Origin of the sequence: Snodgrassella sp. ESL0323, assembly GCF_013346865.1 — a bacterium.
In the GTDB taxonomy this organism is placed as follows: domain Bacteria; phylum Pseudomonadota; class Gammaproteobacteria; order Burkholderiales; family Neisseriaceae; genus Snodgrassella; species Snodgrassella alvi.
The window spans coordinates 171,659-253,660 of the sequence record NZ_JAAEDT010000028.1 but is presented as its reverse complement, the minus strand read 5'-3'; the positions used below and the strand labels follow the sequence as shown (position 1 = coordinate 253,660).

The 82,002-nt window shown below is 38.9% G+C and carries 69 protein-coding genes and 1 other RNA gene (1 of these 70 running past the window's edge); 40 read left to right on the top strand and 30 right to left on the bottom strand.

All coding sequences use genetic code 11. The features are described 5' to 3' along the window. From GY065_RS12550 to GY065_RS12515, 8 genes are all read left to right on the top strand, one after another. The coding region (locus GY065_RS12550; RefSeq protein ID WP_174834367.1) for an Imm52 family immunity protein at positions 1 to 718 on the top strand (718 nt) is incomplete at its 5' end. A 246-nt stretch (positions 719 to 964) separates the two neighbouring features. Beyond that, positions 965 to 1,684: an Imm52 family immunity protein gene (locus GY065_RS12545; RefSeq protein ID WP_174834365.1), complete on the top strand. Its 720-nt coding sequence runs from the start codon at positions 965 to 967 to the stop codon at positions 1,682 to 1,684. Between the two features lie 239 nt (positions 1,685 to 1,923). After that, entirely contained in the window at positions 1,924 to 2,643 is a 720-nt protein-coding gene (locus tag GY065_RS12540) for an Imm52 family immunity protein (RefSeq protein WP_174834363.1), read from the top strand. A gap of 136 nt (positions 2,644 to 2,779) precedes the next feature. Then, entirely contained in the window at positions 2,780 to 2,887 is a 108-nt protein-coding gene (locus tag GY065_RS13665; RefSeq protein WP_367435232.1) for a YkgJ family cysteine cluster protein, read from the top strand. Between the two features lie 443 nt (positions 2,888 to 3,330). Continuing rightward, a complete protein-coding gene (locus tag GY065_RS12530) occupies positions 3,331 to 3,744 on the top strand; it encodes a DUF6201 family protein (RefSeq protein WP_174834361.1) in 414 nt (137 codons plus the stop codon). Between the two features lie 74 nt (positions 3,745 to 3,818). Then, positions 3,819 to 4,226, top strand: a complete 408-nt coding sequence (locus tag GY065_RS12525; RefSeq protein WP_146207636.1) for a DUF6201 family protein — start codon at positions 3,819 to 3,821, stop codon at positions 4,224 to 4,226. Between the two features lie 319 nt (positions 4,227 to 4,545). Further along, entirely contained in the window at positions 4,546 to 4,959 is a 414-nt protein-coding gene (locus GY065_RS12520; protein WP_084565198.1) for a DUF6201 family protein, read from the top strand. Positions 4,960 to 5,037: 78 nt separating this feature from the next. After that, a complete protein-coding gene (locus tag GY065_RS12515; RefSeq protein WP_144235748.1) occupies positions 5,038 to 5,448 on the top strand; it encodes a DUF6201 family protein in 411 nt (136 codons plus the stop codon). A gap of 256 nt (positions 5,449 to 5,704) precedes the next feature. Here GY065_RS12515 and GY065_RS12510 read toward each other — a convergent pair whose 3' ends face one another. Next, positions 5,705 to 6,595: a LysR family transcriptional regulator gene (locus GY065_RS12510; RefSeq protein WP_084551699.1), complete on the bottom strand. Its 891-nt coding sequence runs from the start codon at positions 6,593 to 6,595 to the stop codon at positions 5,705 to 5,707. Between the two features lie 102 nt (positions 6,596 to 6,697). Here GY065_RS12510 and GY065_RS12505 point away from each other — a divergent pair, with 102 nt between their 5' ends. After that, the gene (locus GY065_RS12505; protein WP_084586861.1) at positions 6,698 to 7,357 is read left to right on the top strand and encodes an NADPH-dependent F420 reductase; all 660 of its coding nucleotides are present in this window, start codon (positions 6,698 to 6,700) and stop codon (positions 7,355 to 7,357) included. A 294-nt stretch (positions 7,358 to 7,651) separates the two neighbouring features. Here the strand turns inward: GY065_RS12505 and GY065_RS12500 are convergent, their stop codons facing one another. From GY065_RS12500 to bioH, 3 genes are read right to left on the bottom strand one after another with little or no spacing between them, the layout of a single operon-like run. Next, positions 7,652 to 8,542 (bottom strand): patatin-like phospholipase family protein, encoded by an 891-nt coding sequence (locus GY065_RS12500; protein ID WP_174834359.1) that lies wholly within the window; start codon positions 8,540 to 8,542, stop codon positions 7,652 to 7,654. Positions 8,543 to 8,562: 20 nt separating this feature from the next. After that, positions 8,563 to 9,363, bottom strand: coding sequence for a methyltransferase domain-containing protein (locus GY065_RS12495; protein ID WP_174834357.1), 801 nt, complete (start codon positions 9,361 to 9,363; stop codon positions 8,563 to 8,565). Beyond that, positions 9,360 to 10,112, bottom strand: a complete 753-nt coding sequence (bioH, locus tag GY065_RS12490; protein ID WP_174834355.1) for a pimeloyl-ACP methyl ester esterase BioH — start codon at positions 10,110 to 10,112, stop codon at positions 9,360 to 9,362. The genes GY065_RS12495 and bioH overlap by 4 nt, the downstream gene beginning before the upstream one ends. Here bioH and GY065_RS13315 point away from each other — a divergent pair. The 7 genes from GY065_RS13315 (at position 10,111) to GY065_RS12455 (ending at position 18,456) form a co-directional block, all read left to right on the top strand. Next, positions 10,111 to 10,821: a ComF family protein gene (locus GY065_RS13315; RefSeq protein WP_244621537.1), complete on the top strand. Its 711-nt coding sequence runs from the start codon at positions 10,111 to 10,113 to the stop codon at positions 10,819 to 10,821. The genes bioH and GY065_RS13315 overlap by 2 nt on opposite strands. 328 nt (positions 10,822 to 11,149) lie before the next feature. Beyond that, positions 11,150 to 11,899, top strand: coding sequence for a septal ring lytic transglycosylase RlpA family protein (locus GY065_RS12480; RefSeq protein WP_269146745.1), 750 nt, complete (start codon positions 11,150 to 11,152; stop codon positions 11,897 to 11,899). A 77-nt stretch (positions 11,900 to 11,976) separates the two neighbouring features. Then, positions 11,977 to 12,558: a Holliday junction branch migration protein RuvA gene (gene ruvA, locus GY065_RS12475; protein ID WP_025331789.1), complete on the top strand. Its 582-nt coding sequence runs from the start codon at positions 11,977 to 11,979 to the stop codon at positions 12,556 to 12,558. A gap of 43 nt (positions 12,559 to 12,601) precedes the next feature. After that, positions 12,602 to 13,153: a 5'-3'-deoxyribonucleotidase gene (locus GY065_RS12470; protein ID WP_037392063.1), complete on the top strand. Its 552-nt coding sequence runs from the start codon at positions 12,602 to 12,604 to the stop codon at positions 13,151 to 13,153. Positions 13,154 to 13,197: 44 nt separating this feature from the next. Then, positions 13,198 to 13,812 carry a Type 1 glutamine amidotransferase-like domain-containing protein gene (locus GY065_RS12465; RefSeq protein WP_174834353.1) on the top strand — a complete coding sequence of 205 codons (615 nt, stop codon included), beginning with the start codon at positions 13,198 to 13,200 and terminating at the stop codon, positions 13,810 to 13,812. Positions 13,813 to 14,027: 215 nt separating this feature from the next. Further along, positions 14,028 to 15,323 carry a signal recognition particle-docking protein FtsY gene (gene ftsY, locus GY065_RS12460; protein WP_174834351.1) on the top strand — a complete coding sequence of 432 codons (1,296 nt, stop codon included), beginning with the start codon at positions 14,028 to 14,030 and terminating at the stop codon, positions 15,321 to 15,323. 214 nt (positions 15,324 to 15,537) lie between these two features. Continuing rightward, positions 15,538 to 18,456, top strand: coding sequence for an RNA-directed DNA polymerase (locus GY065_RS12455; protein WP_174834349.1), 2,919 nt, complete (start codon positions 15,538 to 15,540; stop codon positions 18,454 to 18,456). Between the two features lie 112 nt (positions 18,457 to 18,568). Here the strand turns inward: GY065_RS12455 and GY065_RS12450 are convergent, their stop codons facing one another. Continuing rightward, positions 18,569 to 20,668: a M3 family metallopeptidase gene (locus tag GY065_RS12450; RefSeq protein ID WP_174834347.1), complete on the bottom strand. Its 2,100-nt coding sequence runs from the start codon at positions 20,666 to 20,668 to the stop codon at positions 18,569 to 18,571. 129 nt (positions 20,669 to 20,797) lie between these two features. Here GY065_RS12450 and GY065_RS12445 point away from each other — a divergent pair, with 129 nt between their 5' ends. From GY065_RS12445 to GY065_RS13440, 3 genes are all read left to right on the top strand, one after another. After that, a complete protein-coding gene (locus GY065_RS12445; RefSeq protein ID WP_041879749.1) occupies positions 20,798 to 21,325 on the top strand; it encodes a gamma carbonic anhydrase family protein in 528 nt (175 codons plus the stop codon). Positions 21,326 to 21,365: 40 nt separating this feature from the next. Beyond that, positions 21,366 to 21,506, top strand: a complete 141-nt coding sequence (locus tag GY065_RS12440; protein WP_174834208.1) for a hypothetical protein — start codon at positions 21,366 to 21,368, stop codon at positions 21,504 to 21,506. A gap of 188 nt (positions 21,507 to 21,694) precedes the next feature. Then, positions 21,695 to 21,820 carry a hypothetical protein gene (locus tag GY065_RS13440; RefSeq protein ID WP_255518382.1) on the top strand — a complete coding sequence of 42 codons (126 nt, stop codon included), beginning with the start codon at positions 21,695 to 21,697 and terminating at the stop codon, positions 21,818 to 21,820. Positions 21,821 to 22,382: 562 nt separating this feature from the next. Here the strand turns inward: GY065_RS13440 and GY065_RS12435 are convergent. The 4 genes from GY065_RS12435 to galE all read right to left on the bottom strand — a co-directional run bounded on the left by GY065_RS12435 (position 22,383) and on the right by galE (position 27,311). Continuing rightward, a complete protein-coding gene (locus tag GY065_RS12435; RefSeq protein WP_174834345.1) occupies positions 22,383 to 22,757 on the bottom strand; it encodes a hypothetical protein in 375 nt (124 codons plus the stop codon). Between the two features lie 433 nt (positions 22,758 to 23,190). Next, positions 23,191 to 23,697: a hypothetical protein gene (locus GY065_RS12430; protein ID WP_174834344.1), complete on the bottom strand. Its 507-nt coding sequence runs from the start codon at positions 23,695 to 23,697 to the stop codon at positions 23,191 to 23,193. Between the two features lie 742 nt (positions 23,698 to 24,439). Next, on the bottom strand, positions 24,440 to 25,891 hold the full coding sequence (gene tldD / locus GY065_RS12425; RefSeq protein WP_174834343.1) for a metalloprotease TldD: 1,452 nt from the start codon (positions 25,889 to 25,891) through the stop codon (positions 24,440 to 24,442). A 391-nt stretch (positions 25,892 to 26,282) separates the two neighbouring features. Further along, the gene (gene galE / locus GY065_RS12420; protein ID WP_174834342.1) at positions 26,283 to 27,311 is read right to left on the bottom strand and encodes a UDP-glucose 4-epimerase GalE; all 1,029 of its coding nucleotides are present in this window, start codon (positions 27,309 to 27,311) and stop codon (positions 26,283 to 26,285) included. A gap of 1,170 nt (positions 27,312 to 28,481) precedes the next feature. On the opposite strand from galE, the gene GY065_RS12415 reads away from it, so the two are divergent. The 3 genes from GY065_RS12415 to GY065_RS12405 all read left to right on the top strand — a co-directional run bounded on the left by GY065_RS12415 (position 28,482) and on the right by GY065_RS12405 (position 34,036). Next, positions 28,482 to 29,930: a hypothetical protein gene (locus GY065_RS12415; RefSeq protein ID WP_174834341.1), complete on the top strand. Its 1,449-nt coding sequence runs from the start codon at positions 28,482 to 28,484 to the stop codon at positions 29,928 to 29,930. Between the two features lie 413 nt (positions 29,931 to 30,343). Further along, positions 30,344 to 32,125, top strand: coding sequence for a hypothetical protein (locus tag GY065_RS12410; RefSeq protein WP_174834340.1), 1,782 nt, complete (start codon positions 30,344 to 30,346; stop codon positions 32,123 to 32,125). Between the two features lie 201 nt (positions 32,126 to 32,326). Continuing rightward, positions 32,327 to 34,036: a hypothetical protein gene (locus GY065_RS12405; RefSeq protein ID WP_174834339.1), complete on the top strand. Its 1,710-nt coding sequence runs from the start codon at positions 32,327 to 32,329 to the stop codon at positions 34,034 to 34,036. Positions 34,037 to 34,494: 458 nt separating this feature from the next. Here GY065_RS12405 and GY065_RS13310 read toward each other — a convergent pair whose 3' ends face one another. Continuing rightward, a complete protein-coding gene (locus tag GY065_RS13310) occupies positions 34,495 to 35,043 on the bottom strand; it encodes an Imm52 family immunity protein (protein ID WP_174834337.1) in 549 nt (182 codons plus the stop codon). A gap of 1,094 nt (positions 35,044 to 36,137) precedes the next feature. On the opposite strand from GY065_RS13310, the gene GY065_RS12395 reads away from it, so the two are divergent. Together GY065_RS12395 and GY065_RS12390 are read left to right on the top strand one after the other, a co-directional pair. Beyond that, the gene (locus GY065_RS12395; protein ID WP_174834336.1) at positions 36,138 to 36,746 is read left to right on the top strand and encodes a YdcF family protein; all 609 of its coding nucleotides are present in this window, start codon (positions 36,138 to 36,140) and stop codon (positions 36,744 to 36,746) included. Between the two features lie 396 nt (positions 36,747 to 37,142). Next, positions 37,143 to 41,306 carry a hypothetical protein gene (locus GY065_RS12390; RefSeq protein WP_174834334.1) on the top strand — a complete coding sequence of 1,388 codons (4,164 nt, stop codon included), beginning with the start codon at positions 37,143 to 37,145 and terminating at the stop codon, positions 41,304 to 41,306. Between the two features lie 26 nt (positions 41,307 to 41,332). Here GY065_RS12390 and GY065_RS12385 read toward each other — a convergent pair whose 3' ends face one another. From GY065_RS12385 to GY065_RS12340, 10 genes are all read right to left on the bottom strand, one after another. After that, on the bottom strand, positions 41,333 to 42,199 hold the full coding sequence (locus GY065_RS12385; protein WP_174834332.1) for a permease: 867 nt from the start codon (positions 42,197 to 42,199) through the stop codon (positions 41,333 to 41,335). 381 nt (positions 42,200 to 42,580) lie between these two features. Next, entirely contained in the window at positions 42,581 to 43,819 is a 1,239-nt protein-coding gene (locus GY065_RS12380; protein ID WP_078475218.1) for a sugar transferase, read from the bottom strand. Between the two features lie 9 nt (positions 43,820 to 43,828). Further along, the gene (locus GY065_RS12375) at positions 43,829 to 44,650 is read right to left on the bottom strand and encodes a glycosyltransferase (RefSeq protein WP_174834330.1); all 822 of its coding nucleotides are present in this window, start codon (positions 44,648 to 44,650) and stop codon (positions 43,829 to 43,831) included. 150 nt (positions 44,651 to 44,800) lie between these two features. Continuing rightward, positions 44,801 to 45,886: a stealth family protein gene (locus GY065_RS12370; RefSeq protein WP_174834328.1), complete on the bottom strand. Its 1,086-nt coding sequence runs from the start codon at positions 45,884 to 45,886 to the stop codon at positions 44,801 to 44,803. Next, on the bottom strand, positions 45,883 to 46,638 hold the full coding sequence (locus tag GY065_RS12365; RefSeq protein WP_174834327.1) for a glycosyltransferase family 32 protein: 756 nt from the start codon (positions 46,636 to 46,638) through the stop codon (positions 45,883 to 45,885). The genes GY065_RS12370 and GY065_RS12365 overlap by 4 nt, the downstream gene beginning before the upstream one ends. After that, positions 46,635 to 48,110 (bottom strand): lipopolysaccharide biosynthesis protein, encoded by a 1,476-nt coding sequence (locus GY065_RS12360; RefSeq protein ID WP_174834325.1) that lies wholly within the window; start codon positions 48,108 to 48,110, stop codon positions 46,635 to 46,637. The genes GY065_RS12365 and GY065_RS12360 overlap by 4 nt, the downstream gene beginning before the upstream one ends. Positions 48,111 to 48,136: 26 nt before the next feature. Continuing rightward, complete coding sequence (locus GY065_RS12355; protein WP_174834323.1) at positions 48,137 to 48,946, bottom strand: hypothetical protein; 810 nt, start codon at positions 48,944 to 48,946, stop codon at positions 48,137 to 48,139. After that, complete coding sequence (locus tag GY065_RS12350) at positions 48,943 to 50,670, bottom strand: biotin--[acetyl-CoA-carboxylase] ligase (protein ID WP_174834321.1); 1,728 nt, start codon at positions 50,668 to 50,670, stop codon at positions 48,943 to 48,945. The genes GY065_RS12355 and GY065_RS12350 overlap by 4 nt, the downstream gene beginning before the upstream one ends. Positions 50,671 to 50,832: 162 nt before the next feature. Further along, a complete protein-coding gene (gene apbC, locus GY065_RS12345; RefSeq protein WP_174834319.1) occupies positions 50,833 to 51,912 on the bottom strand; it encodes an iron-sulfur cluster carrier protein ApbC in 1,080 nt (359 codons plus the stop codon). Between the two features lie 87 nt (positions 51,913 to 51,999). Continuing rightward, on the bottom strand, positions 52,000 to 52,524 hold the full coding sequence (locus GY065_RS12340) for a hypothetical protein (protein ID WP_025331761.1): 525 nt from the start codon (positions 52,522 to 52,524) through the stop codon (positions 52,000 to 52,002). 666 nt (positions 52,525 to 53,190) lie between these two features. Here GY065_RS12340 and GY065_RS12335 point away from each other — a divergent pair. From GY065_RS12335 to bfr (GY065_RS12320), 4 genes are all read left to right on the top strand, one after another. Next, positions 53,191 to 54,591 carry an OmpP1/FadL family transporter gene (locus GY065_RS12335; protein ID WP_174834317.1) on the top strand — a complete coding sequence of 467 codons (1,401 nt, stop codon included), beginning with the start codon at positions 53,191 to 53,193 and terminating at the stop codon, positions 54,589 to 54,591. Positions 54,592 to 54,780: 189 nt separating this feature from the next. Then, complete coding sequence (locus GY065_RS12330) at positions 54,781 to 55,674, top strand: SDR family oxidoreductase (protein ID WP_084548596.1); 894 nt, start codon at positions 54,781 to 54,783, stop codon at positions 55,672 to 55,674. Positions 55,675 to 56,689: 1,015 nt separating this feature from the next. Further along, the gene (gene bfr, locus GY065_RS12325) at positions 56,690 to 57,154 is read left to right on the top strand and encodes a bacterioferritin (protein WP_025331758.1); all 465 of its coding nucleotides are present in this window, start codon (positions 56,690 to 56,692) and stop codon (positions 57,152 to 57,154) included. 10 nt (positions 57,155 to 57,164) lie between these two features. Beyond that, entirely contained in the window at positions 57,165 to 57,638 is a 474-nt protein-coding gene (gene bfr, locus GY065_RS12320; protein ID WP_174834315.1) for a bacterioferritin, read from the top strand. 70 nt (positions 57,639 to 57,708) lie between these two features. On the opposite strand, the gene cysG is transcribed toward bfr (GY065_RS12320), so the two are convergent. Beyond that, a complete protein-coding gene (gene cysG, locus GY065_RS12315; RefSeq protein WP_174834314.1) occupies positions 57,709 to 59,121 on the bottom strand; it encodes a siroheme synthase CysG in 1,413 nt (470 codons plus the stop codon). Between the two features lie 31 nt (positions 59,122 to 59,152). Next, the gene (locus GY065_RS13435; protein WP_256433075.1) at positions 59,153 to 59,284 is read right to left on the bottom strand and encodes a hypothetical protein; all 132 of its coding nucleotides are present in this window, start codon (positions 59,282 to 59,284) and stop codon (positions 59,153 to 59,155) included. 90 nt (positions 59,285 to 59,374) lie between these two features. On the opposite strand from GY065_RS13435, the gene GY065_RS12310 reads away from it, so the two are divergent. The 5 genes from GY065_RS12310 to GY065_RS12290 all read left to right on the top strand — a co-directional run bounded on the left by GY065_RS12310 (position 59,375) and on the right by GY065_RS12290 (position 64,137). Continuing rightward, positions 59,375 to 60,103 carry a phosphoadenylyl-sulfate reductase gene (locus tag GY065_RS12310; protein WP_084586602.1) on the top strand — a complete coding sequence of 243 codons (729 nt, stop codon included), beginning with the start codon at positions 59,375 to 59,377 and terminating at the stop codon, positions 60,101 to 60,103. A 56-nt stretch (positions 60,104 to 60,159) separates the two neighbouring features. Further along, complete coding sequence (gene cysD / locus GY065_RS12305) at positions 60,160 to 61,074, top strand: sulfate adenylyltransferase subunit CysD (RefSeq protein ID WP_100117157.1); 915 nt, start codon at positions 60,160 to 60,162, stop codon at positions 61,072 to 61,074. Beyond that, positions 61,074 to 61,676 (top strand): alpha/beta hydrolase, encoded by a 603-nt coding sequence (locus GY065_RS12300; protein WP_174834313.1) that lies wholly within the window; start codon positions 61,074 to 61,076, stop codon positions 61,674 to 61,676. Before cysD ends, GY065_RS12300 begins: the two co-directional genes overlap by 1 nt. Positions 61,677 to 61,683: 7 nt before the next feature. Then, the gene (locus GY065_RS12295; protein ID WP_174834312.1) at positions 61,684 to 62,979 is read left to right on the top strand and encodes a sulfate adenylyltransferase subunit 1; all 1,296 of its coding nucleotides are present in this window, start codon (positions 61,684 to 61,686) and stop codon (positions 62,977 to 62,979) included. A 495-nt stretch (positions 62,980 to 63,474) separates the two neighbouring features. Beyond that, positions 63,475 to 64,137, top strand: a complete 663-nt coding sequence (locus GY065_RS12290; protein WP_174834311.1) for a S24 family peptidase — start codon at positions 63,475 to 63,477, stop codon at positions 64,135 to 64,137. Positions 64,138 to 64,378: 241 nt separating this feature from the next. On the opposite strand, the gene tehB is transcribed toward GY065_RS12290, so the two are convergent. Beyond that, positions 64,379 to 65,239, bottom strand: a complete 861-nt coding sequence (gene tehB / locus GY065_RS12285) for an SAM-dependent methyltransferase TehB (RefSeq protein WP_174834310.1) — start codon at positions 65,237 to 65,239, stop codon at positions 64,379 to 64,381. Positions 65,240 to 66,149: 910 nt separating this feature from the next. Between tehB and GY065_RS12280 the strand changes: the two genes are divergently transcribed. From GY065_RS12280 to GY065_RS12265, 4 genes are all read left to right on the top strand, one after another. Further along, complete coding sequence (locus GY065_RS12280; RefSeq protein ID WP_174834308.1) at positions 66,150 to 67,127, top strand: L-lactate dehydrogenase; 978 nt, start codon at positions 66,150 to 66,152, stop codon at positions 67,125 to 67,127. Positions 67,128 to 67,319: 192 nt separating this feature from the next. Continuing rightward, the gene (locus GY065_RS12275) at positions 67,320 to 69,104 is read left to right on the top strand and encodes an assimilatory sulfite reductase (NADPH) flavoprotein subunit (protein WP_174834306.1); all 1,785 of its coding nucleotides are present in this window, start codon (positions 67,320 to 67,322) and stop codon (positions 69,102 to 69,104) included. A gap of 419 nt (positions 69,105 to 69,523) precedes the next feature. After that, positions 69,524 to 69,940: a hypothetical protein gene (locus GY065_RS12270; RefSeq protein WP_174834304.1), complete on the top strand. Its 417-nt coding sequence runs from the start codon at positions 69,524 to 69,526 to the stop codon at positions 69,938 to 69,940. A gap of 1,101 nt (positions 69,941 to 71,041) precedes the next feature. Continuing rightward, complete coding sequence (locus tag GY065_RS12265) at positions 71,042 to 72,184, top strand: acyltransferase (protein ID WP_174834303.1); 1,143 nt, start codon at positions 71,042 to 71,044, stop codon at positions 72,182 to 72,184. Between the two features lie 155 nt (positions 72,185 to 72,339). On the opposite strand, the gene GY065_RS12260 is transcribed toward GY065_RS12265, so the two are convergent. The 6 genes from GY065_RS12260 to GY065_RS12235 form a co-directional block, all read right to left on the bottom strand. After that, the gene (locus tag GY065_RS12260; protein WP_100126074.1) at positions 72,340 to 73,650 is read right to left on the bottom strand and encodes an MFS transporter; all 1,311 of its coding nucleotides are present in this window, start codon (positions 73,648 to 73,650) and stop codon (positions 72,340 to 72,342) included. Positions 73,651 to 73,909: 259 nt separating this feature from the next. Further along, on the bottom strand, positions 73,910 to 74,488 hold the full coding sequence (locus GY065_RS12255; protein WP_174834302.1) for a hypothetical protein: 579 nt from the start codon (positions 74,486 to 74,488) through the stop codon (positions 73,910 to 73,912). Positions 74,489 to 74,732: 244 nt separating this feature from the next. Beyond that, positions 74,733 to 75,317: a hypothetical protein gene (locus GY065_RS12250; protein WP_174834301.1), complete on the bottom strand. Its 585-nt coding sequence runs from the start codon at positions 75,315 to 75,317 to the stop codon at positions 74,733 to 74,735. 274 nt (positions 75,318 to 75,591) lie between these two features. Beyond that, positions 75,592 to 76,122 (bottom strand): hypothetical protein, encoded by a 531-nt coding sequence (locus tag GY065_RS12245; RefSeq protein WP_174834300.1) that lies wholly within the window; start codon positions 76,120 to 76,122, stop codon positions 75,592 to 75,594. A 283-nt stretch (positions 76,123 to 76,405) separates the two neighbouring features. Then, positions 76,406 to 76,591, bottom strand: coding sequence for a hypothetical protein (locus GY065_RS12240; protein ID WP_174834299.1), 186 nt, complete (start codon positions 76,589 to 76,591; stop codon positions 76,406 to 76,408). Positions 76,592 to 77,169: 578 nt separating this feature from the next. Next, positions 77,170 to 77,844, bottom strand: a complete 675-nt coding sequence (locus GY065_RS12235; protein ID WP_174834298.1) for a hypothetical protein — start codon at positions 77,842 to 77,844, stop codon at positions 77,170 to 77,172. Positions 77,845 to 78,446: 602 nt separating this feature from the next. Here GY065_RS12235 and GY065_RS12230 point away from each other — a divergent pair. Continuing rightward, positions 78,447 to 78,818: a DUF4865 family protein gene (locus tag GY065_RS12230; protein WP_371731969.1), complete on the top strand. Its 372-nt coding sequence runs from the start codon at positions 78,447 to 78,449 to the stop codon at positions 78,816 to 78,818. A 162-nt stretch (positions 78,819 to 78,980) separates the two neighbouring features. Here GY065_RS12230 and rnpB read toward each other — a convergent pair. Continuing rightward, positions 78,981 to 79,342, bottom strand: an RNA gene (rnpB, locus tag GY065_RS12225) — RNase P RNA component class A. A gap of 143 nt (positions 79,343 to 79,485) precedes the next feature. On the opposite strand from rnpB, the gene GY065_RS12220 reads away from it, so the two are divergent. After that, positions 79,486 to 81,327: an ABC transporter ATP-binding protein gene (locus GY065_RS12220; protein ID WP_174834296.1), complete on the top strand. Its 1,842-nt coding sequence runs from the start codon at positions 79,486 to 79,488 to the stop codon at positions 81,325 to 81,327. Between the two features lie 103 nt (positions 81,328 to 81,430). Beyond that, positions 81,431 to 82,002 carry the 5' end (the start) of a D-lactate dehydrogenase gene (dld, locus tag GY065_RS12215; RefSeq protein ID WP_100115734.1) on the top strand. Its footprint extends 1,129 nt past the window's final position, so 572 of the gene's 1,701 nt are visible here — the first part of the coding sequence; its start codon is at positions 81,431 to 81,433; its stop codon lies beyond the right edge, outside the window.

Here is an 82,002-nt window from a genome sequence, read left to right as displayed (position 1 = left end):
AATTATGAAAAGAAATATAGTTTTCGAAATCTATTTCAACCCTAAAAAGTATTTGTCACTTTTAACATGTATAGAGCAAATTAATGGCATTTTAAAAATCCAGCATCAATATCTAGTCAAAAGACAAGATTGGTATTTATGTGCTACATCGAAAAAAAAAGCATCGATTTATAAAATGTTTGATAAAGATGGTGTTACTGAAATTGGGTTAAAAAAAATGACACAACGATATAATAAAGAAAAAGACTGTTTTAGTTTAGCTATCTGGGATAAGAAAACAGAACAGGGCTCATTAGTGTATATGTTATCCGATGAAGGTTCTGGACAATCTTTTAAAGTTCATATCAATATTGTTTTTCGTTCATTAGAAATAACTTTAGATGATGCTCAAAAATTTTGTCTTGCTTTATCTGAGCATTTTGATGATGCATATATTACAGTTAATAATAATTATTCAGAGGATAAAATGGCTTTTCCTGATAGGCTTTCGGCTGCATGGATGATTTACTTACCTAAAGTTCAGTTATCCCATAATATAGTTCCACAGGCGTTTGATGTGATTAGCCCCACAGATCATGAAGGACATGCAGCTGGGTCGCTAGTTGTTACCGTTCCACACTTCTTTGATAATAGGAATACAGATGATATCAAAGCAGTACGTCGTGTCGATATCAAGTTACATGAATTAGGCTTATTGCCTCGTTATGCAGATTTCTAAAGATAAAGGGGATGATGAATTTATGAAAGATTATAATACTTTTAGTTTATTCTCTGATAGCAAATGTGGTAAATGTTGTCATAAAAAAAAAAGCAAATGAGGTATATTGAGTTAATTATCCTACTCAATGTTGTTGGGTGTGGATGACTAAAAAAAGTATACCATTATTTTTTAACAATAAATAAAAGATAACCTAACTTATACTCAATTTATATCTAATTATTAAACTAACATGGATCATCAATTATGAAAAGAAATATAGTTTTCGAAATCTATTTCAACCCTAAAAAGTATTTGTCACTTTTAACATGTATAGAGCAAATTAATGGCATTTTAAAAATCCAGCATCAATATCTAGTCAAAAGACAAGATTGGTATTTATGTGCTACATCGAAAAAAGAAGCATCGATTTATAAAATGTTTGATAAAGATGGTGTTACTGAAATTGGTTTAAAAAAAATGACACAAGAATATCATAAAGAAAAAGACTATTTTGGTTTACCTATCTGGGATAAGGAAACAGAGCAGGCCTCATTACTGTATATATTATCCGAAGGAAGTTTTGGACAATCATTTAGAGTTTATGTCATTATTGATTTTCGTTCATTAGAAATAACTTTAGATGATGCTCAAAAATTTTGTCTTGCTTTATCTGAGCATTTTGATGATGCATATATTACAGTTAATAATAATTATTCAGAGGATAAAATGGCTTTTCCTGATAGGCTTTCGGCTGCATGGATGATTTACTTACCTAAAGTTCAGTTATCCCATAATATAGTTCCACAGGCGTTTGATGTGATTAGCCCCACAGATCATGAAGGACATGCAGCTGGGTCGCTAGTTGTTACCGTTCCACACTTCTTTGATAATAGGAATACAGATGATATCAAAGCAGTACGTCGTGTCGATATCAAGTTACATGAATTAGGCTTATTGCCTCGTTATGCAGATTTTCAAAGATAAAGGGGATGATGAATTTATGAAAGATTATAATTCTTTTAGTTTATTCTCTGATAGTAAATGTGGTAATTGTTGTCATAAAAAAAGGCAAAATGAGGTATATTAAGTTAATTATCCTACTCAATGTTGTTGGGTGTGGATGACTAAAAAAAGTATACCATTATTTTTTAACAATAAATAAAAGATAACCTAACTTATACTCAATTTATATCTAATTATTAAACTAATATGGATCATCAATTATGAAAAGAAATTTAGTATTTGATATCTTTTTTTATCCTAAAAAGTATTTATCACTTATAACATGCATAGAGCATGTTAATAACATTTTAAAAATCCAACAACAATATCTATACAAAGAACAAGATTGGTATTTATGTAGCACATCGAAAAAAAAATCATCGATTTATAAGGGGTTTGATAAAGATGGCGTTACTGAAATTGGTTTAAAAAAAATGACACAAGAATATCATAAAGACAAAAGACATTTTGGCTTAGCTATCTGGGATAAAAAAACAGAGGGGGCCGCATTAGTGTATAGTATATATGAACAAACTTGTGGACAACCATTTAAGGTTAAGATCAGGTTGGATTATGATATTCTTTTATCAGAAATAGATTTAAATAATATTCAAAAATTTTGTCTTGCTTTGTCTGAGCAATTTGATGGCGCATATATTATGGTAAATAATAATTATACACCTGAGAAAAAAGTTTTTCCAGATAGGCTTTCGGCTGCATGGATGATTTACTTACCTAAAGTTCAGTTATCCCATAATATAGTTCCACAGGCGTTTGATGTGATTAGCCCCACAGATCATGAAGGACATGCAGCTGGATCGTTGGTTGTTACTCTACCACACTTTTTTGATGAGAAAAATACAGATGATATCAAAGCTGTAAATAGTGTCGATATTAAGTTACGTGAATTAGGTTTATTGCCTCTTTATGCAGATTTATAAAGATAAAGGGGATGATGAATTTATGAAAGATTATAATTCTTTTAGTTTATTATCATGTAACAAATGTGGTAAATATTAGCAGAACGTTGGAAAAAGTCTGCAAACAAAATTTCTTGATCGTGGTGATTCAACTTACGTGCATTTTGATGAAGTGACAAATTTGTGTAAAATCTATAAAGATCGCCCTTTGATTTGTCGTGTTGAAAGCTACCATCGGATTTATCTTACTAATCAATATAGTTAGTTGGTTAGATTAGTTGAATTGATTCGTATTTCCTATTTTACATAATAGGAAATATGTATTTAGAGTAAATATACCTTTTAAAGGAGGATAGTGTCGAGGTAGTGTCAATCAAGTAATTTAAACAGGGTTAGCAAAATTTTTGGATGCAGGATAGGATTAAGTCGATTTAACTCAAAAATCAAACGAGATAAAATATTAAATAATAAAAGCCCCTTTTTTTGCTTGCATATTTGATATCATAACAAATGACAAAAATTTATTTTATACGAAAAACATGTGCAGAAAGTTGGAAGTTATTATTTGGATTGGCTATTTCCTGAATAGATATCGATGCCGGATTTAAATCTTCCAGATGTAATGAAAAAAATTTAGCTTTTAGAAAAAGTGATGGTTATGATGGTATTAATATCAATATAAAATCAAATAAAACTATAGGAAATAAAATGAAACATAATATCCATATATTTTTTAAAAATATACTACGCAAAAATGCTGTATTTATAAAAATTATATTAGTGCTAATAATGGTGATGTGGTGGTGGTTTTTCTCGTCCTCCAGTTTTTATGGTGATTTTAATTTGTCCGGTACAAGAGAAGGTAGAGATGGTGAATATTACATGAATATGTATGAGCATCTGCCAACAACTCCGTTGGCAGTTTATGAATTGATACAGGGGGATCGGTATTTTTATGTTTTATATAACAAACAGGGTAAGAAAATATGGCGTTCACCTCATTATGCTTATGAATACGATCATTTAGTAACTGATTTTGTGCTACCTACTAAAAATAGTAATTCATTTAAATATTATGATGAAGAATGGAAAACAGTTGATATAACAAATAAAATAAATTAAGAATGCAGTAAGAGCATAATCAGCATTAAAGATGAAAATAACTAGTCTATAATAAAAGTATGGAGCGACGGATTATGAAAAAAAGCATAAAAATGATAAAAATAATAGGTTTATTTGCTTTTTTCTATTGGCTGTGTCTGTTTTCGTCATCCAGTTTTTACGGAAATTTTAATCTTCATTCAACAGTAAAAAGTGAAGATGGTGAGTACTATGCCAATATATACAAACATCTGCCCACTTCACCAATTTCAATTATGCAAATATTAGGCGGTAATAAATATTTTATTGTCCTATATAATAAAAAGGGAGAAGAGTTATGGAGAGTATCTTATTTTGAATATATTAGTGAACAAGTAATGTATGAAATGATATCTTTTCCTGATAAAACAAATAATGATTTTATTTGTGCGACAAATCATGGTTTAGAAGGACATGATTTTTCTACAACCATACGTAATCATAAAGTAGTGTCAATCAAGTAATTTAAACCAGGTTAGCAAAATATTTGGATGCAGGATAGGATTAAGTCGATTTAACTCAAAAATCAAACGAGATAAAATATTAAATAATAAAAGCCCCTTTTTTTGCTTGCATATTTGATATCATAACAAATGACAAAAATTTATTTTATACGAGAAACATGTGCAGAAAGTTGGAAGTTATTCAGTTTGGCTGTTTCCTGAATAGATATCGATGCCGGATTTAAATCTTCCAGATGTAATGAAAAAAATTTAGCTTTTAGAAAAAGTGATGGTTATGAATGTATTAATATAAAAATTAAATAAAATCATAGGAAATAAAATGAAACATAATATCCATATATTTTTTGAAAATATACTACGCAAAAATGCTGTATTTATAAAAATTATATTAGTGTTAATTATGGTGATGTGGTGGTGGTTTTTCTCGTCCTCCAGTTTTTATGGTGATTTTAATTTGTCCGACACAGTAGAAGGAGTGGATGGTGAGTATTACATAAATATGTATCAGCATCTGCCAACAACCCCGCTGGCGGTCTATGAATTGATAAAGGGGGATCGGTATTTTTATGTTTTATATAACAAACAAGGTAAGAAAATATGGCGTTCACCTCATTATGCTTATCTAAGCGATGGTGGTATACATTCTTTTATGCTACCGACTAAAAAAAGTAATTTATTAAAATATTTTGATGAAGGCAGAAAAATAGTTGATATAACAAACAAAATAAATTAAGTATACGGTAGTATAGTGCACAATCAGCATTAAAAATGGAAATAACCAGTCTATAATCAAAGTATGGAGCGACGGATTATGAAAAAAAGCATAAAAATGATAAAAATAATAGGTTTATTTGCTTTTTTCTATTGGCTGTGTCTGTTTTCGTCATCCAGTTTTTACGGAAATTTTAATCTTCATTCAACAGTAAAAAGTGAAGATGGTGAGTACTATGCCAATATATATAAACATCTGCCCACTTCACCAATTTCAATTGTAGAAATATTAGGTGGTAATAAATACTTCGTCGTTTTATACAATAAAAAGGGAGAAGAACTATGGAGATGCTCTTATTTTGAATATCTTAGTAAAGAGGCGATATTATATCAAGAAATTTTTTTTCCTAATAAAACAGGAAATGATTTTCTATTTTTTACAGATCATGGTTTAGAAGGACACGATTTTTCTACAACTATACGTAATCATAAAGTAGTGTCAATTAAATAATTTAAACCGAGTTAGCAAAATATTTGGATGATTATTTATTTTTGTTTCACTTATAAAAAATCATCTTAGCTTAAGAAGTTTCTTAAATGCAGGGCAGTAAATATAAAAATTAGGTTTAACTGATATAGAGGATATACAGATATCAATAAAGCAATACCAGATGAATCAATCATTAAAATACCGATGAAACCAATTTGTAAATTGTGAAGTTAGATATATATCATTTTGATATCGCTGATATAACAGATAGCAGAAACTAAGACATAGCATTAACCACAAATTCAATAAAAATATTGTGTTTTGACGGCCGTTGTCTGTCGGCTGTATAAAGCAGATGTACTTCTTTTGCCGGTGGTAAAAAATCTTGTAATATGGGGAGTAATTTATTTTGTCTGATGGCATCGCTAAGCATGGATTCGGGCAACATAGTAATACCCAGTCCTTCAATTGCGGCTTTTGCTAATACCAGAGTCTCATTGCTTTGTAATGAACCTGATATAGAAACGTTAACTTTTTTTCCATTTATCATAAATGGCCAAAGGTAATCATTTTTGTTTGGATTCATGTACTGATAAATAAGACAATTGTGCTTCTCTAAATCCTTTGGTACAGACGGAACACCATGCTGAGCCAGATAACTGGGAGAAGCAGCAAAAGTGAGTTGATAAGGTTTTAATTTTCGCGCAATTAAACCTGAATCAGCTAACTGGCCAATACGGAACACAACATCAAAATTGTCCTGAACCAAATCTACATAGCGATCACTTAATTGAATATCAACTTCTACTTTTGGATAGCGTTTCATAAAATCGCTGATTACCGGTATTAAATTGTAATAACCATAGCTTACGGGAGCACTAATTCTTAAATTGCCTTTTGGCTCTTCACTGAATTGTTGTGCAAGTACTTTAGTTGCTTGGATTTCAGCTAAAATAGATAAGCATTTCGGGTAATATTGTTTGCCGAATTCTGTCAGATTTTGTGATCGTGTGGTTCGGTTAAGCAGTTTTAATCCTAAATAATTTTCTAAAAATGCTATGTATTTAGCAATCATTTGCGGTGATGTATTTAATGAAACGGACGCTGCGGCAAAAGAACCGGTTTTTACGGTCAGAATGAATGCTTGCATACATCGGAATAAATTCATATTGCCAACCCTCAGTTGTTAATCAATCAATTTTAATTGTATTTATTGCCTTTTAATTTGTACTGATAATACAGCGCACTATTTAGAAAAGGAAATATTACGATGAAAAAGATTGGCATTATCGGAGCAGGATTTATCGGTCAGGCCTGGGCAAAGCTATTTATGCAGGCAGGCTATCAAGTGATGGTGAGTAATTCCAGAGGGAAAAATACATTGTTCAGTGTGGCTAGCAGTATAGGCTGTGAAATTGGAAGTCAGGAAGAAGCTATTGAGTTTGCAGAAATTATTCTGATTGCTATTCCATTTAATAATTATCTGCAACTACCTGCTGAATCAATGAGTAATAAAATAATATTAGATACCATGAACTATTATCCCGATCGCGACGGGCACTGGCTGCAATTAGATAAGCGTGAAATTACAACCAGTGAATTGGTTGCTCAGCATTTTTCGAAATCCAAAGTGGTTAAAGTTTTTAATGCGATTCTGGCAAGAGATGTTATTAAAGATGCCAGACCAAACGATAAATTAAACAGAAGAGCTATTCCTGTGGCAGGCAATGATTTAACTGCTAAACAAACTGTATTTAAAATATTGGATCAGGTCGGTTATGATTTTGTTGATGCCGGTTTGCTGTCTGATAGCTGGCGATTTGAGCGGGCTAAGCCTGCTTATTGTGTTCCGTTAAATATCCGGCAATTACAAGAGGCACTGGAGCAAGCTCAAAGAAATATTGATTTACCTGAAAATTCATGGAAATAAAAAAGTGAATGTTACTAAGATATAAACAGGCTTCATTATTCTGCTATTCTGATTGAATTTGGTAATTAAACAAATTAAAAAGCCCGTAATCATCGGGCTTTTTATGAGTTATATTTAATTCATAAATAGTATTCGGCTAGCTTTTTTTGCCATCAGCCAGTAATCTGTTCTATGGTTAAAATTCATTAAATCAGCAGTTATTCGGTTTGCAATATTTTAATTAGTATTAACCAGAATAAAAACGCAGACTGCCACACAGGCAGTCTGCACAGGTTGTTCGCTGTTTTATATGGTTTAGTTAACCTGATATTTCGCCAGTGCCGCACGAATTTGCGGTAAGGCTGCTCTGGCAGCCTGTTCACCCAGCCGGATAGCCTGAGTTTTCTGGTCAAAACCGCCTACTGTACCCAGTTTCTGTACCTGAGGACGGATTACGACCTGAGCTTTGCTCAGTTCGCTGTTCAGGGCTGATGCGCTCATGATATTCAGGCTCTGGTCAAGATAAGAAAAAAATCCCTGACTGGTCAGACGTGCCGGCTTAGCAGATATATCTACCGCGATAACTACATTGGCGCCCAGCTGTTTGGCTGCTGTGACCGGTACCGGAGCAACCAGACCACCATCGACAAAACTTTTATTGCCGATTACTGTGGGCTGAAAAACATTGGGTATACTGGCTGATGCGCGTACTGCCTGTCCGGCATTACCACTGTTGAAAACAGCCATGCGGCCGGTACCGAATTCAGTAGCCACTGCGCCGAAACGGATAGGAAACTGTTGAATCGGTTTATTGCGAACTTTATTGTTGATGTAATCCTGCAGTTTTTGTCCTTTGATAAAGCCAGATGTAGACAGTACCGGATCAACTAAATCGGTTTTATTCAGTATTTCAGCCTCAAGCTCCAGCCTGTCGGGACTCATACCGGAAGCATACATGCTGCCAACCAGCGCACCGGCACTGGTACCGGTAACAACCCGTACCGGAATATGGTTTTCCTGTAAGACTTTAATTACCCCTATATGTGCAAAGCCTTTAGAAACTCCGCCTCCAAGCGCCAGCCCGATAACAGCGCGTGGTTTTGCCGGAGCAGGAGGAGTAACCGGTGTGGTGTTTTTACAGGCAGTGATGGTAATGAATGTAGTAATAATAAGAATGTTATTACGCAATAATGCCGAGAATTTCATATTATATTAATGTTCGGATTCTAAGTTGTAGATGAGGGATAAAATTGTACTGGTGCCGTATTGTCGGGCAGTACCTGTTTTTTAACACCGTGTCCGTATACCAGCTCAAGCGTAACATTTTGAATATCATTGCTCTGCCATGCATCAGCCAGAATACGAACTGCATCGATTTCACTGTTAAATTGCAGACTTTGCCATAGTCCGGCTGTGCGCATGTCATCAATAAAGCGCTCTGCATTGGTGTATTGCAGAGTCAGCATATCCATGTCTGTTACCGGATCATAAAAACCGTGCTGAAACAACATGTCCCCAAGATCGTGCATATCGATCAGATTCGGTGTTTTCACTACTATACCCTCTGTACGCCAAAGTGTCATGACTTCTTTCAGGGTATCCGGACCAAAGTGGCTGAAAAAAAGCAAACCATCCGGTTTTAAAGCTCCGGCCCAGTTTTTGATAACAGCCACAGGATCATTCTGGTGAATCAGACCAAGGTTACTCCAGACCATATCAGCAGACTGGTTGCCGGGAAGCCGGTTGGAAACAGTTTGTGCAGGCAGATTGCTATGGAGTTTTTGCCACCAGTTTTGCTTGGCTTTGCGAATAATCTGTGCTGCCTGTAAATAAGCCTCGCGACTATCATACTCCTGAAAATGCGCATGTGGATAACGCATGCTGAGCAAACGGTAACTTTCATCACCGTCTGCTGCTGCGAGGATAATCTGTTCCGGCGGTTGTTTCAGAATACACAGACGTTCATCCAGCGTAGCGGCCAGATGTGCATGGAGAAACCAGTCTGGCTTGTGTGGCAGAGTTGTCATGTGTGTCGCTCCCAAAATTGGCACAGTGCACGGGCAAATTGATCAGGATGGCTTAAAAACGGTGTATGTGCAGCCTGTGGCAGAAGGCACCATTCGCTTTGCGGTAGCCGCTGATGAATGTATTCACCCATACGTGGCGGAGTAATGGCATCGCGATCACCATAAACCAGTAATACCGGACAGTTTATGCTACTGAGTAAAGGGCGTAAATCAGCCTGTTCTAACGCACGCAAAGCCGCGTTAAGAGCAGCAGGCGGCCCATACTGACAGATAGCCGGTATCAGGCTGTTAACACTGGTTTGTGCTGAAGTGTCTGCATACAGCATCTGTAATTGTAGAAACTGTTGCATGTATTTGGGATAATCTTCACGAAATTTATCGGCCATGATATTGAGGCTGGTGCGTTTCAGACCTTGCGGGTAATCGCTGTCGGCCAGCAATCTGACCAGACTGGCAGTCAGACACAGTGTGGCTACTTTCTCCGGATAGCGGGCAGCCAGAGTCAGTGCCACCATCCCGCCCAGTGACCAGCCAAGCAGATGTGCAGGAGCCGTAAGCTGTGCGGCCAGCTGGTCTGCAATACTGTCTATACTGAAATTACCGTTAAACGGTGCACAGCCATGCCCGGGCAGGTCTGGGGTATACCAGTTTTGTTGCCATGGGGTTGGCAGATATGCCTGTAAAGGGTCGAATATATGGTGGTTAGCGCCCCAGCCATGTATCAATAACGTTCGTGAAGGTGTGATCATGAGTATAACTTCATTGCTTACTTCATTCTGGCACGCCTGCATCGGCGCACCGCACTGTTTATTATGCCACGATTGTGCGGATGTCTCAGGTTTGTGCCGGGCATGCCGGCTAGATATGGCTGCTTTGCGGCGTTCTGATATTGATATCTGTCTGCGTTGCCGTGCCGGCGGGCTGACAGCCGGAGTGTGTGAACAGTGCGGCCAAAAATGGCCTTTTACAACTTTATATGCCAGTTACCGTTATGCCGCACCATTACAGCAAATGCTGCGTGCATTTAAGCATCAGCGGCAGCTTGCTTTACTGGATACGCTGGCAGCACTGATGCTGGCACAGCCGCCGCAGTGGCTGGAGAAGGTAAAAATAGATGCTGTACTGGCTATGCCACTAAGCCGTCGGCGCCTGTTTGAGCGTGGTTTCAATCAGAGCCAGTTACTGGCTGCAATCATTGCCAGGCACTATACCTTGCCGATAGTGACACCAGACTGGATAGAGCGTTGTCACCGGCCACCGCAATCAACTTTAAAAAAATCAGCACGTTTGCATAATGTACGCGGTGTATTTCGCCTTAATAGCGCAGTTAAAAAACGTAACTTGTTGTTAATAGATGATGTTGTGACCACCGGCGCAACAATTTTCGAATTGGCTCAGACCCTTAAGAAATCAGGTGTTGCGCAGGTTTATGTCTGGACACTCGCACATCCGGAATGAAAAAATCTTTGACAGACTGGAGTCTGTTTGGCATAGTGTCGCCCAGTTAAATAACTGATTCAATTGTTAACTGCGTTACAACCGAGGCGATTTTGCCGGTTAGTAAGCAATTTTCAGAACCCGCCAGTGTGCTGTTTTAATCACAGCCGGTGTTTGTTCTTGCCAATTGAGGCACCTGCCTCTTCTGCCACATTTTAAAAGTGGCTGCCACTGTTTTTTGCTGTCTTAGTAGAAATTCAGTCTTTACCGGACTATGTATTGCTTACCTGCAAATGGTAATTGCGTGTCTGGTTTTTGCGTCTTTTACTCAAAGAAACGGAAATACGGTTTGATCAGAATTAAATTGTTATTTATTAGTGTTGCCATGGTACTTGGATTGAGTGCGGCATATGCCGGACCATCAGGTAATTTGTCTGCACCAGTTTATCATCCCAAAAAATCAGTATCTAATCTTACAGTAGTACCTGCAGAGCATCTGCATAAAACAGCTAATCTTAGCTATCAAGTAGCGGGCAAACGTTATTATCCGCTACAAAAAGTGGCCAGTTTCAGTCAGGTAGGTAAAGCTTCCTACTATGGCAAAAATTTTCATGGCCGTAAAACTTCATCAGGTGAGCGCTTTGACAGCCAGATGCTGACCGCCGCCCATCCGACTTTACCTATCCCCAGTTATGCACGGGTAACCAACCTGTCCAATGGAAAGACAGTGGTTGTGCGTATTAATGATCGTGGTCCCTTTCATGCTAACCGGGTAATGGATGTATCCTATGCTGCCGCACAGCAGTTAGGTTTTGTACGTGCCGGTACTGCTCAGGTACGGGTAGAGCAGATTCTGCCCGGAGAGCGTCTGCAACCGGCAGGTACCAGTGGTAATATTTACGTGGATCTGCAGAAATTTGACAGTAAGGAGCAGGCTCAGAAATATCTGAAAACCACTTCACGTCATTTACAGAGTGCAGGAAGCGAACAGCAGGCTAAGCTTGTGAAAGTTCAAAACAGTTATGTTGTCCGCATGGGTCCGTTTAAACAGCAGCAGCGTGCCGATGAGGCCAAAAAATCAATGCTGACTGTATTGTAAAATTGCTCAAGCTCAGAAAAAAGCCCGTGATATGATGCACGGGCTTTTATATATCTGGCTGTTGGGAAGGGAATATCATGATTAGCCGTTTACGCGGAATCATATTGGAAAAAAATCCGCCGGTAGTGGTACTGGATGTTCATGGCGTAGGCTATGAAGCTCAGGTTTCCATGCAAACCTTTTATACTTTACCGGCCGCAGGTGAAGAAACTGCACTGTATACTCAGCTGGTCGTGCGTGAAGATGCTCATCTGCTATTTGGTTTCGGCTCCCGCGAAGAACGGGAAACATTCCGTGCATTAGTAAAAGTAAGCGGTATTGGAGCCAAAAGTGCTCTGGGTATTTTATCCGCACTGACCAGTGAGGAGCTGGCTGCCGCTATTGCTACTGAAGATATCAAACGCCTGACTGCTGCACCAGGCATCGGTAAAAAAACCGCCGAACGCATGGTACTGGAATTGCGTGGCAAACTTGCCGCCGCCAGTGATGATGCTACCGGTTTGTTTACACAGAATACAGCCGGCAATAACGAAGATATTATTAATACATTGCTTGCTTTAGGCTATACCGATAAAGAAGCCCGTACTGCCTGTAAAAATATACCGGCAGGTACGGATGTCAGTGAAGGTGTACGGCTGGCTTTAAAAAACATGCTATAAATTAATTTGCTTTATAATCATATACGCCACCACGGGAATTTGTATGGCATCTAAATTGATTTTGCTGGATCAGGATGGTGTTCTGGCCGACTTTGAGCAGGGAGTAAGACAACTATGGCAGCAAACCTATCAGCAACCGCTGCCTCTGAAAGAACGCAGACATTTTTACCTGCGTGATGATATGGCTCCCGAATTTCACCGGCAACTGGCGCAAATTTATAGCAGTAAAGGTTTTTTTGCTTCATTACCGCCTATGCAGCATGGTATTTCAGCAGCTAAGCGCCTGCTGGAGGCCGGCCATGATGTGCGTATTTGTACCTCGCCTATACAGGATTATCACTATTGTGTATCTGAAAAATTTGACTGGGTGTGCCAGCATCTGGGTGAAGACTGGATGCAGCGCATAATTCTGGCCAAAGATAAAACCTGGGTACGCGGCGATATTCTGATTGATGATAAACCTCAGATAAGCGGCAGTCTGGTGCCGCAATGGCAACACTGGATTTATGATCAGCCCTATAATCGGCATCAGACTGAATTATATCGGATAAACTGGGAACAACCGGAAACATGGTCTGAATTACTAAATAATTAAGTTCGGTGACCGGACTATATAAAACAGAGAGGCTGGAAACTACAATGCAAACGATTTTTTTAACATCTTATATTGCTGGAACCGGTCAAAAGCTAGCCGATTTTATGCAGAACAATAAAATTAATAGCAAGCGTGTCCTGTTTATTCCTACAGCCGGTAATGTTGAAGGCTACACAAAATATATAGATGAAGGTAAATCAGTATTAACACAGCTTGGATTGAAACTTGATTTACTGGATATCGCCACAGCGGATATCCGCCAGTGCCATACTGCTTTTTCGGCAGCAGAAATTATTTGCATAACCGGCGGTAATACATTTTATTTATTGCAGGAACTGAAAAGAAAAAATCTTGACCGGCTGCTTGCTCAAAGAATTGCTAAAGGCTGCGTTTATATTGGCGAATCTGCCGGTGCAATTATTCTGGCAGCAGACATAGAATATAATAAAATAATGGATGACAGCAGCCTGGCTCCAGAACTGAACAATTATACAGGTTTAAACTGCATCGATTTTTATCCTCTGCCGCATTATATTGATGAACCTTTTGTCCAGTCAGCCCAGCAAACCTATGCAGAATATAGTAAATATTTGAATTTAGTAACTTTTAATAACTCTCAGGCTATTGTTGTTATTAATCATAATTATGTGGTGGTGTAAATTCAGAGCTGTAAATACGCAGCCAACCCAGTTTGTTCTGTCTGATTTTTAGCCTGTACAGAAGTACTTTAAGGCAAAACTATCTGAATAAAATAAATAATAGTATCGCAGCACATTATCAAATAAACCTCTGTAAGCTACAATAGCACAATTATTCCAATGCCAAAGATCGGTTGTGATTCAGCTTTGGCCTTATATCGTATTCAGGAAAGCCCATGTTTGGATTTTTTAAACGAAAAAAAAATACTGAGCCAGTTGCTGAGCAGCCCGTACCGGCCCCTCACCAGCAGGAAAACTCAGAACAATTACAGAATATAGCTGATGATTCTGTTCAGACTGAAGTAATACCGCAGCTTGAACCGGCTATCAGTGATCCTGTTGCAGAAAAACCTGAGCAGGCAGCCACCGTTTCCGTTCAACCACAGACCGAAACAGAACAAGATATTATTGTACCCACAGCAGTAGATGAACCAGCAGCCATTGCTGTAACAGACGATACTGCCTCACCCGTTCAGACACCTGTCGCTACTGAAAACACAGTTGTGATAGCTGCTGAGCCGGATACAGTGAGTGAGCAGACAGAAAAACCGGCTAAACTGAGCTGGGCTGCACGACTAAAACAGGGGCTGAGCAAATCCCGCAATCAAATGGCCAAATCTCTGGCTTCTGTATTTGGCGGCGGTAAAATCGACGAAGATTTGTATGAAGAACTGGAAACCGTATTGCTGACCAGTGATATGGGAATTGAAGCCACAGAAAAACTGCTGGCACAGGTGCGTCAGCGGGTTACCCTGAAAGGGCTGAAAAACGGAGATGAGCTGCGCAGTGCTCTGAAAGAAGCTTTGTATGAATTACTGTTGCCGCTGGATCAGCCACTGATTTTACCGGATGATAAAAAGCCCTTTGTGATTATGATGGCAGGTGTGAACGGTGCCGGTAAAACTACCAGTATCGGTAAACTGGCAAAATATTTTCAAAGTCAGGGTAAAAGCGTGCTGCTGGCTGCCGGTGATACCTTTCGTGCAGCAGCCCGCGAACAATTGCAGCAATGGGGTGAGCGCAATAATGTTACCGTGATTGCTCAGGCTTCCGGCGACTCAGCAGCAGTCTGTTATGATGCTCTGGAGGCGGCCAAAGCACGCGGTATTGATGTGGTACTGGCAGACACTGCCGGTCGCCTGCCTACTCAGCTGCATTTGATGGAAGAAATCAAAAAAGTAAAACGCGTCCTGCAAAAATCCTTGCCTGATGCTCCGCATGAAGTCATGCTGGTACTGGATGCCAATGTGGGTCAGAATGCCATTAATCAAGTTGTAGCCTTTGATGATGCGCTAGGATTAACCGGTCTGATTGTTTCCAAACTGGATGGTTCTGCCAAAGGCGGTATTCTCGCGGCGCTGGCAGCCAAGCGACCGGTTCCGGTACGTTTTATCGGCGTGGGTGAAGGTATTGATGATTTACGCCCGTTTGATGCCCGAGCATTTGTAGATGCATTAATTGAGGATGAATAATAAAATGCTGAATATAAAAAGCCAGCTTTTTATATTCAGCATTTTATTGTTAAATCTAAGTTAAATTTAACAATGAATTAATATTAGGTTTATTTATTTCTGGGGAATTTGGTGATTTATTTTTAATTTAAATTTTGAAAGTGTAAATGATGGACACAGTTAAAATTTAGCATTTAAACGATTTGATACTTGTAATTTCCTTAGGATTTTATAAATGAAATTAAATAAAAATAATGTTAAACAAGCCTTTTTATATTTGAAAAATTATATTTATTATGACAATTTAAATTTATTTCTAAAACAAAATATTGCAGAATTTGAAAGTACAAATTGTACTAACGATAAATTAGAAAGCAAATTTGAAGAAATTGCTGAAGAAATTGTGACTTGTGCAAATTTTGATAATTTAAATGAATGTAATCGATTTCAAACATGGTTGAATCAAATAGATTTTTATATATTACCTAAACAAATAGAATCTTTTTCATCAAATGAAAATAGTGAAGAAAAAGAGAAAGGTTTGTTTATCTGTAATGTAAGAGAAAAAGAATCATATAAAGTATCTAAAATTAATTATTTTATAAAAGCTCCGGTGGCGTTACATATTATTGATACGTTATGGTGCCTTTATGTTGGACCAGTACTTGAGTCTATGATTAGTAAGGATAATTATGGAAATCGAATGTCTGCATCAGCATTACAATATAGAAATATATTTAATATATATTCGGAAAAAAATCTGTTTATACCATACATAAAAAAATATACTAAATGGCGTGATCAGGCTGTACAAACTGCTACAGAAATATCCGAAAAAAAGGAAAATGTGGCGATACTTTCATTAGATTTAACATCATATTTTTATCATATTAATTTAGATTTTAACAAAATAAATAGTATAATTGAATTATTTTATGAAGAAGATAAAAAACTATTAAATTTAGCAAAAACACTTAATTTTTTGCTGGAAAAAATATATAATAAATATTACGAACAGACTAAACCTTTTCTTAGACAAACTCATTTGGATTGTGAGGACAAAAAAGGATTACCAATTGGTCTTGCATCCTCTGCTATCATAGGTAATTGGTATTTATCTGATTTTGATCAGGCTATTAGTGAAACGGTAAATCCAGTATATTATGGTAGATACGTAGATGATATACTGATTGTCATAAAAAATATAAATTTGGGTTCTTCCACTAATCCAATTAATACATTTATAGATAAATATTTTAAAGAAATTCTATGTAAAACGGAAAAGGGTGATTACTCAATTAGAATAGAAGAAAATGAATTACCAATACAAAAAGATAAATTAATATTACAATTTTATGATAAAGATTATAGTCGGGCTGGTCTTGAAATATTTAAAAAAGAGCTAGATGAACGAAGTAGTGCATTTAAATTTTTACCTAGTGAACATATTAATAAAGAGCTTGAGCAATTTGCTTATGATGTACTTTATAATGGGTCTACCAATAAACTTCGAAGTATAGTGGGAATAGCCGAAAACGATACTGAATTGGCTAAGTATTTAGCAAGTCATATAATGGCACATCGTCTATGCAAAATAGATGATGGAAATAAAATTTTAAATCAAATTAAGCTTTTTTTTAAAGGAAAAAATGCACTTCAGTTTTTTAGATTATGGGAAAAAATATTTCAATATGCTATTATAATAAAAAAAGATTCTTTTACGGAATTTTTCTATAATTATATTAATAAAGAAATTTCTAAAATTAAATTTAATAACGATACTTCTCTAGCAAAACAAATTGAAGAAAAAATTAAAGATAGTATGAGAAAGTTTAATAAACTATCTTTAGGAATTACGGCTGGTTTAAAAAAAATAGATAATATGAATCAATATCCAGATTTAGTAATTAGCGAATATGCTCACCAGTTTCGTAAGGCAAATTTAGTTCGTCATCATCTAGTTGCATGGCCATTATTAAATTATACAGATTGTCAAGATGATTTGACCGACGAAAAAAATTATTTAATCTCATTTGAAAATTTAAATAAGCAAAATATCAATTCATATAAAGTTGAATATTCACCACGATTTATCCATTTTGATGAATGGCAATTATTTAATTTAAAAAAAATAATATTTGAAGATGAAAATCAGATGTATAAATGGATAACTGATGAACTTTCCTCTGAGTCAAAAAATTTACATATACCAATACCATCTAAAAATATCAAAATGGAGGAAGATGGTGATATAAATAATATTAAAAAATACAAGTTAACTATTAGTGATAATTATAATAAAAGTGATAAAATTTGTATAGCAATTGCTAATATAAACATTGATCAGTCTGATATATATTCAGCTATTCGTAAGGATAAAACGCCAAATTTATCTTTTGATAGACAAGAAAAATTGTATTTTTTGTTAAATTCTGCCTTAAAGGAAAAAGCAGATATTCTTATTTTGCCAGAAGTTTCAATTCCCGTTAGTTGGCTTCCTTTTATGGTTTCTTTTTCTAGAAGACATCAGATTGGTTTAATTTTTGGTTTGGAGCATTGGGTTCTTGATAATCGTGCATATAATTTATTAATTGAAACTTTACCTTTTAGAAATTCAGATCAGTATAAGACATGCATAATGACAGCGCGGATTAAAAATCATTATGCCCCAGCTGAGCTAGATTGTATCAAAAATGTGCGTCTTATTGCAGGAAAACCAAAATCTGCATCAAAGGTTTTTTACCATAAGGTATTATGGCGCGGAGTAGCATTCGCTACATATAATTGTTTTGAGCTTTCTGATATTAATCACAGAGTTATATTTAAATCAGAAATTGATTTATTAATAGCATGTGTCTGGAATAAAGATACCAATTATTATCAACATATTCTTGAATCAACAGTAAGAGATTTACATTGTTATACAGTTCAAGCTAATACATCACAGTATGGTGGTTCTTGTGTTTTACGCCCAACTAGAACAGAAAATAAGACTATGCTGTATGTAAAAGGGGGTGATAATGTCTGTATATTAACTACTCATCTAGATGTAAAAAAATTAAGGGAGTTTCAGTATAAAAATAAACCATCTAGTGAAGATGAATTTAAACATCTTCCTCCCGGATATGATTGTGAAGGTGTGCTTAGTAGATAAAATAAAATTTTATTTTCTAAAAATAATAAAAGAATAAATATTTTTCAGAAAAAAGTTTGTAAAGAATAAAAAACGCGATGTAGTCATCGCGTTTTTTATTCTTTACTGAAACTCAGGCAGCTTCATGAAAGCCGCAGTGACGTAACAGTGCATCGATTTGCGGTTCACGGCCGCGGAATGCTTTAAAGGATTCCATAGCCGGCCGCGAGCCGCCGACAGCAAGTACTTCATGCCAGAAACGTTTGCCTGTTGCCGCTGCATCCGCTTCTTCTTCAAAAGCAGCATAAATATCCGCAGAAAGCACCTCTGCCCAGCTATAGCTGTAATAACCGGCAGAATAACCACCGGCAAAGATATGGCTGAAAGAATGAGCAAAGCGGTTAAAATCTGGCTGAGGCATCACCGCTACCCGGCGGCGTACTTCCAACAAAGTTTGCTGCCAGTCACAATCCGGATGGCTGTAGATTTCCATATCAAACTGAGCAAACTCCATCTGGCGCAGCATCCACAGCCCGCTCTGGAAGTTTTTTGCAGCCAGCATTTTCTTATAAAGTTCTTCAGGCAGTACCGCGCCGGTATCCTGATGGCAGCTCATACCGGCAAGCACATCATATTCCCAGACAAAGTTTTCCATAAACTGGCTGGGCATTTCCACTGCATCCCATTCCACGCCATTGATACCGGAAACTCCCAGTTCATCTACCTGAGTCAGCAGATGATGCAGGCCATGACCAGTTTCGTGGAACAGAGTCAGGATTTCTTCGTGGCTCAGGCGTGCGGTATTGCCGGCTACAGGCGGCGTGAAATTGCACACCAGATACGCAATAGGTGTTTGCAGCTGGCCGGCATGATTGCCTGTTATAAAACGACGGCGGCCGCGGTAATCATTCATCCATGCACCGCCGCGCTTACCGGCTCGTGCATACAGATCCATGTAGACGCCACCGATGATGGCCCCGCCCTGTTCAAGTTCGTAATAGCGAACATCAGGATGCCATACCGGTACCTGTTTTTCGATGAAATGAACGCCATACAATTTATCAATCTGGGCAAACAGACCCGAGAGAACGCGATCAGCCGGAAAATATTTTTTTACTTCAGTCTGGCTGAATGCATATTTAGCCTGACGCAGCTTTTCGCTGGCATAGGTCATATCCCATGGCTGTAAATCATCCAGACCGAGATGTTCTCGTGCGTATGTTTTAACTTCAGCCAGATCTTTTTCAGCAAAAGGTTTGGCCCTGCTCGCCAGATCCTGAAGAAAAGTCATCACCTGTTGGGGTGTATCAGCCATTTTAGTTGCCAGCGATAATTCTGCATAGTTTTGGAAACCCAGTAACTGAGCTTCACGTGCGGCAATCTGCAGAATCCGGTTGATATTGGCGGTATTATCCCATTTAGCCTCGCCAAGCTCACTGGCCCGGGTTGAATAGGCATGATACAGCTGCCGGCGCAGTTCGCGATTGTGGGCATATTGCATTACCGCCAGATAATGCGGCATTTGCAGCCCGATTTTATAGCCGGCTTTACCTTCTGCCTGTGCCGCAGCGGCAAACATGGCCAGTGCTTCTTCGGTTAATCCGCTGACTTCGCTATCCCGTGCAAAGTCGGCATCTGTGCTGGTCTGACCGGATGTGTTTTCCTGACCAGCCAGTTCTGCGCCATTAGCAAAATACAATGCAAATGCATCAGTGGCGTCCAGAACATTCTGACTAAAGGCTGCGGAAAGCTGCGCACCTTCTGCCTGTAAGGCTGCAAACTCCGCCTGTTCCTGTTCCGGCAGCTCTGCACCGCTGAGAACAAAATCTCTTAAATCATGGTTCAGTTTGGTTTGCTGTGCCGGGCTCAGCTGTGCATATTCTGCACTGGCTTTGATGCATTTAAAGCGCTCATATAAGGCAATATCCTGACTGATCGCAGTAAAGAATTCGCTTACTTTAGGCATCAGTGCATTATAGGCCGCGCGTAATTCAGGTGTATCTGCCACGCTGTTTAGATGGGCAACAACACTCCAGATACGACCGACACGTTCAGTAATACTGGTTAAAGCTTCTACGGTGTTATTCCAGCTGGCATCAGATTCAGCTTTCAAGGCGGTGATAGCGGCAGCAGCCTGCTGCATGGCTTCGGTCATTGCCGGCTCAATATCTGCAGCCTTAATGGCATCGAAACGGGGCTCACTATCCAGATTCAACAAAACATTTTCAGACATAGTATTCTCAAGAGAAAAATACCTGTAAATTTGCGGTTTTTCAGGTAAATCGGGTGGAAAGAGCAGGAGCTTATACTTATCTTCTGCTATAAATAATATTGCATAATGTAACAGGATAAGGTCAAAAACATGAAAAACAATATTCGTTCTTATTTAGATACGCAACCACAAATTGCCGATAGTTGTTATATAGATGATATGGCTGTGGTTATCGGGGATGTAATTTTGCAGGAAGAAGTATCTGTGTGGCCGTTTGCGGTGATTCGCGCAGATGTGAACAGTATGCGTATTGGTGCCAGAAGCAATATTCAGGATCACTGTATGCTGCATGTCAGCCACAAAACAGCAGCCAAACCGGATGGCTCACCATTGGTGATTGGTGAGGATGTTACTATAGGTCATCATGTCAATCTGCATGGCTGTACGATTGGTAACCGGGTGCTGGTGGGGATTAATTCGATTGTTCTGGATGATGCGATTATTGAGGATGATGTGATGATAGGTGCCGGCAGTCTGGTGCCCCCGCGCAAACGTCTGGCGAGCGGTTATCTGTATCTGGGTTCTCCGGTACAGCAAATCCGCCCGTTAACGGAAAAAGAACGTGAATTTCTATTATATTCAGCATCGCATTATGTTAGACTCATGAAGAGTTATTAAGTTAACCCTCTAATTAAAGGACTATATAATGAAAAAATTCTTGTCTTTAAGTTTATTATGCAGCCTGCTGGCGTTGACAGGCTGTGCTGGCGATGGCACAGGTAAAGGGAAAGGGCAAACCCAGGTGTACGGAGAGATCAACACCGGTGTGGAAACGTCACATACCAGTACCAGCCGTTAGACTTCATACCAGTTAATCTGGTATAGATATAGCCCGGAATGGTAGCGGTATTGGGATAAATTAGTGTCGTAAAAAGGATATTTTATCAGTTGTAAAATGCAAAATTCGCATGGATCAATTGTTATCTTGGAAAAGTTAAGCTAGATTATTGAAATAGTTTTTCAAACCAACCTCAAAGGACACACATAATGAAAAAGTTATTAGGAATCGGTGCAGTATTAGCTGCCCTGTTACTGACTGCCTGCGCTGCTACAAATTCTGATACAAAAGCTGCTCCATATAGCGATTTACAGGCAGCAGAAGAATCTAACTAAGCTACAGTGCTTAATCAAGTGGTTGTATTTCTGGACAAATAATTCCGGCAAATACAACCGCTTTTTTGTATGAAGTAAGCAGATAAATGCCAGAACAGAAAAATAACAGATATTAATTCTCAAATAAACTTTTTTGCTTGAGTTTTAAAGGCACTCATAAATATAAGTCTGTAACTTGGCCTTTTCAGTTAAATCAACCTGAACAACTCTATTTCACAATAAATCTTTATTTAATCATATTTCATTCTGACAATGATTTTTAAAATCTGATTTGTCGATATGTCAATATATAGTGATATTAGAAATGTATTGAGTAATAATATATTACATTATGCCAGAAATGTCGTCAGGGTATGCAAATTAATGCCATGATTTTTTAAGATATTTTATCAATCCCTCTTTCGTTGAAAATTCACAGCGTCTATCGGTTTCAAAATCATCGACACAAATAATATTTGATATAGCTCAATTGTCCCCTAAAAAAATAACGCCCTTAAAATACCATCATCTTCTATAAATAAAGGTAATTCAATAAAGCTATAACTGTACGTTATATTTGGCTCTATAGTATCTTTAAGTAAAATGTAAATGTATTTGTCGCCTGTTTTTTATTAGCATATTCAAAAGCACTTACTAGTTCTTCATCACCATATTGATATGTATAAAGTTCGTATGCTTTATTTAATTCTCTATTATTATTTGTTAAAAAATATACCTCTAAATTACGCCTTCCATCTTCAAAGATATTACTCAGAAACATCGCCGTTCCTTTATGGCCTTTATATTCAATATTAATTGGCGGATGAATAATGTTATTATATTTGGGAAATCGATATTCTTCCGGAATAGTATCTAAATCTTCATCAGAATAAGCATAAACATTTTGCAGGGTAAAAACTAAACCTAATAATATAAACAGTACTAGTTTAAATTTCATTGTAATCCCTAAGAAAGAAATAGAATATTTTGCTTTATTTATTTTCTCAAAGTCTGTATATCATTTAGCATAAATCTCAGTCTTATTATTGATTATTTTTTATGTTATCAATATTTTCCTTTGTCTCCTTGATCTGCTTTTTTTACAATTTATCAGAATGTATTACCACTAAACATACCAGTTTTCTCAACCGGAAATTTGAAATCCGCTTCATGGATAATCTGATAATAAGAAAAATATATCTCAAGGTATATTGGTTTTAATATAAAATGTAATTTTATTGAATAAATTTTGTGATATGTCAGTAAAATAGAATTTTTTAGCCTCAGACAATACGCTAGCAAGACTGGAAAAATTAACAGGTTATTGTATTAATATATAAATAAAATAATTTTGAAACGCTGAGTGCTGGTTTATGGTTTCAGCAGATCGCTTAATCACCCTTAATGAGTGATGTAGTTGTGCCGTCCGGATGCACTTCTTGCAGAATAACCCCGCATTGGGCTGATGCAGATGCCGCGATAGCCTCGTAATCTTTACCCGGTTCGGCTACAAAAGTAAGTTTGTTACTCTGGCAGGAGGGCTGATAGGAAATGATTTTGCCATCGTTATGAGTATTATTAACATTGGTCAGACCAATAATGGCATTGGATATGGTAATCGGTACATTAGCGGGAATAGTGAATTCACGGTAGTACAGCTTAGACAAATTATGATTATGTCGTTTCATTGTATCCAAAGTAGCCGTTGCCGGTATACCAATGGTGCTATTACGAGTCAGGCCTAATGATGAAGCGAATGCCCCTCCTAAGGAACCACCGGTTGATTCTTTTACCTCATGTCCCTGAAAACTGTATTTCATATTAGTCGGTTTGCCATTCTGCCCGAAGATACGTATCCGTGCCTGTTGTGCACTATCAACTGAAACATCCTGTGCCATGGCAAAATTCATATTGAAACTTAAGAAAAAACTGATTATCAGGAATTTTCTCAGGCTAAGTCTGGATTTGTTTTTTAAGATAAAAGACATATTGAGTACTTTCTGAATAATTGAGGATAGAAAAATTAAAAATAAAATGATTTATCAGAATAATTAACTGATATTACTACTATATTCAGATAAATAAATATTATTTTTCTACATAATTTTTTCTATAGCTGAAACAATTTCGCCTGATAGCATGATTCGGATTGATATTATGAAGTGTGTAATAAATTGTAATGCTGAGTAGTATGGTTATAGGCTATCAGTTTTCTTGTTCATTTTATATGATTGCTTTGAAATAATAAATTTATTCAGTTTACCTGGTAAAGGAACAGTATTCAGATAAAAATTTTATTAATAGTTTATTGTGTCAGGAATATCCGGCAGTAATTATTGCTGAATAAATTGTCTGATACTGCAGATCAGCATTGATATTAGTATCACAATAATATAAATCTGATACCTACCGGATTGCTGTTTTCCAGTTATTTGCTGCGCAGCACTGGCGGATCATTGTAATCAATAACTGATACCTGAAAAAAGCAGATTTAATTTCAATAAGTGCAAAGAGAATATGCATATTAATATCGGGAAATTCAGATGTAATTTACGATAAATAAATATATAATCCGCATAAATAAACACCATAACGGACACAGTAATTTGTCTCCGTTATGGTGTTTGCTGTTCAGATGAATTATGTCTGGCTGCCGCCCACAGTCAGACCAGCATCAATACGCAGCGTGGGCTGTCCCACACCTACCGGCACGCTTTGCCCGTCTTTACCGCAGATACCTACACCACTGTCCAGACTACTGTTATTGCCTATCATACTAACGTGTTTTAACACTTCCGGACCGCTGCCAATAATGGTGGCTCCTTTTACTGGATATTGCAGCTTACCGTTTTCAACCCACCAGGCTTCCGAAGCACTGAATACAAATTTACCACTGGTAATATCTACCTGTCCGCCGCCAAAATTAACTGCATACAAGCCCTTATCGACCGAAGCAATAATCTCTTCCGGATTAAGCTGGCCGTTTTCCATATAAGTATTGGTCATGCGCGGCATCGGTGCTGAGGCGTAATTTTCACGCCGGCCATTACCGGTCACGGGGACACCCATTAAACGTGCATTGGTTTCATCCTGCAAATAGCCGCATAAAATACCATCTTCAATCAGTACCGTACGCTGTGTAGTATTGCCCTCATCATCAATATTCAGCGAACCACGGCGTTCGGCAATATTACCCTGATCAACAACAGTCACACCTTTAGCCGCTACGCGTTCACCCAGACGGCCGGCAAACGCACTGGTTTCTTTGCGGTTAAAATCACCTTCCAGACCATGACCTACCGCTTCATGTAACAATACACCCGGCCATCCACTGCCCAGTACTACCGTCATTTGACCAGCAGGTGCCGGACGGGCTTCCAGATTGGTCAGTGCCTGAGCAACGGCTGTATCTATATATGATTTCAGCATGGCTTCATCAAAATAACCCAGATCAAAGCGGCCGCCACCGCCACTGCTGCCCTGCTCGCGCCTTTCCCCCTGTTTGGCAATCACAGTAACAGATAAACGGACAAGCGGGCGGATATCAGTGTGTATCCGGCCGTCCAGTCGCGCCAGATAAATCAGTTCATGCTCGCATACCAGCCCGGCCATTACCTGCACAATACGCGGATCAGCAGCTTTTGCCAGTGTCTCCACACGCTGTAATAAGGCTACTTTCTCTCCGGCATCCAGACTGAGCATCGGATTAGCCATTGCATACAGCGGTTTGACTGACGGCAGAGAAGTTAGTCCCACTGAGCGCTGCTGACCGGCCTGACCAATTGCCCGTACAGCCTGTGCTGCATCTGTTAATGCCTGCACATTCAGATTGTCGGCGTAAGCAAATGCAGTTTTTTCACCACTTACCGCACGAACACCGACGCCCTGCTCAATCTGAAAACTGCCTGATTTGACCATGCCTTCTTCCAGATGCCAGCTTTCATAGGTACTGCGCTGGCAGTAAATATCAGCATAATCAATATGGTGTGCTCCCATTAGCGAGAGTGCACGGGTAAAATCAGCTACAGCCAGTTCGTTGTCGGCCAGTAGCTGTTGGTGAACAAGTTGCGCGGTTTGAGTAGAGATAGGCATGAGCTGTCAAAAATTAAGTTGTGACAAAAACACAGACAGAGAAAGGTTTAATCAGAAAAGCAAATTGTGGGCAATTATACCGAAAACAAGCTTTGTCCGGGCGAATGCAGGAATACTTATTATACGCAGATCTTGTGTTGGAATAGAGACCGGAAAAACAAATTGTAAAAATTACCAAATTGTTATTGATAATAATTCTCATTATATTATAATGTGACTCACCAGTTAGTTAGAGATAGTTAACCGGTAATGACCTCAAACATCTTTTATCTAAATCTACTTTCAGGAGCGGCGTAACGATTAGCGTTAAATTTTTGCATCAAAACTCAAAAACCGAAAACACTTAACCCACTGAAATATCAGTGGGTTAAGTGTTTATAATAAGCTGATATTAGATTTCATTGTGGCTGTTGTAGCCCTGTGGATTGAGCTGTTGCCAGTGCCATGCATCAGCCATCATATTGGTCAAACTGCGCTGAGCTGTCCAACCTAGTTGTTCGGCTGCGCGTTCAGGATTGGCATAGCACACAGCAATATCTCCTGCCCGGCGCGGGACAATCTGATAAGGAATTTTTTTGCCGCTGGCCTGTTCAAACGCATGTATGATTTCCAATACCGAATAACCCTGCCCTGTACCCAAATTATAAATATGTACACCGGGCTGATTATTGGTAATGCGCATGGCATTTAAGTGGCCGTCAGCCAGATCCATTACATGAATATAATCACGGACACCAGTACCATCGGCAGTAGGATAATCGTTACCAAATACCGATAGCTGTGTCAGCTTGCCAACAGCTACCTGACAGATATACGGTAATAAATTATTCGGAATGCCATTCGGATCTTCACCAATCAATCCGGATTCATGCGCGCCCACCGGATTGAAATAACGCAGTAATGTCATACTCCAGCGCGCATCTGCTGCCTGTATATCCGTTAACATCCGCTCTACCATATATTTGGATGTTCCGTACGGATTGGTGGTTCCGCCGGTAGCCGCGTTTTCATCAATCGGAACCGAAGCCGGTGTACCGTAAACTGTAGCTGAGGAACTGAAAACCAGATTGAAAATACCTGCTTTGGCCATTTCTTCAACCAGAATCAGGCTGCCACTGACATTATTATCATAATATTTCAGCGGCTCCCGTACACTTTCACCGACTGCTTTTAAGCCGGCAAAGTGCAGCACATGCTCAATACTGTGCTGTTTGAATACCTGTTGCAGCAGCGTACGGTCGCGAATATCGCCCTGATAAAAAGTTACCTCTTTACCGGTAATCTGTTTTAAACGCTCGAGTACCACTGGCGATGCATTACACAGATTATCAATAATAATCACATTGTAGCCGGCATTAAGTAATTGTACAGTCGTGTGAGAGCCAATAAAGCCGGCACCACCTGTTACCAGAATAGCCATAAATTATCCGTAATAATTTTTCATCGAAATACAACAAATAACCGGTATGTAAACAACCAGAAATCCATAAGTATATCTTGTTTATAATCATAGTTAAGTTGACGCGGGGTAGAAGATACACTAAAAAAACCGGCATCTGCTGTATCTTTACAACAGTAAAGTACTGAGCTGCACAGATGAGGTAGCACAACAAAAAATATCCGGTACCTCTGACAAAAGTTATTTCTGTTCAAACGGCAATAACTGAACTGGACAGGAGTGATAAAACAGAAATCTGATAGAAATATGACTTGAAATACAGCGGCAAATAAAACCAGATAAACCATTATGCAGATATAGCAGATAAAAAATCAGATTGAATATTTGCTGAAAACCGGCTACTGATAAATATATAACTAATTAATAAATTGAAAGTTTATATTTATTATTTAATAATATACATTTTAAAAACTAAAATAACTTTTTTGATTTTAACAATGTTCTTCATAATCGGAAGATTGAGACTTTAATATTTGTGCATGATATTGCGGCTGTTAATAAGCAAGTTAAGGATAAGTCATTTTTCTATCGGTTAACTCTTAATGCTCATCATTATTCTGAAAAAGATACACAAAGTGAAAATAACTATAATTGTAAACAGCCTTTAATTAAAGACCGGCAAAATGTCTGTCTCAATTTAAATCTGCAGAATCAGTTTTTTAGATTATAGCTAGCGAAATCAACACTAGTGCTTTTAAAGATATACAGAAATTGTGGTACAAGCCGATCATAGCCCGCCTGCGTCTGTTGTATTAGATGAATTTAAAGATAGCTTTAAACCAGATTCGGCACCATTTATACACTTCGGATAAATTAAGCAATTTGTAAATAGCAGGATCGGTCTATATTATTTGACCGATTTTTATATCAATGTTGTATTTAAACTAGTTTAACAGTATAGTATGCAAATATTATGAATACCAAATATCAGTTTGTGATTATTAAATTAGCATTTTGTATTTAGTCATCTACTTAATAATATGGAGTATTTAATTATGCAGATGTATATGAAAAGAATAATATTTTTAATAACCTCGTTGTTGATGATTTTTTTACTAAGTTCTTGTTCTAATTTATTAGACCGATATTTTTTATTTTAATAATATCAAATATTTAATTAGTTGACTGTATATGAAAAAAATAATATTTTTAATAACCTCGTTGCTGCTGGCTTTTTTACTAAGTTCTTGTGCTAAACACTACAAAAGGGTAAGTACAGCTGACTACCAGTTAATAAATAGTTCTGACGCCAAGGAATCTTTACATGTCAGTTTACAAATTGATGATTTTTATAATCCTTATTTAACTCATGCAGAAAATGAAGATATTAAACAAAAATTTCCGAAAAAGAATATTAAAATAATAGCAAATTATGAGCCTATAATTGATAAAACAGGCTCCATCATCAAAAAAAAGGAACAAATTAGCGCACCACAATTTTTATCATTAAGGGATATTTTGGGAATTGATAATAAGACTACTGTGTATAACAAAATAAATCAATATGCATTTGCGACAAATTTAAAAGTTAATAAAGATAATCAAATTATAAATTTTGATATTCCTAAACCTACTAAAAATAACAAGCAAGAATATGTTCTTGAAGGTATTTATCTTCATTATCCAGATTTTCAATTATCGTCAGGTTATAATTTTGGTATAAATGAATCGGATAAATATTTCCCAATTTTTAAAAATAAAATTGATATTAATAAATTGAATGGTTCTGTAAATAGATATAATTACTGGGAACGATTATATCTTGATATACTAACCGATGAGTTTTTTAGCTCAAAATATGAGCCTCCAAAGTTCATCAAAAAAAACTATTTAGTCAGAAATATTGTCTTAAATACCAGCGTTTGGTTTTCAAATGATAAACCAATTGAAAAGGAAGTATTAAGTAATGAAGAAAAAGGTGATTTATTTGATGAAATGACTATCTCCATGTATGATGGGCCAGGATTTGTAAATATAGTTTTTCCTGACTCAAAATTAAGTTGGTCTGATATTGAAGATAAAACAATTGGTTCTTATGTTAAAGGCAAAACATTTGAAGTTTTACAACTTTATGGACGACTTTTAAAGCATTCAAAGAGGAACCACGACGGACGACATGGAAATTGGGTAAAGCAAAAAGGGGATTTGGTATATATTGACCAAAAATATGTGGATAAAAAAGGTTGTGAATTTCATTATCGAATAGTTTTTGAAAAAGATAATCAACCTAGGAGATATATTTTACACTCATATAAAAGGTCTGAATTAAATAATAAAAAACTTACAATATTTTCTAATAAAACTTATATATCACAAGAAAATTTGAACTTCTTTGAAAAAACAAAGCAGCGAAAAAAAGAATCCTTTGACTATAGCTTGAGACAAATTCCTGTATTTTATAAAAATTCGGATAAAGAATTTCGTGATGAACTCATACTTGAAAATCAAGACTCAGCACAAGCATGTATGAGGGAAATAGATCATATGAAAAGATTGATGACAATGCCAAAAGAAGATTTAATGCAAGAATTTGAGCAATACAAAAAAATCATCAATAAAGAAAACTCGAAACAACGCTAATATAGCTGCATATTAATACAAATAAAGTAAATATATGGGTATTTCATCAAAATTTAATGAATATTACGATTCAGGTTACAGTTTGATTGGGCTGATAAATTAATATATTAGTAAATTACTTACCCTACTGGAGATGATTAATTTTATAATATAGTCTTATTTAATTTTTTATTACTTTTATTTTAACCACAAAAACAGCTCTGGCTCTGGTCAGAATATTTGTATTCGTTTTATTAATTTTTATTAAAAACATATGTGCTGAAAAAATCATTAAAACAATGTATACTGAAACTGTATGTAATGATAATTTCAATTATTTATCAGTTAATGCTTCTCTAAGTAGATTGAATCTGAATATTTACAGTTAAGTTATGGTTAATAAACCTTGCCAGTATGATTAACATACTAAATCAATGAAAAATTTTATCGAAATATTAAACCAAAAAGATATTAACTATACAGTTGAAAATGAGATTATCCGCATAGCGGATAATCTGTGCTTTTATCAAAATCCACTTAAATCACTGCCGGATAATTTAATTATTGAAGGTGATCTGGATATCTCCCAAACAAAAATCAGCCAGTTACCGGATAATCTGATTGTCTGCGGTAATTTGGATATCTCCCATACTAAAATCAGTAAACTGCCGGAAAATATGATTTTTCGCGGGGATCTGAATATATCCGGTACACAAATCAGAGTGTTACCGGAAAATCTGGTGGTTCAGGGCAAACTTAACGCCTCTCGTACCGCAATACAAGTTTTACCGGAAACGCTAATTGTTGGTGGTGCGCTGAATTTATCCTCTAGCAATATTCAGTTGCTTCCAGAAAATCTGACAATAAACGGTAATTTATATTTACAGAATAGTTGTATACTGGAATTACCGGAAAATTTAGTTATTACCGGGGATCTGGATGCCTCTTCAACCAGAATAACCCGATTACCGGAAAAATTTACGATAAAAGGCAGTCTTTGTCTGGAAAAAAGCGGTATCAATACTCTGCCTGCTAATCTGCATATAACCGGCGATCTTGATTTGGGTTATACCCCTATCACAAAGTTACCTGAAAATCTGAAAGTAGATGGTAGTCTGATTCTGGGATCTTCCAAAATTAAGAAATTACCAAAGGATATTCAGGTTAAAGCTAATCTGGACTTAAGTTTTACAGAAATCAGAAAATTACCGGATAATCTGACGGTGAACGGTAATCTGGGTTTGTCAGGAACAAAAATTAAAAAGTTACCGGATAATTTAGTTGTAAATGGTTGTTTAGCATTGGGAGGACGCAAAACAATAATCAATCAATTACTTAAAAATTTTAGGGCAACATGCACTAGTCTGGATTTGTGCTGTAATAAAATCAAGAAAATACCAGAGAATTTAAAAATCCAATCCAATCTGTATTTGAATGATTGTAAAATCAAAAAATTCCCCAAAAAAATGAATATAAATGGAAATTTGAATCTGAATGACGCAAAAATTAAAAAATTGCCCGAAAATCTGCATGTTGGTGGCGATTTATCTCTTTTGCTGGCACCGATTAAAAAACTACCTAAAAAACTTTCAGTAGGAGGTGAGCTGTATTTATGGGGTTGCCGAGTTAAAAAAATTCCCAGTCATGTTAATGTAGTCAATGGGCTGGATTTAACTTCGACTAAAGTAAAAAAATTACCTCAGAATCTTACCGAGATAAAAAAACTGGCAATAGAGGAAACTAAAATTAACCGTTTGCCAGATAAGCTCAATGTTGAGGATTATCTGGATCTGAGAAATAGCCGAATTAAAAAAATACCTAAAAAATTACAGGTTGGTAATACATTGCTGTTAAGTAATACCCGGATTAAAAAGCTACCGAATAACCTGAAACTTAATCATGGTATAAACCTGAAAAAAACTTCAATCAGATATTTGCCCGAAAATCTGGAGCTCAAATGGTTAAGCCTTGATCTTAAAAAGATTAAAAATATTGCTTACCGGAAAAATTGTACAGCTAAAAGAAAAACTATCTTTGCAGCTTATTTGAATGGCGAATATAAAATTTTTCAGAATGAATACCTGGTTGGTAACCTGCAAGAGTATGAGCAATTTGTTAACCAGAGATTTATTGATCCGCAGGCTGGTAAGCTTAAACAGGCAGCCAAGGATTGCGTAGAGCAATTGCAGAGAAAACTCAGCACTAATAAAATTTAATATATTGAATACTGGGTGACAATAAAACCAGACCGGATAAAGTCAAAGTACTTATTCAGCTTTGTAACTTTTTAATTATAAATAGATATTTATATCGAAAATATATACTGAAACTGCATGATATTAATACCAGCCTTCTGGAAATGTATGCAGCGCAGTTATTTCCCTTAATTTTTACCCGTATGCTTACATACTAAATCAATGAAAAAATTTATCGAAATATTAAACCAAAAAAATATTAAATATACAGTTGAAAATGACATTATTCGGGTACTGAATAATCTGTGCTTTTATAAAACTCGCCTTAAATCACTACCTGATAATTTAATTATTAAAGGCAATCTGGATATTTCTGAAACAAAAATCAGAAATTTACCGGATAATCTGATTGTCTATGGGGATCTGAATCTATCCGGTACAGAAATCAGTATATTACCGGACAATCTGGTGGTTCATGGACAACTGAATGCCTCTTATACCAAAATAATTACATTACCGGAAAAGCTCATTATAGGCGGTGAGCTGGATTTATCCTTTAGTTATATTCAGTCGCTACCAGACAATTTAATGATAGACGGCAATTTATATTTACAGAATACTTATATAGTGAAGTTGCCAGAAAATTTGACTGTTGCCGGGGATTTAGATGTCTCTTCAACCAGAATTACCAGATTACCGGAAAGGTTTAATATAAAAGGTAGTCTTAATTTGGGAAGTTGCGCTATCAGTACCTTGCCCGCTAATCTGCATATAACCGGCGATCTTAATGTAAATAGTACTCATATTATCAAGTTACCTGAAAACCTGAGAGTGGAAGGTAGTTTAAATCTAAGTCATCTAAAAATTAGGAAATTACCAATGGATATTCAGGTAAAAGATAATTTGAAACTATGGTATTCAGAAATTAAAAAAATACCAAAAAATCTTAAAGTTAACGGCGATCTGGATTTAGCAGAAACAAAAATCAAAAAATTGCCAAAAAATTTAAAAGTAAAAGGCTGTTTGATATTAAAATCAAATAAAATCAATAAATTACTTAAAAATTTTAAAGGTACTTGCTCTAGCCTGGATCTGAGTAATAATAAAATTAAGAAAATACCAGAGAATTTAAAAATAAAATCTAATCTGTATCTGAATAACTGCGAAATCAAAAAATTACCAAATAATATGCGTATAAACGGAAATCTCAGTTTGTCTGAGGCGACAATTAAAAAATTGCCTGAAAATCTGCGTGTTGGTGGTCAATTATCTGTTGATTATACATTGATTAAAAAATTACCTAAAAGTCTTTCTGTGAGAGGTGAGTTAAACGTGTGGGGTACCAAAATTAAAAAAATTCCCAACCATTTTAATGTGGTTAATGGGTTAAATTTAACTCGCACTAAGGTAAAAAAACTACCTGAAAATTTTACTCAGATAAAAAATTTATTTATAAATGTAACTAAAATTGCTCACTTACCGGATACGCTTTATGTTCAGGATTGCCTGGAGTTAAGCTATAGCCGAATTAACAAGTTACCCCAAAATTTGCAGGTCGGTAAAAAACTGTTGTTAAATAATACCAAAATTAAAAAATTACCCGATAATCTGAAACTTGAAGAAGGCATCAACCTGAAAAAAACTCAAATCAGATATATGCCGGAAAATCTGGAGCTTAAATGGTTAAGTCTTGATCTAAAAAAGATTAAAAATATTGCTTACCGGAAAAATTGTACAGCTAAAAGAAAAACTATCTTTGCAGCTTATTTGAATGGTGAATATAAAATTTTTCAGGATAAATTCCTGATTGGTAATCTGAAAGAGTATGAGCGATTTGTTAACCAGAGATTCATTGACCCGCAGGCAGGTAAGCTTAAACAGGCAGCCAGAGATTGCGTAGAGGAATTGCAGAAAAAAATCAGAATTAATTAAATTTAATGTACAAAGAGCCGGCCGACAGCTGCAAATATGCTGAATTTATCAGTATGAGACACAGACATATTTAGCCGGCACCCGTATTTTAAATTTTATCATTAGCATATAAAAAATATTAATTTAATATTAAATAAAATTCTTTACCGAAAGTAAATTTTAATTCTAGATCAATATACAACTCATGTAAAAATTATAGTTATTTGCATATTATCAAATTTATTTTTTGCAAATTTTCCCTAACGATGATAACAGTCTTCAACATGATTACTTATAGAACAATTTTTATAGATATTGCATAATTTTGTCACTTCACAAAATGTATGTACGTTGAATCACCACGATCAGAAAATTTTTTTTGAGACTATTTCCAATTTTCTGACAATATTTACCACATTTGTTACAAAGAAATGAACTAAGAATTTTAATCTTTCATGAAATTCATTATCCCTTTATCTTTATATATCTGCATAAAGGGGTAATAAACCTAATTCATGTAACTTAGTATCGACACGATTTACCGCTTTAATATCATCTGTATTTTTCTCATCAAAAAAGTGTGGTAGAGTAACAACCAACGATCCAGCTCCATGTCCTTCATGATCTGTGGGGCTAATCACATCAAACGCCTGTGGAACCATATTATGGGATAACTGAACTTTAGGTAAGTAAATCATCCATGCAGCCGAAAGCCTATCTGGAAAAACTTTTTTCTCAGGTGTATAATTATTATTTACCATAATATATGCGCCATCAAATTGCTCAGATAAAGCAAGACAAAATTTTTGAATATTATTTAAATCTATTTCTGATAAAAGAATATCATAATCCAACCTGATCTTAACCTTAAATGGTTGTCCACAAGTTTGTTCATATATACTATACACTAATGCGGCCCCCTCTGTTTTTTTATCCCAGATAGCTAAGCAAAAATGTCTTTTGTCTTTATGATATTCTTGTGTTAATTTTTTTAAACCAATTTCTGTAATACCATCTTTGTCAAACACCTTATGAATCGATGATTTTTTTTTCGATGAGCTACATAAATACCAATCTTGTTCTCTGTATAGATATTGGTATTGGATTTTTAAAATGTTATTAACATGCTCTATACATGTTATAAGCGATAAATACTTTTTAGGGTAAAAAAAGATATCAAAAATTAAATTTTTTTCATAATTAATGATCTATGTTATTTTAATTTTAATAGTCGGATATAAATTGTGTATAAATTAGGGTAATTTTCTTTATTATTAGAAAATAACGGTATCCCTTTTTAGTAACCCACAACCAACAGTATTGAGCAAGGTAATTTTGTCTACATAATTTATCTTGCTTTTTTTCTTACAACATTATTTTTTGATAATTTTTAATAGTCCATGGTAACAATTCCAGTATTAAATTAATTTATGCAAATAAATGATCATAACGCACTTTAGTTTCTAAAAAAAGACAAAATCTAGGTAACTCCCATCAAACTCTACTGGTGGATTACCTGATTCTTTAAAATACATCCATTCAGTATATTATTTTTGCTATCCCAATTCAAACTTCTAATTGCTGATTGATAATCTAGCGATAATAGGCTCATACTACGAAATATGTTTTTCCTTTGTATTCATTTAAATCTATCTGGCGGGTAATTACAGTTGTTTCGGCCATGTTGCTAATTTTGCTATCACTGCTATTGCCACTGTTCTAAATGCCACTTTATCTTGTTCCGATACGTGCATATGCTTCTCCAAGCCCGGTTGATTGTGCATGTAATTCTCTCTTAATAATTTCAACAATAGAACCATAGCTACTATATTTGAATAACTTACAGATAAACTATTTCAAAAGCTAAAGCTAATGAGTATAAACAGATGGCCAGAGATTGCACAGCGCAGTTAAAGCAAAAGCTGTCTCTTGAATAATCATGACAGTTTTATCAGAGATTATTAATTAATAGCAGGAGACAGAAATTATGTTTTGATATTTATTGTAAAATTATTAAGTGATAAAATGCTAATTAGTTGCTATAGTTCCTGGAATATTTTACGTTATTGTTTTTTTTGTTTTCAATTTATAGAACTGATTAACAATTATTTTACGGATAGTTATGAATAAGAGCATTATGAATATTTATAAATTGGTTCAGTGGTTTGTAATAATTGTTTTAGCTTATTTTATTATCTGTAATGTCATTATTCATCTCTATGCCCGGCAAAAAGCAGCAGACAATGCTGATACTATGGTTATCTTAGGTGCTCAGGTAATGGGTAATCCTGCAGTACCTCATCCTGTTTTAAAAGGGCGTTTAGATAAAGCTCTGGTTTATTTGAAAAATAACCCTAATACCAAAGTTGTTGTTTGCGGAGGACAAGGAGAAGGGGAGCCGGCAACAGAAGCAAGTGTTATGGCAGGTTATTTAATTGATAACGGGATTGATGCCTCAAGGGTTTATCTTGAAGATAAATCAACACGTACTGCTCAGCAGTTTGTTTATGCGAATAAAGTGTTACCGTTAGGTAAAACCGTGGTAGTTACCAATGATTTTCACTTATTGCGTTCTATTATGCTGGCTAAAAGATCAGGAGTAAAAGATGTATCCGGCTTATCTGCACCTTTAAGTTTCAGAAATTACAGGAACTACATTTCTCTTATTAGAGAACCATTAGCTCTAATTAATTCATGGTTGTTCGATCATCCTCTGAATAATGATAATTAGTATACGGATAATTGAAACATTGAGAATACTGGGTGGATGAAAGTCAGTTTATAGTATTGAATTAGAATAGATACGGTTATTAACCGGTATAACTATCAGCTATTTTAGGGATATTAAGACGGAAATAATGTTGAAGTATTCCGTGCAAGAAACTTGTGTCTATGAAATTGAATCTATTTGTGCAGTTTGACATAATTACTTTTTAGTAATTTTCGAATTAGAATCGATAGCTGATATATATATTAAATTTAAAATTTCGTAGTTTATCTGGAGATATATCGGAATTGATTCTTTGTCAAAATAGATTGTATGTAAAAAATAATCTTTTAGTATATTGATTTTCAGTATTAAATTGTTTAAATGTAAATTAATGTATAACTGTATAAATAATTCAATATGTCTGACGTTAAGCATAAATCATGGTGTAAAAAGATATATGGATGGTGGTTGAAGGCTAAAAATAAAAGTAAAGAGTCGAAATCATCGTCAGAACAAAATGAAAAAGCAGAATATGAGTATCAAAAGTTAACACCCTACACCGAGGTTGATTTAAAGGAAAGTAAAAGAGCTTTTGATTATGTTTTTCAACATGACGATGTTAGAAATATTGCAATTTCAGGCGCATATGGTTCAGGTAAAAGCAGCCTGATTGAATCATATAAAAAGTATCTTCAAACTACAAATACGAATAGAAAGCTGGGTAGAAAATTTCTGCACATATCACTGGCTCATTTTCGTACAGAAAATAATTATTTATCTGCAGTTTTGAACGAAGAAGCAAATTCCCAAAATGAAAATAATGAATTATCACTCCTCGAAGCTAAAATTCTGAATCAGCTTATTCATCAGATTTCGTCAGAACAAATACCACAAAGCAATTTTGCTGTTAAAAGAATTACTAGTATAAGAGATTTATTGGCAATTACAGTAAGCAGTATTATTTTCTTGCTCTTTATGCTGGATATTATATTTTCTGCAACATGGAAAGAATTTGTTTTGTCCCTGGAATATAGTGGCTTAAAAGAGTTATTACTGGGATTTACAACTAAGATATTTCTTCTGAGCAGTGCTATCTGGAGTATGGGTCTGTTTGCAATATTTCTTTACTATATTATTAAGATTCAGAAGTATAAAAATATATTCAGAAAACTTAAATTTCAGGGCAATGAAATAGAAATTGTTACAGAGTCCAGTGATTCTTTTTTTGATAAGTATTTAAATGAAGTTATCTATATTTTTGTTAATGCTAATGTAGATGTAATTGTTTTTGAGGATATTGACCGGTTTGAGAACGTATTTATCTTTGAACGATTACGGGAAATCAATTTGCTGGCAAATAATCAATTAAAAGAGTATCAAAAAAAGAAAGCAAAAATATTAAGGTTTTTCTATTTGTTACGTGATGATATATTTTGCACCAAAGACAGAACAAAATTTTTTGATTTCATTATTCCAGTAGTTCCTGTAGTTGATGGTTCAAATTCCTATGATCAACTAATAACATTTTTAAAAACCTATATAGATGGAAATAAAATAGAGAAGGGATTTTTAGAAGGGATATCGTTATATATTGATGATATGAGATTACTAAAAAATATCTGTAATGAGTTTCATATGTATTATTCAAATATAAATAATACTGAGCTAAATGCTAATAAAATGTTTGCATTGATTGTATATAAAAATTTATTTCCATTAGATTTTTCTTACTTGCAAATTAATCAGGGATATGTTTATTTATTATTGAATAATAAACTTATAGTTATTCAAGCCAGAGTGAGTAAGCTTAAAAAAAATATTCAAGATATAAGAAAAACATGTAAAAACGAGATTAAAAAACTATATACAGATTTGCAAAATATTAATACTGATGATGAAAATGATGTAAATATAGAAGAGGAAAAAAAGCAAAAAGAAAAGGAAATAAATAAATTCTATGAAGACAAAATAAAATTATTGCAAATGGAAATTACAAACTATCAGAATAGAGAATTTTCATTTAAATCTGAGAAACTGAAAGATTATATTCATGGTGATTTTTTAGATATAAATAAATTTTTTAATAAATATGCTAAATATACTAATGATATAGGTAAAGAAAATAACTTTGAAGACATTAAAGATAGTCCGTATTTTGCATTATTAAAATATTTAATTCGTAATGGCTATATTGATGAAACTTATGCTGATTATATGACTTATTTTTATCCTAATAGTTTAACTATAGCTGATAAAACTTATCTGCGTAGTATTATGGATGAAATCAAGAAAGAGTATGAATATAAACTGAATAATCCTAAATTAGTTATTGGGAAACTCAAACATCAGATAAGTTATTTTTCAAAGCCAGAGATATTGAATGTTGATTTAGTTAATTATCTATTAACTTATTCAGGAAATTATACAAAAGAATTAAAAGCTATCTTATGTCAATTCTCAACGGTAGAAAATATAAAATTTATTAATGTATTCTGGCCTGCATCAAGCAAAGAAAATTTACAAAAATTTGTAAATTTAGTAAATGAATATTTACCAGAATTTTTTAAGATTGCTGTAAATAGTACAATAGATCTAAATCATATACTAAAAGATTTTTCTTTAATAACTTTATATTGCTTATCTCCAGAAATTATTATAAAAATTAATGAATATGATAATTGTCTAAGTAATTATATTGCCAATAGCAGTGATTATTTAAATATAGCAGCTCCTGATGTAGAACAATTAGTAAAACAATTTTTATTTCTTAAAATTAAATTTGCACAAATCAAATATGAAACTGCAAATAAAGACTTGTTCAATGAAGTTTATAATAACTCATTATACAAGCTGAATTTTGCTAATATTAAATTAATGTTATCTACACAATATTCTATTGTAGATGAGCAGGATATTATTCATAGAAATTATAGCTGTGTTCAAAATAAACCTGATTCTCCATTGGCAGCTTATATTGCCCAAAATATAGATGTTTACCTGCATCTGATCTTGGCCAATTGTAAACAGAAAATATCTGATAACGAAACTGAAGTGCTGTATTTGTTAAATCATGACGATATTTCTCAGGAGCATAAGCTGGAGTATATAAAATATTTACAAACCCCCATTACCAGCTTAGATAAGGTTGAGAATACTGAGTTATGGCAAAATTTACTGTGTCCGGGTAAACTTGCTTATAACGAAGAAAATATTCTTTGTTATTTCCAGCATATCAAAGAAACGGATGAATCTGTAGATGAAAATTTGATTGAATTTATTAATAGTAATGAAACACGATTAGATTTTAAAGATGAAGATGAGGAGGTAAGAGATGAATTCTTTGATGTAATAATCATTAATCAAAAAATAAATAATTATAAATACAAAGAAATATTATCAACTTTAGGTTTTCATTATGAAGAATTTGATATTGAAAATATAGCTATAAATAAGTTTAAAATTTTAGTTGACAATAAAATAATTCGTTTAGACTACGATAAATATAAAAAAGAAAGTAGATCTACTTTGGATTTTATTAGATTGAATTATGATAACGAAGCGATTTTATATTTTATCCAAAAAAATCTCACAGATTATCTTGATTTAATAGAAGAAGATAATGAATTATTTGATTATGAAGAAGCATTAAGCCTGATTAATAAACCAGTTGATGACGATAGTGCTATCAGGTTACTGAAATGTACTGATAACCCGGTATCTATTTATGAGCAAAATTTTTCACCGGCAGTAATGGTATATGTTCTGGAGTATAATTTTGATACTAATGATTTAACTGGGCTGATTAATAATTATCAGAGTTATGAAGCTGATATTCAGAATCTTATTGTCAAACAGGTAAATAATAATATTGATTTTGTTTCAATTGAGAGAAGCCCACAGGCATTGAAATTTATAAGAGCTCATTGCGATGGAGAAATTGCTTTAAAATATCTACAGACACATATTGCAGACTATCTTAATTTAATATCTGAAGAAACCGAATTGTTTAATTTTGGGGAAGCACTGCAGCTTCTTGGATTAGAACTTAGTGATGATGATGCAATTAACTTGTTGAGCTATACTAACGAACCAGTTTCGGTTATTAAATATTCTTTTTCATCTAAGATAATGGCATATGTACTGGAGTATAACTTTAATAAAGATGATTTAGTGAATTTAATCAAAGACTATGATAAACATGATGAAGATATTCAGAGTCTTATCGTAGAACAGTCAATTAAAAATTGTGAATTGATTGTAATAAAACAAAAAACAGATATTGCAGATAATCTTTTGAATAAATTGTTTATTTCTGAAAAGCTAGGAGAGAATAAAAAAATTGATTTATTTATTCAGGCTTTACCCTATAAATATATGCATGTATCAGAGCGAAGGCAGGCATTAAAGAGTATGCAATTAGACGAATTTAATAAAATATGGAATCGTGGTACGCCAAAGATTAAATGTTGTGAAGATTATAGTCGTCTGTTGTTAGCACTAAAAGAACAAGGTTTAATACAGGATTTCTGTGTAGATAATAAACAAGAGAAATATTATCGAATTACTAAAAGAAATGGCTGAAAGTATGTTGGTTGAACAATTTCAAACTAGTTAGTTAATTTTATTGCCATAATACCTATAGCATAGATGCCGATAGCTATAATGCTGATACAAGTACCACAGGAAATGGGTTTAACGGAGTAACCGGTACCCAGATAGTGGGTTTCAAGAACAATGATATTGGCTGCCGGAGGAAGCAGGCAAAATAAGTAAAGTGCGGCACTATTTTCCAGAATAAGGTTCTGCCGGCACAGACAGGCAAGGCCAAGCAGGGCGGAGAGGATGCAGAAATAAGCCGCAGCTTTTTTCAGGAAGGTCTGAATGGTGTTTCTGATGTCGGTCAGTGTAATTCTGCTTTTAGCCAGCCACATACCAAGAATAGCCATGCCAAGAAAGCTCATCAGAAATTTAGCGAGGGAATAAATTATATCCAGCTCGCGGATTTGTTTACCTAGTGGTAACAGTAAGCAGCCAATAATAAGGGCAATGACGGGAGGCATTTGAATCAGTTTTCTGATATTGAACCGGACGCCGGTAAGCAGCCATGCCCCAAGTGAGTTACCGACAATAGAACTGCCGATATAGGCAGATATAAATATTGCTGCAGCCTGATTACCAAAGAGTGAGGCTGCTACGGGAAGACCGAGCCAGCCAATATTCAGATAGCTGAAACACAGGGTGCTTACCGGATTGATCCGGAGAAATTTACCGGTAAGCAGCATTATGCTCATAACGACAATAGTGGTAATTAATACCGCGCCCATATTGCTGAAATTGGTCGCTATATTATAGATAATTACGACAGGGATAATAAATTTTGTCAGTAGCAGAGACAAAAGAGGTTTTGTATCCCGGGTTAATTTGCCGGCGATCAGACCACAGAGCAGGTAAATCAAGGGTAGAAACAGGGTCATGCCGGCTCCCTGAGCATTGCATCGGTTTGTGATAGTTCATTGTAGCTTATCTTTTTTCAGATCATTAGTCATCTGCATTTATTCGATAAGGTATTTATATATTTACAATACGTTTAATCATTTTTATCCGTGTCTGATAAATTTTTGGTATTTGAGTTTTTTCTAGAGCCAGATAATCAGCGTTACTGGTGCAGCCGTGGAATGGAGAGATAAATTCAGCAATCATTTATCACTATTTTGATATCTGTTATGTGTTTTATTGCTTTTGGTCAGGTGTAAAGATTTCTGTTTATCGGCAGTTGTGCTATGTGGTTTTTGTTAGTGTGTTGCAACGCTACCGGTAAGATTTTACTGGTAGCGTTTTGTATGGGGATGGCTGGGTTAGCGTGCGCCGAAGCCGGTGAGCATGGTTTTGAGGGTTTTGAAGAATATGAGTATATCGAGTGAGAAGGAAAAATGTTTGATGTAGTAAAAATCATGTTCGATTTTTATCTGGGTTTGTTCGGTGTCGGCAGCGTAGCCCTGAGTAACTTGCGCCCAGCCGGAAATACCGGGTTTGACAATGTGGCGGTAGTCATAAAAGGGAATTTCCTGAATAAACTGGTCGACAAATACTTTTTGCTCGGGGCGGGGACCAATCAGGCTCATGTCACCTTTCAGGATGTTCCAGAACTGCGGCAGTTCGTCGATGCGGGTTTTGCGGATGATGTGTCCGATACGGGTGACGCGGGCATCCCCAAGTTGCGCCATGCGGGCACCGTTTTTCTCTGAATCGCTGCACATGCTGCGAAATTTATAAATACAAAATTCTTTGCCGCTGCGTCCTACACGGTTTTGCCGGAACAGGATATTACCCGGGCTTTCAAGTTTGATGGCAATGGCAGTAATAAGCATTACCGGCAGGGTAACAGGGGCGGATAGCAGGATAAGAACGATGTCGAATACGCGTTTAATTAATACATAGGTTGGTGAAGGCAGCAAAGAACCGAGATCATTTTCATATAGGTGATGAATTTTAACCCGTCCGGTAAGAAATTCTTCTACCTGACGAATATTGTAGACAGGCATGCCATTGAGGGTTTGCCGAGCAAGAAATTTCTGCCAGTGGTTGTCGAGCTCAGGTTCGTGCAGGTCGGCAACAATGCCGTTAATGACAGAGCTCTCAGGCAGGCAGGGGCTGGTTAATTTTATCCAGTTGACATTGGGAAGCTGGTCGGCGTTGCTGGCACGTCCGTAGGGTAGGTATGCGTAGGTTGTTATGAATTTGTTGCGGTAATAGATATAAGAAATACACAGAAACAGGGACAGACAGCCTGCCATGAATAAAAACCATACGGTATAGGGCAGGTTAAAGAATTTGGCCGTCATCCACATGCCGAAAAACCAGAAGAAAGCATGCGGCAGAGCAATCACTGCGGATTTTCTGCCGGGAAAGTTGCTGAATACGGATAAAGATTTGGTTGTCAGAATATGGGCAATACCGGCAAGAATTATGCTGGTGATGAAAGCAGCACGTCCCTGAGCAAAGCCTTTAATAGGCTCCATGATGGCCAGTGGCAGTAGCATTACCAGCAGGGTTCCGAAGAAAAGACGGCTTTTATAGGACAGTAAACTTCGCATAATTGTTTTTTATTTGTTCAGGCGCAAATGTTGGTAGAGGTTGCCCAGCAAGCTGGTCGGCAGCAGACGGCTGCTGCCGCGCAGGGCAAAACAGCTTAGTGCCGGCAGCAATGGCTGGCTTTTGAGGCGGTGTTTTAGACGCAGCAGCTGCCATTCGCTGCGAAGGTAGCGCAGACCGCGCCGGCGGGCATGCATGTTGTGACCGGCACGGGCATACACGAGGGTTTCCGGCAGGTTTGCTGCCTGATAGCCGGCCGCCAGCAGGCGCAGCCACAGGTTGTAATCTTCCATCCACTGGTGATGCTGATAGCCGCCTACTGCCTGTACCGCACTTTTGCGGTAGGCCGCAGCCATGTGATTAATCGGGTTGCGCCACTGAGCATAATGGCGGATGGCACTGTCTGTAAGAGGTACCTGCCTGACTGTGCCGCTTAGTTCCGGGGTTGTGCAGAATTCAGCTATCTGCCCGCTGAACAGGGCGATATCGGGGTTTTCCAGGATATATGCCCACTGGTATTCAAACCGTCCAGGTGCGCAGATGTCGTCAGTATCCATGCGCATGATCCATTCATGCCGGCAGTGTTCCAGTCCGGCATTAAGGGCATGTCCGAGACCGACATGCTGCGGCAAGGGGACGATTTTCAGAGGCAGCCGGGTCTGATAGCTGTTCAGTACGCTATGCAGTTCAGTACCTATGGCACCATCCAGTACCATGATGATTTCGTCGGCCTGTATGCTCTGCGTACACAGGCTTTCCAGACAGGCGCTGAGCCAGTCGGGTTGTTCCTGTGCATATAAGGAAAGCAGAACGGAAAAAGGGCGCGTTTTCATGGTTGTGGCAGTGATGGATGCCTATGCTAATGGTTTGTCAAGATTTGTTTATTATATCGCAACAATGCAGGCAGGTGCCTCCCGGATGACGGCGGGTGCAGGTTTATGCTGTTACATCAAAGATAGTTGCTGATTTTTTTACATTTATATCTATTTATACTGTGATGATGGCTGCTGGCTGTTTTGCTCAAATGAGGCCGGATCGGGCAGGTAGTGCTCGTAAAATGCACTTTGAGCAGCGTGCAGTTGTGCCAGTTCGGTGCTGTTGTTGCTGGTGCAGGTATCGTTGAGACAGACAAAACGGATTTCCGGGTGGTGATGCAGATAATGGATAGCGTTATTCAGCTCGGTGATGTTGCTGATGTTGCGCACGAAGCCGTCGTTGTGTTTTTGGGGTATGAATGCACCGCTGGCGAGTTGCCAGTAGCGATTGAGGTAGATGGTGAGGTCGTTACTGGCGCGGAAGCGGTTTGCGGTGCTGGCAAGTATTTCCGGTTCGAAGTGCTGATAAACCTGTTGCAGGGTACTGCGGGTGTAAGGCTGGGGCAGATGCCAGTGAGCAAACCAGAAATAATGGCGGTAAAGGTATTTGAGCAGGAAATTGCTGAATTTTTCACGCACACTGTAGCTATGGGCAAATAATTGCTGTTTATTCAGTGAGGCCGGCTGATACAGGCGGTTAATCAGGGCAATATTGTTATTCAGTGCATCTACCCAGCTGTTGCGGCCGCGCAGACGGCGAAACAGGCTGCCGCGCTTTAGCCAGCCATGACAGAGAAAGTCTACCGGTAGCCCGTGCTGAAACAGCCGCTCACGCGGGACAGGACGCAGAATAACGGTGTCGTCGTTAAGATAAACAAATTGTTCACTCAGGCCTTTAAGGTTAACCAAATTCATTTCGATAGCTGAGGAATTGAATACTGGCAGATTCTGCGGGTGGATAAACAGTTGCCGGTGGCTGACAATTTCTATTTTCGGATTACTGGTTTTCAGCCATGGCGGCTGCTGATCGGCGGTTATCAGGTAAATTTTGTGATACCACGGGCAGTTTTTTTCAATGGAGCGCAGTACATAACGCAGGGTGCCGAAATCCTGATAACGGTTATTACTGGTCGCGTCACTGTGTCCCTGATGTTGTGGCTGATAGTGGTTTTTTGCAGCCAGCCAGTCCGGATCGCTGTTGTCTACCCATGGCAAAACAAAATCAATCGGGGTATTGTCAGTACTGGTGTTCATCGGTTTTTCCGTTTGAGCAGCGCTATCAGTTTCTGGCTATTACGGGCGCCAAGTGTAGTACGCAGAGTGTTCAGGATTCTGCGTTTGAGCTGGTTGACGCCTTTACTGTCATTAAGCCATGTACCGTCGTAGTGATGGATGCAGACAGTATTAGCAGTACGGTTCAGTTCATGGGTATAGGCATTTTTGGCCATGAAGTAATCACTTGGATAAACGCAGACATAGCCGGGAATTTCCTGCCGCTGATCGTTAAGGATAATTCCATGCTTTTGGTATATTTGTTTAAATAACTGGTTGATGGTAATAAGCTGCTGCGGATTGAATTCAAGATTCTGATACTGTTGCCAGATATCATGCATAAGAATGCTTCCGGCTTCACAACCCATTACGCCAGCCTGAGGGTTACAGGTAAGCTCGCGGGTATAGGGATTCATACCTTGTTCGAAACCGGTGAAGCAGTGATGGTGCAGGAACGGGTCGAATGAGGCAATCATCTGTACATCGGTATCCAGATAGATGCCGCCATGCTGATAAAGTGCCTGAATACGGCAGACATCGGCTACAAAGGCATATTTTCCGGCAGCGTAGGCTGAACGGGTGTAAGCGTTAGCCTGATAGTCAAAATTGTGTTCGTTCCACAGCTGAATTTGGTAATCGGGCAGAAACTGGCGCCAGCTGGCAATATATTGTTGGGTGGCGGCAGGCAGTGGCTGAGGTCCGAACCAGCAATAGTGAATCAGTTTGGGTATCATTGGGCAGGCCGGCGATAAATCAGAATTAACAGGATGCCAAAGGGTATGGCGGTGCTCAGACCGGTAATAAAGCCAAGTTTAATCCAATCGATAAAGGTATGTACACTGATGCTGTTTACCGGATGCCAGCCAATAGTGAGGATAATGGCGATGGTAGCAAAAACTGTCAGCCACAGCAGATAGGCACGGGTGCAGGGCAGGGACAGAATGTGTTTGCTGGTGTAATGCACCATTTCACTGCTGCGGTAAAGAAATGATATCAGTGCTGCAAGTAAAATGCCGGCACTGCCCCATATCTGTATAAAACATACTGAGCAGGTAATGTTCAGAGCAGCTTCGATCAGTGCCTGTGGTTTGGTGTCTTTGTAGCGACCGGCTGCCATGATCATGGTCATACTCGGAATACGGCTGTTTTCAATAATGCCCACCAGTAAAAACAGGGCAGCCAGCACGGGCTGATGGTAGTTGGCATCGGTCATATTACGGGTATAAAGCTGAATAAAGGGTACCAGCAACAGGCCGGTGCATGTATAGACCCAGCCCAGAAAGCACATAAAGAGACGATTATAGCGGCAGAAATTCTGACGGGTGCGCTGGATATCTGTGGTAAGGCTATGACCGAAAATAGCCTGCATGCCTTGTGACAGTGATTGCAAGGCCATTTTGATGGCACCGAAAATCAACGCATAAACGGCGTAGATGCTGGCGTCTTTCAGTGACAGGAAAAAAGTAATCAGTACCAGCGGTGAGCTGAATATCAGCAGACCGGTTAGCTGATGGGTAAGGGCATCCCATGTTTGTTGCAGCTTATACGCGTTATGTTTGTCGTAATGCTGGTTCAGATTGTGATAGTGGTGTTTTACATAGTGACGGTACAACAGAAATTTACTCGCCTGTATCAGGGTAGAGATAAACTGAACAGTCAGAATACTATAGCCGTTACAGATCAGCCAGTAGCATACGACGATGTTAACGAAGATGCTGCCTGCCTGAATGGCGGAGATGATATAGGTTTTCTGGTCGGCAGTAAGTAAGGCACGGTAGCTGCCGAAAAAGAAAAAATCCAGAATATTCACGGCACCCATTATCAGTACCATGTAAAAGGTAAGGCTGGCACTGATTTCGGTGTGGGTAAGCCAGGCAAACAGGATAGCCAGTATCAGTAATGCGACGGCAAACAGCCCGCCGGAGATGCGGTAAAAGTGATGGGCGGCTGCAAGAATGCGGTTACGCAGCTGGTTATCCTGTGCTGTTAGCGCCTGATAAAGGGCTACGACGGCAGCTGCACCGATACCAGCCTCCAGTAAAGTCAGGTAGGCAATAAACTGTTTGATAGAGGCCAGCATACCGTTGGTTGCTGAACCATAGGTTACAACAATTAACGGCGGCAGGATGAATCCGCCCAGTGCAGTTATCAGTTGCAGTAGCAGATTAGCGGATATGTTTTTCAGGATAACTGCACGGGTACTCATGAATATTTAAGCGGATAGGTGCCGGCTTAATGACATTTACCACTACGCTGCATCCGGCCGTAACGACCGGTAATAGCGTTGATGTCCTGCATAGCTGAGTTGTCTACACCACTGAATACAACGCGCATTTTGGCAATGCTGGTAGCGGAACTGCTGGATGACTGGCTGTCACTGTCGCTGCTACCGCCCAATGTGGTGATAAAGGCGTCACTGAATCCCTGCATTTTGGCTCGCGCCATCAGACCTTCTGCATCTTCACGGCGGTTAAATACGCCAAGGCTGACTTTACCCTGATTAACACCGTAGTCAAATCCCTGTTCCTGCAGACGGGCACGTATACTGCTGTCATTACCGGAAGAGAGGGCAACCATGTAGCGGGTAGGAGCAGCTGTCTGACGGGTTTTGGCCGGAGCGCTGACCTGTTCTATAAAGCGGCTGGTGGTAAACGGCCAGTGAGTAAGCAGGCCTTTGATACGATGAAAATCGTCTTCCGGCAGGGTAACAGTGGCAGTACAGGTATTGGCCGGAGCAGCAGGCTGTTTGTCAGTGTTATCGGAAGCAGTAGTAGTAGCGGCAGTAGTTGTTTTGGGCGCAGCAGTAGTTTCTGTTTTGCTGGCAGCTTTAGCTGCTGTTGTATTGCTGCCGGCAACAGTTTCAGTTTCTGTTGCCTGTCGTACACTGATGTCCGGACTGGCGGGTGCAACAGCTTCTGTTTCAGGGCTGGCCGCACTGGCTGCAGCAGGTGCACCAGAATTACTATGTACCAGTTTCCCTGCTATCATGCTGCCAAAAACAATGATATTGAGTGCTACCAAAATTGCAAACAGCCATTTCATGCGTATTCAACCCAGTTTAGTAAACCGTAAATCACTAAATTATCCACAATTTCAATGCGGTTGTCTAAGACAAATGTATTAGGAAGTGCCTGAGCCACTTTATTGGCACCCCCGCCGGTAATAATAATGTCGACAGGTTTGCCGGCACCGATTTTCTGTTGCAGGCGCGCATGCATCAGCACAATAGCTCCGCAGACTGCGTCCATAATGCCGCTGGCCATTGCATTCGGGGTGGTGGTGGCAAAAGCGTATGGTTTACCCAGCGGCCGGTTAAGATTGGCGGTGCGTCGCGATAATGCCTCTTTCATTAAATAAAAACCCGGCAGGATACTGCCACCAAGATAATGGTTGGTGTCGGTAAGGGCATCTACTGTGACGGCTGTACCACAACTGACTACGACACAGGCCTGACGGCTGTAGCGCCGGCTGCCGATGAGATTAAACCAGCGGTCGGCACCATGTTCGGCCGGATTGCGGTAATGATTACAGATACCAAGTGCTTCCGGCATAGACGGCAGCCACTGCACTGGCAGTGGCAGAATACCGGCGATTTGCTGCTGGCGGGCTTCTCCGCAGACAGCACAGCCGATAATGCGCTGTACGCCGGCTCCTTGTCTGACCCAGTCCTGTATCAGGGGCTTCAGGTCGTAGTAGGCTGCTTTGCCATAAGCCTGTATGCAGCCGTTTTCTACCCATGCCCATTTGAGTTTGCTGTTGCCGGCATCCAGTAACAGGTAACGTTTTCTGTTATTGGCTTGTACCCGATTCTGTGCAGTCCCCGGACGCAGGCTGATTTCACCGGTGACGAAGCTGCGTTCTCCGACGGCAGTTTGCAGCAATAAAGCCCCCGATGCTGCAATCCCGTTAACGGTACCTTCGGCAATGGTCTTGCCGTTGGCTAAGAGATGGACTATTTGTCTCTGATCTCGATGTAGCTGGTTGTAATCATTAAGAAACGGATCTAGCCCGGTCTGGTCAAACAGAGGCATATATTGTGCTAGTTTGGCCAGAATACCCTGAAAAACCTGTGTTACCTGTGCATGTGGCAGAAGAGGCAGAATAGCTGCGGCTGTGCCTACCTGATCAGGCAGACTGAAATTGATGCCGATACCGATAACAGCAGTAGTCTGATTCTGTTGCGCTATGGTTTCAATTAGGATGCCGCCGAGTTTGTTTTTATCCAGCATCACATCATTCGGCCATTTAATTTGTGCCGCCACACCGAGCCCGCGTAAAGTTTGTGCGACAGCCAGCGCTACTACCAGCGCCAGACCGCCAAGCTCTGCCTGAGACCGCTTAAATGACCAGCTCAGGCTGAACATAAGGCAGTCACCGATGCGGTTTTGCCATGATTTGCCCTGACGTCCGCGTCCGGCAGTCTGCTCATAAGCCAGACAGATTTGCGGCGCTGTATTTACCGGTGCATAGCGCAATTGCTCCAGCAGGACGCTGTTGGTCGATGTGGTCTGCACCAGCAGCTGCGGATTGAATCCGTACTGACGGGCACTGGTATTGAAGATGTGTTCCGGTATTAATGCCAGAGTTTTAGTAAGCTGCCAGACACCATTACGCTGACGCAGCAGATTCTGGATATGGGCAGGCATATCCTGCCATGCTGCATTGAGCTGTGGTATTTTTTTATTCAGAATGCCTGCCAGTGTCTGGACTTCATGTGCCAGACCATCGGCAAGCAAGGCCAGTAACGGCCAAAACGGTGTGTTCATAAAATGGCATCACCAAGGGTGTCATTGGTTACAACAGGTTAAATTCAATTTGCTGTGTCTGACGGCTGCGCCGGATGCAGACAGGCTGTTAAAACGGCCGTGCAGTCACAACCGTTGTGAATATTATCGCATGGTTCGGTAAATGTATTTGGCTGTGCAGATTTATTCGACCACAATTTTGGGAAAACGCCGGCTATAGTCTTTGCCCTGATCTGCCAGCGCCTGCACCAGCTGCCATGCAGCCTGTTCATACAAGCCGGCTATTTGCGGCTGCTGCTCTGCCAGTATGCCGGCGGTACCGTTATCCATGGCCTCACGTACAGCCATTGTTAACGGTAGCTGACCCAGCAGGGGAACACCGAGTTTATCAGCAAGCTGTTTACCGCCATTCTGTCCGAAAATAGATTCGGTATGGCCGCAGTTAGAGCAGATATGCACCGACATGTTTTCAAGTACGCCAAAAATGGGAATATTGACTTTCTGGAACATATTGACTGCTTTGCGCGCATCAATCAGTGCTATATCCTGCGGTGTCGTCACTACAAGCGCACCGGTAACCGGAATTTTCTGTGCCAATGTTAGCTGGATATCGCCTGTACCGGGGGGTAAGTCGATAATCAGATAATCGACATCATCCCACTGGCTCTGAAACAGAAGCTGCTGTAAAGCCTGACTAACCATCGGGCCACGCCAGATAACTGCCTGATCAGTATCAACCAGAAAACCAACGGACATCACCTGAATTTCACCGGCAGCCATGACCGGAATCAGCTTATCTTGATGCTGACGCGGTTCAAGGCCGGCGACACCGAGCATGGTAGGCTGGCTGGGGCCGTAAATATCAGCATCAAGGACGCCGACACGGGCACCCATGCGGCTCAGGGCAATTGCCAGATTAGCACTGGTAGTCGATTTGCCCACACCGCCTTTACCTGAGGCAACCGCAATAATATTTTTGACGCCGGCAATGGTTTGCACACCGGGCTGCACTTTATGTTTGCCTATCGCCAGTTGTACCTGAACAAATAATGGTGTGTCACCGAATTCAGTGGTAATGGCCTGATCAATACGCTGTTGCAGTTCGTCAATCAGATGGGCAACCGGATAGGGAAAAGTAAGATCCAGATGAATGCCGTCACTGGCGACGGTAACATTACTCAGGGCTTTTTCACTGCCCAGTGTACGGTTACTGTCCGGAATAGATATTGTGTTAAGTAAGGCGGTAATGGATTGTGTGTTCATACAAATTAAGTCCGCAACTGTATTTCCGGCGCATATTTTACCCTATTTGGTCTGCAGCCAGTATTTGCTTAAGACGGTAGTGAATAATCAGGTTGGTGGCTGGGTGTTTTCAGATTCAGCAGAGCTGCCGGAGTCAGCTTTGCTGTGCTGCTGCCGGCTGCGGATCCAGAGTAAACGCAGACACAGAGGGGCAGGATAAAGTAACAGTATGGAAACAATGAGGTAATGCAGATTATGCCAGTCTATAACCAGCTGTCCGTGTGCAAGTGACCATAATGCCCATGACCATTGCCACCATGCAGGTAAACTAAACGCCAGTACAATCAGCAGCGCAGCTGTTCTGAGCAATGTCAGAGGCCATATCTGCTGTTGTTGTACTGCGCGGTTTAACTGTAGCAGTGTACGAAAAGCCAGGCTGAGAATGAATACCATACCGCCGTTGGCGATTACCTGTAACCAGCTAAAGGCAATGTCTGGTGATACCGGTAAACTATTGCGTGGTACTGGTGTCTGTTCCATTGAAATACTGGCAACAATATTCAGTATGAAACTGTAAATCAGATCCAGCCATAACAGTAATAGTGGCCAGGTGCGTTTCAAACGTTGAAACATGTTGTTTCGCTATCGAAATCAATAATACGACAGTGTACCCACTGCTACAGGCGACTGTAAATGGCTGGTAGCCGGATTATTTCGCTTATAAATGCTGAAACTGCTGTATAAAAAATAATTAATGATTGCAAAGTCGGGCAAATGTTGCCAGCAGAATAATGAAACGCTGGTGTGCTGCACTGCGGACTATCCGGTATTCATTTTCAGGTAATCAACAATTTTGTGTTTATTTGTGGTTTGGTTTACCAGCCAGAAATAATGACCAGTCAGGCATAAGCAAACTGAAAATCATATCAGGCAAATATGTTTCAAATTCAGCCTGAATAAAACAATTTTATTGTTATTTAATTTATTATGCTTTTAGTTTGTATATTTTTTATCTGGTTTTAATTAGTGTATTTTCTTTAGTTAAAAAAATAGCTATTTGAAAAATAATGATTTTTATTCTTATTTTATATGCTATAAGAGTAAAAATTAATTGAATTTAAATACGGGTAATTTAATCTAGTTGAATAATTGTAAAGATTATCAAACGGCATTATTTACTTTTTTGAGTTAGAATAAACACTCAAATTTATCTTATTCTTAATTTTTGACTGAATTTTTTATTTGTTTTCTGACCTTTAATAAGGTCTTTTTTATTTTATGCTTTTGAGAATAAACACAATGACAAGACGTTTGCCAGTTGTGATGAAAATAAGTGCGGTCTTAATCAGTACGACGATAGTTATTTCTCCTGTATATGCTTCCGGATATCATTTGGGCTTACAGTCGGTAACAGCTGTTGGAACCGGGAATGCTGCCGCTGCTGAAGCAGCCGATGCGGCAACAATTGTCAATAATCCTGCCGGACTGGTACATCTGGATGGCACCCAGCTAGAGACTAATCTGTTTGTGATTAAGCCCGATATTAAATACAGTAATGCGCGAGGTGTATTTTCAGATGGTTCCGCAGTACAGGGACCTGAGCATGGCAATATTGCCAATACTGCGCAACTGGTGCCGCAGCTGTATTTTTCCCATCGCCTGAACGACAGATGGGGTATGGGGCTTGGGGTATATATTCCGTATGCGGCCAGAACTAATGACAGTTCCGATTCGGTATTGCGTTATAACGTGAATAAAACCAATGTAAAAGCACTGAATATTAACCCGGCGATTGCTTATAAAATTAATGACAGGCATTCATTGGGTGTGGGGCTGATTGCGCAATACCTGCATGCAGAAGTACAGAAATATGCGGATTTTACTCCGGTGGGCAGTGCACAATCCGGAAGACCGTCGTCTGAATTACATCAGCAAGCTCCGGGCGCATTTGATGCACGCGCAACAGTCAAGGGTAATGACTGGGGCTATGGCTTTAATGCCGGCTGGTTATGGGACATTAATGATGATGTCCGGGTTGGTGTCAGCTATCGTTCGAAGATTAATCAGCATCTGCATGGTACTGCTCGCTGGAAACCTATGGGCAGATATGCAGAAAATTATGCTCCGCTGTTTGAGCAGTTCGGCTTTAAGGCTCTGGAAGGTGCGCAGGTACAGATTACTACGCCGGAAGTAGTATCCCTGCACGGTATGTGGCAAGTAAACCCGCAGTGGAATATATTCAGCAATGTAAGCTGGACACGTTCTTCACGTCTGCATGCTCTGGATATTAAATTTGAGAATGATAAGATAATTGATCCGGTACATGGTGCTACTTCGGATACCACTCATATTGCCACAAACTGGCGTGATACTTATGCGGTTGGTGTGGGCGCTTCTTATCAGCAGAATCCACGTTTACAGTGGCGTTTCGGTGTAAATTATGATCAGTCACCGGTACGCAGTGCTTCTTCGCGTCTGTCTACTATTCCTGATGGTAACCGCTGGCTGTTTGGTACCGGATTTAAGTATGATGTGGATAAAAAGAATACGGTAGCGGTATCGTATGCCTATCTGCATATTCAGCATACACACATGAGTCAGCAGGATGACGGGGCACATGTATCAAGCAATGTGCGTGGTGAGGCCGATTATCGTTCGAATGCGCATATTGCCGGTGTTTCGTATACTTACCGGTTCTGAAATCTGTCTGGATGGATGTTTGATGTCATCATTTGATTATTGTTTTTTTTTAAGCCATTGAGATTAATAAACTTTAACTAGAATAATGACATAAATTACAGATACTTTTCTTTGTTGTGTACTAATCTGTCGTATGATGGTTTAGCTGTTCCATTTTGGATAAAGCATTGTTAAACAAGGAGATGTATTATGAAGCATCAAGAAGGTTTACAAGATCCAAGAACCAAGTACTACCATCAGGATTTTTCTAAACAGCATCAGCCTGCACCGGGCTTGCAAAGCAGAATGGATCCGGTGCCGGATTGCGGTGAAAGAAGTTATGAAGGTCATGGTCGTTTGCGCGGCCGTAAAATTCTGGTAACTGGTGCCGATTCAGGTATTGGTCGTGCTGCTGCTATCGCTTATGCACGCGAAGGTGCCGATCTGGCCATTAATTATTTGCCTGCCGAAGAAGAGGATGCCAAACAGGTTGCCGCTCTGGCACAGGAAGCTGGCCGTAAAGTGGTGTGCATACCCGGTGATTTGAGTGATGAGCATTTTTGCAAACAGCTGGTTGAAAAAGCACGTACCGAGCTGGGCGGCCTGGATGGTCTGACTTTAGTGGCTGGTAAACAGACTGCGGTAGAGCGTTTCTGTGATATCAGCACCGAACAGTTGAAAAAGACTTTTGAAGTGAATATTTTTTCCCTGTTCTGGGTGATTCAGACTGCTATGCCGCATTTGCCTGCCGGTGCCACTATTGTGACGACCAGCTCTGTACAGGCATATCAGCCTAGCCCGAATCTGGTCGACTATGCCACTACTAAAGCCGGAATTGTGGCTTTTACTCAGGCGTTGGCCAAACAGGTTGCCGCCAAAGGTATCCGGGTTAATTCAGTGGCTCCTGGCCCAATCTGGACTGCATTGGAAATTACCGGTGGTCAGCCTCCTGAAGCTATTCCGAAATTCGGTCAGAGTGAATCAGTGCTTGGTCGTGCCGGACAACCTGCCGAACTTGCATCTACCTATGTTTTCTTAATGTCTGAAGAATCCAGCTATGTGACAGCACAGGTATACGGAGTAACTGGTGGTATTGTGCTGTAAGCCAGTACTTTAAACCGTAATCTGTATTAATCCGTACTGAAATTTTTTTCCGCTCTGATTGTTTATCAGCCGGAGAACTTAAATTCCGGTACGGATTTTTTGTTACTTACAAACGGATTTTCTGCTTTCTTCTGACCAGTCAGTATTTATTTGACAGGCTGTAGTCATCATTCTCAAAAGCCATCCGGTATGATTCTTGTATTTTGGTCAGAGGTATTACCCTGTATCTGTAAATAACTACTAATTGACTGTATTAGTATTGTAATAAATCAATTGCTTCAATATTGAAGTTCCGGACATTGCTTCTCTTTCAGGCAAACTATTTTATTCTCATAATTTTTGATACTAAGTAGTATTTATTTTATTGGTATATCCTGCTCCGATAATAAATGCGAATAATTATGTTTTACACGGATAACTAACTGATAAAATTATGGGTATGTTGCTGTAAAAATAAAAATAAATAGTGAAAATAAGTTAAATTATATAAATATTTTATAAATTAAATGGCTATTTCAGGCTCTTTTCAACAGTTTAATAGATGGTGAGAACCATTATTGTTATAAGATAATGTTTTTATTTAATAATTTGTTAAATAAAGAATATTTTATCAAATTATTATGAAAATTAGTCTTATTTAGATTAAAAATAGTTATTTAATTTAATGTTATGATAACCCTAAATGGTTGTATTGATGATTGGGCAGAATTTATTGCTTTGTTAATACAACTATTTAGAGGGGAGTCCGGTTGCGGGCTAGTAATAGTCTGCAACCCAAGACAGAAAAGATATTATTTTAGAATATTTTTCCCCGAATAAATGACTGCGCGATGTCAGTGCATCGCCTAATCTGCTGATGATACCGGCAACGATAAATTAATAAACAAAATTCTATGAATGACGTTCAGGCTATGACGGCAAATGAGTCAGGACGGTTTGTTGACGACTGTTTAGTGATTGAGCATGCCTGTCTGGACGGATTAGCAGAAGAGTTTTGAGCAAAAAGGAAACAGACATGGAAGGTAAAAAAGTTGTACTGGATTGTTTAAACCGGTTACTGGCAGGAGAGCTGGCCGCACGTGACCAGTATTTTGCGCATTCACGCATGTATGAAGATATGGGCTATATGAAGCTTTTTCAGCGTATAGACCATGAGATGCAGGAAGAAACCGATCATGCTCACCAGTTTATTCACCGTATTTTGATGCTCAATGGCAAACCGGAAATGGTACCGGATGCAATTAATGTCGGTACTGATGTGATTAGTATGCTTGAAAATGATCTGGCAACAGAGCTTTGTGTACGCCAGAATCTGAAAGATGCAATTAAGCTGTGTGAGCAGGAACAGGACTATGTCACCCGGCAGTTTCTGGTGACACAGCTGAAAGATACTGAAGAAGACCATGCCCACTGGTTGGAGCAACAGTTACGCCAGATTGAAATAATGGGTTTGCCGAATTATCTGCAAAGCCAGCTGTAAGGAGAAAGATATGCAGGGTGATCGTCTGGCCTTACAGGCATTGAATAAAAATCTGGGTCTGCTGCTGGTATCTATCAATCAGTATTTTTTACATGCACGGATATTACGTAACTGGGGTTTTGCCGAACTGGGTGAGGCATTATACAAACATTCGATTCGCGATATGAAAAGTGCGGATGCACTGATTGAACGCATTCTGCTGCTGGAAGGACTGCCTAATTTACAGGAATACGGCAAAATTCTGGTTGGCGAAAATATCATCGAAATTTTGCAATGTGACCAGCAGGCAGAACAGGCAAAACATGTGGCACTGGCTGATGCCATCGCAGTATGTGAAAACCAGCTGGATTTTGTGTCCCGTGATTTGCTTGAACAGCAAAAAGCAGTAAATGAAGAATATCTGGACTGGCTGGGAACACAGCTAGACCTGATTGACGAAGTTGGTCTGGCTAATTATGCCCAGACCGCAGCGCAGGCAGACTGATACTTGCCTGAATGAAAAAACAACACGTTTGCGAACGTGTTGTTTTTTCAGCCGGAGAAATGATTAATTTCTAAGCAGCAGCTTCACTGATAACAGGTTGGTTATCCGTCTGGTTAAACCATGCCAGTTGCTCCCGCAACTGTACTACTTCACCGATAACCATCAGAGCCGGTGTATCAGCCTGCTGAGCCAGATCGGCAAGCTGATGCAACCTGCCGGTTAAGACACTCTGGCTGGACAGCGTACCATGAGAGATAATCGCAACCGGTGTATCGGCGGCACGTCCGTGGTTAATGAGTTGTCTGCTGATTTCAGCCGCTTTCAGCGTACCCATGTAAATGACCAGTGTCTGCCGGTTACGGGCGAGTGTCTGCCAGCCATAAGGCTGGTCGGCCAGCTGCTGATGGCCGGTAATAAATAATACACTCTGAGCATAATCACGATGGGTTAGCGGAATACCGGCATAGGCAGTTGCTCCCAGACCGGCACTGATACCCGGAATAATCCGAAACGGAATCTCAGCAGCCTGCAATATGGCACATTCTTCTCCGCCACGACCGAATATAAACGGATCACCGCCTTTCAGACGCACAACACGTTTTCCCTGCTGCGCCCACTGTACCAGTAATTCATTGGTTTGCTGTTGCTGTACCTGATGGTGTCCGCAACGTTTGCCTACACTGATTTTTAATGCATCACGTCTGACCAGATCCAGTACTTCTGCTGAAACCAGTGCATCATATAACACCACATCTGCTGCCTGTATCGCCTGTAAAGCATGCAGGGTCAGCAGGCCGGCATCGCCCGGGCCGGCTCCGACCAGAGTAACTTCGCCCTGTGGCAAAGGCTGATGCTGTGTCAGTTGTTGTTGCAGCAGTGTTTCTGCTGCTGATTCATTGCCACGGGCAATATACTGGTTAAAACGGCTGTGTTCAAACAGATATTCCCAGAAACGCCTGCGTTCGCTCATGTTGTGCAGCGTGGCTTTGACTCGTTTGCGCCAGCGTCCGGCTATCGCCGCTGCCCGTCCGATAGAAAAGGGCAGTAATAATTCAATTTGCTGACGAATCAGCCGAGCCAGCACAGGTGCATGACCGCCGCTGCTTACCGCTACCTGTATCGGATTGCGGTCAATCAGTGCCGGGACAATAAATGAGCAGCAATCAGGTTGGTCTACGCAGTTGCAGAAAGTGGCTGCTGCTTCGGCTGCCTGAAAAATACGCCGGTTAAGCGCATGATCGCTGGTTGCGGCAATCACCAGAAAAATACCGTTTAATAAATCAGGGTTGAATTCGGTACTTATATGTTCAGCCTGTTGCCGGTCAAACCATTCTTTAAATCTGGCTGTAGTCTGCTGTGCGACGACCAGCAGATGCGCACCAGCCTCTAATAAAGCACCGGCTTTGCGTTCGGCTACGTGGCCGCCACCCACCAGTAATACCTTACGCTGGTGTAGTTGGGTAAAAATCGGGTAGTGATTCATGCTGACTTGTCGTTGTTGTTTATACGCTATCTTATAAGCGCTGGTGCCCTGATGAAAAAGAAGCAATTTTTCTAACCAAAGCGTTGGCAGTTATATCTGTAACAGCAGCATCAGTGACCGGAAGTTTGGTTATAAAGAAAGAAATTTTTATTCTTTCCTCCATGCCGGCTGCACTTGTTACTATTTGTGCTATTCAGACAGTAATCCGGTTAAACAATTACTGTCATTAATAATTTGTGCATTCAGGATAGTGATAACCATGTTGCGTCCCCGTTTGTGGACTCCTCCGCATGATGCGGCTGCCACCGGCCGCCTGCCGGCTCTGACAACCGAGCTGACAACACGCTTGCAGCAGATTGCACAGCAGCATCACCATGTTAAATTTGCTTCCAGTCTGGCGGTTGAAGACATGGTCATTACTGATGTGATTGCCCGCGAACAGCTGCCTATTGAAGTATTTACGCTTAATACTGGTGCATTGAACAGTGAAACACTGAGCTTGCTCGGGGCTGTGCGTCAGCACTGGGGTATTCGTATTGCGGAATACCGGCCAGATGAACACGCTGTAAATGCATATATCGCCACTCATGGCAAACTGGCTTTTTATGACAGTGTTGCACTGAGGCGTGAGTGCTGTCATATCCGCAAAATCGAACCGCTTGGTCGTGCTCTGAGTCAGGCTGATGCCTGGATAACCGGACAAAGGCGTGAGCAGTCGGCAACACGTACGGCTCTGGCTCTGGCAGAGCAGGATCAGGTGCACGGCATGGCTAAATATAATCCTCTGGCTGAATGGCTGGAAACTGAAATATGGGCATATGCCCGGCAGCAGCAGTTACCGGTTAATGCCCTTTATCAGCAGGGTTATCCCAGTATCGGCTGTGAGCCCTGTACCCGCCCTGTAAAAGCAGGCGAAGACATTCGTGCCGGACGTTGGTGGTGGGAAAGTCAGGACAGTAAAGAATGTGGTTTACATAAATAAGCTGAAATCAACTCAGGGTTGCAGACAGAATGGTCTGTGCCCGTAACGGGAATATCATGAGTATTCAAGACAAACATCTGGACTGGCTGGAAGCTGAATCTATTTATATTATCCGCGAAGTAGTGGCCGAAGCACGCAATCCGGCATTACTGTTTTCCGGCGGCAAGGATTCAGTGGTGCTGCTGTCTCTGGCTGTAAAGGCTTTTCAGATTCCGGGACACAGCCTGCAACTGCCATTGACACTGGTGCATATAGATACTGGACACAACTACCCGGAGGTTATTGCTTTCCGTGATGAAGTCGTACGCCACCTTGGTGCACGTCTGGTCGTCGGCAGCGTAGAAGAGTCGATTCGCCGCGGCAGTGTTACTCTGCGCCGGGCTACAGATTCACGGAATGCCGCACAGGCCGTCACTCTGCTGGAAACAATTGAAGCCAATGGCTTTGATGCATTAATGGGCGGCGCCAGACGGGATGAGGAAAAAGCCCGGGCTAAAGAAAGGATTTTTTCTTTTCGGGATGAATTTGGTCAGTGGGATCCGAAAAACCAGCGTCCCGAATTATGGGATTTGTACAATACACGTCTGCATCCGGGTGAAAATATGCGGGTTTTTCCGATTTCCAACTGGACAGAGCTAGATATCTGGCAATATATCGCGCGTGAACAGCTTGCTTTGCCGGAGATTTACTATGCACATCAGCGAGAAGTCGTTGAGCGCAACGATATGCTGGTACCGGTAACAGAGCTGACACCGAAAAAAGAAGGTGAAGTCAGTATTGTGCGCAGTGTGCGTTTCCGGACTGTCGGCGATATTTCCTGCACCTGTCCGGTAGCCAGCACAGCCAGTACAGCAGCAGAAATTATTGCTGAAACCGCACAAACCACGATTTCCGAACGTAATGCTACCCGTATGGATGATCAGGTATCGGAAGCAGCGATGGAAGAGCGCAAGAAAGCAGGTTATTTCTGATGACAGAAAAACAAACGGTATTACCGGCCAGAATATTTATTGTGCATGGTTTTCAGAGCAGTCCGCAGGATAACTGGTTCGACTGGTTGGCTACACAGATCCGGCCAACCGGTGCAGAAGTAACCGTACCGCTTATGCCTCAGCCGGATTATCCGCAGGCAGCACAATGGCAGCAGACACTGGATAAGCTTATCGGCCAGCCGGATGAACAGACTTTTCTGATTGGTCATAGTCTTGGCGTTATTACACTGCTGCAATTTCTCAGCCGGCATAAACCTGTACGGCTGGGCGGTCTGATTCTGGTTGCCGGATTTGCCGCACACCTGCCCAGGCTACAAATACTGGATGGTTATATCGATGCCAGTCAGCCGGATTTTGCAGTATTGCAGCAAATCAGTATGCCGGTTCACAGCATTATTTCAACTAATGACCCATATGTTCCCGAAGCAGCCAGTAACGATATTGCCCATGCCTTGCATAGCAGTATTCAGTATATCCCTGATGGCGGCCATCTGATGGCAGAAGACGGCTTCAGAAAACTGGAACCTGCCCGGGACAGCCTGCAACAGATGCTGGCACAGGCGGCAACCTTAAAAAAGTGAGACACCGATGAGTACTGATTCTGTATTGCGTTTTATTACTGCCGGCAGCGTAGATGATGGTAAATCCACACTGATAGGACGACTGCTGTTTGACAGTCAGTCCTTACTGGCTGATCAGGTTGCTTCGCTGTATCACGGCAAGCACAAACGTACCGCCGACGGCATTCCTGATTTTGCTCAGCTAACTGACGGACTTGCCGCTGAGCGTGAGCAGGGTATTACTATAGATGTAGCCTATCGTTATTTTGCCACGCCGGCGCGTAAATTTATTATTGCTGATACGCCGGGACATGAGCAGTACACACGCAATATGGTTACAGGTGCATCTACTGCTGATGCTGCCATTATTCTCATAGATGCCACCCGGCTGGATTACACTGAACATACACCATCCTTACTGCCGCAAACCCGCCGCCATAGCGCGATTCTGAAACTGCTGGGTACCCCGCATATCATTGTGGCAGTAAACAAACTGGATTTACTGGATTACAGTGAAGAAAAATTTAATGCCATTAAGCGTGCTTATGCTGAACTGGCTATTGCTCTGGATTTGCACAATATCAGCTACGTACCCATATCAGCTTTGAATGGTGACAATATAGTGACTGCCAGTGCGCATATGCCATGGTATCAGGGGCAGCCTCTGTTGCCTTTGCTGGAAAGCCTGCCCGCTGCCAATCGCAGCAGCCAGTTACTGTCTGCTCCTGCATTATTCCCTGTTCAACGGGTTGCCCGGCTGGATGGCAGCAGTGCAGATGATTTTCGCGGTTATCAGGGACGTCTGGAACAAGGTACCCTGAAAGTGGGCGACCGTATACGCATTGAACCGGCAGGACAGACCAGTGCCATAGCGGCCATTTATACGCCTGATGGTCAGGTGGAGCAGGCACAGTCAGGTGCTGTGCTGACTGTGGTACTAGCAGATGATGTTGATGTTTCTCGGGGCGACAGTCTGGTGGCAGCAGATAGTGCATTACAGCCTGTAAAAACCATCAGTGCTTCCGTGTGCTGGTTTGACAGCAAACCCTTAAGCTCAGCCCGCCGCTACTGGTTCAAGCATACTACTCAGACGGTATACGCCAAAATCAAACAGGTTGATTATCTGCTGGATGTACAAAGCCTGAACCATCGCGAAGACAGCGACAGCCTGCAGCTGAACGATATTGGCCGTGTACAGCTTAGTATTCAGAAACCCGTGGTAGCAACTACTTATGAGGATAATCCCGCTGCCGGAGCCTTTATTCTGATTGATGAAGCCACCAACCATACTGTTGCAGCCGGTATGATTGTTTCTGTTGCTTAAAACCGCATTCAATAATAGTTAATCTATTGAAAATAAGCAGACAGAATTGATATTCTGTCTGTCCGGAGCCAGCCCGATGTTCAGGCTGGCTTAGTATTATCATGCATTAGTTAATGTATAACATTTGTTAAAAATTCTTATCATTTTTGCTTATTGAAAAGTTAAAATGTAAGTGTGTTTAATATCAACAGTTAAATAATTGTTGTTTTGAATGCAAGCTTACGATACCCCAATAAGATTTATATCAAATTTTGTGTAAAAATAATGTAAAAATGACGTTAAAATGAAGTTTTTAGAAGTCAGCCTATCACCATAATATAATATTAATTAAAATTTAAAATGAATTATCACATTAATAATATTAGGGAATTCATATCTATTGGTTTCTTTCCGGACAAATTATTATATTTTGTATATATCAAATGCTCATCGCTATAAACAAAACATAACACGATTTACGTTAACATCATTCTTCTTTTAATCAGGAGATAATTGGTGTTAAGCGATCGAATCAAACAGGCACGACAGCTTGTGGCTCTGTCACAGCAACAGGTGGCTGATAGAATGGGGGTTTCTAAAACTGCCGTATTTAAATGGGAGAATGGTCATTACGAACCGAAAAATCTGGATATACTGGCCAATATACTGGGTGTCAGTTTATCCTGGTTACGTGAAGGCCGTGGTAGCCCTTTTCCGGCTACAACCACAACATTGGCTGCAGAAGTAAATATTATTGCAGAAAATCAGGATCAAACGCTCGTTCCATTTTATTCTTCAATAGAACAGGCCGGCAGTGTGCAGTCAAACCAACTGCATATTCAGCACGGTAAAAGAATCAGTTTAAGAACTGAGCTTCTGGAGCGTAAAAAAATCAATCCGCAAATGGTGGTGTGCTTTTCGGTAAATGATAATAGTATGGAACCTATTATTCCTCACGGGACTATTTTTGCTGTAGATTTAAACCGCACCAATATTATTGATGGCAATGTATATCTGATTAAACAGAATCATCAGTATCGCATCAGAAAACTGTACTCAATGCCGTATGAAGAAGTACGTCTGCATGCTTTCAATACAAAAGAATATAGTGATGTTTGTGTGCCGGCTGATCATATCATTATCATCGGGCGGGTATTTTATTACGCAGTCGAGTTGTAAATGGTTTAATTATTATGTTTAAAAATTATACGGATATTTTTCTGTTAATTCAGTAAACAACTTATTAATCTTCTGATATTTTGATTTAGTCAGTAAATAAATCTGATTGTTTGTCAGATAGCTATTACTTAGCCTGAAAGCAGTTTTATCACTTTATAAATTATTGTTTCAATGCAATTAATATTGAATTTTTATGATAAATATTTTATATTTTTAGCCAGATTAAACAATATCTGAAATATTACTTTTTTTGCGCCAATAAGGTGGCAAAACGCAGTTTTATTCGATTACCATGACTATCGGTTTTATGCAGTTCACCAACATCTTCATTGTATTTCAGAATATCCCAGTCCTGATAATAATTACGCAATTCATTCTCTTTAAAAGTAAACGAAAACCCGACTGTACAAGGGAAATCGTCAGTGGACATCGCACTGACAATTAAATTATATCCCCCCGGTTTTGTTATTATTTGCATATTGCGAATGATATCGGGAATTCTGTCTGCCTGTAGAAACATCATTACCACTGTTGAAATAATTAAATCGTAATTACCTGTTAAATCAGCCTGATTTATATCATAAACAGATGCATTGATATGGGCTAAATGTTCATTAGCAATAATGCTTTGTAAATTATTAATACTTACCTCTGATTTATCAACGGAATCAACATCGAAGCCCAATAGCTGTAAATAGAGTGAGTTACGACCGGAACCACAACCTAAATCCAAAACTTTCCCTGCTGAAATGAGCTGACTAACTGCCAGTACTTCAGAGTGCGTTTTGGTCATTTGATATTTTTTCTGAGTGTAATCTTCCGGCAGACAATAAAAAGCCAGCTGGCATTGCAGATCATCCGATACCCGAGCTATCCGGTGCCATTGCTGCGGTAAAATCAACGGTGGTTGCTGCTGAGTATTGAAAACATGCTCAGAAATGATGTCTCCCTGTTCAGTTAATATATCAAAATTCACATAACCTTTAATAATATTTAATTTTGCCCAGGTACCTGTTTGCGTATTATGCTGTTCACAAAACTGTTTCGGTAAGGTTTGTGCATTCCAAACTGGTAACGTTTTATAGCAAATTAAATTTTTCATCACATCACTATTAATAAAATAACTTATTGATACCATAGTATATGGCTTTTTTGATTAGTTAAAGAGATGACTCAAAATTAATTAAATTTGTTATTGTTACCTTACAGATACCATAGCATCTTTATCTTTAAAATAACCAGTATTTATATTCTGAATAAATCTTCCCTGGATTATATAAATATTTATTCATTTAAATTTATCATAAATGCGAAATTTTATCTGGCACCTTTAGCTTGGTATTCGCATTGAGATAAAATATCTTGTCAGTCAGAGAAAATAATATTCATTAATCAGCATACCTTATCTGTTGAAAGGCCGGCCTGAAATATCTCTATTGATACAGAGTTAAATGTAATAATTGTATGATCTTATCATCAGGCATATGTTGATAATTTTTATACCAACACTATCGGTGTTCAAATCTTCAATTTGTAAATATAAATTTTTATCATAAATTCTGGTCAGAATTGAAAACAAAAAGACCATAAATTATTCTATTTCAGAATGGCGATAACATAAGAGAAAAGGTAGATTATAAATACAATAAGTGGATATTTAACATAGATTCTACAGGTAGCAATGCTGAACCATTTTTCATAACGCACTATATCAATAATCAATAAAGCATTTATAAATTAAGATCATTATTTTGGTTTTTAGTCAAGTATAAAGTGGAATTTACTAGCGTAAAAATATTATTCAAAATTAAATATAATTATATTAAATTCACGAAAATATCGATATGTATAGTAAAAAATATACATAAAATTATGTTTATAGGTCTGATGTACCAAAATTTGTAATGAATAATGAATATAAATAAATAAAAAAAATGGTATATGATAATCTGTTACAATTTATGCATAAATTCACATAGTTTTGTATTTATCCATAGAAACGAGGTTGATTTATGTTACAGCCTACTAATGCCAAAAATCACCAGAAAATTGTTCTGGTCGGCGCCGGTGCGGTTGGTTCCACTTTTGCCTATGCTGCTACCCTGCAAGGTATCGGTCAGGAACTGGTTATCGTCGATGTTGCCCGTGATAAAGCACATGGTGATGCTAAAGATATTGCTGATGCATTACTGTTTACTTATCCGAAAAACATTTACGCCGGTGATTACAGTGATGCTGCTGATGCTGATATCGTAGTCATTACTGCCGGTGCTGCTCAAAAACCTGGTGAATCACGTCTGGATTTGGTTAATCGTAATCTGCATATCATTAAAAGCATTGTCACTCATATAGTAGAGTCTGGTTTTAACGGTATCTTTCTTGTGGCTTCGAATCCGGTTGACATTCTGACTTATGCTACATGGAAAATTTCCGGTTTTCCGGCAGAACGGGTAATTGGTTCCGGTACATCTTTGGATTCCGCCCGTTTATGTAAATATGTAGGGTATTTACTGAATGTCGATCCGCGCACAGTAAGCGGATATATTCTGGGTGAACACGGAGATACCGAGTTTCCAGCCTGGTCTCACCTGAGTGTAGGCGGGCTGACCATGGAAGAATGGATTAAAGGTGACCCGCGCTTTACCGAAGCAGATCTGGATATTATTGCTGATCGTGTGGTCAATGCCGCTTACGATATTATTCGCCTTAAAGGTGCTACTTACTATGGTGTCGGTGCTGCTCTGGCACGTATCTGCCGCGCATTATTGGATGATGAAAATACCATTTTACCTGTTTCTGTTTATTTGAACGGTCAGTATGGCGTTAATGATATGTATATTGGTACACCGGCAGTGTTAGACCGGCACGGCATACGTCAGGTAATTGAAATTCCGCTGAATGAAAAAGAGCAGGGTTTAATGCGTGCTTCAGCCAGCCATCTGGATGAAGTAATGCGTAAATCTTTTCCGGAAATCGGTATTAAACGCTAATCCGGACAGTCTGGAGGCAAGCCAGACCATCCGTTTCAGGGCAATCCGGAGGGTTGCCTTTTTATATATTCTTACTGCTTCTATCTAAATAAGCGTCATTTCTTTCTCAAAAAACTTTGTGCTTGCTAGTATGGCTGACTATCTATTGCAGTCTGAAAATTACATTAATCATAACCTTATCGAGCACAAGCCATGAGCATACCCATTTCCCCTGAATTGCTGCAATCGCTTGCCAGCCTTTCACCAACACAACTTGCCTGGCTGTCCGGCTATGCATGGGCAAACAGTCAGCAGCAAAATACGGTTTCTCCGGCAGCGTTGCCGGTATCCGGTGTTGCAGAACCGGTTGCAACACGCAAAGTACTGGTTTTATCCGCTTCACAAACCGGTAACGCACGTCGTGTGGCAGAAAGCCTGCAATTGAAACTTGAAGCTGCCGGTATTAATGCAGCTTTAATCGCCAGCGGCGACTATAAAATCAAGCAGCTCTCCAATGAAGATATTCTTTTGCTGGTAACGTCAACACAGGGCGAAGGCGAACCCCCGGAAGAAGCTTTACCACTATATAAATATCTGTTTGGTAAAAAAGCACCGGCTCTTAATCAGCTTCACTTTGCGGTACTCGGACTGGGAGACAGCAGTTATCCGCAATTTTGTCAGTGTGCTAAGGATTTTGATAATCAACTGGCTCATCTGGGTGCGCAGCGCCTGGCTGAACGGACAGACTGTGATGTCGACTATCAGAGTAGTGCCGCAGCATGGCAGGATAAAATTATTGCTCTTATCAGTGAGCTGAATAACACTAATAGCGCAAGCATAAGTAATGAGGTTCAGCAAAGTGTAGTCGCTGCACAAACTGCGGTATTTACCAAAGCAGCACCATTCAGTGCCACCTTAAATTTGCGTCAGCGGATTACCACACCTGAAGCCAACAAAGATGTCGAACACATCGAAATCGATTTAACCGGTTCTGGTATCCGTTATCAGCCCGGGGATGCACTGGGTGTGTTTTATCAGAATGCAGCCACATTGGTAGAAGAAATTCTGCAGCATACACAGGTAGACCGGGATGCACTGGTTCGACTGGCTGACGGACGTGAAATAAGTATCGGAGAAGCTTTACAGAATGAGCTGGATATCACTCAGAATACACCTGCTCTGGTGCAAAACTATGCCCGGCAGATACAAAATGCCGAACTGGATGAAATCGTGGCTGACAGTACAGCCTTGAAGCAGTTTATTGCCACCACTGCGCCAGTCAGTGTGCTGGCAGCCTATCCGCATTTAATTGATGCACAGGCATTACATGATTTATTTCGTCCGCTTACACCGCGCCTGTATTCAATTGCTTCAAGCCAGGATGAGGTTGGCGAGGAAGTTCATCTTACCGTGGGTGTGGTGCGTTTTATTCAGCGTGAACGGCAATATACGGGAGGTGCGTCCGGTTTTCTCGGTGAACGTTTGCCGGAAGGGGAAGCAGTACGCGTATTTATTGAAGAAAATCACCGTTTCCGCTTACCTGAAGATGGTAATACCCCCATTATCATGATTAGTGCCGGTACAGGTATTGCACCGTTTCGCGCATTCATGCAACAGCGTGATGCCAATGATGACGCAGGTGAAAACTGGCTATTTTTCGGTAATCAGAAATTTACTGATGATTTTCTTTATCAGGCCGAATGGCTGCAATACCGCAAAAGCGGTTTGCTGACACGTTACGATTTTGCCTGGAGCCGTCAGGAAAACGAAAAGGTTTATGTACAGCATAAATTGCGGGAGCGTGCACAGGATATCTGGGAATGGTTACAGCGTGGAGCGCATATTTATGTTTGCGGCGATGCCGGCAAAATGGCTCGTGACGTTGAGCAGGCACTGCTGGATATTGTTACTGAGCAGGGTAAACTCAGCTCTGAAGATGCTGATGAATATCTGAGTGAGCTGCGTCAGCAGCAACGCTATCAGCGTGACGTATACTAACAGCCAGCCTGATTCTTAAATCCGAATTTACAGATAGTGCAAAAAAACATTAATATCGAGTTGTGTTTCCTGCTGATTGTTAATATTTTATGCTTTTCCATATAGATGTATGGCTGGAATGTCTGTAACCATGCATCATTATGTTTGCAGCTATTATTATTTACACGGTCAGCCATTAGGCATCAGCTGTATTTGTCCATAATTTGCTTAATTTGCGTTTGGGTGCATTCAGATTATCTGTTTGTGCATTGCTCCGGTGTTTTGTTTGTCTTCTGCCTGCTGTGTATTACTTACTGTATTTACAACGGCACACACCGGTCACAAGTGATATGCTACTTAAATGGTACTCTCATACTAAAAACTATGTTTTTTGAAAAATGGGTTAAACAGTGTTGATGATTATCCGGAGGTCAAAACCGATGAAAATTAATTTTAGATTAAAAATATTTGTTATTTTATTTTTTTTGTTTAACTTTAATTATTCGTATGCTTTACCTAAAGAAGGAAGTTGGACTGATGAGATGTATACAGATAATAATGAAATACCCTATAGCATTTTCTCAATTAAGTTGAAAGTTGAAGATAATAATAAAATTAATGGGGAATTATGTTCAATTATTCAATATGGTAATAAAATTGATTGTCCTATTCTTTTTTCGTCTAGATTGATCGACAATAAAATTAAAGTTCATTTTGATAGTAATTTTGGTGGTATAAATGGTTTCGCCGTTATAACAATTCAAGGTAATAATTTAAGCTGGGATTTAATTAATGTTCCTGAAGGTGAATATTATGTTGTTAGAAAAGCATTATTACTTCCAGAAAAAAATAAATAGTAGAAAAAAGGTTTTAGAGTAAATCGCTAATGAGCTATTCACTTATTGTTTTCGTTTTTTTATATCAAAAGTATTTACTAAGTTTGTTTGTGTTAATAATCAACAAATTGGTTTAACAGTTATATTACATAACAAAAATTACTATTGAAGTTTAATAATCGATTGATTATGAATTATTAAATGGTTGCCTATCCATCAGAGAGCTGACTAGCCACCTCGGTGTGAGTAAATCCGCTCCCGATAAATGGATAAGATAACTGGTACCCAATAAAATCTGTATTACCGGCAGCAAATCAGTATTATTCGGTATGCAGGACACCCGATTGATTAATGCAGATGTATATTGAACATTATACAGAGAATGGGCATTTTATTTTTCCCTAGCACTGATATATATTCTGCACTCGAAAACCAGTTTACTGCCTCTAGCAATAATCGTAATATTTATTGCCATTTATCTGATTGACCCATTTAATCAGCAAAAAGCTTACTTTATTGCCTGTTTTGCCATAGGCGCACTGGCCAGAATATTGTCTGAATCTGTACAGATATCTAAAAAATTCTGTGATATCGGTATCGTGCTGTTACTGGTGCTGATTTTTTGTATTACTAATGGTCACTATGAGATTAATTTCTTACCACTGTTTGCAATGCTGTTTGGCCTGATTGCGCTCTGTAGTGCTGTTACGGCTAAAAGCTTTTATACGGCTCGGTGATGCCAGTTACAGTATTTATTTATTACATGATATTGGGATATTGGCTGGTTCTGTTTGAATAAAATTATTCAAATAAATGAAATTTATCTGGAGAAAACAGGCTATACCTTGTTTGTTACCGTGGTATGTATTACCTTAATGCTGATATGCACCTTAAGCTAACGTTTTATTGAACAATCCTTTATGCAATTGGGTCGGCGTAAGCGGCATATTTAATATGAGATAATATTTTATTTTGATTTTATTTGGTCAAAAAACATTTATTTTTCATAAATGTAAATAATATTAAAAAGAAAAAATTTAATTTTAAACAAACTTTGGATGTTAAAATAAGTTTATTATAAAAACTTCTGAAAAAATTAATTTTTAAATTGAAGAATCATAAATGCTAATTCAATATAAATTCATTTTATGGATGCTTGGGCTGATATTGCTTATAGGGCTATTATTTGGTTCAAGACTTTTTAGCTTTATGGATGAGAACAGTCAAGTTAACAGAGTAAAGCATTTAGACGGATTGAGATTCTTCCTAGCATTTATAGTTGCACTATTTCACTATCTTCTTTGTTATTTCTATTTTCATGGACAGGTGTGGTCAGGTTATATAAATCGACCTAACTATCCAATTGTTGTAAATATGGGTGGTCTTGGGGTAGCCATATTTTTTATGATTTCCGGTTATCTGTTTGCCTGTGCACAGCCTTCTTCATGGATAATGTTTTATCAGAAGCGTTTTTTTCGTATTGCACCTGTTTTTTATCTTTCATCTATATGCTGCATTATTTTTGCTTTCTTTATTCAGAAAGATAATATTAATACTGATCAGTTGTTCAACACTTTTTATTATTGGTTTGATGCAGGTATCACCGGTAATAAACCACCTTTATTTGGTTTGAAAAATTCTAATTTGATCAATGCTGGGGTCACATGGACATTGTTCTGGGAGTGGGGATTTTATTTTTCGTTACCCGTTATTTGTATATTACGCAATAAAATAGGTTTATTAACATTAAGCTTAACAATATTAATTATCTGTACATATTTTATTTCTCGATATAATCAAAATTATGCAGTATATATTGCATATTTTGCTATTGGAGCTTTAGCAAGAAAATTACCTGAAAAAATTCAAATACCCAAATACATTTGTGATATTGGAATAATATTAACAGTCGTATTTATGCTTGCAGTTGCAGATAGAATTTACAATATTGTTTATTTGCCGGTTATGGCTTTGTTATTTATCTTCATCACTATGGGTGGTGATATTTTTGGCTTATTAAAACTGAGAGGATTCGTACGTCTGGGAGATGCCAGTTATAGTATTTATCTACTTCATGGTTTGGGCTGGTATGGTATGAATAAATATATTGCCGTACAAAATTTTGTTTTAAACCGCACACAATACACATTAGTCTCTACAGCAGTATTGTTGATTTTACTGACTATCTGTACCTTGACATTTCAGTATATTGAAAAACCATTTATTGCTTTAGGCCGGCGTAAATTTTCGTGGCTGAAAGAATAAACGTTCGAACAAATTTTTCTAGGGTACGATAACTGGTTGTATCACTTTCAGATACAGATAATTCAGGATTTAAATACAACAATAATTTCTGTCCGGAACAATTCAGTGATCCGGGCAGTATGGTTTATGCGATACATTGCTTGCTTTGCAAAAAGTTATTTATCCGGCTGATCCTGATTATCAGTATTCTGCAAAGTTTCATGAATATGCTGTTCTGCACTTTGGGCATCATACGGAGTGTCAGTAGCATTATTGTTGCGCGGGTCAAGCTCGGCGGTCATCGGTCCAACATTGCCGGATACCGGTACATAAACACTGCGTTCTGAAACAAGGACAGCCGGCTGCATATACGCATATACCGCCAGAATGGTTGCGATAATCGCATATACACTATAGAAGCCGAAATGATTGAATAGCTGCATAACTGACCCCAGAATCAGTGGTGCCACCAGTGAGCCCAAACCATAAACAAACAGCAGACAGCGATTTACTTCCACTGTATTCATATTGGCAGGTAAAACATCATTGGCGCGTGCCAGTCCCAGTGCATACATCGGAAAGCCGCTACAACCGATAGCCAGTGCAATCACGCACTGAGCCCAGATATTACCCGGCAACCCTACTAACAACAGCATGCCACTGATTGCTGCTACCGCAGCTACACAGGCACAGCCGAAAATAGTACGCGGGCGCCCGAATTTATTTGACAGCCAGGCAATAAATAATTGGATGGTAAACCCTCCAATCATTGCAGAACCCAGAAACAGAGATACTTGAGGCAGACTGTAGCCCAGTTTCAGTATAAATACCGAGCCCATGGTGAAAAAGCCATTAATAAAAATCCCTGCCATAAAACAGGCAATCCATGCCAGTGGTACAATGGAAAAGACGTGCGGCAGACTGATACGTTCACGTTTAGGAATTTCCGGTTGCTGCATACGGGTCAGCCCTACCGGTAACGTGGCCGCAATCACCAGAATAGCAGCCAGTGTAAAAATGTTATTACTGGTCATATTCAGGCTTAGCAGCAGAACGCTGGTTGCTGACGACATATAATATACTACTTCGTACAGAGCCAGAATCTTGGCACGATTCTGAGGAACGCTGCGTGCTGTAAACCAGCTTTCCACTACCATTAATAAGCTGTAGTGACAAAAACCCAGTAATGCACGCAAAATCCCCCACATCCACAACTGTTCTACCATCAGATGGGCGAGAGCGGCAATAGCAAACAATGCACCAAATACGCTGAAGCTGCGGATATGTCCTACGCGTGAAATAATCCGGTGAGAAACAATAGCAGAAATCGTACCACCAATAAAAAAGGCAGCATTCAGCACACCGATGGTAATATTACTGACTCCCATTTGAGTCGGCTTTACCCCGGCAGAATTCAGAATAAGCCCGTAACCGGAAAATAGAAAAAAAATAGAACCATATAAAGACAAAAATTGGCGCGTGCGCATGTTGATACCGATAATTAAACAATAGCCAAGCCTGACATAAAACTACTGTTAATGTAAAGTCTGTTACTGAGCGGACAAATAATTAAATTATATCTACATTGATTATTCAGGTTTTGCAAAATACTCCTTCTGAGTTGATGCAGCCTGAGATTTAACAGTATTTAGTAGTGATTATCCGGCATGAAATTTTCTCTGGTAATGTAAAATAAACAACCAAAATTTTCACTTCATCTGAATAAATTTTATTCGGATAAAGAGATTAAACACAATGAGCAGTACAAACAAGAAACGGAGAAATGATAAAGCGTAAAGATTGGTCGTCCAGATCATGCTCCTGTGTGTACACAACATCATTGAACTCATATGAACATGATCTTATCATGCCAATGGATCCAGCTGGCCATGACGTTTTATGTTTGGATTCACATACTTTATTACGTTCGAAGTCACTAAGCTCAAAATCAGGATCAAATGCTTTACTCATAAGTTGAATAGATTGCTGACATTTATTCATATCGGCTGATTGATTATTCGAGGATTGGTCACAGTTAAGTTTAAGTTGTGTTATCAACTTGTTTCTGTTTCTATGCATTGTGAGGTTGATATTAGGTGCAAGGTCATATTCAGCTAGATACTCCTCGTTTTTTTTAATAGGTTTCAGATTATATCGATATTGTATATTTAAAGTATTGAATTTTTCTATAAAATCAGATTCTTTAACTTTATAGATGGGTGGGTCGGACACAGTTAGAGCTAATGCTGAGTAAGAGAGAGCTAATGCTGAGTAAGAGATTAGCTGACAGATAATGAAAATAGTAGCTATAAAGATTTTTTGCATTTGGCTATCTCTGGTTTGAGAAAGTAAGCATTCAATAGTTATCTAGGAGCTGCCGCTGCCGGATAATATAAAAAGCAAAGATAGGTTAATTGATATAAATATTATGCTATTTATCTGAAAAAATAAAATGATATAAATCAAATTCGAAGATTTTAACTGGTCATATTTATCAATCCAGTCGGAACAAAAATCTGGTAGTTATATAAATTATTTGCATACCAGTATGTCTTATATTGCTAAATGCTCATTCTGGGTTGATGTATCTTAAATATTCAGATCTATAAGAAGATTGTCTGTATGTAGAAATGGTAAAGCGTAAAGATTGGTCGTCCAGATCATGCTCCTGTGTATAACGAACTTTATTGAACTCATATGAACATGATCTTATCATGCCACTGGATCCATGTGTCCATGACGTTTTATGTTTGGATTCACATACTTTATTACGTTCGAAGTCACTAAGCTCAAAATCAGGATCAAATGCTTTACTCATAAGTTGAATAGATTGCTGACATTTATTCATATCGGCTGATTGATTATTCGAGGATTGGTCACAGTTAAGTTTAAGTTGTGTTATCAACTCATCCCCGCTGATTCTATGCATTGTGAGGTTGATATTAGGTGCAAGGTCATATTCAGATAGAGACTTCTCGTTTTTTTTAATAGGTTTCAGATTATATCGATATTGTTTATTTAAAGTATTGAATTTTTCTATAAAATCAGATGCTTTAACTTGATAGATGGGTAGGGCGACCACAGTTAGAGCTAATGCTGAGTAAGAGATTAACTGACAGATAATGAAAATAGTAGCTATAAAAATTTTTTGCATTTGGCTATCTCTGGTTTGAGAAAGTAAGCATTCAATAGTTATTTAGGAGCTGCCGCTGCCGGATAATAATATAAAATGCAAAGATGGGTTAATTGATATAGATATTATGCTATTTATCTGAAAAAATAAAATGATATAAATCAAATTCGAAGATTTTAACTGGTCATATTTATCAATCCAGTCGGAACAAAAATCTGGTAGTTATATAAATTATTTGCATACCAGTATGCCTTATTCCAGACTTATTCATTCTGGTTATTCATATTTAAATTATTTAATAATTAGTGTAGGCACTAGCGCCAAGACGCGGAGAAATGATAAAGCGTAAAGATTGGTGGTCTAGATCATACTCCTGTGTATAACGAACATCATTGAACTCATATGAACATGAATTTGTTTCGTCTGTAGGTTCACATACTGTATTACGCTCGAAGTCACTAAACTCAAAATCAGGATCAAATGCTTCACTAATAAGCTGAATAGATTGCTGGCATTTTTTCATGCCGGCTGATTTATTATTCGCGAATCGGTCACAGGTAATTTTAAGTCTTGTTACCAACTCAAACTCGCTATACATTGTGAGATAGATATTAGGTGCAAGGTCATATTCATATAGAGACTTCTCGTTTTTTTTAATAGGTTTCAGATTATATCGATATTGTTTATTTAAAGTATTAAATTTTTCTACAAAATCAGAAATTTTGACTTTATGAATGGGTGGTGAGGGTGCCAAAGTTAGGGCTAATGCTGAGTAAGAGATTAACTGACAGATAATGAAAATAGTAGCTATAAAAATTTTTTGCATTTGGCCACCTCTGATTTAAAAAATAAGCATTCAATAGTTATCTAGGAGCTGACGCTGCCGGATAATATAAAATGCAAAGATAGGTTAACTGATATAGATATTATGCTATTTATCTGAAAAAATAAAATGATATAAATCAAATTCGAAGACTTTAACTGGTCATATTTATCAATCCAGTCGGAACAAAAATCTGGTAGTTATATAAATTATTTGCATACCAGTATGTCTTATTCCAGTCTTATTCATTCTGGTTATTCATATTTAAATTATTTAATAATTAGTGTTAAGACACACGGCCAGGACGCGGAGAAATGATAAAGCGTAAAGATTGGTCGTCCAGATCATGCTCCTGTGTATAACGAACATCATTGAACTCATATGAACATGATTTTATTTTGACTGTAGATTCACATACTTTATTACGCTCGAAGTCACTAAACTCAAAATCAGGATCAAATGCTTTACTCATAAGTTGAATAGATTGCTGACATTTATTCATATCGGATGATTGATTATTCGAGGATTGGTCACAGTTAAGTTTAAGTCGTGTTATCAACTCATCCCTGCCTTTTCTATGCATTGTGAGGTTGATATTAGGTGCAAGGTCATATTCAGGTAGAGACTCCTCGTTTTTTTTAATAGGTTTCAGATTATATCGATATTGTTTATTTAAAGTATTGAATTTTTCTATAAAATCAGATGCTTTAACTTTATAGATGGGTGGGTAGAACACAGTTAGAGCTAATGCTGAGTAAGAGATTAACTGACAGATTATGAAAATAATAGTTATAAATATTTTTTGCATTTGGCCACCTCTGATTTAAAAAATAAGCATTCAATAGTTATCTAGGAGCTGACGCTGCCGGATAATATAAAATGCAAAGATGGGTTAACTGATATAGATATTATGCTATTTATCTGAAAAAATAAAATGATATAAATCAAATTTGAAGACTTTAACTGGTCATATTTATCAATCCAGTCGGAACAAAAATCTGGTAGTTATATAAATATAAATTATTTGCATACCAGTATGTCTTAATATTGCTAAATGTCCATTCTGAGCTGATGTATCTTAATATTCAGATAGATAAAAAGATTGTCTGTATGTAGAATTGATAAAGCGTAATTAATAACATAGCTGATATAGTATTGAATAAGTTTTAATGACATCAGATCTGATTCAGATTTTGTGGGGTAATCTAATTCATCCTCACTAAACGGAGAAATAATAAAGCGTAAAGTTTGTGTGTCTTGTTCATTTTCCAGAGTGTACTTAACATGATTGAACTCATAGGAACATGTGTTTGTCTCGTCTATAGATGTGCATGCTTTATTACGCTCGAAGTCACTAAGCTTAAAATGAGGATCAAATGCCTCACTAATAAGCTGAATAGATTGCTGGCATTTTTTCATGCCGGCTGATTTATTATTTGAGAATTGTTCACAGGTAAGTTCAAGTCGGCCTACCAACTCAAAAACGCTATTAATGTCGAGATAGATATTAGGTTTAAAGAGATAAATGATTTTAGATTGAAAGTTTTCATCTTTTTTAATAGGTTTCAGATTATATCGATATTGTTTATTTAAAGTATTGAATTTTTCTATAAAATCAGATGCTTCTATTTGATAAATGGGTCGGCTTATCACTACAGTTGCTAATGCTGAGTAAGAGATTAGCTGACAGACAACAAAAATAGTGGCTATAAATATTTTTTGCATTTGTCTATCTCTGGGTTTAAAAAAGTAAGAATTCAATAGTTATCCGGCATTAGGCGTTACTGGAGAATATAAGAATGTAAATATCTGTTTTATTTTATAGATATTATGTTATTTCTATGAAAAATAGAATGATATAAATCAAAATTTAAGGATTTTGACTGGTGATATTATCAATCCGGCCGGAATAAATATCAGATCATAACTCTGTACCTGTTTAGATAATTTCTGCGCTTATTTAGTGGTAACTATATCGGTAAGGTATTATTCAGATGTGCGGACATGCAGGCTGTAGCAGTAAAAATCCATACAGATATATTCAGTTCTTAAAAAGGCAACAGGTAAATATCCGGTTTCTGTTAAATCATAATCTTTATGCTTAAATTTTTTAAAAATAATGACTTTATCATAACCGTGCTGATTAATTTCATTTTCTATTTCACAGGTTTTTTTAATAACAATATCTGTTGATTCTATTTGATATTCAGTCTTTTCAATAACAATAAACTGAAACAGAAGTTCTGAAATTAATAATAAAGTTTTGACAGATTTAAATGATAATTTTATTTGTGCAAATTTTTCCAGTGTTGAATTGCTAAAAGCATATTTATCTTTGGAAACAAACCAAAGGAATGAACAAATTTATTTTCGAAGGCTATTTTGACAATATTATTAATTCTTTTGGCTGGCAAAAAATCAATATTGGTATTACAGCAGAAGTGGAATTGACAAATGATTTCTCACAAAGCCGGTATGTATCAGAAGAAAATTTTTCTATAGCAGAACAAGTACGGTTAAGAGATTTTTCTTTTCAAAGTGCTGAGTATAAAAATAAAACTGGTAAAGTGATTATTTATAATCCGGATAAATGGCGTTATGCCGCATTTACTTTTTTTAAAGACAAACCAGCCATAAATAATCAGAATCTGTATCAGATTTTCCATCTTTCGCTTGATGCAGGGCATGGTCAAAAATAAATTAATCAGATTGTTCAATGAATGATAACAATAGATAACTAACTTGTTTTTACTTTATGATTTTCTTTGATATCCGGTGCCATGGGAATGCTGAATAATCAATGAGTACAAGAGAGCCGGAAAAACGGTTACAACTGTGTGAATAACCATTATGCTGAGGGGCACATCAGACAACCGATAAGCCGGGTTCTGTCTTGGACAGTCATTCATCTGGGCGGCACATTACTGTGCCGCTCTAGCAACCTACCCGAATGCTCGGCGAGCAGCGTCAGTGCATTCTGTTTGGTCTTGCTCCGAATGGGGTTTAGCCTGCTACACGTTGTTACCAACGGCACGGTGCGCTCTTACCGCACCATTTCACCCTTACCTGTGCTGTGGTTTCCCACAGCCATCGGCGGTTATGCTTTCTGTTCCACTTTCCGTCGCCTCACGACGCCCGGCTGTTAGCCGGCATTCTGCTCTGTGGAGCCCGGACTTTCCTCCATGCAATGTATATTATGCACAGTGACTGTCTGGTATGCTGATGTGCCTGCAGGATTCTAACACAAACCGCTGAAGGCTGATTTATATTTCAGATTATGTATAATGATTTGTCTTATTATTTTTCTGGCTGCCGTATTTGCTGGTACAGCCGCTATGGCTCATCTATGCAGAAAGCCCACGCAATATGTTATTGAACCGATTTTTCAGCTGGTTTGAAAACCGCATTGATACTTATCCGGATACGCTTCCGCAACCGCCGAAAAAAGGTGTGTTGCCGTTTATCTGGAGCTGTCTGGAGGGAGCACGCCTCTGGCTGCTGCTGATGGTTGTCATGACCATAGGTACCGGTATTCTGGAGGCACTGGTATTTCGTTTCCTTGGTACGGTAATCGACTGGCTTGGTGCTTATTCACCAGACAGGTTATGGCCGGAAAAAGGACATGAGCTGCTGCTGATGGCTGCTGTGCTGATATTCAGTATTATTTGGTCATTTCTTTCTTCCAACGTACAGTTTCAGACTCTTCAGGGCGCCTTTCCGATGCGTCTGCGCTGGAATTTCCACCGCCTGATGCTCGGGCAGAGTATGGGTTTTTATCAGGATGAATTTGCCGGCAGGGTTTCTGCCAAGGTGATGCAAACCGCGCTTGCGGTACGTGATACGGTAATGTCTGTGTCCAATATGCTGGTTTATGTACTGGTTTATTTTGTTACCAGCGGGGTAATACTTGCCGGTATGGACAGCTGGTTATTGCTGCCTTTTATTCTGTGGATAGTGCTGTTTGTCATGGTACTCAGATTTCTGATTCCTAGGCTGTCTGAAACTGCTCAGAGGCAGGCAGATGCCCGTAGTCTGATGACCGGTCGTATTACTGATGCCTACACCAATATTGCTACGGTGAAGCTGTTTTCTCACAGTGCGCGTGAAGCCGCCTATGCTAAAGCATCAATGCAGGAATTTCTGGTAACTGTGAATGCGCAGATGCGTCTGGCAACCCTACTGGATAGTCTGAGCACCATGATTAATACTTTACTGGTAGTCGGTTCTGCCGGTCTGGGTATCTGGCTGTGGATGCAGGGGCAGGTGGGTGTCGGTGCTATTGCCACAGCGACAGCCATGGCCTCACGGATTAATGGTCTTTCACGCTGGGTAATGTGGGAAAGTGCGCGTCTGTTTGAAAATATCGGTACGGTGGAAGATGGTATGAAAATACTTTCCCGTCCGCATGCTATTGTTGATAAACCTAAGGCACTGCCGTTAACAGTTAATCAGGGTGCGATTGACTTTGAGCATGTAAATTTTTCTTACAGTGAGGATAAACCGCTGCTGCGCGATTTTAACCTACATATCCGCGCGGGAGAAAAAGTGGGTCTGGTCGGACGCAGCGGCGCTGGTAAAACGACACTGACCAATCTGCTGCTGCGTTTTTATGATGTACAGGGCGGGCGTATTCTGATTGACGGACAGGATATCCGCGATGTAACGCAGGATAGTCTGCGTGCAGCACTGGGGCTGGTGACACAGGATACTTCTCTGCTGCACCGTTCAGTACGTGACAATATAGTTTACGGGCGTCCCGATGCCTCTGATGAAGAAATGATACAGGCAGCACAGCAGGCAGCAGCGGATGGTTTCATTCCATCACTGGAAGATTCCAAAGCAAGACATGGATATGATGCACATGTGGGTGAGCGCGGTGTGAAGCTGTCTGGCGGACAGCGCCAGCGGATTGCCATAGCCCGTGTAATTCTGAAAGATGCGCCGATTCTGCTGCTGGATGAAGCCACCAGTGCTCTGGATTCAGAAGTAGAGGCCGCCATTCAGGAAAATCTCACCCGATTAATGCAGGGCAAAACGGTTGTGGCAATTGCTCACCGGCTGTCTACGATTGCTGCAATGGATCGGCTGATTGTGATGGATAAAGGGCAGATAGTTGAGCAGGGCACACATAGTGAGCTGCTGGCAAAAAATGGTGTTTATGCTATGCTGTGGCAACGGCAGAGCGGTGGTTTTTTGCCTGAAGCCTGATATACATCAGATATGTTAAAAATCTTCCCGTTAATATATAACTGTTCTAAAATGGTTTGTATTGATTAGGAATAAGTCACTACATAATAAAGGGAGAAGCAGTATGGGTATTAATACACATACCGACCTCGTTCACACATTACAGGGAATTGTCGGGCATGAATATACTCTGACTGATCCCGCACGTACTCTGCCTTACCGTCAGGGTATTCGTTTCGGAGTTGGTGATGCGCTGGCTGTTGTGATACCGGGTACACTGGTGGAGCAGTGGCGGGTATTAAAAGCCTGTGTTGAAGCTGATGTGATAGTTATCACTCAGTCTGCCAATACCGGTCTGACAGGTGGTTCGACACCGGATGGTAATGATTATGATCGCCCGATTGTTATTGTCAGCACACGCCGGCTGGATGGTATTCAGGTGATTGAAAATGGCGAACAGGTAGTCTGTCTGCCCGGGAGTACACTGTTCCGTCTGGAAAAAGAGCTGAAACAATATCAGCGTGGTCCGCATTCGGTTATCGGTTCATCCTGTATTGGTGCCTCCGTGATGGGCGGAGTATGTAACAATTCAGGCGGTGCGCTGATTCAGCGCGGTCCGGCTTATACTCAGATGGCAGTGTTTGCTCAACTGGATGAAAACGGTCAGTTGCATCTGGTAAATCATCTTGGTATCGA

What these genes read in the sequence shown, in the direction of transcription:
- GY065_RS12545 (WP_174834365.1), top strand. Translation starts at nt 965, where the DNA reads ATGAAAAGAAATATAGTTTTCGAAATCTATTTCAACCCTAAAAAGTAT.
- GY065_RS12540 (WP_174834363.1), top strand. Translation starts at nt 1,924, where the DNA reads ATGAAAAGAAATTTAGTATTTGATATCTTTTTTTATCCTAAAAAGTAT.
- GY065_RS12530 (WP_174834361.1), top strand. Translation starts at nt 3,331, where the DNA reads ATGAAACATAATATCCATATATTTTTTAAAAATATACTACGCAAAAAT.
- GY065_RS12525 (WP_146207636.1), top strand. Translation starts at nt 3,819, where the DNA reads ATGAAAAAAAGCATAAAAATGATAAAAATAATAGGTTTATTTGCTTTT.
- GY065_RS12520 (WP_084565198.1), top strand. Translation starts at nt 4,546, where the DNA reads ATGAAACATAATATCCATATATTTTTTGAAAATATACTACGCAAAAAT.
- GY065_RS12515 (WP_144235748.1), top strand. Translation starts at nt 5,038, where the DNA reads ATGAAAAAAAGCATAAAAATGATAAAAATAATAGGTTTATTTGCTTTT.
- GY065_RS12510 (WP_084551699.1), bottom strand. Translation starts at nt 6,595, where the DNA reads ATGAATTTATTCCGATGTATGCAAGCATTCATTCTGACCGTAAAAACC.
- GY065_RS12505 (WP_084586861.1), top strand. Translation starts at nt 6,698, where the DNA reads ATGAAAAAGATTGGCATTATCGGAGCAGGATTTATCGGTCAGGCCTGG.
- GY065_RS12500 (WP_174834359.1), bottom strand. Translation starts at nt 8,542, where the DNA reads ATGAAATTCTCGGCATTATTGCGTAATAACATTCTTATTATTACTACA.
- GY065_RS12495 (WP_174834357.1), bottom strand. Translation starts at nt 9,363, where the DNA reads ATGACAACTCTGCCACACAAGCCAGACTGGTTTCTCCATGCACATCTG.
- GY065_RS13315 (WP_244621537.1), top strand. Translation starts at nt 10,111, where the DNA reads ATGAGTATAACTTCATTGCTTACTTCATTCTGGCACGCCTGCATCGGC.
- bioH (WP_174834355.1), bottom strand. Translation starts at nt 10,112, where the DNA reads ATGATCACACCTTCACGAACGTTATTGATACATGGCTGGGGCGCTAAC.
- ruvA (WP_025331789.1), top strand. Translation starts at nt 11,977, where the DNA reads ATGATTAGCCGTTTACGCGGAATCATATTGGAAAAAAATCCGCCGGTA.
- GY065_RS12470 (WP_037392063.1), top strand. Translation starts at nt 12,602, where the DNA reads ATGGCATCTAAATTGATTTTGCTGGATCAGGATGGTGTTCTGGCCGAC.
- GY065_RS12465 (WP_174834353.1), top strand. Translation starts at nt 13,198, where the DNA reads ATGCAAACGATTTTTTTAACATCTTATATTGCTGGAACCGGTCAAAAG.
- ftsY (WP_174834351.1), top strand. Translation starts at nt 14,028, where the DNA reads ATGTTTGGATTTTTTAAACGAAAAAAAAATACTGAGCCAGTTGCTGAG.
- GY065_RS12455 (WP_174834349.1), top strand. Translation starts at nt 15,538, where the DNA reads ATGAAATTAAATAAAAATAATGTTAAACAAGCCTTTTTATATTTGAAA.
- GY065_RS12450 (WP_174834347.1), bottom strand. Translation starts at nt 20,668, where the DNA reads ATGTCTGAAAATGTTTTGTTGAATCTGGATAGTGAGCCCCGTTTCGAT.
- GY065_RS12445 (WP_041879749.1), top strand. Translation starts at nt 20,798, where the DNA reads ATGAAAAACAATATTCGTTCTTATTTAGATACGCAACCACAAATTGCC.
- GY065_RS13440 (WP_255518382.1), top strand. Translation starts at nt 21,695, where the DNA reads ATGAAAAAGTTATTAGGAATCGGTGCAGTATTAGCTGCCCTGTTACTG.
- GY065_RS12435 (WP_174834345.1), bottom strand. Translation starts at nt 22,757, where the DNA reads ATGAAATTTAAACTAGTACTGTTTATATTATTAGGTTTAGTTTTTACC.
- GY065_RS12430 (WP_174834344.1), bottom strand. Translation starts at nt 23,697, where the DNA reads ATGGCACAGGATGTTTCAGTTGATAGTGCACAACAGGCACGGATACGT.
- tldD (WP_174834343.1), bottom strand. Translation starts at nt 25,891, where the DNA reads ATGCCTATCTCTACTCAAACCGCGCAACTTGTTCACCAACAGCTACTG.
- galE (WP_174834342.1), bottom strand. Translation starts at nt 27,311, where the DNA reads ATGGCTATTCTGGTAACAGGTGGTGCCGGCTTTATTGGCTCTCACACG.
- GY065_RS12415 (WP_174834341.1), top strand. Translation starts at nt 28,482, where the DNA reads ATGAAAAAAATAATATTTTTAATAACCTCGTTGCTGCTGGCTTTTTTA.
- GY065_RS12410 (WP_174834340.1), top strand. Translation starts at nt 30,344, where the DNA reads ATGAAAAATTTTATCGAAATATTAAACCAAAAAGATATTAACTATACA.
- GY065_RS12405 (WP_174834339.1), top strand. Translation starts at nt 32,327, where the DNA reads ATGAAAAAATTTATCGAAATATTAAACCAAAAAAATATTAAATATACA.
- GY065_RS12395 (WP_174834336.1), top strand. Translation starts at nt 36,138, where the DNA reads ATGAATAAGAGCATTATGAATATTTATAAATTGGTTCAGTGGTTTGTA.
- GY065_RS12390 (WP_174834334.1), top strand. Translation starts at nt 37,143, where the DNA reads ATGTCTGACGTTAAGCATAAATCATGGTGTAAAAAGATATATGGATGG.
- GY065_RS12385 (WP_174834332.1), bottom strand. Translation starts at nt 42,199, where the DNA reads ATGACCCTGTTTCTACCCTTGATTTACCTGCTCTGTGGTCTGATCGCC.
- GY065_RS12380 (WP_078475218.1), bottom strand. Translation starts at nt 43,819, where the DNA reads ATGCGAAGTTTACTGTCCTATAAAAGCCGTCTTTTCTTCGGAACCCTG.
- GY065_RS12375 (WP_174834330.1), bottom strand. Translation starts at nt 44,650, where the DNA reads ATGAAAACGCGCCCTTTTTCCGTTCTGCTTTCCTTATATGCACAGGAA.
- GY065_RS12370 (WP_174834328.1), bottom strand. Translation starts at nt 45,886, where the DNA reads ATGAACACCAGTACTGACAATACCCCGATTGATTTTGTTTTGCCATGG.
- GY065_RS12365 (WP_174834327.1), bottom strand. Translation starts at nt 46,638, where the DNA reads ATGATACCCAAACTGATTCACTATTGCTGGTTCGGACCTCAGCCACTG.
- GY065_RS12360 (WP_174834325.1), bottom strand. Translation starts at nt 48,110, where the DNA reads ATGAGTACCCGTGCAGTTATCCTGAAAAACATATCCGCTAATCTGCTA.
- GY065_RS12355 (WP_174834323.1), bottom strand. Translation starts at nt 48,946, where the DNA reads ATGAAATGGCTGTTTGCAATTTTGGTAGCACTCAATATCATTGTTTTT.
- GY065_RS12350 (WP_174834321.1), bottom strand. Translation starts at nt 50,670, where the DNA reads ATGAACACACCGTTTTGGCCGTTACTGGCCTTGCTTGCCGATGGTCTG.
- apbC (WP_174834319.1), bottom strand. Translation starts at nt 51,912, where the DNA reads ATGAACACACAATCCATTACCGCCTTACTTAACACAATATCTATTCCG.
- GY065_RS12340 (WP_025331761.1), bottom strand. Translation starts at nt 52,524, where the DNA reads ATGTTTCAACGTTTGAAACGCACCTGGCCACTATTACTGTTATGGCTG.
- GY065_RS12335 (WP_174834317.1), top strand. Translation starts at nt 53,191, where the DNA reads ATGACAAGACGTTTGCCAGTTGTGATGAAAATAAGTGCGGTCTTAATC.
- GY065_RS12330 (WP_084548596.1), top strand. Translation starts at nt 54,781, where the DNA reads ATGAAGCATCAAGAAGGTTTACAAGATCCAAGAACCAAGTACTACCAT.
- bfr (WP_025331758.1), top strand. Translation starts at nt 56,690, where the DNA reads ATGGAAGGTAAAAAAGTTGTACTGGATTGTTTAAACCGGTTACTGGCA.
- bfr (WP_174834315.1), top strand. Translation starts at nt 57,165, where the DNA reads ATGCAGGGTGATCGTCTGGCCTTACAGGCATTGAATAAAAATCTGGGT.
- cysG (WP_174834314.1), bottom strand. Translation starts at nt 59,121, where the DNA reads ATGAATCACTACCCGATTTTTACCCAACTACACCAGCGTAAGGTATTA.
- GY065_RS13435 (WP_256433075.1), bottom strand. Translation starts at nt 59,284, where the DNA reads ATGGAGGAAAGAATAAAAATTTCTTTCTTTATAACCAAACTTCCGGTC.
- cysD (WP_100117157.1), top strand. Translation starts at nt 60,160, where the DNA reads ATGAGTATTCAAGACAAACATCTGGACTGGCTGGAAGCTGAATCTATT.
- GY065_RS12300 (WP_174834313.1), top strand. Translation starts at nt 61,074, where the DNA reads ATGACAGAAAAACAAACGGTATTACCGGCCAGAATATTTATTGTGCAT.
- GY065_RS12295 (WP_174834312.1), top strand. Translation starts at nt 61,684, where the DNA reads ATGAGTACTGATTCTGTATTGCGTTTTATTACTGCCGGCAGCGTAGAT.
- tehB (WP_174834310.1), bottom strand. Translation starts at nt 65,239, where the DNA reads ATGAAAAATTTAATTTGCTATAAAACGTTACCAGTTTGGAATGCACAA.
- GY065_RS12280 (WP_174834308.1), top strand. Translation starts at nt 66,150, where the DNA reads ATGTTACAGCCTACTAATGCCAAAAATCACCAGAAAATTGTTCTGGTC.
- GY065_RS12275 (WP_174834306.1), top strand. Translation starts at nt 67,320, where the DNA reads ATGAGCATACCCATTTCCCCTGAATTGCTGCAATCGCTTGCCAGCCTT.
- GY065_RS12270 (WP_174834304.1), top strand. Translation starts at nt 69,524, where the DNA reads ATGAAAATTAATTTTAGATTAAAAATATTTGTTATTTTATTTTTTTTG.
- GY065_RS12265 (WP_174834303.1), top strand. Translation starts at nt 71,042, where the DNA reads ATGCTAATTCAATATAAATTCATTTTATGGATGCTTGGGCTGATATTG.
- GY065_RS12260 (WP_100126074.1), bottom strand. Translation starts at nt 73,650, where the DNA reads ATGCGCACGCGCCAATTTTTGTCTTTATATGGTTCTATTTTTTTTCTA.
- GY065_RS12255 (WP_174834302.1), bottom strand. Translation starts at nt 74,488, where the DNA reads ATGCAAAAAATCTTTATAGCTACTATTTTCATTATCTGTCAGCTAATC.
- GY065_RS12250 (WP_174834301.1), bottom strand. Translation starts at nt 75,317, where the DNA reads ATGCAAAAAATTTTTATAGCTACTATTTTCATTATCTGTCAGTTAATC.
- GY065_RS12245 (WP_174834300.1), bottom strand. Translation starts at nt 76,122, where the DNA reads ATGCAAAAAATTTTTATAGCTACTATTTTCATTATCTGTCAGTTAATC.
- GY065_RS12240 (WP_174834299.1), bottom strand. Translation starts at nt 76,591, where the DNA reads ATGAGTAAAGCATTTGATCCTGATTTTGAGTTTAGTGACTTCGAGCGT.
- GY065_RS12235 (WP_174834298.1), bottom strand. Translation starts at nt 77,844, where the DNA reads ATGCAAAAAATATTTATAGCCACTATTTTTGTTGTCTGTCAGCTAATC.
- GY065_RS12220 (WP_174834296.1), top strand. Translation starts at nt 79,486, where the DNA reads ATGTTATTGAACCGATTTTTCAGCTGGTTTGAAAACCGCATTGATACT.